Source organism: Methylobacterium planeticum, assembly GCF_008806345.1.
Taxonomy (GTDB): domain Bacteria; phylum Pseudomonadota; class Alphaproteobacteria; order Rhizobiales; family Beijerinckiaceae; genus Methylobacterium; species Methylobacterium planeticum.
Genome location: NZ_VZZJ01000022.1, coordinates 1 through 84,946 on the forward strand (window position 1 = coordinate 1; position 84,946 = coordinate 84,946).

80 protein-coding genes and 1 other RNA gene are annotated in these 84,946 nt (G+C 71.5%); 28 read left to right on the forward strand and 53 right to left on the reverse strand.

Annotated elements, in window-relative coordinates; translation table 11 throughout:
* Positions 1-342 precede the first annotated feature (342 nt).
* The 3 genes from bfr to ruvA all read right to left on the reverse strand — a co-directional run bounded on the left by bfr (position 343) and on the right by ruvA (position 2,110).
* Entirely contained in the window at positions 343-840 is a 498-nt protein-coding gene (gene bfr, locus F6X51_RS20615; protein WP_150965558.1) for a bacterioferritin, read from the reverse strand.
* A gap of 59 nt (positions 841-899) precedes the next feature.
* Complete coding sequence (locus F6X51_RS20620) at positions 900-1,157, reverse strand: (2Fe-2S)-binding protein (RefSeq protein WP_150965559.1); 258 nt, start codon at positions 1,155-1,157, stop codon at positions 900-902.
* 335 nt (positions 1,158-1,492) lie between these two features.
* Positions 1,493-2,110, reverse strand: a complete 618-nt coding sequence (gene ruvA, locus F6X51_RS20625; RefSeq protein WP_150965560.1) for a Holliday junction branch migration protein RuvA — start codon at positions 2,108-2,110, stop codon at positions 1,493-1,495.
* Between the two features lie 231 nt (positions 2,111-2,341).
* On the opposite strand from ruvA, the gene F6X51_RS20630 reads away from it, so the two are divergent.
* A complete protein-coding gene (locus F6X51_RS20630; RefSeq protein ID WP_150965561.1) occupies positions 2,342-2,965 on the forward strand; it encodes a YceI family protein in 624 nt (207 codons plus the stop codon).
* Between the two features lie 13 nt (positions 2,966-2,978).
* On the opposite strand, the gene ruvC is transcribed toward F6X51_RS20630, so the two are convergent.
* Positions 2,979-3,542, reverse strand: a complete 564-nt coding sequence (gene ruvC / locus F6X51_RS20635) for a crossover junction endodeoxyribonuclease RuvC (RefSeq protein ID WP_150965562.1) — start codon at positions 3,540-3,542, stop codon at positions 2,979-2,981.
* Between the two features lie 273 nt (positions 3,543-3,815).
* On the opposite strand from ruvC, the gene F6X51_RS20640 reads away from it, so the two are divergent.
* Both F6X51_RS20640 and F6X51_RS20645 read left to right on the forward strand, forming a co-directional pair.
* The gene (locus F6X51_RS20640; protein ID WP_150965563.1) at positions 3,816-5,102 is read left to right on the forward strand and encodes a glycosyltransferase; all 1,287 of its coding nucleotides are present in this window, start codon (positions 3,816-3,818) and stop codon (positions 5,100-5,102) included.
* Positions 5,103-5,247: 145 nt separating this feature from the next.
* Positions 5,248-6,687 (forward strand): TAXI family TRAP transporter solute-binding subunit, encoded by a 1,440-nt coding sequence (locus tag F6X51_RS20645; RefSeq protein ID WP_150965564.1) that lies wholly within the window; start codon positions 5,248-5,250, stop codon positions 6,685-6,687.
* A 43-nt stretch (positions 6,688-6,730) separates the two neighbouring features.
* On the opposite strand, the gene F6X51_RS20650 is transcribed toward F6X51_RS20645, so the two are convergent.
* From F6X51_RS20650 to F6X51_RS20665, 4 genes are all read right to left on the reverse strand, one after another.
* Positions 6,731-7,387 (reverse strand): TadE/TadG family type IV pilus assembly protein, encoded by a 657-nt coding sequence (locus F6X51_RS20650; protein WP_150965565.1) that lies wholly within the window; start codon positions 7,385-7,387, stop codon positions 6,731-6,733.
* A 17-nt stretch (positions 7,388-7,404) separates the two neighbouring features.
* Complete coding sequence (locus F6X51_RS20655; protein WP_150965566.1) at positions 7,405-8,037, reverse strand: TadE/TadG family type IV pilus assembly protein; 633 nt, start codon at positions 8,035-8,037, stop codon at positions 7,405-7,407.
* A gap of 57 nt (positions 8,038-8,094) precedes the next feature.
* On the reverse strand, positions 8,095-9,162 hold the full coding sequence (locus F6X51_RS20660; protein ID WP_246696923.1) for a TadE/TadG family type IV pilus assembly protein: 1,068 nt from the start codon (positions 9,160-9,162) through the stop codon (positions 8,095-8,097).
* A gap of 947 nt (positions 9,163-10,109) precedes the next feature.
* Entirely contained in the window at positions 10,110-10,856 is a 747-nt protein-coding gene (locus tag F6X51_RS20665; RefSeq protein WP_150965568.1) for a YebC/PmpR family DNA-binding transcriptional regulator, read from the reverse strand.
* A gap of 184 nt (positions 10,857-11,040) precedes the next feature.
* Here F6X51_RS20665 and F6X51_RS20670 point away from each other — a divergent pair, with 184 nt between their 5' ends.
* On the forward strand, positions 11,041-11,298 hold the full coding sequence (locus F6X51_RS20670) for a hypothetical protein (protein ID WP_150965569.1): 258 nt from the start codon (positions 11,041-11,043) through the stop codon (positions 11,296-11,298).
* Positions 11,299-11,302: 4 nt separating this feature from the next.
* Here F6X51_RS20670 and F6X51_RS20675 read toward each other — a convergent pair whose 3' ends face one another.
* The 4 genes from F6X51_RS20675 to F6X51_RS20690 form a co-directional block, all read right to left on the reverse strand.
* Positions 11,303-12,052, reverse strand: coding sequence for an HAD-IA family hydrolase (locus tag F6X51_RS20675; protein ID WP_150965570.1), 750 nt, complete (start codon positions 12,050-12,052; stop codon positions 11,303-11,305).
* Complete coding sequence (gene rpe / locus F6X51_RS20680) at positions 12,046-12,738, reverse strand: ribulose-phosphate 3-epimerase (RefSeq protein WP_150965571.1); 693 nt, start codon at positions 12,736-12,738, stop codon at positions 12,046-12,048. The genes F6X51_RS20675 and rpe overlap by 7 nt, the downstream gene beginning before the upstream one ends.
* A 150-nt stretch (positions 12,739-12,888) precedes the next feature.
* Positions 12,889-13,749 (reverse strand): phosphoribulokinase, encoded by an 861-nt coding sequence (locus F6X51_RS20685; RefSeq protein WP_150965572.1) that lies wholly within the window; start codon positions 13,747-13,749, stop codon positions 12,889-12,891.
* Positions 13,750-13,788: 39 nt separating this feature from the next.
* Positions 13,789-14,847, reverse strand: coding sequence for a class 1 fructose-bisphosphatase (locus tag F6X51_RS20690; protein ID WP_150965573.1), 1,059 nt, complete (start codon positions 14,845-14,847; stop codon positions 13,789-13,791).
* A gap of 199 nt (positions 14,848-15,046) precedes the next feature.
* Between F6X51_RS20690 and F6X51_RS20695 the strand changes: the two genes are divergently transcribed.
* Positions 15,047-15,988, forward strand: a complete 942-nt coding sequence (locus tag F6X51_RS20695) for a LysR family transcriptional regulator (protein WP_150965574.1) — start codon at positions 15,047-15,049, stop codon at positions 15,986-15,988.
* Complete coding sequence (locus F6X51_RS20700; RefSeq protein ID WP_150965575.1) at positions 15,985-17,250, forward strand: NAD(P)/FAD-dependent oxidoreductase; 1,266 nt, start codon at positions 15,985-15,987, stop codon at positions 17,248-17,250. The genes F6X51_RS20695 and F6X51_RS20700 overlap by 4 nt, the downstream gene beginning before the upstream one ends.
* Before the next feature lie 3 nt (positions 17,251-17,253).
* On the opposite strand, the gene F6X51_RS20705 is transcribed toward F6X51_RS20700, so the two are convergent.
* Positions 17,254-17,529, reverse strand: a complete 276-nt coding sequence (locus F6X51_RS20705) for a helix-turn-helix domain-containing protein (protein WP_150965576.1) — start codon at positions 17,527-17,529, stop codon at positions 17,254-17,256.
* A 444-nt stretch (positions 17,530-17,973) separates the two neighbouring features.
* Between F6X51_RS20705 and F6X51_RS20710 the strand changes: the two genes are divergently transcribed.
* From F6X51_RS20710 to F6X51_RS28090, 7 genes are all read left to right on the forward strand, one after another.
* The gene (locus tag F6X51_RS20710) at positions 17,974-18,477 is read left to right on the forward strand and encodes an META domain-containing protein (RefSeq protein ID WP_150965577.1); all 504 of its coding nucleotides are present in this window, start codon (positions 17,974-17,976) and stop codon (positions 18,475-18,477) included.
* A gap of 139 nt (positions 18,478-18,616) precedes the next feature.
* A complete protein-coding gene (locus F6X51_RS28085) occupies positions 18,617-18,790 on the forward strand; it encodes a hypothetical protein (RefSeq protein WP_191970194.1) in 174 nt (57 codons plus the stop codon).
* Positions 18,791-18,923: 133 nt separating this feature from the next.
* On the forward strand, positions 18,924-20,051 hold the full coding sequence (locus F6X51_RS20715; RefSeq protein ID WP_191970195.1) for a glycosyltransferase: 1,128 nt from the start codon (positions 18,924-18,926) through the stop codon (positions 20,049-20,051).
* A 109-nt stretch (positions 20,052-20,160) separates the two neighbouring features.
* Positions 20,161-21,138, forward strand: a complete 978-nt coding sequence (cysK, locus tag F6X51_RS20720; protein WP_150965579.1) for a cysteine synthase A — start codon at positions 20,161-20,163, stop codon at positions 21,136-21,138.
* A gap of 320 nt (positions 21,139-21,458) precedes the next feature.
* Entirely contained in the window at positions 21,459-21,788 is a 330-nt protein-coding gene (locus tag F6X51_RS20725; RefSeq protein WP_150965580.1) for a hypothetical protein, read from the forward strand.
* The gene (locus F6X51_RS20730) at positions 21,788-22,099 is read left to right on the forward strand and encodes a hypothetical protein (protein WP_150965581.1); all 312 of its coding nucleotides are present in this window, start codon (positions 21,788-21,790) and stop codon (positions 22,097-22,099) included. Before F6X51_RS20725 ends, F6X51_RS20730 begins: the two co-directional genes overlap by 1 nt.
* A gap of 25 nt (positions 22,100-22,124) precedes the next feature.
* Complete coding sequence (locus tag F6X51_RS28090; protein WP_191970196.1) at positions 22,125-22,298, forward strand: hypothetical protein; 174 nt, start codon at positions 22,125-22,127, stop codon at positions 22,296-22,298.
* Positions 22,299-22,400: 102 nt separating this feature from the next.
* Here the strand turns inward: F6X51_RS28090 and typA are convergent, their stop codons facing one another.
* The gene (gene typA / locus F6X51_RS20735) at positions 22,401-24,227 is read right to left on the reverse strand and encodes a translational GTPase TypA (protein WP_150965582.1); all 1,827 of its coding nucleotides are present in this window, start codon (positions 24,225-24,227) and stop codon (positions 22,401-22,403) included.
* Positions 24,228-24,487: 260 nt separating this feature from the next.
* Between typA and F6X51_RS20740 the strand changes: the two genes are divergently transcribed.
* Entirely contained in the window at positions 24,488-25,738 is a 1,251-nt protein-coding gene (locus tag F6X51_RS20740; protein ID WP_150965583.1) for a NupC/NupG family nucleoside CNT transporter, read from the forward strand.
* An 80-nt stretch (positions 25,739-25,818) separates the two neighbouring features.
* Here F6X51_RS20740 and F6X51_RS20745 read toward each other — a convergent pair whose 3' ends face one another.
* Positions 25,819-26,187 carry a hypothetical protein gene (locus F6X51_RS20745; protein WP_150965584.1) on the reverse strand — a complete coding sequence of 123 codons (369 nt, stop codon included), beginning with the start codon at positions 26,185-26,187 and terminating at the stop codon, positions 25,819-25,821.
* A gap of 98 nt (positions 26,188-26,285) precedes the next feature.
* Between F6X51_RS20745 and F6X51_RS20750 the strand changes: the two genes are divergently transcribed.
* A complete protein-coding gene (locus tag F6X51_RS20750) occupies positions 26,286-27,224 on the forward strand; it encodes a LysR family transcriptional regulator (RefSeq protein ID WP_150965585.1) in 939 nt (312 codons plus the stop codon).
* Between the two features lie 6 nt (positions 27,225-27,230).
* Here F6X51_RS20750 and F6X51_RS20755 read toward each other — a convergent pair whose 3' ends face one another.
* Together F6X51_RS20755 and F6X51_RS20760 are read right to left on the reverse strand one after the other, a co-directional pair.
* A complete protein-coding gene (locus F6X51_RS20755) occupies positions 27,231-28,196 on the reverse strand; it encodes a class I SAM-dependent methyltransferase (RefSeq protein ID WP_150965586.1) in 966 nt (321 codons plus the stop codon).
* A 90-nt stretch (positions 28,197-28,286) separates the two neighbouring features.
* Positions 28,287-28,628 carry a DUF167 family protein gene (locus F6X51_RS20760; RefSeq protein WP_150965587.1) on the reverse strand — a complete coding sequence of 114 codons (342 nt, stop codon included), beginning with the start codon at positions 28,626-28,628 and terminating at the stop codon, positions 28,287-28,289.
* 124 nt (positions 28,629-28,752) lie between these two features.
* Here F6X51_RS20760 and F6X51_RS20765 point away from each other — a divergent pair, with 124 nt between their 5' ends.
* Positions 28,753-30,156, forward strand: coding sequence for a cytochrome P450 (locus F6X51_RS20765; protein WP_150965588.1), 1,404 nt, complete (start codon positions 28,753-28,755; stop codon positions 30,154-30,156).
* Between the two features lie 15 nt (positions 30,157-30,171).
* Here the strand turns inward: F6X51_RS20765 and minE are convergent, their stop codons facing one another.
* From minE to minC (F6X51_RS20785), 4 genes are all read right to left on the reverse strand, one after another.
* Positions 30,172-30,498 carry a cell division topological specificity factor MinE gene (gene minE, locus F6X51_RS20770; RefSeq protein ID WP_150965589.1) on the reverse strand — a complete coding sequence of 109 codons (327 nt, stop codon included), beginning with the start codon at positions 30,496-30,498 and terminating at the stop codon, positions 30,172-30,174.
* Entirely contained in the window at positions 30,495-31,310 is an 816-nt protein-coding gene (gene minD / locus F6X51_RS20775; protein ID WP_150965590.1) for a septum site-determining protein MinD, read from the reverse strand. Before minD ends, minE begins: the two co-directional genes overlap by 4 nt.
* 13 nt (positions 31,311-31,323) lie before the next feature.
* A complete protein-coding gene (minC, locus tag F6X51_RS20780; protein ID WP_407658657.1) occupies positions 31,324-31,932 on the reverse strand; it encodes a septum site-determining protein MinC in 609 nt (202 codons plus the stop codon).
* A 494-nt stretch (positions 31,933-32,426) separates the two neighbouring features.
* Positions 32,427-33,134 carry a septum site-determining protein MinC gene (gene minC / locus F6X51_RS20785; RefSeq protein WP_150965592.1) on the reverse strand — a complete coding sequence of 236 codons (708 nt, stop codon included), beginning with the start codon at positions 33,132-33,134 and terminating at the stop codon, positions 32,427-32,429.
* Between the two features lie 500 nt (positions 33,135-33,634).
* Between minC (F6X51_RS20785) and F6X51_RS20790 the strand changes: the two genes are divergently transcribed.
* The 7 genes from F6X51_RS20790 (at position 33,635) to F6X51_RS20820 (ending at position 39,488) form a co-directional block, all read left to right on the forward strand.
* Entirely contained in the window at positions 33,635-33,937 is a 303-nt protein-coding gene (locus F6X51_RS20790) for an iron transporter (RefSeq protein WP_150965632.1), read from the forward strand.
* Positions 33,938-33,950: 13 nt separating this feature from the next.
* Positions 33,951-35,546 carry a PepSY-associated TM helix domain-containing protein gene (locus tag F6X51_RS20795; protein ID WP_150965593.1) on the forward strand — a complete coding sequence of 532 codons (1,596 nt, stop codon included), beginning with the start codon at positions 33,951-33,953 and terminating at the stop codon, positions 35,544-35,546.
* A 25-nt stretch (positions 35,547-35,571) separates the two neighbouring features.
* Positions 35,572-35,919, forward strand: coding sequence for a DUF3325 domain-containing protein (locus tag F6X51_RS20800; RefSeq protein WP_150965594.1), 348 nt, complete (start codon positions 35,572-35,574; stop codon positions 35,917-35,919).
* Between the two features lie 87 nt (positions 35,920-36,006).
* Entirely contained in the window at positions 36,007-36,846 is an 840-nt protein-coding gene (locus F6X51_RS20805) for an SDR family NAD(P)-dependent oxidoreductase (RefSeq protein ID WP_150965595.1), read from the forward strand.
* Complete coding sequence (locus tag F6X51_RS20810; RefSeq protein WP_150965596.1) at positions 36,843-37,754, forward strand: alpha/beta hydrolase; 912 nt, start codon at positions 36,843-36,845, stop codon at positions 37,752-37,754. The genes F6X51_RS20805 and F6X51_RS20810 overlap by 4 nt, the downstream gene beginning before the upstream one ends.
* 3 nt (positions 37,755-37,757) lie before the next feature.
* Positions 37,758-39,239 carry a flavin-containing monooxygenase gene (locus F6X51_RS20815; RefSeq protein ID WP_150965597.1) on the forward strand — a complete coding sequence of 494 codons (1,482 nt, stop codon included), beginning with the start codon at positions 37,758-37,760 and terminating at the stop codon, positions 39,237-39,239.
* A gap of 120 nt (positions 39,240-39,359) precedes the next feature.
* Entirely contained in the window at positions 39,360-39,488 is a 129-nt protein-coding gene (locus F6X51_RS20820) for a TFIIS helical bundle-like domain containing protein (protein ID WP_150965598.1), read from the forward strand.
* 115 nt (positions 39,489-39,603) lie between these two features.
* Here F6X51_RS20820 and F6X51_RS20825 read toward each other — a convergent pair whose 3' ends face one another.
* Entirely contained in the window at positions 39,604-40,788 is a 1,185-nt protein-coding gene (locus tag F6X51_RS20825) for a patatin-like phospholipase family protein (RefSeq protein ID WP_150965599.1), read from the reverse strand.
* Between the two features lie 423 nt (positions 40,789-41,211).
* On the opposite strand from F6X51_RS20825, the gene F6X51_RS20830 reads away from it, so the two are divergent.
* Positions 41,212-41,754, forward strand: a complete 543-nt coding sequence (locus F6X51_RS20830) for a GcrA family cell cycle regulator (RefSeq protein WP_150965600.1) — start codon at positions 41,212-41,214, stop codon at positions 41,752-41,754.
* A gap of 181 nt (positions 41,755-41,935) precedes the next feature.
* Here F6X51_RS20830 and phoB read toward each other — a convergent pair whose 3' ends face one another.
* The 6 genes from phoB to pstS form a co-directional block, all read right to left on the reverse strand.
* Positions 41,936-42,637, reverse strand: coding sequence for a phosphate regulon transcriptional regulator PhoB (phoB, locus tag F6X51_RS20835; protein ID WP_150965601.1), 702 nt, complete (start codon positions 42,635-42,637; stop codon positions 41,936-41,938).
* 40 nt (positions 42,638-42,677) lie between these two features.
* The gene (gene phoU / locus F6X51_RS20840; RefSeq protein ID WP_150965602.1) at positions 42,678-43,391 is read right to left on the reverse strand and encodes a phosphate signaling complex protein PhoU; all 714 of its coding nucleotides are present in this window, start codon (positions 43,389-43,391) and stop codon (positions 42,678-42,680) included.
* A 67-nt stretch (positions 43,392-43,458) separates the two neighbouring features.
* A complete protein-coding gene (gene pstB, locus F6X51_RS20845) occupies positions 43,459-44,277 on the reverse strand; it encodes a phosphate ABC transporter ATP-binding protein PstB (protein ID WP_150965603.1) in 819 nt (272 codons plus the stop codon).
* A 40-nt stretch (positions 44,278-44,317) separates the two neighbouring features.
* Positions 44,318-45,208 carry a phosphate ABC transporter permease PstA gene (gene pstA, locus F6X51_RS20850; RefSeq protein ID WP_150965604.1) on the reverse strand — a complete coding sequence of 297 codons (891 nt, stop codon included), beginning with the start codon at positions 45,206-45,208 and terminating at the stop codon, positions 44,318-44,320.
* Between the two features lie 10 nt (positions 45,209-45,218).
* Positions 45,219-46,193 (reverse strand): phosphate ABC transporter permease subunit PstC, encoded by a 975-nt coding sequence (gene pstC, locus F6X51_RS20855; RefSeq protein WP_150965605.1) that lies wholly within the window; start codon positions 46,191-46,193, stop codon positions 45,219-45,221.
* Positions 46,194-46,391: 198 nt separating this feature from the next.
* Positions 46,392-47,432, reverse strand: coding sequence for a phosphate ABC transporter substrate-binding protein PstS (gene pstS / locus F6X51_RS20860; protein WP_150965606.1), 1,041 nt, complete (start codon positions 47,430-47,432; stop codon positions 46,392-46,394).
* Between the two features lie 364 nt (positions 47,433-47,796).
* On the opposite strand from pstS, the gene F6X51_RS20865 reads away from it, so the two are divergent.
* Entirely contained in the window at positions 47,797-48,054 is a 258-nt protein-coding gene (locus F6X51_RS20865) for a hypothetical protein (RefSeq protein ID WP_246696924.1), read from the forward strand.
* Between the two features lie 54 nt (positions 48,055-48,108).
* Here the strand turns inward: F6X51_RS20865 and F6X51_RS20870 are convergent, their stop codons facing one another.
* From F6X51_RS20870 to rnpB, 21 genes are all read right to left on the reverse strand, one after another.
* The gene (locus tag F6X51_RS20870; protein ID WP_150965608.1) at positions 48,109-48,318 is read right to left on the reverse strand and encodes a hypothetical protein; all 210 of its coding nucleotides are present in this window, start codon (positions 48,316-48,318) and stop codon (positions 48,109-48,111) included.
* Between the two features lie 126 nt (positions 48,319-48,444).
* Complete coding sequence (recN, locus tag F6X51_RS20875; protein WP_150965609.1) at positions 48,445-50,118, reverse strand: DNA repair protein RecN; 1,674 nt, start codon at positions 50,116-50,118, stop codon at positions 48,445-48,447.
* Positions 50,119-50,367: 249 nt separating this feature from the next.
* Positions 50,368-51,246 (reverse strand): outer membrane protein assembly factor BamD, encoded by an 879-nt coding sequence (locus F6X51_RS20880; RefSeq protein WP_150965610.1) that lies wholly within the window; start codon positions 51,244-51,246, stop codon positions 50,368-50,370.
* Between the two features lie 225 nt (positions 51,247-51,471).
* Positions 51,472-52,419, reverse strand: a complete 948-nt coding sequence (lpxC, locus tag F6X51_RS20885; protein ID WP_150965611.1) for a UDP-3-O-acyl-N-acetylglucosamine deacetylase — start codon at positions 52,417-52,419, stop codon at positions 51,472-51,474.
* Between the two features lie 461 nt (positions 52,420-52,880).
* On the reverse strand, positions 52,881-54,668 hold the full coding sequence (gene ftsZ / locus F6X51_RS20890) for a cell division protein FtsZ (protein ID WP_150965612.1): 1,788 nt from the start codon (positions 54,666-54,668) through the stop codon (positions 52,881-52,883).
* Positions 54,669-54,772: 104 nt separating this feature from the next.
* Positions 54,773-56,095, reverse strand: a complete 1,323-nt coding sequence (ftsA, locus tag F6X51_RS20895) for a cell division protein FtsA (protein ID WP_150965613.1) — start codon at positions 56,093-56,095, stop codon at positions 54,773-54,775.
* Positions 56,096-56,157: 62 nt separating this feature from the next.
* Positions 56,158-57,099 (reverse strand): cell division protein FtsQ/DivIB, encoded by a 942-nt coding sequence (locus tag F6X51_RS20900; RefSeq protein ID WP_150965614.1) that lies wholly within the window; start codon positions 57,097-57,099, stop codon positions 56,158-56,160.
* On the reverse strand, positions 57,066-57,989 hold the full coding sequence (locus tag F6X51_RS20905; protein ID WP_150965615.1) for a D-alanine--D-alanine ligase: 924 nt from the start codon (positions 57,987-57,989) through the stop codon (positions 57,066-57,068). Before F6X51_RS20905 ends, F6X51_RS20900 begins: the two co-directional genes overlap by 34 nt.
* 378 nt (positions 57,990-58,367) lie before the next feature.
* Positions 58,368-58,601 (reverse strand): AbrB family transcriptional regulator, encoded by a 234-nt coding sequence (locus F6X51_RS20910; protein ID WP_150965616.1) that lies wholly within the window; start codon positions 58,599-58,601, stop codon positions 58,368-58,370.
* Between the two features lie 25 nt (positions 58,602-58,626).
* On the reverse strand, positions 58,627-59,565 hold the full coding sequence (gene murB, locus F6X51_RS20915) for a UDP-N-acetylmuramate dehydrogenase (protein ID WP_150965617.1): 939 nt from the start codon (positions 59,563-59,565) through the stop codon (positions 58,627-58,629).
* Positions 59,562-60,968: a UDP-N-acetylmuramate--L-alanine ligase gene (gene murC, locus F6X51_RS20920; RefSeq protein WP_150965618.1), complete on the reverse strand. Its 1,407-nt coding sequence runs from the start codon at positions 60,966-60,968 to the stop codon at positions 59,562-59,564. The genes murB and murC overlap by 4 nt, the downstream gene beginning before the upstream one ends.
* Before the next feature lie 49 nt (positions 60,969-61,017).
* Positions 61,018-62,127, reverse strand: a complete 1,110-nt coding sequence (locus F6X51_RS20925) for a UDP-N-acetylglucosamine--N-acetylmuramyl-(pentapeptide) pyrophosphoryl-undecaprenol N-acetylglucosamine transferase (RefSeq protein WP_150965619.1) — start codon at positions 62,125-62,127, stop codon at positions 61,018-61,020.
* On the reverse strand, positions 62,124-63,290 hold the full coding sequence (locus F6X51_RS20930) for an FtsW/RodA/SpoVE family cell cycle protein (protein ID WP_150965620.1): 1,167 nt from the start codon (positions 63,288-63,290) through the stop codon (positions 62,124-62,126). Before F6X51_RS20930 ends, F6X51_RS20925 begins: the two co-directional genes overlap by 4 nt.
* A 123-nt stretch (positions 63,291-63,413) precedes the next feature.
* On the reverse strand, positions 63,414-64,775 hold the full coding sequence (gene murD / locus F6X51_RS20935) for a UDP-N-acetylmuramoyl-L-alanine--D-glutamate ligase (RefSeq protein ID WP_150965621.1): 1,362 nt from the start codon (positions 64,773-64,775) through the stop codon (positions 63,414-63,416).
* Positions 64,776-64,938: 163 nt separating this feature from the next.
* Complete coding sequence (gene mraY, locus F6X51_RS20940; RefSeq protein WP_150965622.1) at positions 64,939-66,024, reverse strand: phospho-N-acetylmuramoyl-pentapeptide-transferase; 1,086 nt, start codon at positions 66,022-66,024, stop codon at positions 64,939-64,941.
* Positions 66,025-66,130: 106 nt separating this feature from the next.
* The gene (locus F6X51_RS20945; protein WP_150965633.1) at positions 66,131-67,594 is read right to left on the reverse strand and encodes a UDP-N-acetylmuramoylalanyl-D-glutamyl-2,6-diaminopimelate--D-alanyl-D-alanine ligase; all 1,464 of its coding nucleotides are present in this window, start codon (positions 67,592-67,594) and stop codon (positions 66,131-66,133) included.
* Positions 67,595-67,602: 8 nt separating this feature from the next.
* A complete protein-coding gene (locus F6X51_RS20950) occupies positions 67,603-69,087 on the reverse strand; it encodes a UDP-N-acetylmuramoyl-L-alanyl-D-glutamate--2,6-diaminopimelate ligase (protein ID WP_150965623.1) in 1,485 nt (494 codons plus the stop codon).
* Positions 69,084-70,889, reverse strand: coding sequence for a peptidoglycan D,D-transpeptidase FtsI family protein (locus F6X51_RS20955; protein ID WP_407658658.1), 1,806 nt, complete (start codon positions 70,887-70,889; stop codon positions 69,084-69,086). Before F6X51_RS20955 ends, F6X51_RS20950 begins: the two co-directional genes overlap by 4 nt.
* Before the next feature lie 98 nt (positions 70,890-70,987).
* Positions 70,988-71,401, reverse strand: a complete 414-nt coding sequence (ftsL, locus tag F6X51_RS20960) for a cell division protein FtsL (protein WP_150965624.1) — start codon at positions 71,399-71,401, stop codon at positions 70,988-70,990.
* Positions 71,398-72,450, reverse strand: a complete 1,053-nt coding sequence (gene rsmH, locus F6X51_RS20965; protein ID WP_150965625.1) for a 16S rRNA (cytosine(1402)-N(4))-methyltransferase RsmH — start codon at positions 72,448-72,450, stop codon at positions 71,398-71,400. Before rsmH ends, ftsL begins: the two co-directional genes overlap by 4 nt.
* A gap of 406 nt (positions 72,451-72,856) precedes the next feature.
* An RNA gene (gene rnpB / locus F6X51_RS20970) (RNase P RNA component class A) lies at positions 72,857-73,271 on the reverse strand.
* Positions 73,272-73,453: 182 nt separating this feature from the next.
* Between rnpB and F6X51_RS28095 the strand changes: the two genes are divergently transcribed.
* Complete coding sequence (locus tag F6X51_RS28095) at positions 73,454-73,627, forward strand: hypothetical protein (protein WP_191970197.1); 174 nt, start codon at positions 73,454-73,456, stop codon at positions 73,625-73,627.
* A 42-nt stretch (positions 73,628-73,669) separates the two neighbouring features.
* Here F6X51_RS28095 and F6X51_RS20975 read toward each other — a convergent pair whose 3' ends face one another.
* Complete coding sequence (locus F6X51_RS20975) at positions 73,670-74,110, reverse strand: VOC family protein (protein WP_150965626.1); 441 nt, start codon at positions 74,108-74,110, stop codon at positions 73,670-73,672.
* A gap of 168 nt (positions 74,111-74,278) precedes the next feature.
* On the opposite strand from F6X51_RS20975, the gene pepN reads away from it, so the two are divergent.
* Together pepN and F6X51_RS20985 are read left to right on the forward strand one after the other, a co-directional pair.
* Complete coding sequence (gene pepN / locus F6X51_RS20980) at positions 74,279-76,930, forward strand: aminopeptidase N (RefSeq protein ID WP_150965627.1); 2,652 nt, start codon at positions 74,279-74,281, stop codon at positions 76,928-76,930.
* A gap of 179 nt (positions 76,931-77,109) precedes the next feature.
* Positions 77,110-79,488: a PAS domain-containing sensor histidine kinase gene (locus tag F6X51_RS20985; RefSeq protein WP_150965628.1), complete on the forward strand. Its 2,379-nt coding sequence runs from the start codon at positions 77,110-77,112 to the stop codon at positions 79,486-79,488.
* 27 nt (positions 79,489-79,515) lie between these two features.
* Here the strand turns inward: F6X51_RS20985 and F6X51_RS20990 are convergent, their stop codons facing one another.
* The 3 genes from F6X51_RS20990 to F6X51_RS21000 are packed head-to-tail and all read right to left on the reverse strand — an operon-like array spanning position 79,516 to position 84,562.
* The gene (locus F6X51_RS20990; RefSeq protein WP_150965629.1) at positions 79,516-82,431 is read right to left on the reverse strand and encodes a bifunctional [glutamine synthetase] adenylyltransferase/[glutamine synthetase]-adenylyl-L-tyrosine phosphorylase; all 2,916 of its coding nucleotides are present in this window, start codon (positions 82,429-82,431) and stop codon (positions 79,516-79,518) included.
* Positions 82,428-83,867, reverse strand: a complete 1,440-nt coding sequence (locus tag F6X51_RS20995) for a HAMP domain-containing sensor histidine kinase (protein WP_150965630.1) — start codon at positions 83,865-83,867, stop codon at positions 82,428-82,430. Before F6X51_RS20995 ends, F6X51_RS20990 begins: the two co-directional genes overlap by 4 nt.
* The gene (locus F6X51_RS21000) at positions 83,864-84,562 is read right to left on the reverse strand and encodes a response regulator transcription factor (RefSeq protein WP_150965631.1); all 699 of its coding nucleotides are present in this window, start codon (positions 84,560-84,562) and stop codon (positions 83,864-83,866) included. The genes F6X51_RS20995 and F6X51_RS21000 overlap by 4 nt, the downstream gene beginning before the upstream one ends.
* Positions 84,563-84,946: the final 384 nt, after the last annotated feature.

An 84,946-nucleotide genomic window follows, 5' to 3' on the forward strand; every position in this document is an offset into this window, starting at 1 on the left:
ACAGGCTCAGCGGCCGGATCGATTGGTCCACGTCCTCCGGCCGCACCTCCGGGCTCAGGAGCGCCGGCGCGTCGCCGCCCCTCCCGGCCGGTGGCTTCGAAACCCTGCCGGACGGGGGCTTGGCATTGTTCCCCGCTGGGGGCTTGGCATTTTTCCCCGCTGGGGGCTTGGGATCCGTCCCCGCCGGGGGGTTGGAATCCGTCCCTGCCGGGGGCTTGGAATCCGTCCCTGCCGGGGGCTTGGCGGATGCGCCTCTGGAGGCGGGAGGTTTGGGGGGCTTGCGCATGAGCCCGCCCTCCTAGCGCGCGCGTCGGCGGAAGTCGAAGCGCCGCACGATCGGGCTCACTCGACCTCGGGCTCGATCTTCTCGAGGCCGCCGATGTGGCGCTGGGCGTAGAGGGGCAGGCCGACCTGGCGGATCAGCTCGAGCTGCGTCTCGAGGAAGTCGATATGGCCTTCCTCGTCCGTGGCGAGGTCCTCGAACAGGATCTTGGAGACCCGGTCGTTGATCGAGTCGCAGTACTTGGCGGCCTCGAGATAGAGCGCGCGCGCCTCGTTCTCGGCGGCGAGGTCGCACTCGATGATTTCCTGGACGTTCTGGCCGATCCGCAGCGGATCGAGTTCCTGGAGGTTCGGAAAGCCTTCGAGGAAGAGGATGCGGTCGACGAAGCGATCCGCGTGGTTCATCTCCTCGATCGATTCCTTGCGCCAGAACTTGGCGAGATCGATATAGCCCCAGTCGTTCAGCATCCGGAAGTGGAGCCAGTACTGGCTGACCGCCGTCAGCTCGCTGCGAAGTCCTCGGTTGAGGTACTCGACAACCTTCGCATCACCCTTCATCGATCCGTCTCCCTGCGGCCCATGTCAGCCGGAGGGTAGGCCGGGCGCGGATGTCGCGCTCAGGCGGCGATCCCCTCCTCCGCAGTTTGGACCTTGACCAGAGTACAGGTGCTTGCGCAAGCGCCGGAGCAGGAATGCGCGGCCTCGTCGAGGGCCTTCTGCATGATCGACCGGATGGTCCGGGCGCAGCGGCCACATTTCGGGCTGCAGCCGAGGCAGGCATAGACCTGCGCCGGGGTGCGCGGGCAGGCCGGACCGCCTTGGAGGCAGGCGCGCACGGCGCCATCGGACAGGACGTTGCAGGAACAGACGATCATTCGAGGCCGCAACTCGCGCGTGGTCGACGCCACAGGAGGAGGGGCGACCGGGCGGGCAGGCCCGTCCGGCCGGTGAGGGATCGCGCTGCGGAAGCGAAAACGCCAAGCCCCGCACCGCCTTGCCTGCTAGATTAGAACTCTTGAAAACTGCATTACTATCAAGAACTTAGCTCCCCCGATCCGGTTTGGCAAGCCTTGGCATCCCAGACCCGTGCGCGCAATTCAGTCGCGGGCGCGCTGCCGCCGCAGGGGGTCCGGGGCGGGGGCGTCCGGGCACGGCCTCGCGCAGGGTCTCGGGAAGGGGCGGATCGCGGCGAGGCCTGCCGCCGCGGGCTTCAGCGGGCGAGCTCGCGCAGCCCGAGGCGGATCAGGGTCTTGGCCTCCGCGCCCTCGCCGGCGGTTTTGAGGGCGGCGGCGACCGCCGTCGCGGCCTGGACCTGCGGGTAGCCGAGATTGACCAGGGCCGAGACCGCGTCCGCCACCGGCCCGGGGGCGGTGCGGTCCGCGACGGCGCCCGTCAGGGCGATCAGGGCCGGGTCGATCGGCGCGTAGGCGGGGGCCTTGTCCTTGAGCTCGGCCACCAGCCGGGCGGCGAGGCGCGGGCCGACCCCGGGCGCGCGCGCCACCGCGGCCCGGTCGCCGGTCGCGATGGCGTTGGCGAGGGCGTCCGGCTCCATCACCGAGAGCACCCCGAGGGCGACCCGGGCGCCGACCCCCTGCACGGTCTGGAGCAGGCGGAACCATTCCCGCTCCGGGTCCGAGCGGAAGCCGTAGAGGCGGATCATGTCCTCGCGCACATGCGTCTCGATGGCGAGCTCCGCCGCCTCGCCGGGCTTCGGCAGGCGCTGGAGGGTGCGGGCGGAGCAATGCACCACGTAGCCAACGCCCTGGACGTCGAGGATCACGAAATCCTCCCCGAAGGAATCCACCACGCCCCTGAGCTTGCCGATCATCGCCCCAACCGCCTCCGCGCCGTCCGCGCCTGCCTACAGGGCCGCGGCGGCGAGCGCCATGCGGCAGGGGTGAGGGGCGGGCCCGGCTCTCGGCCGGAGGACCGGCGGGGCAGGCCGGCCGGGACGGCGATCGCAATCTCGCCCCGGCCCGGCGCCGGCGCCTTGAGGCGGCCCGGGCTTCGTGACATCGAGGAGGCGCCCACCACGCCCACACGAGACCGTCAGAGCCCGATGCGCCAGACCGCACCGATCCTCGCCCTCCTGCTCCTCGCCGCCGGCCCGCTCGCGGCCGCCGATTCCGCCGCCCCGGCCGCGCCCTCCACGGACCCGACGCAGGTGCGCCCGGGCGCCTACCGGCTCGACACGGCGCACGGCAAGATCACCTGGTCGGTGAGCCATCTCGGCTTCTCGACCTATTACGGGGGCATCACGGACGTCACCGGCGAGGCGCATCTCGACCCGAAGGAGCCGGCCAGGTCCCGCCTCACGGTCACGATCGGCATCGACAGCGTCAACGGCCTCGACGAGAGGCTGAACCAGCATCTCAGGTCGCCGGACTTCTTCGACGCCGCGAAGTTCCCCAAGGCCGCCTTCACGGCGACCTCGGTGGAGCCGACGAGCCCGACCACCGCCCGGGTCAGCGGCGACCTCACCCTCAAGGGCGTGACGAAGCCCGTCGCCTTCGACGCGACCTTCAACCAGGCCGGGATCAGCCCCGTGGACAAGGCCTACACGGTGGGCTTCGACGGGCGCACCGTGCTCAAGCGCTCCGATTTCGGCATCAGCGCCTTCCTGCCCCTCCTCGGCGACGAGGTCTCGCTGCGCCTCGAGGGCGAGTTCAAGGCGGTGGAATAGGCGCCCTCCCCGCTCAGCTGCGCGCGAGCGCCGCCGCGATCCGGGCCGCGCCGGGGCCGCTGACGCCGGCCGGGAGGTGACTCCGCTTCAGGGCATGCGTGCCCCGGTGGCTGTTGTGGGTGATCGCGATGGCGAGGGCGTCCGCCGCGTCGGCGAGCTTGAACTCGGCCTTGGGCAGCAGGAACTTCACCATGGCCTGGATCTGGGTCTTCTCGGCGTGGCCCGAGCCCGCGACCGTCTTCTTGATCAGGTTCGCGGCGTATTCGTAGACCGGCACGCCCGCGAGCGCGGGCACGAGGAGCGCCACCGCGCGGGCGTGGCCGAGCTTCAGCGTCGCCTGCGCGTCCTTGTTGACGAAGGTCTCCTCCACCGAGACCTCGTCGGGCCGGAAGGCCGCCACGATGCGGCTGATGCCCTCGTAGAGCTCGCGCAGGCGCAGGGCCAGCGGCAGGTCCCCGTCCGAGGTGACGACGCCGCAATCGACGTAGGCGAGCTTGGTGCCGGTGGCGGTGACGACGCCCCAGCCGGTGCGGCGCAGGCCCGGATCGATCCCGAGGATGCGGACGGGAATGCTCATGGGCCTGCCTCGACGGGACGGGGTGACGCGGCGCGGTTCCCCGCGCCCCTCCCGGAGCCATAAGCACATAGCGTGAACGAGGCGTTTCACCAAGGGCCGAGGCGCGCCACCAGGAGGGTCGCGGGACGGAGCGCGGCGACCGGCGCGAACGTGCTGCAGCGCACGCACCCGGCGCGCCCCCCTGTAACGCCCGCGCCCGCCTCCCGAACTTCAAGACATCGCCCCGGCGCGACGCCGGCCGCGTCCCCGATCGCCCCGATCCGGAGGCCCCCGATGAAACTGCTCCTCGCCGCGACCCCGCTCACCGGCCATCTCAACCCGCTCCTCGCCATCGCCCGCCTCGCCCAGGCCCGGGGCGACGAGGTGGTGGTGACCACCGCCCGGGCCTTCGCCGACCGCGTCGCGGCGGCGGGCCTGCGCTGCGTGCCCTATGCCGACGACGACGCGCCGGAATTCCGCGCCACCGACCTCCCCGCGGGCCCCGAGCGCTCCCGGCGCGAGTTCGAGCGCCGCTTCCTCGATCCGATCCCGGTCCAGGCGGCGGCCCTGCGGGCGCTGATCGCCGCGGAGCGGCCGGACGTGGTCGTGGCCGGCACCCTGTTCCTCGGGGTGCTGCCGCTGCTGCTCTCGGATGCGCCGCGCCCGCCCATCGTCGGCTACAATGTCAGCTTCCTGTTCCGCGACCGGGCCGACGGGGCGCCGCTCGGGCCGGGCCTGCCCCCCGCCCGGGACGCGGCGGAGGCCGCCCGCTACGCCGCGTTCGGGGCGGCGGCCGATGCCGCCTTCGTCAACCCGGTGCGGGCCTACGCGGACGCGATCCTCCTGCGCCTCGACGCCCGGCCGCTGCCCGCCTCCCTGACCCAGTCGATCCTGACCCTGCCGGACGCCCTGATCCAGCCGACGGTGCGGGCTTTCGAGTACCCGGACGGGGGGCTGCCCGAGCGCCTGCGCTTCGTCGGCGCCCTGCCGCTCCCCGCCGGCGAGACCGCAACGCCGGATTGGTGGCCCGAGCTCGACGGCGGCCGCCGGGTCGTCCTCGTCACGCAGGGCACCCTCGCCAACGGCGATCTCGGCGAGCTCCTGGAGCCGACGCTCGCGGCGCTCGCCCACCGGGACGACCTCCTGGTGATCGCCACCACCGGCGGGCGCCCGGTCGAGGCCGTGCGCGGGCCGGTTCCGGCCAATGCCCGGATCGCCCGCTTCCTGCCCTTCGGGGCCCTGATGCCGAAGGTCGACCTCCTGGTCACCAACGGCGGCTACGGCAGCGTCACCCTGGCGCTGGCGGCGGGGGTGCCGCTGGTCTCGGCGGGGGTCACCGAGGACAAGGCCGAGATCGGCGCCCGCATCGCCTGGTCGGGGGCGGGCCTCAACCTCGCGGCGAACGCCCCCGGGCCGGAGGCGATCCGGACCGCGGCCGAGGCGGTGCTGGCCGATCCCCGCTTCCGCACCCGGGCCCGCGACCTCGCCCTCGACTTCGCCCGCCACGACACGCCGCGGGAGATCCTGGCGGTGATCGACGGGGCGGCGAGCACCGCGCTGGCGCACCCGGCCGCGGCCTGACCGGGTGCCCCGGCCCGGTGAGCCTGGGCGCCCCGGCTCTCCGGGCCGGGGCCCATACGCGATCGTGTAGTCGGGCCCCGGCACCGGCGCGCCCGCCGCGCCGTTGTGATCGCAGCGCGACCCTGCGCTGCGGAACCGCGACGCCATGGCGAGCTGGCCGAGTTGGCTGTTCAGGCGCGAGACCCTCCTGGCCGGCGCGGCGCTGATCCTCGCCGCCGGGGCGCTCGTGGCGTGGTACTGGCTGCAGGCCACCGTCCTGACCATCGCGGTCGCCCCCCGGGACGGGACGGAGCCGGAGCTGATCAAGGCCTACGCGGACGGGCTTGAGGCCGACCGCGCCGGCATCCGCCTGAAGATCCTGTCCCTCGACGACGTGCGGGAGAGCGCCGCCGCCCTGCAGGATGGCCGCGCCGACCTCGCGGTGGTCCGGCCGGACGTGTCGCTGCCGACGAACGGCCTCACCCTGGCGATCCTGCGCGACCAGGCGATGCTGATCGCCGCGCCGGAGGCCTCCGGGATCCGCAGCTTCCCCAAGCTCGCGGGCAAGCGCCTCGGCATCGCCGCGCACAAGGACGCGGACGTGCGCCTGCTGCAGAACCTCCTCGGCTATTACGGCCTCACCCTCGACACCGGCGCCGGCGCCAATGCCGGCGCCAGCGCCGGCCCGGTCCCGCCCCGGGGCGTGCGCCTCGTCCCGGTGGACCACGCGGCGGTCGCGGCCGCCCTGCGCGCCCGGCAGATCGACGCCTTCGTCAGCATCATCGCCCCCTCGGCGCCCAAGGCCCTGGAGCTCGTCGCGGCGGTGCAGTCCGTCAGCCGGGGCGGCAAGGTGGACTTCGTCGCCGTCTCCGAGGACGACGCCATCATCGAGCGCTTCCCCAAGCTCCAGGCCGTCACCATCCCGGGCGGCCTGTTCGGCGGCCAGCCCAAGCTGCCGGAGGACGACGTCAAGACGGTGGGCGCCTCCTACCGCCTGATGGCCCGGGCCTCCCTCGGCCGGGTCCTGGCCGCCGACGTCACCCAGCACCTGTTCGAGATGCGCACGACGGCCGGGCAGGCGACGGCCGCCGCCGACTACATCCTGGCGCCCGCCTACGAGACCACGGCGGCGGCCACGAGCGCGCGCATCCCGATCCATCCCGGCGCGATCGACTATTTCGAGCGCGAGCAGCACAGCTTCGTCGACCGCTACGGCGACACCCTCTACCTCATCGCCGCCCTGGCCGGCGGCCTCGCCTCCGCCCTCGCCTGGCTGCGCCAGCGCCTGGCGAACCTGCGCCGCGAGCGCATCGACGAGGTGATGGACCGGCTCCTGGCGATCATCGACGAGGCCCGGACCCTGAGCGACCCCGCCGCCCTCGCGGCCCTCACGGTGGAGATCGACCGCCTCGCCACCGACGTGGTGCGCTACGCCCGGGCCCGCGAGCCCGACGCCCGCACCATGGCGGCGGTCTCCATCGCGATCGAGACCGCCAAGGCCACGGTGGCGGAGTGCCGGCAGGCCCTCGCGGGCCGCGAGCCGCCCGCCGCCCCCGGCGCGGGCAAGCTCCGCCTCCACCTCGCCGGCACCGACGCGCCGGCCTGATGCCGGGGACCGGACCGGAGCGCGGGACGCCGGGGTCCCCGCGTCACGGGCAGGAGGCGCCGCTCGGCAGGACGATCTCGTTGTAGGCGTTGCCGTTGTAGGTCTGCCCGGCGCGCACCGGCCAGGGCGCCGCGACCCTGAAGGTGAACTGGTTGTTGGCGTTGCCCACGAACTTCATCAGCGCGCTTCCGAGGAGCGGCGTGTAGGGCACCGTCACCTCGGCCAGGATGTAGCGCATGCCCGGCAGCTGGAATCCGGGCGGGATGGTCAGGTCGGTGGCCACCTTGGGCTGGCGCGCCGTCGCGTTGGTCGTCGCGACGCTGGAGCAGACCCGGGGCGGGGAGGTCCCGGGATTGGTCAGGTCGACCCCCATCGCGCTCACGATGATCGCGACGCCCGCGCTGCTGAACGGCCGCAGCACCAGGGTCGAGGACGCCAGGATGTCGTTCATGGTCGCGGTGGCGATCGGGGATTGCGTGTCGCCCTGCGAGGTCAGGTCCGCGACCGTGCGGGCGAGCTGCGTGGCCTTGCGCCAGGCATCGAGGGCGCGCCCGAACTCGGTGGCGCCGAACAGGATCGTGAGCAGCACGGGCAGCACCAGCGCGAACTCGATGGCGGAGACGCCGCCCGCGTCCCGGCGGAAGCGGCGCAGCCGGGCGCGCAGGGGCAGGCGGGCGCGCAGGGGCAGGCGGGCGGCCATCCGGGTTCGCACGCGCCTCAGCATGGCGAGCCCGAGCTGGTGTCGTAGGGCTCGGTGCGGAACACCGCCGTCGACTGGAGCAGCCGCGCGCCGTCCGTGAAGGTCGGCGCCCCGAAATTGAGGAAGCCGAAGGCCACCGGGTACTTGACCGCGGCCGTCACGACCACGATCGCGCCGGGCTTGGCGCAGGAATAGGTCGACCCGAACCCGGTCGCCCAATCCTTGGTCTTGGGATCGAGGGGCGTCGGCGCGGTCCCGGCCGCGAAGCTGTTGCTCAGCACGACGTTGAGCTTGATCGCGCTGCAATCGAACGCGGTCGGGATGCGGGACGTCGTCGCGCCGCACATGGTGGTCCGGAGGCTGTTGAGCACGGTCGTCGAATCCGGCGGATTCGCATTCGCGCCCTGGAACGTGCCCGTGTAGATCGTCCGGACGGCGCGCTGCAGGCGCTCCTCCAGGTTCTGGGTCGCCCACATGATCAGGCAGATCTGCAGGATCGCCGCGACGAGCCCGAAGAAGGGAAGGCAGACCAGGGCGAATTCCACGGCGGCGGCCCCGCCGGCATCGTGGAGGAACGCCCCCCGACGCGCGCGCGGCCGCTCCCCGGCCTCCGTCACGCCCGCGCGGCGCCCTGGAACAGACGCGACCATCTCAGATCCGAACCTTCCGCAACGGGGGAATGCCACTTCGCATCGGGGGCGCGCCGTCTACTCGACGATCCGCAGCTTCTTGTCGGAGACCTTGACCCGCTTCGGGCAGGCCACGACCATGCGGATGTCGTTATAGTCCTGGTCGCCGCCCGGCCGGTCCTCCCAGCCGTAATAGATGAACTTCCCCTCGGTGCAGCCCACCCCCGACAGGGTGCCGGGCGTCCCGGCCTTGTGCTCCACCATGGTGCCGCCGTCGGATGGGGGCTTGCACTGCTTCTCGGTGTCGCAGATCACCGTCTCCAGCATCGGGTAGCGGACGACGTCGACCGCCGTGCCGTTGCCCATGTTGGAGCCCTTCATGCTCATGGTCTGGACCCGCGTGATCGGGTCGATGCTGATGTCGGTGTAATAGTTGTAGGTGTCCGTCCCGGTCTCGTTCCAGCGCGAGCGGGTGCTCCGGGCGTTCCGAACGTTGCGCAGCATGTAGCTCAGCGCCTCGTTCTCCTTGCAGGTCGGAAGGACGTTCGAACCGTAATCGGTCGGCGGCGAACCGTTGTCGGCGATCGCCGTGATGCCGCGGCGGCCGCGGTCGGATTCCGCCTGCCGCTTCGGATCGGACGAGTAGCAGTAGACGTAGATGCGGTTGTAGTCGGCCGCTTCCGGGGAGATCTGCGTCATCGTCGGCGCCTTGGTCTCGTAGACCGGCGCGACCCGGTTCACCGTCGTGGCGGTTCTGACGAGGATCGTCTTCGGCATGCCCGGCAGGAGATGCACCAGGGACGTCTTCATCGTCATGGAGATGACGATGCGGTAATTGGCCGGGTCCAGCCATTTCCCGTCGATCGTGTAGCCCCCGGTGGCGCTCTGGTCGCCCAGGCGCGCGACCAGCTGCGCGTTGGCCAGCCGGATGGCCTCGGTGGCGGCCACGGCGGTCTCCGCGCTCGCGACGTGGAGCGCGGTGGCATCGGCGATGCTCGCCTCGGCGGCCCGGATACGGATCGCGTTCCCGTAATCGACCGCCGCCCCGCCGGCACCCAGGAGGATCGGCAGGACGAGGGCGAAGGTGAGGGCGATGTTCCCGCGTTCACAACGGCTGAGGTCGACCACGTGCGCAGTCCTGATCATCGGGCGCACCATCCCAGGCCATCTGAGACCGGCTTCGATGAGGCGCACGGCGGAAGTCGCTTCCAGCAGAGGGACGGATCAGTCCCCGGTCGCCGCACGTAATCCATCACAGCGTGTACAGATGCGTCAGTGGTGCACTGAAGCTGTATTACCCTGCTTAGGATCGGGTCCTTGCCGATTCCTTTCAGGGATCGTGTGGATCGGCGCCCTTGGTGAAGATTTCGTGCTCATCCCCAGGAAGCGCCGCGCAGGCTTGCGCACGAACAGGGCAACCTGGATCCGCGGAGCGCGCGGTGCGCCGGCGGCCGGACCGCTCCCGGCGGGGTCCGCGCAGCCTCGCGCGTTCGATACCGGCGAAAAGACTTGACAAAAATCCTATTCTGTGCTTCCTATCCGTCACCTGCCGCCCTTCTCGACGGGGGGCCCGTCCGGTGACCGACCGGGCGGGCCGGGGTGGCGGGGCGGTGCCCGCGTCGGTGGCTTCGGTCGCCATCGCCCCGGGCGGCGGCTCGACGCGACGCCGGCTCGGAGGGCGGCGGGAGACCGGGGAGGAAATGCCCCGCGCCCCCGACCCCGCTCTGGGCGGTAGCGACAGATCCTGCGGCGCCGCCCACTACGAGGCGGCGTGCGACGAAGGCTCGCTCGGATCTCCGCGGGGCCATCCCGTGACCCGTGGGTCGATAGCGCAGGTCGGGACCGCCGGAGACACCGCGACGTGATGCGGCGGAGGCGAGCGAGCCCCCGCCGCGGGACGCCGGGAGACCGGTTTCAACAAGTGCGCTCAGAGTGGTCTCGCGGCGTCCCGCGTCCCCTCGCAGGCGGCGTTTGGGCCATGCCCCCGGAGCCAGCGGCTCGCGGGGGCGAAGGCGTGTCGGGACTGGGCCGGCGCCGGCAATCGGCCCGCCCGGGGCGGGCACACCCCGGCAATCGGCCCGCCCGGGGCGGGCTCAGGCCTCCAGCTTCGCCATCAGGGCGTCCGAGAGGGCGAAGTTGACGTAGACGTTCTGGACGTCGTCCTGGTCCTCGATCACCTCGACGAGGCGCACCAGCTTCTCGCCGGTCTCGTCGTCGACGTCGATGGTGTTCTGGGCCTTCCAGACGAGGCCGGTGCGGGAGGGCTCGCCGAAGCGGGCCTCCAGGGCCTTCGAGACCTCGCCGAAGGCCTCCTGTGCGCAGGTGACCTCGTGGCCGTCCCCGCCCGAGCGCACGTCGTCGGCGCCGGCCTCGATCGCGGCCTCCAGCATCGTGTCGGCATCGGCCACCGCGGCCGGGAAGGCGACGACGCCGACCCGGTCGAACATGAAGGCGACGGCGCCGGTCTCCGCGAGGCTGCCGCCGGACTTGGTGAAGGCCGAGCGCACGTCGGAGGCGGTGCGGTTGCGGTTGTCGGTCTGGGCCTCGACGATGAGGGCGGCGCCCCCCGGGCCGTAGCCCTCGTAGCGGATCTCCTCGTAGTTGTCCCCCTCGCCGCCGGCCGCCTTCTTGATGGCGCGCTCGATGTTGTCCTTGGGCATGTTCTCGGCCCGGGCCGCCAGCACGGCGGCGCGCAGGCGCGGGTTCATCGCCGGGTCCGGCGTGCCGAGCTTGGCCGCCACCGTGATCTCGCGGGCGAGCTTGCCGAAGACCTTCGAGCGGACCGCGTCGACGCGGCCCTTGCGGTGCATGATGTTCTTGAACTGGGAATGGCCGGCCATGGCGTGACCCTGTGGGTTCTGTCGCGACGGAGTTTCGGGGCCCGCCCGGGGCCCGATCCTCGACGTCGCCGCGTTGGGATGGCGGGGGTTATAGGCCGGTGCCCCGCCGGGAGGCAACGCGGAGGCCCGCCCGCCCCGTCCCGGGCGCGGCCGGCCTCCCGCGGGACGCACAGGAGAGGCCCCGATGCGGCACGCGACGATCGACCGGGACCGGAGGGAGGGCGCCCGCCGGGGCTTGGGCGCAGCCATCGCCGCCACCCCGGCCCCCGCCCCGGGCCCGGCCTCAGGCCCGGGCTGGCTCCGGCTCGGCCTCACCCTGGCGCTCGGCATGGTGGCGGGCGCGACGCTCTTCGCCCGGGACGCCAGGGGCCGGGAGGCCGAGGGCGGGGAGGCGCGAGACGCGGGGCGGCGGGACCGGGCCGGCGGCGCGCGCCGGCGCTGACGCCTCAGGCCCGGGCGTCGTGCCAGGCCTGCAGGGCCGCGAGGGTGACGACGCCGCCGGGCCAGGCGACGCCCGCGATGTGGCGGTGGGGCCGGCCCGGCTCGCCGAGGTCGGAGATCGCCGAGAAGGCGCCGTCGAGGCGGTGGCTCCCGGTGTAGCGGCTGCGGGTGGCGATGACGGGCAGCCCGGCATCGAGGGCCGAGCGGATGCCCGCGGTCGAATCCTCGAAGGCGATGGCCTCGCCCGGCGCGACCGCGAGGCGCCGGATGGCGAGGTCGAAAATGTCGGAGGCCGGCTTCTTGCGCGGGGCCTCGTCGCCGGAGGCGATCGCGTCGAAGGGGGCGTCGCCCCGGGGGAAGTTGACCGCGACCAGCCGGTCGACGTTCGGGCGGCTCGTGGTGGTGGCGACCGCGAGCTTCACCCCCGCCGCCCGCGCCTCGGCGACGAGGCGGGCGATGCCGGGCCTGAGCCCGAGGGCGCCGCCCTCCACGAGGTCGCCGTAGAGTTCCGTCTTCAGCCCGTGGATCTCGGGGAGCCGCGCCAGCAGGGCCGGGGCCTCGCCCGCGTGGCGGGTCTCGATGTAATGGGCGAGCCGCTCCTTACCGCCCATCACCCGCAGGAGGTCGGCGTAGACGGGCGGCTCCCAGTGCCAGGGCAGGCCGAGGCGCGCGAAGGCGCCGTTGAAGGCCTGCCGGTGCAGGTCCTCGGTCTCGGCGAGGGTCCCGTCGACGTCGAAGATCAGGGCCCTCAACATGACAGGACGGCCCCGCCCCCTTGCGCCGCCAGCGCCCCCTCCCGGATCGCCGCGATGTGGCGGGCGTAGTGGCCCGGCCCCTCGTGGAACACGGCGTTGCCGGCCACGAACACGTTGGCGCCGGCGGCGGCGGCCCGCGTCACCGTCTCGGGCCCGATGCCGCCGTCGACTTCGATGTCGAGGTCGCGCCCCGCCGCCATGGCCCGCACCCGCGCCACGGTCTCGAGGGCGCTGCCGAGGAAGCTCTGGCCGCCGAAGCCGGGGTTGACCGTCATCACCAGCACGAGGTCGAGCAGGTCGATCAGGGGCTCCACGGCGGCGGCCGGCGTGCCGGGGTTGAGGGCGAGGCCGACGCGCTTGCCGAGGGCGCGGATGGTCTGGAGGGAGCGGTGGGTGTGGGCGCCGGCCTCGACATGGACCGTGATCGTGTCGGCCCCGGCCTGCGCGAAGGCCGCGAGGAAGGGGTCGGCCGGGGCGATCATCAGGTGCACGTCGAAGGGCTTGCGGGTGTGGCCCCGCAGGGCCCTGATCACCGGGGGCCCGAAGGTGAGGTTCGGCACGAAGTGCCCGTCCATCACGTCGAGGTGGATCCAGTCGGCGCCGGCCGCGTCGATCGCCCGAACCTCCTCGCCGAGCTTGGCGAAATCCGCCGAGAGGATCGAGGGTGCGATGATGGGGCTCTTCATGGGATCCTGACCGTGATGTCTCTCGTGACGCCGCGCGCGGCGTCCCCGGCGAATGGCGCTGCGCGGGGATTCCGGCCGCTCCCTACAGGCCCGACGCGCCGCGATATAGTGCGGCGGCGCCCGCCCGACAGGAGATGCGCGGGGACCGGCTCAGGCGAGCCGGCGCCGGCGCTCCACCAGCTGCATGATGATCGGCGTGAGGATGAGCTGCATCGCGAGGTCGAGCTTGCCCCCCGGGATCACGATGGAGTTCGCCCGGCTCATGAAGCTGTCGTGGATCATCGAGACGAGGTAGGAGAAGTCGATGCCCTTCGGGTCCTTGAAGCGGATCACCACCATCGATTCGTCGGCGGTCGGGATCCAGCGGGCGATGAAGGGGTTCGAGGTGTCGACCGTGGGCACCCGCTGGAAGTTGATGTCCGTCCAGGAGAATTGCGGGCAGATCGTCTGCACGTAGTCGGGCATCCGCCGCAGGATCACGTCCGTGACGGCCTCCGTCGAGTAGCCCCGGAACGAGCGGTCCCGGTGCAGCTTCTGGATCCACTCGAGGTTGATCACCGGCACCACCCCGATCTTGAGGTCGGCGTAGCGGGCGAGGTCGACCGAGGCGTCGACCACGCAGCCGTGCAGGCCCTCGTAGAACAGGAGGTCGGAGGCCTCCGGGAAGTCCTCCCAGGGCGAGAAGGTCCCCGGCGCGGTGCCGTAGCGGGCGGCGTCCGCCGCGTCGTGGGCGTAGTGACGGGTGCGCCCGCCGCCGGATTCGCCGTAGGTGCGGAACACCTCCTCGAGCTCGGGCAGGAGGTTGGCGCGGGGGGCGAAGTGGCTGAGCGTCGGCTCCTCCGCCATCATCCGCCGCATGGCGTCGCGGTCGAAGGCGTGGAAGGCGTCGCCCTCGATGTAGACCGCGCTGACGTCCTCGCGGCGGAAGATCTGCTCGAAGGTGTTGCGGACCGAGGTGGTGCCGGCCCCCGAGGAGCCGGTCACCGAGATGATGGGATGATGCGCGGACATGGTTCAGGCGGACATGCGTTCGAGCGGGGGGCGCCCCGCCTAGCCGCGCATCAGGCCGCGCTGGCCGAAGAGCGGCGAGCGCGTGGCGGCGTGGTTGCGGCCCCCGTAATACTTGGCCACGCAGGCGACCTCCTCCTGCGAGCCGAACACCAGCGGCGCCCGCTCGTGGATGCCGGTGGCCTCGATGTCGAGGATGCGGCGCTCGCCGTCGGTGGCGGCGGCCCCGGCCTGCTCCATCAGCAGGGCGATGGGCGCGGCCTCGTAGAGGAGGCGCAGGCGGCCCTGGGCGTAGCCCTTGCGGCCGTCGCCCGGGTAGAGGAACACGCCGCCGCGCATCAGCACGCGCTGGGCGTCGGCCACCAGCGAGCCGAGCCAGCGCATGTTGAAGTCCTTGTCCCGCGGGCCGTCGCTGCCGGCGAGGCAATCCTCGATGAAGGCCTTGATCGGCGCGTCCCAGTGCCGGGCGTTCGAGGCGTTGATGGCGTATTCCTTGGCGACCGCCGGCACGTCGAGGCGCGCATGCGTCAGCCGGAAGGCGCGCGCCTCGCGGTCGAGGACGTAGACCTGCGTGCCCGCCCCGAGGGTCAGGATCAGGGCGGTGGCCGGCCCGTAGGTGACGAAGCCGGCGGCGAGCTGGGCCGTGCCGGGGGTCGTGAAGGAGGCGATCGGGTCGGCGGGGTCCTGCACCGCGGGCCGGATCCCGAAGATGGTGCCGACCGCCATGTTGACGCCGATGTTCGACGAGCCGTCGAGGGGGTCGATCGCGACGGCCAGCGGCGCGCCCGGGTTCAGGTGCATCACGCCCTCGGCCTCCTCGGAGGCGACCTCCGCCACCGGCGCGGCCTGCAGCGCCTCGGTGACGCGCTGGTGGGCGATGACGTCGAGGGCCTTCTGGACGTCGCCGTCGCTGTTCTGCTCCCCGGTGGCGGCGAGGTCGCCGCCGAGGGCGCCCCGGCCGATCACCTCGCTGATGTCGATGGCGGCGGCCGCGATCGCCGCGACGACGGCCGCGACGTCCTTGAGGTCGGCCCGGTCCGCCACGCCCTGGGCCAGACACGCATCGAGCCGAGACCCGATCGCCAGAGATCCCGTCGCCATCGGCTTCCTGTCCTTCCTGTGCCTGCCGGCCGCGTTCCGCGCGCGGGCCCGGTCGATTCCGTCCGGGTCCGAGCCCTTACCCGCACCGGCCGCCGCATGATACCGCCCGGCTGCGCCGGAGCGCCAGAGGCACGCATTTCGGCCGGGAAGGAATTCTAAAAAAACTTGCGGACGATCGCAAAAAAACTAGAAAACTCGCATGCGCAACCTGTCCTTGAAGCAGCTCCAGGCAGTCGCCGCGGTCGCCCGGCTCGGCACCATGACGCGGGCGGCGCAGGAGCTGAACGTCACCTCCGCCGCCCTCTACGCCCGCATCCGCCAGCTCGAGGAGGAGGCGGGCCTGCTCCTGTTCGACCGCACGCCGACGGGCCTGAAACCCACGGATGCGGGGCGCGAGATGCTCTGGGCGATCGACAGCATCAACACGGTGCTGGAGACCTGCACCGACCGCCTGCGGACCCTGAAGGGGGGCGCGGGCGGCCGGGTCACGATGGGCGTGGTCTCGACCGCCAAGTACTTCGCCCCGCAGGTGATCGCGGGGTTCGTCGGACGGCATCCCGGCGTCGAGATCAACCTCTCGGTGGGCAACCGCGGCAGCACGGTGGAGGCCCTGCGCAACTACGAGATCGACTTCGCCATCATGGGCCGGCCGCCGCGTGACTTCGCGATCGAGGCCGAGATCTTCGGGCCGCACCCGCTGGTGCTGATCGCGGCGCCGTCGAACCCCCTCGTCGGCCGCCGCGGCCTCACCCGGGCCGACCTGTCGGAGGAATCCTTCCTGGTGCGCGAGGAGGGCTCGGGCACCCGCACGGTGTTCGAGGAATTCATGAACGGGGTGATCATCAAGCGGGCCAGGCTCGGGATCGATTCCGGCTCGAACGAGACGATCAAGCAGGCCGTGATGGCGGGGCTCGGCATCGCGCTGCTCTCGGCCCACACGGTGGCGGCGGAGATCGAGAGCCGGCGCCTCGCCCTCCTCGACGTGCAGGGCCTGCCGATCCGGCGGGACTGGTACGCGGTGCGCCGGGCCGACAAGGTGCTGGGGCCGGCCGCCCGCGCCTTCTGGGAGTACCTGATGCAGGACGGCGCCCGCTGGCTGCCCGGCGTCGACGCGGCGGCCCTCGAGGCGCCGGCCTCGTGAGCGGCATCGTCATCGTCGGCGCGGGCCAGGCGGGCTTCCAGGCCGCGGCCTCCCTGCGGGAGGCGGGCGCCCACGCGCCGATCACGATCGTCGGGGAGGAGCCGGGCCTGCCCTACCAGCGCCCGCCGCTCTCCAAGGCCTACCTCGCCGGAAAGTCGGATGCCGAGGCCCTGAGCCTGCGCCCGGCGAGCTACCTCGCCGAGCACCGCATCACCCTGCGGGCCGGCACCCGCGCCGCCGGGATCGACCGGGCGGCGCGGCGCCTGCACCTCGGCGCGGGCGGGAGCCTGCCCTACGACCACCTCGTCCTCGCCACGGGGGCGCGCAACAAGGCCCTGCCGGTGCCGGGCGCCGCGCTCGACGGGGTGCGCCAGCTGCGCGGCCTCGCGGACGCGGACCGGCTCAAGGCCGACCTCGCGGCGGCCGGGCGCGTCGCGGTGGTGGGGGCCGGCTTCATCGGCCTGGAATTCGCCGCGGTCGCGGCGGCCCGGGGCCTCGCCGTGACGGTGGTGGAGGCCACCGCCCGGCCGATGGCGCGGGCGGTCTCGCGCGAGATGGGCGCCTTCTTCCGCGCCGCCCACGAGGCCCTCGGCGTCCGCTTCGCCTTCGAGGCCGGGGTCGAGGCGATCGAGGGGACGGGCGGCCAGGGGACGGGCGGCCAGGAAACGGAGAGCCGGGTGACGGGCCTGCGCCTCGTCGGCGGCGAGACCCTGCCCGTCGACCTCGTCCTCGTCGGCATCGGCGTGCGGCCGAACCAGGAACTCGCCGAGGAAGCCGGGCTCGCGGTCTCGGACGGCATCCGGGTCGACGCGTTCCTGGCCACGGACGATCCCGCCATCTCGGCGATCGGCGACTGCGCCCGCTTCCCGAGCCCCTTCGCGCAAGGCCTCTCGCCGGACGGATCGACGCGCATCGAATCGGTGCAGAACGCGATCGACCAGGGTCGCAGCCTCGCGGCCCGGCTCACCGGCCGGGCCGCCGCCTACGCGGCGGTGCCCTGGTTCTGGAGCGACCAGGGCCGCCACAAGCTGCAGATGGCGGGGCTCACGGCCCCGGACGATGCCAGCGTGGTGCGGGGCTCGGGGGAGGCCTTCTCGGTGTTCCGCTTCCGGAACGGCGCCCTCAGCGGCGTCGAATCGGTGAACCGGGCGGCCGACCACATGATCGCCCGCCGCCTCCTGGCGGCCGGGACCCACCTCACGCCGGACCAGGCCGCCGATCCGGGCTTCGACCTCAAGGCCCTGGCGATGCGGGCGCCCTGAGCCTCAGCGGTCGTTCTCGGTGGTGAGCGCGTCGGCCCGGGTGCCCTCGTCGGGGGCGCCGCGCCGCTCCAGCCGCACCCCGGGCGAATCACCGTTGCTGAAGACCGTGCCGGCGGCCATCAGCGCGCTGCGCAACGCCTCGATCTGGCCGGAGGCGGGATCGCCGCGACCGGCCTCGAAATCGCGCACGAAGGCCTCGTCGAGGCCGACCTTGCCGGCGAGGTCGGCCTCCGACCAGCCGAGGAGGCCGCGGGCCGCCCGCGACTGCGCCGGGCTCATCGGGGCCGACGTCCACCCGCTCTGCACACCCTCGTCCGATCCGGTCAAACCGATCTCTCCTCAACGCTCGCGCGCCGCCCCGGCGGACGCTGAGACGACAACGAACCGGACGGCCGATCGTTTCCGCCCCGTCCGGCGCGGGCGGTATCCCCGGCCCCGTCATGCCCGGCCCCGTCATGCCCGGCCCCGTCATGCCCGGCCGTCGCCAGCGATCATGCCCATGGGGGCGCCGCGCGCGATTTTCCCGGGAATCGCGGGAAAAACCGCGTTCAGGCGCCCTTGACCATATTTGTGCTGAAATCTTATCCGATTGGCGCTGCTGCACGTCCCGGGCTGAAGGCCTCGCTTCGCCAAGCGCCGTCGGCGTGCGGCCGACGCTCTCGCGCATCGCCGCGAGCCCGGGATCAGGATCAACGCGATGCGGACACAACAAGGGGCCAGACGATGAGAGCGACGCTGATCGCCGCGCTGGTTTGCGCCGTGGCGGCCGGGGCAGTGACCACGGCCACGACCGCGCAGGCTCAGGGGATGTCGGGTTTCGGCAAGAAGAACCGCCGTCCCGGAGGCGAGGAAGAGAAGAAGCAGTACATTCCGGCCGCCAAGGCGCAGGAAAAGATCTTCCCCCTCGACTCGACCTGGACCGCGGTGAGCCTGAACGGCAAGGCCTTCGGCGGCGCCGACCGGCCGAGCTTCATCATCGACAAGCAGTACCGCGCCCGCGGCTACGGCGGCTGCAACACCTTCGCGGCGACGGCCTTCCCGCTCCGCGAGCAGCACCTCGCGGTCGGGCCCCTCGCCCTCACCAAGAAGAACTGCGACAAGAGCCTGCAGAGCGCCGAGCAATCCTTCTTCGTGGCCCTGCGCACCGCCGCGCAATGGGACCTCGTCGGCTCCCAGCTCGTCATCAAGAGCCCGAACGGCGAGATCCGCTTCGACCGCGCCCTCTGAGGCGCGGGCGCCGGCGCCGCTTGCGGCGGCGCGCCCGCTTAAGCGGCCGTTGACCACGATCCCCGGTTGTTCCCCGGGGTTTACTCTGCCTTGAACCCCTCCGCGGCTTGCTGCCTCCCGCAACAGGAACGAGGCGGGCATGCTTCAGCGAATCGGGTCTCGGGCAGGCAGCACGGCGCTTCGGCGCGAATCCGCGGATGACCCGCGCTACACCGCGCCCGAGGGCTTCCACCCCGGGGCCCTACGGATCGCCGCCGCCTCCGCCCTGTTCGCGACCCTGCTGGTGCTCTCCGGGCGGCTGTTCGGCTGGTGAGCCCGGGCGCCGGGCTCGACCGGGCCGGGCGCTCCCCCTCCCCCCACCCGGGCCGCCCGCACCGGCCCGGTCCGGCCTCCCGCCGGGCAGGCCCCGGCCCCGGAGGGCGGCGATGGATCGCAGCGGACCCGGCATGAACCAACCGCGCCCCGTCCTCCACGTCATCTCGGGCCTGCGCACCGGGGGGGCCGAGACGATGCTGGTCGCGCTCTGCCGGACGCTCGGCGCCCGGGGCCTGCCCCAGCACGTGGTCAGCCTGACGGCGGGCGGGCCGAACCTGCCGGTGCTGGAGCGGCTCGGCGTGACGGTCCACACCCTGGCGCCCCGCGGCCTCGTCGGTTCCGCCGGCGCGGTCCTCGCCCTCTCCCGCCTGATCCGGCGCCTGCGCCCGGCGGTGCTGCAGGGCTGGCTCTATCACGGGGACCTGTTCGCCGCCCTGGCGCACCGCCTCGCCGGGGCGCCCCGCGCGACGCGGCTCGCCTGGGGCCTGCGCAACTCCGACATCGACCATGCCCGCTACGGGCGCCTCCTGGCGCTCGGGGCGCGCCTTTCCGGATGGCCGGACCTCGTGGTCTCGAACAGCCGGGCCGGCGTCGATTTCCACAGGGCGCAGGGCTACCGCCCGCGCCGCCTCGCGGTGATCCCGAACGGCATCGACACCGCCCGCTTCCGGCCGGACCCGGATGCGCGCGCCGCGGTCCGGGCGGAGCTCGGCCTGTCTCCGGAGGCCGTGGTGGCGGTGCACGCCGCCCGGCTCGACCCGATGAAGGACCATGCGACGCTCCTGGCGGCCGCGGCGCGCGCGCCCGAGATCGCCCTGATCCTCGTCGGCGCCGGCACCGAGACCCTGGCCCTGCCGCCCCGGGCGCGCGCCCTCGGGCGCCGGGACGATCCCGAGCGGATCCTCGCCGCCGGCGACGTCGCGGTCTCGTCCTCGCGCTTCGGCGAGGGTTTCTCGAACGCCCTCGCGGAGGGGATGGCGGCCGGGCTCGTGCCCGTTGCGACCCGGGTCGGCGATGCCGACAGGATCCTCGGCGACCTCGGGCACCTCGTCCCCCCGGGCGATCCCGACGCCCTCGCGCGCGCGATGCGAGCCGTCGCCCACCTTCCCGCGTGCGAGCGCGCCCGCGTGGGCGCGCTCGCACGCGGGAAGGTGGAGACCGCCTTCGGGGTCGACGCCATGGCGGACCGCTTCCTCGACGCCTGGCACGCGGCCGGCGCGCAGATCCCGGATCGCCCAATCAACAGAGAAAATTCGTGAATTAGAAGATACCTCGACGCCATCCGGGATATCGGCTAGGCGTCACCCTCGACGGCATGCGCCGCACGCTCGCGGTGTCAGCACGACCCCTGCCGCCCAGGAGATTTCCATGGCCGATTCCGCTGTTTCGTCCCCCTCCGGCACGCCCGGCCACGGCCGCGTCTTCGGCTCCATCACCGAAACCATCGGCAACACGCCCCTGGTGCGCCTGAACCGCCTGCCCCAGGAGCGCGGCATCGATGCCGAGATCCTGCTGAAGCTCGAGTTCTTCAACCCGATCGCGAGCGTCAAGGACCGCATCGGCGTCAACATGATCGACGCGCTGGAGGCCTCGGGCCGCCTGAAGCCCGGCGGAACCCTGGTCGAGCCGACCTCCGGCAACACCGGCATCGCCCTCGCCTTCGTGGCGGCGGCCCGCGGCTACCGCCTGATCCTGGTGATGCCCGAGACGATGTCGCTCGAGCGCCGCAAGATGCTGGCCTTCCTGGGCGCCGAGCTCGCGCTCACCCCCGGCCCGCAGGGCATGAAGGGCGCCATCGCCAAGGCCGAGGAACTCCTCAAGGAGATCCCGGGCGCGGTGATGCCCCAGCAATTCGAGAACCCGGCCAACCCCGAGATCCATCGCAAGACCACCGCGGAGGAGATCTGGAACGACACGCAGGGCCAGCTCGACGCCTTCGTGGCCGGCGTCGGCACCGGCGGCACCATCACGGGCGTCGGCCAGGTGCTGAAGCCCCGCCTGCCGAACCTCAAGGTCGTGGCCGTCGAGCCCGAGGATTCCCCGGTCCTCTCGGGCGGCCAGCCCGGCCCGCACAAGATCCAGGGCATCGGCGCGGGCTTCGTGCCCGGCATCCTCGACCGCGGCGTGATCGACGAGGTCATCACGGTCTCGAACCAGACCGCCTTCGAGACCGCCCGCCTCCTCGGGCGCCTCGAGGGCATCCCGGGCGGGATCTCGACGGGCGGCAACGTCGCGGCGGCCCTCGAGCTCGCGAGCCGGCCCGAGTTCAAGGGCAAGCGCGTCGTCACGGTCGCCTGCTCCTTCGCCGAGCGCTACATCTCCTCGGCCCTGTTCGAGGGCATCTGACCGCCGCGCGGGCCCGGCGCTGCCTGCCGGCCCCCCATCGTCGGAGGCCGGTGCCTCCCCGAGGACGAACGGCGCCCAGGCGCTCTCCCGATCCCGATCCGTGGCGTCGAGGCGGTTCCGACGCCTCGCCCGGAGCTGTTGCGCCCCTACGAAAGCGCGGATTGCCCGCCCGCGGCCCGCGCCGGCGGCCGTCCGCGGCGAGGCCCGCGGGCGGGTCCTCGGCATCCCCGACCGGGGGATCGGCGAGGGCCTGCGTCGCCGGTGCGACGCAACCCCGGCGCTTCGGGCGCGGTTGACCCGCCACATCAGGAGGAACAGCCATGACCGACCAGAACCGCGACCGGCCGTCGCTGAAGGAGTTCGACGCCTATGCGGACCGCAACGGGCAGGACCTCGGCGGCGAGTCGCCCCTCGATGTCGGCATCCCCTCGCGGACGCAGGCCGACCTGAAGGGCGATCCCTCCGGACAGGCCGAGACCGCGCGCCTCGCGAGCGGCACGCCGGGCCAGGACGCCACCGACGAGACCGAGGCCGAGACGCCCCCCGAGAATCTGCGCCACATCGGCGACGCCTCGCAGCCCGGCGCGACGGCGAGCGAGGCGATCGACCGGGCGACCGCCTCCGTCGGTCACGACGACGGGAAGCGCTGATGAGCAAGGACAGCATCCCCACCGAGACCGTGACCCGGAAGCCGGACGAGGCGGTCGGCACCCCCGGCGGCCCCGCCGCGGGCGGCGGCCGCCAGACGGCGCAGCAATCGGAGATCACCCGCATGGGCTCCGGCGGGCGCAGCGATGCCGAGCGCAACGAGACCTGGGACGCGGGCGGCGAGCCCGGCCGCAATCCGCCTGCCCTCGGCGGCTCCTCGGCGGGCCATTCCGACCAGCAGGCCTCGCGCGGTCCCCGCGCGGGCGAGAGCGTGGCGGAGGGCCTCTCGAAGGCCGAGCGCGAGGCGCGCTAGAGCCGCGACGCGGCAAGGAGCATCGATGAGCGACCGACCGGACCGGACCGAGGAGACATCCCCGGCCTCCGACAAGAAGCCCGCCAACGCGGCCCCCGACGCCGTGAAGGACCCGAACGAGAAGACCGACGGCAAGCCCGGCCTCGGCCCGCAGGGCGGCGCGACGCCGGAGGGCGAGACCGATCCGGGCAGCGGCTAGGGAGCCTTCCGGGACCCCCGACCGAGGGCCGCCCCCTTGCAATGCGAAAAGGCCGGGCGCGTCCGCCCGGCCTTTCAGGCTGCGTGGCGAGGCTCGGCGCGATCAGGCGCTGAGCGCCTCCTTCGAGCGCTCGGCGCGCTTGCGATCGTTCGGGTCGAGCACGGTCTTGCGCAGGCGGATCGACTTCGGCGTCACCTCGACGAGCTCGTCGTCCTGGATCCAGGCGAGGGACTTCTCCAGCGTCATCCGGATCGGCGGCGTCAGGCGCACGGCCTCGTCCTTCGAGGTCGTGCGGATGTTCGTCAGCTTCTTGCCCTTGAGCACGTTCACCTCGAGATCGTTCTCGCGGTTGTGCTCGCCGATGATCATGCCCTGGTAGACCTTCCAGCCGGGCTCGATCATCATCGGGCCGCGATCCTCGAGGTTCCACATGGCGTAGGCCACGGCCTCGCCCTTGTCGTTGGAGATCAGCACGCCGTTGCGGCGGCCGGCGATCTCGCCCTTGAAGGGCTCGTAGGCCTTGAACAGCCGGTTCATGATGGCGGTGCCGCGGGTGTCCGTCATTAGCTCGCCCTGGTAGCCGATGAGGCCCCGGGTCGGCGCGTGGAAGACGAGGCGCAGCCGGTCGCCGCCGGACGGGCGCATCTCCAGCATGTCGGCCTTGCGCTCCGACATCTTCTGCACGACGACGCCCGAATGCTCCTCGTCGACGTCGATGACGACCTCCTCGACGGGTTCCAGGAGGTTGCCCGCCTCATCCTTCTCGAACACGACGCGCGGGCGCGAGACCGCGATCTCGAAGCCCTCGCGGCGCATGGTCTCGATCAGGATCGCGAGCTGCAACTCGCCGCGGCCCGAGACGTAGAAGGAATCCTTGTCGGACGCCTCCTCGATCTTGAGCGTGACGTTGCCCTCGGCCTCCTTGAACAGGCGGTCGCGGATCATGCGGCTCGTGACCTTGTCGCCCTCGGTGCCCGCGAGGGGGCTGTCGTTGACGATGAAGGACATCGTCACGGTCGGCGGGTCGATCGGCTGGGCCTGGATCGGGGTATCGACCTGGGGGTCGCAGAAGGTGTCGGCGACGGTGCCCTTCACGAGGCCCGCGATGGAGACGATGTCGCCGGCCTCGCCGACGTCGATCGGCTGGCGCTCCAGGCCCCGGAAGGCGAGGATCTTCGAGACGCGGCCGGTCTCGACCACCTTGCCGGCGCGGTCGAGGATCTTGATCGACTGGTTGGGCTTGACGGTGCCGGAGGCGATGCGGCCGGTGACGATGCGGCCGAGGAACGGGTTCGCCTCGAGCAGCGTGCCGAGCATGCGGAACGGGCCCTCCTCGGTCTTGGCCGGGGGCACGTGCTGCAGCACGAGGTCGAACATCGGCGCGAGGCCGTCCTCCTGCGAGCCGTCGGGCGCCGTGGCCATCCAGCCGTTGCGGCCGGAGCCGTAGAGGATCGGGAAGTCGAGCTGCTCGTCGGTGGCGTCGAGGGCCGCGAACAGGTCGAAGACCTCGTTGACGACCTCGTTGATGCGCGCGTCCGGACGGTCGACCTTGTTGACCGCAACGATCGGGCGCAGGCCGATCTTGAGAGCCTTCGAGACCACGAACTTGGTCTGCGGCATCGGCCCCTCGGCGGCGTCGACGAGCACGACCACGCCGTCGACCATCGAGAGGATGCGCTCCACCTCGCCGCCGAAATCGGCGTGGCCGGGGGTGTCGACGATGTTGATGCGGGTGTCCTTCCAGACGACGGAGGTCGCCTTGGCCAGGATGGTGATGCCGCGCTCCTTCTCGAGGTCGTTCGAGTCCATCGCCCGCTCCTCGATCCGCTGGTTCTCGCGGAAGGTGCCGGATTGCTGGAGCAGCTTGTCGACGAGCGTGGTCTTGCCGTGGTCGACGTGGGCGATGATGGCGATGTTGCGCAGCTTCATAGGATTTCCGAAGCGAAAAGAACCCGTCACGCCGCGGGCCGCGGGGTTGCGGCCGGCCACGCCGGGTACGGGTTCGAGCTGTTGCGTTGCAATAGAAGGTGCGGACGCATCCGGCAAGTGCTGGCGACCGAGACCGGTCCTGCAATCCCTGGATGCCGGACCGCGTCGATCGGGTGCCGATTCGAGCGCCGACAACGCCGCACTGGCCCGGATCGCGCATAGGCGCCATGGCATGAGCGGCATGGGACCTCGGGGGATGAATGTTCGAGCGCGTCGTTCACGCAGTGCTGAGTCTCGTCCTGCTGCTCGGCGTGGCCGTGCTGTTCTCGACCAATCGGCGGGCGATTCGGCCCCGGGTCGTGCTAGCCGCGCTCGCCCTGCAGGTGTCGATCGGAGCCCTGATCCTGTTCGTGCCGGTGGGGCGGGCGGGCCTCGGGGCGGTGGCGGGCGTGGTCCAGACCGTGCTGTCCTACGGCGACAAGGGCACGGCCTTCCTGTTCGGGGGACTGGTCGAGCCCAGGATGTTCGAGCTGTTCGGCGGCAGCGGCTTCATCCTGGCGCTCCGGGTGCTGCCGCAGATCCTCTACGTCTCGGCCCTGATCGGCGTGCTCTACCATGTCGGCGCGATGCAGGCCCTCACCCGCATCCTCGGCTCCGGCCTGCGGCGCCTGCTCGGGACCTCGCGGATCGAGTCCTTCTCGGCGGTCATCACGATCTTCATCGGCCAGAGCGAGATCGCCGTCGCCCTGCGGCCCTTCCTGCCGCTGCTCACCGGCTCGGAGCTGTTCGCCGTGATGACGAGCGGCGCCGCCTCGACGGCGGGCTCGATCCTGGCCGGCTACGCGGCGCTCGGCGTGCCCATCGAGTACCTGCTCGCCGCCTCCTTCATGGCGATCCCGGGCGGGCTCCTCTACGCCAAGATGCTGGTGCCCTCGGTCGAGCCGAGCCGGATCACCACCACCCGGGTCGAGTTCGGCGAGACCCGGGCCGCCAACCTCATCGAGGCGGCGGCCGACGGCACCCAGAAGGGGCTCGCTGTGGCGGTCGCGGTCGGCGCGATGCTGATCGCCTTCGTCGGGCTGATCGCCTTCGCGGACGGGATCGTGGGGTACCTCGGCGGCCTCGCCGGCTACCCGGCGGCCTCGATCGAGATCATCCTCGGCTGGGCCCTCAGCCCGCTCGCCTGGATCCTCGGCGTGCCCTGGGAGCAGGCCAGCCTGGTCGGGGGCGCCATCGGGCAGAAGCTCGCCTTCAACGAGTTCCTGGCCTACGCCAACCTCTCGCCGGTCCTGAAGGCCGGCAGCCTCGATCCGCGCACGACCGCGATCCTGTGCTTCGCGCTCTGCGGCTTCGCGAATTTCGCCTCGATCGCGATCCAGCTCGCGAGCTTCTCGAGCCTCGTGCCCGAGCGGCGGTCCGAGGTCGCGCGGCTCGGCCTGCGCGCCATCCTCGGCGGCACGCTCTCGAACCTGACGAGCGCGGCCATCGCGGGCCTCTTCATCTCCGGCTGACCTCAGCCCCTTGCGCCCGGCCGGCGGTCGCCCGCCGGCCGGACGTCTTCTCGGGACGGGCCGGTCACGAGGCCGGCCCCTCAGTTCAGCGCCGCAGCCTCGCGGATCGCCGCGTTGCCGGCGCGGGGCTGCGAGACCGTGACGGTGTCGCCCTCGCGGCTGATCTCGACGGCCTCGGCTTCGGCGCCGAGACCGCGGGGCGCCGACAGGGTCACGCTCTGGCCCGATGCCAGGACAGCCTCGAAGCGGACGGCGGGCGCGGCGGCGCGGGGCGCCAGGGTGACGACGACGCGGTAGCCCTTGGGCTCGGCCGTGTAATAGGCGACGCCCGCGAGGCTGCCGAGGCTGACGCTGCCGCCGGCGACCGGCTTGATGCTGTCGGCGGCGCGCGCCGTACCGGTGACGGCGAGGAGCGCGGCAGCGGCCAGGATGGTGGTACGAAGAGTCATGATCGTGTGTCTTTCCGCTGTGGCGGGGGCGTGCTGCCCTTGCCTGTGCGGCGAATATGTTTCGCATTGCAGCATGGATCAAACAGATAGGATCGATAGTGACTATTGATCATATCGATCTCTCCCGCGTCGACCTGAACCTGCTGGTGGCCCTCGATGCCCTGCTGACGGAGCGGAGCGTGACCCGGGCGGCGGCCCGGGTCGGCCTCGGCCAATCCGCGATGAGCAGCGCTTTGGCGCGCCTGCGCACGCTGTTCGACGACGAGCTTCTGACGCGCGCCCCGGAGGGGATGCGGCCGACGCCGCGGGCCCGGGCGCTGGCCGAGCCGGTGCGCTCGGCGCTGCGGCAGATCCAGGCCCTGGTGCGCCGCGACGACAGCTTCGATCCGCGCACCGTCGAGCGCGTCTTCACCATCGGCCTGCCGGACAGCACCGAAGTGCTGCTCGGGCCGAAGCTCCTCGCCTACCTGCGGGCCGAGGCGCCCGGCATCAGCCTGCTGCTGCGCTCGATCGATCGGATCCGGATCCTGCAGGAGCTCGACGCCGATCGGGTCGATCTCGGGATCGGCCTGTTCTCGGAGGGGCAGTCGCACCACAAGCGGCGCCTGCTCTACCGCGACAGCTACGTCTGCCTGTTCAACGCGGACCTTCTGGGCATCGGGCCGCCGGTCTCCCTCGACGACTACCTGCGCTTTCCCCACGTGCTGACGAGCCTGCGGGAGACCGCCCACGGCGTCGTGGACGACGCGCTGGCCGAGCTCGGCCTGAGCCGGACCCTCGCGGTCACGACGCCCCGCTTCCTCGCCGTGCCCTTCCTGGTGCGCAGCGCGCCGGTGATCGCCACGATGCACGCGCGCCTGGCGCATTTCTTCGCCGGCACCCTGGGGCTCACGGTCAGCCCGGTGCCGGTGCGCCTGGAGGACGTTTCCTTCTCGATGCTCTGGCACGCCTCCTACGACAACGACCCGGCCCATACCTGGCTGCGGCGGACCCTGGTGCGTCTCGCCGCCGAGGCGGGGCCGGCGGAGATGATCTGAGGCGGCTCAGGCCGGCCCGGCGCCGTCCTTGCGGGCGGCGAGCAGGAGGGTGTTGGGACGCGTCCGCGGCGGCAGCGGCAGCACGCGGTTCAGCACGAGGGCCGCGCCGTAGGAGAGGGCCAGCGCCGCGTACCAGCTCTTGGCCGGCTTGAAGTAGCGGTCGCGGCAGCGGACGGGCGTCGCCCTCGCCATCCAGTGGATGATCGAATCGTGCCGGTCCATGCCGATGGCGTGGACGCGCTCGGGGGTGAAGCCGAGGGTGCGGGCGAGCACCTCCAGGGCGCCGGGGGTCCACCAGGTCAGGTGATGCGGCGGCGCGTTCATGATGAAGTTCGGGATCGTCGTGTTGGGCGAGGGCCAGAGCGGCGTCCCGACGAGGAGCGTGCCCCCGGGCTTGACGCAGGCCGCCATGGCGCGGGCAAAGCCCAGCGGGTCGGCCACGTGCTCGATCACCTGGAAGGCGCAGACGACATCGTAGATCGGCCCGACCCGGTCCGCATGCGCCTGGACGGTCTCGGCCAGGATCGTCCCGGTCGGATCCTCCGCGGCGAAGTTCGGATCGAGGCCCGTGTAGGGGGCGCCGGGCACGTAGGCCCGGAACCCGCCATGGCCGCAGCCGACATCGAGGACGCGCCCGCCCGCCGGGACATGCCCGGCCGCCGCCAGGAACTCGAGGCGGTGCGTGCGCGCGCCCGCGAGCTTGTCGTGCGCGGCGATCCGTCCGTAGAAGGTGCGGTAGAACGGCTCGTCCCCGGCGATCATCGGATCGAAGAAGATCAGGCCCGTCGGCGATTCCCAGAGGCCGAAGCGCCGGGCCGGCATCAGCAGGCCGCTCACGTCGACGCCGCCGCTGTAGCGCCACAGGTCCGTCAGCAGGCGCGCGGAGACCCATTGCACGAGGCGCGCCGCCGGCGCCCCGGTGATCGGGCACGGCGGTGCCCCCTCGACCAAATTGTGCCCCGCGCCCGTCATCGGTGCTTCCGTTGCCACGGATGCGGGCGCGCCACAACGGCCGGAAGCCCCCGGCGAGCCCCGTGCCGGCCGCGCCCACTGGACGAAGCGTCAGGCCGGGCCCGGCATCGCCGCGCCGATCCAGGCGGCCAGCCGCCCGGCGAGCACGGCGCCGTCGCCGGAGAGCCGCAGGATCTTCAGGCGTCCGGTCTCGCCGGACAGGATCGCGACGTCGCGCTTGCGGAGCTTCAGGGCCTTGGCCAGGAAGGCGATCAGGGCGGCGTTGGCCTCGCCGTCGACCGGTGCCGCGGCCACCCGCAGCGCGAGCACCGGCCGCCCGTCCGCCCCGGCGATCACGCCCTCGACCGCGTCGCGACCGCCGCGCGGCGTGAGCCGGACCGCGAGGCGCAGGCCCTCCGGGTCGATGCTGTAGGGGGTCGGATCGCTCGGCATCGGGACGGGCGGGGCGGATCAGGGGCGGATGGCACGCGGGAAAGCGCCGCGTCCCGCCCGTGTTTACACCCGGCCGCGCCTGCGCCATCAACCCGCGCGTCGGATCGGCGACGGGGGAGCCACGATGGACTCGTCAGAGGCACGCCTTCGCGACCCCCTCCTCCGCGCCCCACGCCTCGTGCCGCCCCTGCGCGAGCCGCCGGACCGGGACCCGCCGCTCCTCGCCTACCTCGCAGCCCTGCGCACCAACGGCATCGGAGGCTGGTCGCGGCGCGCCTATGCGGAGCCGGTGGTGCGGCGGCGCATCCTCGGGCGGCACAGCTTCACCCTCAGCGATCCGGACGCGGTCCGCCACGTCCTCATCGACAACGAGGCCAACTACGCCCGCACCTCGGCCTCGGTGCGGATCCTGCGCCCCGTCCTCGGCGACGGCCTGCTGATCAGTGAGGGGCAGAACTGGCGCCGCCAGCGCCGGGCGCTCGCCCCGGCCTTCACCCCGAAGGCGGTGGAGGAGCTCGTGCCCCACATCGCGGCCGCGGTCGACGCGGCCCTGATGGATCTCGAGCCGGCCGCCGCCCGCGGCCCCGTGGACCTGTTCCCGGCGCTGCACGGCCTCGCCCTGGAGATCGCCGGCCGCACCATGTTCTCGGTCGGGATGGCGCGCCACGGGCCGGCCCTGCGCGACCTCGTGACGGAGTACGGCGACCGTCTGGCGCGGCCGCATCTCCTCGACATGCTGCTGCCGCTCGGCCTGCCCGCGCCCCTGGATTTCGCCCGTGCCCGCTTCCGGCGGAGATGGCTTCCGTTCCTCGACGGGATCATCGCGGCGCGGGACGCCGAGCCGGCGGCCGGGCGGGAGACCCGCGACCTCCTCGATCTCCTCGCCGCCGCCCGCGACCCGGAGACCGGCGAGGGCTTCCCGCAGGCGCAGTTGCGCGATCAGGTCGCCACCATGATCATGGCCGGCCACGAGACGACGGCGGTGGCGCTGCTCTGGGCGAGCTATCTCCTGGCGCTGGCCCCCGAGATCCAGGAGCAGGTCGCCGAGGAGGCGGCCGGCGCGGATCTCGACCGGGGCGTCGCCCTGGAGGAGCGCCTGCCGATCACCCGCGCGGTCGTCGACGAGACCCTGCGGCTCTATCCGCCGGCCTTCGTGATCGTGCGCGCGGCGCGCGCGGCCGATCGGGTCGGGGGACACGCGGTCGCCAAGGGCGATGTCGTCGTGATCTCACCCTGGGTGCTGCACCGGCACCGGCGCCTGTGGGTTGATCCGGACGCGTTCGATCCGTCGCGCTTCCTCACCGGCGCACCGGCGGTGCCGCGCTTCGCCTACCTGCCGTTCGGGGCGGGTCCGCGGGTCTGCATCGGGGCGCATTTCGCCCTGACCGAGGCGACGCTGGCGCTCGCCCGGCTGGTGGCGCGCTTCCGGATCTCCCTGCCCGCGGGCACGGCCATCCTGCCGGCCGCCGTGGTGACGACGCAGCCGGACCACGCACCGGCCTTCACCCTGCACCGGCGGCGGCCGTAGCGACCGCCGCGGGCGTCAGGCCGCGACGGCCTGCTTTTCCTTCGCCATCGACTCCTTGGCGATCGACTCGGTCCGGCCTCCCGTCAGCCGCGCGGCGACCGGCAGGGGCAGCTCGATGTCGAGACCCAGGGTCGAGACGCCCTCGCCGCGCTCCACCTTGATCTGCACCTTGTCGGGCTCGATCGCGACGTGCTTGGCGATGACCGCGAGGATCTCCTCGCGCAGCGTCACCACGAGGTCGGAGCGGCCGTTGTCGGCCCGCTCGTGGGCGATGATGAGCTGGAGGCGCTCCCGCGCCACCGGCGCGGACCCGCGCCGGGAGAAGATGTTGAGAAGGCTCATGCTGCCCTCCTTGTGAAGAACTTGCCGAGGAAGGACTTGCGGTCGCTGGGCACGCTCATCGGGACCATCTCGCCCTGGAGGCGGCGCACCGCGTCCGCGTAGGCCCGGGCCGGCGCCGAGAGCGGGTTGTTCAGGGTCACCGGGCAGCCGACATTCGAGGCGCGCAGCACCTCTTCGCTCTCGGGGATGATGGCGAGCAGGGGGATCGAGAGGATCTCGAGCACGTCCTCGACCTTGAGCATGTCGCCGCGGTCGGCCCGGTTGGGGTCGTAGCGGGTGAGGATGAGGTGCTTGTCGAGGGTCTCGCCCTTCTCGGCCCTGATGGTCTTGGAATCGAGGAGCCCGATGATCCGATCGGAATCGCGCACTGAGGAGACCTCGGGGTTCGTCACCACCACGGCCACGTCCGCGTGGCGCATGGCGAGCGTCGCGCCGCGCTCGATGCCGGCGGGCGAGTCGCAGATCACCCAGTCGAACTTCTGGCGCAGCTCGTCCATCACCCGGGCGACGCCCGCGTCGGTCAGCGCGTCCTTGTCCCGGGTCTGCGAGGCGGGCAGCAGGGAGAGCTTGTCGAGGCGCTTGTCGCGGATGAGCGCCTGGGCGAGCTTGGCGTCGCCGTTGACCACGTTGATGAGGTCGTAGACGACGCGGCGCTCGGCCCCCATGACGAGGTCGAGGTTGCGCAGGCCGACGTCGAAGTCGACGACGCAGACGCTCGATCCGCTCTGCGCGATGGCGGCGCCCAGCGCCGCCGTGGTGGTGGTCTTGCCGACACCGCCCTTGCCCGATGTCACGACGAGAACCTTTGACATTCTCGCTACTCCCTTAATCCAAGCTTGCCATTTTGATTGCACCGCCATCGAGCCAGATCTGCGCGGCCTTCCCGCGCAGGCTCGGACCCATCTCCTCGGCCGTGCGGACGAAGCGATCGATACCGAGCAGTTCCGGCTCGAACTTGCGGCAGTAGATTCGGGCCCGCGGGTTGCGGGCGGCGCCGGCGATGGCCCTCCCGCGCAGCGCGCCGTAGACGTGGATGGAGCCGCCCGCCAGGATCTCGGCCCCCGAGGAGACCGAGCCCATCACGGTGACGTCGCCGCTCGGGTGGACGATCGACTGCCCGGAGCGGACCGCGCCATCGATGGTCAGCGAGGTCAGGGGCTCGGGCTCCGGCGGAACCTGAGGGATCTCGACCGTGGTGACGGGATGCCCGTTCAGCAGGAGCGGCGGCAGCGCCTCGCCCATGATGGTGGGTTCCGCGCCCTCGACGCCGAGGACGCGGATGCGGCGCTGGCCGAGATCGGCCAGGAGGGCCGCGAGCGCGTCCCGGCCGGGCTTGAGCGCGGCGACGTCGAGGATCAGGGCGCGCCCCTCGAACAGGGTCGGGGAGCGCTTCAGCGTCGCGTCGAGATCGGCAAGCCAGTCGGCCAGCGGCATCTCGGGCGTGAGCGACAGGGCCTTGAAGGCGCGGCCGCGGAGCGGGAGGGGTCGGCGGGGAGGTGCTTGGCTGGTCACGGCGGTGAACGATTCCTTACCGGACCATTGACGGTCGATATGGTTACCGAACGGTTAAGAATTCCGCCCCTTCGTTAAACGCGCGCAACTTTCGCGATCGGAGCCGCGTCGAGCGAAGTTGGCAAGCCCGGCACCTCCGCAATCGGACGATGAGGATGGGACCCGGCCCAAGTTGATCTTCCGTGCCAACGTCGGAAAGCATCGGCCGGGCGGGCGCGGACGCAATGTACACTGGAATACGTCCCTGCCTCGGGGGTCCTGACCCTCCCGCGGACTTGAGGAGAACGCAGCGTTTCCGGCGCCGTCGCGCGCCACGTCTTGGCTGCGCACCGGAAGATCACCGGATCCTGTCGCGCATTTCCGTGCCATTCCGAGACCCGACGGCCGTGGCCGGCGAAACGCGGCTCCGCGCCACCTTAATCGAGGGAGGTGACCTTGATGGCGTCCGCCACGAGACGGACCTCGACGGCCTGTCCCCGCTGCCCGGGGCCGAGATCGTCGGCGGTGCGGTAGAGCCCGTCGATGGCGATGAGTTCCGGCTCGAACCTGCGACAGTAGATGCGCGCCTGCGGATTGCCCGCCGCCCCCGCGATCGCCCGCCCGCGCAGGGTTCCGTAGACGTGGATCGAGCCCCCGGCGATCACCTCCGAGCCCGACGCCACCGAGCCCATCACGGTGATGTCGCCCTCGAGATGCAGGATGGTCTGGCCCGAGCGCACCGGATTGTCGAGGATCAGCGAGCGCACGGGCGCCGGCGGCGCCTCGACCGGCGGCGGTGCCGCCGCGCCGGGCTCGGGCTCGGCGATGTCGCCCGCCGGACGCCCGCCCGAAAGCGGCGGCGGCAGGCCGGGCCCGAGGAAGGTGGGTCCGGCCCCCTCGATGCCGAGGATCGCGATGTCCCGGGCGCCGAGATCGGACACGAGGCCCACGAGATCGTCCCGCTCGAGGCTGAGGCCCGAGACGTCGAGGATCACGGGGCGGCCGGAGAAAAAGGCCGGCGAGCGCCGCGCCAGCGCGTCGAGGTCGGCGAGCCAGTCGGCGACCGGCAGCGCCGGCGCGAGCACCATCGCCATGAAGGAGCGGCCACGGAAACGGATCGGGGGACGGGGCGCTGTCTGGGTCACGGGATGGCTTCACGTTCGAATCTGCGGGCGCGCCCGCGTGCGATGAGGGGCGGACCCGCCCCGCGCGAGCCCGGAGTCTAACCCGGCTTCAGCGCGCGGGCGGCTGCCGCGGCACCGTCGTCAACACGTTTCGCGGGGCGGTTCCATCCGCGCCACGTCTGACGACGACCAATCGAATATCCTCATTCCAGAATAACTTGGAATGATTCCGAAACATAGGCGTTGCGGCGGCAAGCTTCCGCTTGCTACTGCCCCGGGAAGATCCTGCTCTCAACGCTCCGGCATGGCGGAGCGGGTGATCCGGCGGGGGACCGGCCCCGCGCGGGCCGCCCGAACCGTCCGGTGGTCGCCCGCGCGCCGCACAACCACGGGTACCATGCACGGGTAACATGCGGCGCATGAGCGGAAAACACGGCGAGCGAGGCATGACGGAGAGAAGTGCGGCCGGCACGGGCCCGAACGGCACGGGCAAGGCCGAGGCGGACAAGGCCGAGGCGGCCATGAGCCGCACGGGCATCCCCCGCAGCGGCCTGTCCTACAGGGCGGCGGTGGCGGGCCGCGTGGTGCTGGCGGCCCTCGGGGGCTACGGCGTGGCCGCCCTCTGCACGGCGCTGCTCTCGCTGACGCTGCCGCTGGTCCGCTCCGAGGCGGTGACGGTCGCGACCCTCGCGAGCTTCGCCATCATGGTGGGCGCCGTCGTCTACGTCTTCGCGGCGCGCTCCCTCGCGCGCGCGGCCCTCGGGCTCGGCGCCGTGGGCCTCCTCCTCGGGGGCGGCCTCTGGCTCGTCAACGGCTTCGCTTGAGGATCGCACCCGCATGAGACAGGGTTTCCGCCAATCGATGGCGTGGCTGCACACCTGGTCGGGCCTCGTGGTCGGCTGGGTGCTGTTCGCCGTGTTCGTCACCGGAGCCGCCAGCTATTACCGCGCCGAGATCTCCGAGTGGATGCGGCCCGAGCTCCAGACGGGGGCGCCGATCGACGCCGGCCGGGCGGCGGATCTCGCGGCCGATTACCTGAGGGCCAAGGCGCCCGCCGCGCAGGGCTGGTTCATCGGCCTGCCGCAGCCCGACAAGCCGGTGACCGAGCTGTACTGGTGGAACGACCTCGTCTCCCCGCTCCAGCACGCCCTGCTCGACCCGCGCACGGGGGCGCCGTCGCCGGCGCGCGACACGCAGGGGGGCGACTTCCTCTACCGCTTCCATTTCGAGCTCAACATGCCGCCCCTCTGGGGACGCTGGATCGTCGGCCTCTGCGCCATGGTCCTGCTGGTGGCGCTGGTCTCGGGGATCGTCACGCACCGGCGCATCTTCGCGGACTTCTTCACCTTCCGGCGGCGCAAGTCCCTCCAGCGCGGCTGGCTCGACGCCCACAACGTCACGGGCGTCCTCGCCCTGCCGTTCCACCTGATGATCGCCTATACGGGCATCGTCACCCTGGCGCCGATGTACGTGCCCTGGGGCATCACCGCGGCCTTCAAGGGCGACGAGACCCGCTTCTTCGTCGAGGCCGGGCTCTCGCCGGAGGTCCGGCTGCCCGTCGGCAAGCCGGGCAGCATCGTCTCGCTGGCGCCCCTCGTCGCGACGGCGCAGGCCCGCGTCTCCGAGCCCCTGGAGCACGTGGCGGTCTACAATCCGGGCGATGCCGCGGCCACGATCGTGACGATCTTCGAGGAGCCAAAGGGCCTCGCCCACCTGCACCCGCAGATCGCCTTCGACGGCGCCACGGGCGCCGAGCTCGGCACTACCGGATTGGTGCGCCCCGCGACCCGGATCTCCGCGGCCTTCGTCGGCCTGCACGAGGCCCATTTCGCCGGGCCGGCCCTGCGCGCCCTGTTCTTCCTCTGCGGCCTGATGGGGGCCGCCGCCATCGCGTCGGGCCTCATCCTGTGGAGCGTGGCGCGGCTGCCGAAGGCGGGCGAGCGCCCGGGCCTCGGCTTCCGCCTCGTGCGCGCCCTCAATGTCGGGGCGGTGGCGGGGCTGCCGGTCGGGCTCGCGGCCTACTTCCTGGCGAACCGCCTCCTGCCCGTGGGCGTCGCCGGGCGGGCCGATCTCGAGGTGCGGATCTTCTTCGGCGCCTGGGCGGCGATCGCCCTCGCGGCTCTCCTGCGCCCCCATCTCAGGGCGTGGCGGGAGGCCCTCGGGCTCGCGAGCCTCCTGTTCCTCGCGATCCCGGTGGTCAGCGCCCTCACCACCGGCGCGCAGGCCTTCGACGGGGCGGCGCGCTTCCTCGGCTTCGACGCCGCCATGCTGGCGACCGGCCTGCTCCTCGCCTTCGCGGCCTCGGAGGCCGGGCGCACCCGGCCACCGCGCCGGGCCGAGCCGGCGGTGCCGGCCGGGCGCCCGGCGCAGCGGGCCGCGGGCACGCCGCAGGCGCGGAGCGCCGCGCCGGCGCCGGCCCGGCGCCGCGCCTGATCCCCCGACGAGCGAACCCGCGCGCATGACCCCCATCGTCCTCGCCCTCAATTTCGCCCTGAGCTTCGCCGGCCTGGCGGCGCTCGCCCTCAGCCTCGACCGGCATCACCGCGACGCCTTCCTCAGCCGCCCCCCAAAGGCCCGGGCCCGCGGCCTGCGGGTCGCGGGCTGGGCCGGGATCCTGCTGTCGCTCGCCGCCTCCGTCGCCCTGGAGGGCTGGAATTTCGGGCCGGTCCAGTGGATCGGCGCGCTCACCGGCGCGAGCCTCCTCGTGGTGGCCCTGCTCTCCTACCGCCCGGGCTGGCTCCGGCCGGCCGCGCTGGCGGCCCTGCCGCTGGCGCTGATCGCGCTGCCCTTCGCGCTGCGCGGCTGAGGGCCCGTTTCGCCGCGGACCGGCCGGATGGCGCCGCCGGGCCTTCGGGGGCATAGTCGGACCCGGGGGCTGCCGGGAGGGTTCGGTGTGCGGCAGGCATTCGCGCTGCGGGGCGTCGTCGGGCTCGTCACCGGCGCGGGCAGCGGCATCGGCGCGGCCTTGGCCCGCGCGCTCGCCGCGAGGGGCACGGCGCTCGCCCTGGTCGACCGCGACGCGGACGGGCTGGCGGCCACCCTGCGGGCCGTGGCGGATCTCGGCGGCAGCGCGAGCGGCCACGTCCTCGACCTCGCGGATCCCGGGGCGATCGAGGCGCTCCCCGCCGAGATCGAGGCCCGGTTCGGCCGCCTCGACCTTCTCGTCAACAACGCGGGCGTGGCCCTCGGCGGGCGCTTCGAAGACACGGACCTCGCCGATTTCGAGTGGCTGATGGACGTGAACTTCCGCGCGGTGGTGCGGATGACCCACGCCTTCCTGCCGCTCCTGACCCGGGCGCCCATGGCCCAGATCGTCAACGTCTCGAGCCTCTACGGCCTGATCGCGCCGCCGGGCCAGACCGCCTACGCGGCCAGCAAGTTCGCGGTGCGGGGCTTCAGCGAGGCGCTGCGGCACGAATATGCCGGCACCGCCCTCGGCGTCACCCTGGTGCATCCGGGCGGCGTCGCGACGGGCATCGCCCGCAACGCGCGCCACCCCCGCGGCCTCGATCCGGCGAGCGCCGAGGAGGCCCGGATCGCCTTCGAGCGCTTCCTGCGCCTCAGCCCGGACGCCGCCGCCGCCGAGATCCTGCGGGGGATCGAGCGCCGGGCGCCCCGGGTCATGGTCGGGCGGGATGCCAGGCAGGTCGCGTTCCTGCAGCGCCTGATGCCCGTCGGGTACTGGGCGCCGCTGGCGCGCCTCACGGGACAGAGGCGGTCGGGGCCGCGATGACGAGCTTGCGCGCCCACGCCTATGCCTGGCTGGTGAAGCGGAACGTGCGCGCCCGCCTCGGCCGGATGCTCGACGTCGAGCGGGTGCGGCGGACCCTGGAGACGCCGGCCTTCCCGGACCCCGGCGGCGTCGCCTACGAGCCCGGCTCGGTCGGCGGCATCGCTGGCGAGTGGATCCATCGCGAGGGGGCCGCGGGGAGGCCGCGCCTCCTCTACCTGCACGGGGGCGGCTTCATCGCCTGCTCGGCCCGCACCCACCGCCCCGTCACCGGCTACTTCGCCCAGCGCGGCTTCGCGGTCTTCGCGCCGAATTATCGCCTCGCGCCCGAGCACCCCTTCCCGGCCGCGATCGAGGACGCGGTGGCGGTCTGGCGCGCCTTCGCGGCGGAGGGGCCGGCGGTCCTCGCGGGGGATTCGGCCGGCGGCAACCTCGCCCTCGCGCTGATGCTCAGCGCCCGCGAGGCGGGTCTCCCCCTGCCGCGGGCCGCCGCCCTGTTCTCGCCCGCGACGGATTTCCTGGGGGCCGGCGCCTCGCACACCGCCAATGCGGCCCGCGACGCGATGTTCGACCCCGAGGGCCTCGCCCAGCTCCTGCCCAACTACCTCGCGGGCGCCGATCCCGCGCAACCCCTCGCCTCGCCGCTCTACGCGGACCTTCGCGGCCTGCCGCCGCTCCTGCTCCATGTCGGCGAGCGGGAATTGCTGCGCGACGACGCGACCCGCCTCGCCGAGCGGGCGCGGGCGGCGGGCGTGCCGGCCGATCTCACGGTGTTCCCGGTGGTGCCGCATGTCTGGCAATTCGCCCACGGCTTCCTGCCGGAGGCGCGCCGCTCCCTCGACGGGGCGGTGGCCTTCCTGAAGGCCCACGCCGCGCCCGCGACGCCGCAGCCCGTCCCGACGAGGACCTGAGTCATGAGCGTTTCCGACGCGCCGCTCCCCGAGGGCCCCCTCGCCGTCCTGATCGTCGGATCCGGCTTCTCGGGACTCGCCATGGGCATCCGCTGCCGTCAGGCCGGCATCGCGCCCTTCGCCATCGTCGAGAAGGGCGACGGCATCGGCGGCACCTGGCACGAGAACACCTATCCGGGGGCGGCCTGCGACATCCCCTCCCACCTCTACTCGCTCTCCTACGTGCCCAAGCACGATTGGTCGCGCCTCTACCCGCAGCAGCCCGAGATCGCCGCCTACCTGCGGGACACCGCGCGCGACCAGGGCCTCCTGCCCCACCTGCATCTGCGCACCGCCGTCACCGCCGCCACCTGGGACGAGGCCGAGGCCCTGTGGCGGGTCGAGACCAGCCGCGGCCCGGTCCGGGCGCGGGCGATCGTCTCCGGGATGGGCGGCCTGCACCACCCGGCCCTGCCGGACATCCCCGGCCGCGAGAGCTTCGCCGGCCCCGCCTTCCACTCGGCCGGCTGGGACCATGCCCGCGACCTCAGGGGCAAGCGCATCGGGGTGATCGGCACGGGCGCGAGCGCGATCCAGTTCGTGCCCGAGATCGCGCCCGGGGCCGCCCACCTCACCCTGTTCCAGCGCACGCCGGCCTGGATCATGCCCAAGCACGACCGCCCCATCACCGAGCGGGCGAAGCGCTCCTACCGCGGGCTTCCCCTCGCCCGGCGGCTGTTCCGCCTGTGGCTGTTCTGGATCCACGAGATCCGGGCCTTCCTCGGCTTCACCAAGGTCTCGCGGCTGACCGGGCAGGCCGAGGGGCTGGCCCGCCGCCACCTCGCCAAGGCCGTGCCCGACAAGGACCTCCGGGCGAAGCTCACGCCGCGCTATCGGCTCGGCTGCAAGCGGGTGCTGATCTCGGACGATTTCTACCCGACGCTGATGCGCCCGAATGTCAGCCTGGAGACCGGGCGCATCGCCCGCATCACCCCCTCCGGCGTCGTCCTGGAGGATGGCGCGACGCGCGACCTCGACGTCCTCGTCTACGCGACCGGCTTCGACCTGACGGGGAGCTTCCGGACGCTCCACGTCGTCGGGCGCGGCGGCCTGACCCTGCGGCAGGCCTGGCGCGACGGCATGGGGGCGTTCCAGGGCATCTCGGTCTCGGGCTTCCCGAACCTGTTCCTGCTGATGGGGCCGAATACCGGGCTCGGCCACAACTCGATGATCCTGATGATCGAGGCGCAGGTGGAGCACGCCCTCTCCTGCCTCAGGGCGATGCGGAATACGGGCGTGCGGGTCTTCGACGTGAAGCCGGAGGCCCAGGCCCGCTTCCTCGCCGACGTGCAGGCGCGGCTGGCCGACAGCATCTGGCAGACGGGCGGCTGCACCAGCTGGTACCAGGACGACAAGGGCCGCAACACCGCGCTCTGGCCGGGCTCCGTGCTGGCCTATCGCCGCGGGGCGCGGCGGGCGCGCCTCTCGGATTACCGGGTGTCCTGAGGGCGCCGGCACCCGGGAATCGGCCGCCGGCCCGGGCGGGGCGGAACAGGGTTCGCCGCCCGCCCGTTATCCTGGCAAAGCTGCGCCATTCGGGCAGCCTGCCCAGCACGAGGATGACCCATGAGCCTGATCGGACGCATCGTCACGAAGATCCTCGGCAACGAGGATCGCCCCACGGTCCGCGACGACCGCAATGCGGATTCCAGCAACCTGGTCGGCCGGATCGTCACCAAGCTCCTGCGCAAGTAGCCCTTGGGCAGAACTCCCGCGCGGGACTCTCGCGCATAACTCTCGGGCGGACCTCTTGCGCATCCGCGGCCCGGCAGCCCCCGCGCTGCCGGGTGCGGGCCGGCCCCGGGCCGGTCTATTGCGCGGCGGCCGTGATCGTCTTCACCAGGGGCGCCGCCGGCACCGTATGCTCCCAGAAGGCCCCCGTCCGGGCCTTGTCGTAGCCCGACTGGTAGAGCTGGCGCATGTAGCCGGTGTCGAACCCGCGCGCGGCCGAGGCCGTCGGCGCGCGCTCGTCGATATAGGTGAGATTGAACCCGATCCGGTTGGCGCGGGTGAACGCGTAGGTGGTGGCGAGCGCCGCCCGGCTGCGGGCGCGGCTGCCCGTGGTGAAGGAGCGCTCGACGATCGACAGGGTGTTGTTCCGGGTGACGTCGAATTCCGGCTCGAGCCGCCCGTTGATCACCACGTAGATGTTGGCCCGCCCGTTGGTGCGCAGGCGTCCGTCGCGCAGCAGGAACGACTGGGGCAGGGTGAAGACCGGCGTCACCACGGAGCCGTCCACGTGCAGTTCCTGGAACGCGGCGTTGCCCGCCTGCACGTCGATGAGCTGGGGCGGGAACACGGCCGGGATGCTGGCCGAGGCCGTGAGCACGTCGCGGAACAGGTCGACCGCGTTCGGCGCGCCGCTCGACGCGATGGCGCCCATGTTCCAGATGACGGCGCGCTGCGAATCGAGGTTCGTCGTCACGACGAGGAGGCGGCGCCCCTTGGCGTGTTCGGCCGCGACCGCGGCGAGCAGGTCCGCCGTGACGTAGCGCCCGATCAGGTCGCGCAGGCGCCCGTCGCCGAACAGCCCGGACCCGAACAGCACGTTCGTCAGGCTCGGCGACTGCACCAGCGTCTCGGCGACGCCGCTGGTGTAGAACTCGGTCAGGTAGGCATCGTAGGCCGGACCCAGGAAGGCGAAGGGGGCGATCAGCGCGCCCGTGCTGACGCCCGAGACGAGGGAGAATTCCGGCCGGGTGCCCGAGGCGGTCCAGCCGTTGAGGACGCCGGCCCCGTAGGCCCCGTCCCCGCCGCCGCCGGACAGGGCGAGGTAGGTGAAGGCCTGGCGCCGCGCCTCAGGCCGGCCGGCCATCTCCGAGAAGGTCTCGGTCGAGGCATCCGCGAAGGCGCGGGCGGCCGGGATCCCGGGCACCGTCGCGAAGGCGCCCTGCTCGGCCGTGTAGGGAATGCGCGGCACCGAGGAGCAGGCCGCCAGGTGCCCCGCCAGCCCGAGCGCGAGCACGCCGCGCGACCATCCAAATCGACGTGACATCACGATGTTCCAGCGCTCAGCCTTCGACCCCTCAACCGAACGAGCTTGGCCATTCTAGCGTTCCGATCGAAGCTGAGCAATTGACACGTTCGCGATCGTGCTGATGCAGACGGGCCACACAATCCGGCCGCGACGCCCCGCGACGGCGCGGCCGGGGCCTTTGACGGTGGAAACACCCACCCGTACGGCCAAGTCCGATCGTCGACTCTTGCATCGTCCACGAGGCCTCTTGTAGGCTCGCCCCGTCGCCTGCGGGGTCACCCGTGGCGGCCATCACCAGTGGCGCATACCGACGGATCTCGCACCGGCAGGCCCTGCACCGACGCGTCACGCGCGCGGTCTGCGGTGCGCCTCGCGCGCCCGGTTCCGCGCCGATCCTGCCGGGGGCAGAAGCGGTGATCGCAGCGTTCGGAGGGGGCGACGATGGAAGCAGGCCTGAGCTGGACGGACGAGCGCGTCGATCTGCTGCGCCGCCTGTGGGAAGACGGCCAGAGCGCCAGCAAGATCGCTGCGCAGCTCGGCGGCGTCACCCGCAACGCCGTCATCGGCAAGGTTCACCGCCTCGGTCTGGCAGGCCGGGTGAAGCCCCTGGCCGGCGCCCCCGTCGTGGCCCGCAAGCGCTCCGCGCGCGAGGCTGAGGCCGAGCCCGCCACGGCCGCCGAGATCGCCGCCGAGGCGCCCGAGCCGATCGCGATCACCTCGCACCGCCCGGCTCCCGATTTCCCGCCGGCACCGCCCGCCGCCGCCGTCGATACCGTGCCGCTCGCGGTCTCGGAGCGCGTGACGATCATGGACCTTCGCGAATCGATGTGCCGCTGGCCGATGGGCGATCCGACCACGCCGGAATTCCGCTTCTGCGGCGGCCGCTCCATCACGGGGCTGCCCTACTGCACCCACCACGCCCAGATCGCCTACCAGCCGGCGGCCGAGCGCAAGCGCGACCGCCGCGTCGCGGGCTTCCGCTGACCGGCTGACCCGCGCGGCCTCGCGATCGGGACCGAAAGGGCCGGTTCCGCCGCGGCGGAACCGGCCCTTTCGGTGTTCGGAGGAGCGCATCGTCCGGGCCGCCGCCGCGACGGGCGCCGGAGGTCGGAGGGATGGCGCGCGCGCTCGGGCCGGGGCGGTCCCTGCCCGGCCGGGCGAGGCCCTAGGCGGCGCTCGCGAACATCTCGTCGAAGGAGTAGCCGGAGCCGCGCACGGTGCGGATCGGGTCCGACTGGCGCGGCCGGTTGATCGCCTTGCGCAGGCGCCCGACATGCACGTCGACCGTGCGCTCGTCGATGTAGACGTCGTGGCCCCAGACGCCGTCGAGGAGCTGCTCGCGGGAGAAGACCCGGCCGGGGCTCTGCATCAGGAACTCGAGGAGCTTGAACTCGGTCGGTCCGAGATGGATCTCGCGCCCCGATCGGCGGATGCGGTGGCTGACCCGGTCGAGCTCGATGTCGCCGGCGACCAGGAGGTTGGCCACGTGCGCGGGCTTGGCCCGGCGCAGGAGCGCCCGCACCCGGGCGAGCAGCTCCGGCACCGAGAACGGCTTGACGATGTAGTCGTCCGCCCCCGTGCCGAGGCCGCGGATGCGGTCGCCCTCCTCGCCCCGGGCGGTCAGCATGATGATCGGCAGGCGCTCGGTCTCGCGTCGCGCCCGGATGCGGCGGCAGAGCTCGATCCCGGACAGGCCGGGCAGCATCCAGTCGAGCAGGATGAGGTCGGGAAGCTGTTCCTGCAGGCGAAGGTCGGCCTCGTCGCCCCGCGCGGCGGAATCGACGGCGTAGCCCTCGGCTTCGAGGTTGTAGCGGAGCAGGAGGGTCAGCGCCTCCTCGTCCTCGACGATCAGGATTCGGGTGCTCATGCTCACGTGGTGGTCCGCCGCGGCCGTCTCGGTTCGGGTCTCAGGCCTGTGGGCTGATCGTGGCGTAGTTCGAGGCGTCGTTCTTCGGGCGCTCGGCGGTCAGGGTCTCGCCGGTGGCGAGGTAGTGGATCGTCTCGGCGATGTTGGTGGTGTGGTCGCCGATGCGCTCGACGTTCTTGGCGCAGAACAGGAGGTGCGTGCAGAACGAGATGTTGCGCGGATCCTCCATCATGTAGGTCAGGAGCTCGCGGAACAGCGAGTTGTAGAGGGCGTCGATGGCGCCGTCGCGCTCCCAGACGTCGTGGGCGGCGACGGTGTCCTGGGCCCCGTAGGCGTCGAGCACGTCCTTGAGCTGCTCCTGGACGAGGTCGCTCATGTGCTGCACGCCGAGCACGATCTTCTGTGGCTGGGCCTGGTCGCTGATCGCCACCACGCGCTTGGCGATGTTCTTGGCAAGGTCGCCGATGCGCTCGAGGTCGCCCGAGACGCGGATCGCCGAGACCGTCTCGCGCAGGTCGATGGCCAGCGGCTGGCGGCGCGCGATCAGCAGCACCGCACGCTCCTCGATCTCGCGCTGGAGCGCGTCGAGGCGCTTGTCGGCCACGATGACGTTCTGCGCCAGCACCGTATCCCGGCGCACCAGCGCGTCGCTCGCGTCGGTCATCATCTTCTCGGCCACGCCTCCCATCTCGGAGATCGAGCGGCGCAGGTCCTCGAGATCGTTGTCGTAGGAGGAGACGATGTGTTCGGACATGATCGCTGGTCCTCGATCGGCCCGCGGGCCGGGATCGTGGTGAAGGGAGGAGAGCCCCGGCGGCGCCTCAGCCGAAGCGGCCGGTGATGTAATCCTGGGTCTGGCGCTTCTCGGGGTTCATGAAGATGCGGTTGGTGGGCCCGAACTCCACGAGCTCGCCCAGATACATGAAGGCGGTGAACTGCGAGATGCGGGCCGCCTGCTGCATGTTGTGGGTCACGATGGCGATCGTGAACTCGTTGCGCAGCTGCTCGATCAGCTCCTCGATCCGGCCCGTGGAGATCGGGTCGAGCGCCGAGGTGGGCTCGTCGAACAGGATCACCTCCGGGCGCTGCGCCACGGTGCGGGCGATGCAGAGGCGCTGCTGCTGCCCCCCCGAGAGGCCCATGCCGGATTGCTTGAGCTTGTCCTTGACCTCGTCCCAGAGGGCCGCCTTGCGCAGCGATTCCTCGACGCGCAGGTCGAGCTCGGCCTTCGGCAGCTTCTCGTAGAGGCGCAAGCCGAACGCGACGTTGTCGTAGATCGACATCGGGAAGGGCGTCGGCTTCTGGAACACCATGCCGACGCGGGCGCGCAAGTCGTTCAGGTCGACCTTCTGGTCGAGGATGTTGCGGCCGTCGAGCAGGATCTCGCCCTCGGCGCGCTGCTCGGGATAGAGGCTGTAGATGCGGTTGAAGGTGCGCAGCAGGGTCGACTTCCCGCAGCCCGAGGGCCCGATCAGCGCCGTGACCTGGCGGTCGCGGAAGTCGAGGTTGATGCTCTTCAGGCCGTGGAAGGTCCCGTAGTAGAAGTTGAGGTTCTTCACGGCGATCCGCACCGGTGCGGTCTCGTCGGCCTGGCTGCGCCCGCTGAGCTGGGCGGTGGTGATCGCGGGAGCGGCGTTCATCGCGGTGTCCTTCGGGAAGCGGGCGGGAGCCGGTTCGGGCTCAACGGGCTTTGGGGTTCTTGATCACGAGGCGGGCCACGACCGAGAGGGCCAGGATCGTGACGGTGATGAGGAGCGCGCCGGACCAGGCGAGGCTCTGCCAGTTCGGGTAGGGCGAGAGGGCGAACTGGTAGATCATCACCGGCAGGTTCGCGACGCCGCCCATCAGGGTGGGGCTGAACCAGGAATTGTTGTTGAGGGCCGTGAACAGGAGCGGCGCGGTCTCGCCGGCGATGCGGGCCAGCGCCAGGATGATGCCGGTCACGATGCCGGCCGAGGCCGCCCGCCAGGTCACGCTCAGGATCACCCGGGAGGGCGGCGCGCCGAGGGCCGCGCCGGCCTCGCGCAGGGACCCCGGCACGAGGCGCAGCATGTCCTCGGTGGTGCGCACGATCACGGGGGTCGCGATGATGGCGAGCGCCACGCCCCCGGCCCAGCCCGAATAGGTCCCCATCGGCCGCACCATCAGGGTGTAGACGAACAGTCCGATCAGGATCGAGGGCGCCGAGAGCAGGATGTCGTTGAGGAAGCGGATCAGGTCGGCGAGCTTCGAGGTGCGGCCGTACTCCGCCAGGTAGGTCCCGGCCATCACCCCGATGGGCGTCGCCACCACGATGCCGATCAGGGTGAGGACGAGGCTGCCCAGGATCGCGTTGGCGATGCCGCCGCCGTCCGAGCCGGGCCCCGGCGTCGGCTCGACGAAGAGGCCGGGCGAGAAGCCCTTCACGCCCTCGAGGATCAGCATCAGGAGGATCGAGCCGAGCACCACGGCGCCGATCAGGGTGGCGACGAGGCAGGAGACGCGGAGCACCCGGTCGGCGATGCGCCGTCCGGAGCGCACGCGGATCGGGGCCGCGGCCCGGACGTCGCTGAGGGGGTTGGTGGCATCCATCGGGAGATCCTCAGGCGACCTTGACGCGGCGCACGAGCAGGCGGGCGATGATGAGGACGACGAAGGTGATCAGGAACAGGATGCAGCCGAGCGCCATCAGGGCGTTGAGCTGCATGCCGTCGGCCTCGTTGAACTCGTTGGCGATGCGCGAGGCGATGGTGGAACCGGGGTCGAAGATCGAGCTCGAGAGCCGGTTGGCGTTGCCGATCACGAAGGTGACCGCCATGGTCTCGCCGAGGGCCCGGCCGAGGCCGAGCATGATCGCGCCGATGATCGAGACCGAGGCCTGGGGCACGAGGACGTGGCGGACCACCTCCCAGGTGGTGCAGCCGATGCCGTAGGCGCTCTCGCGCAGCATGGTCGGGATCTGGTCGAGCATGTCGCGGGTGATCGAGGCCACGAAGGGCACGATCATGATGGCCAGGATGATGCCCGCCGTGAGGATGCCGACGCCGGAGGGGACCCGGGCGTAGAGCAGCGTGCCGACGATCGGCAGGCCCTCGACGAGGTTCGAGACCGGCACCTGCACGAAGCGCGCGAAGAGCGGCGCGAAGATGAACAGGCCCCACATGCCGTAGATGATGCTCGGGACCGAGGCGAGGAGCTCGATCGTCATGCCGACGGGCTTGCGGGCCCAGCCGGGGCAGAGCTGCGTCAGGTAGACGGCGATGCCGAGGGAGAGCGGCACGCCGATCATCAGGGCGAGGAGCGCCGAGGCGAGGGTGCCGATGATGGCCACCAGCGCCCCGTACTGCTCGGTGCCGATGTTCCAGGCGCTCGAGGTCAGGAAGCCGAAGCCGAACTCGCGGAAGGCCGGCCAGCCCCCGTAGAAGACCGAGATCAGGATGCCGACGAGCACGAGGAGGACGAGGAGCGCCGATCCGAAGGCGGCCCCCCGGAACAGGGCGTCGAGGCCCGGGCTCGGCCCCTTGCGCAGTCGCGATTCCGTGCGCGCGAGCGCGATCTGTTCAGTCAAGGCGGTCATCCGCGATTCTCTTCACCGGGTGGCGTGTTAGCGCGCGGCGGGGCTCGACGCGAGCAGGGACCGGTTTGCCCGAGGGGCGGGCCCGCCGTGGCGGCGCCCGGCCCGCGCACCCGGCCGAAGCGGCCGGGTGGTCGGTTTCGGGAGGCCGCGTTGCGGTGCGGCCTCGGGGGTTCGGGGCTCAGGTCGACGCGACCCGGATCACATGTTCAGGACGGGCTTGCCGTCCTTGCCCTTCACCTGCTTCCACTCCTCGTGGATCAGGCCGACGACGTTGTCGGGGAGCGGCACGTAGTCGAGGTCGGCGGCGAGCTTGTCGCCGTTCTTGTAGGCCCAGTCGAAGAACTTGAGCACGTCGGCGGACTTCGCCGGATCGGCCGCATCCTTGTGGACGAGGATGAAGGTCGCGGCGGTGATCGGCCAGGCCTCGTCGCCGGCCTGGTTCGTCAGCGAGATGCCGAAGCCCGGGGCGCTCTTCCAGTCGGCGCTCGCGGCGGCGGCCTGGAACGCCTTGTCGTCCGGCTGCGGGTACTTGCCGGCCTTGTTCTGGATCAGCGTGTGGCTGAGCTTGTTCTGCTTGGCGTAGGCCGATTCGACGTAGCCGATCGCGTTCGGGACCTGCTTGACGGTGGCGGTCACGCCCTCGTTGCCCTTGCCGCCCTGACCGGCCGGCCAGCTCACCGTGGTGGCGGCGCCGAACTCCTTCTTCCAGGGCTCGGAGACCTGGGAGAGGTAGGTGGTGAAGATGTTCGTGGTGCCCGAGGCGTCCGAGCGGTAGACCGGCGTGATGGTCGCGTCGGGAAGCTTCACGCCCTGGTTGAGGGCAGCGATCTTCGGATCGGACCACTTGGTGATCTTGCCGGCATAGATGTCGGCGACGAGCTCGCCCGTCAGCTTCAGCTTGCCCGGCTCGACGCCGGCGATGTTCACCACGGTGACGACGCCGCCCATCACGGTCGGGAACTGGACGAGGCCGTCCTTCTCGAGGGCCGGGCCCTTGAGGGGCGCGTCGGTGGCGCCGAAATCGACGGTCTTGGCCTGGATCTGCTTGATGCCGCCGCCGGAGCCGATCGACTGGTAGTTGAGCCCGGTGCCGGTGTCCTTGCGGTAGGCCTCGGCCCACTTGGAATAGACCGGGAACGGGAAGGTCGCCCCGGCGCCCGTGATGTCGCCGGCGAGCGCCGGGAAGGCGATCTGGGCCGTCGCGAGGCCCAGGGCGAGCGCGTAGGTAAAGGGTTTCACATGCGTCTCCGTTAGCTGTCGGGCGCAGAGTCCGGCGCGGCACCCATGAGGACCGGCCCGGGGCCTGCACCGACCCGCCGACATCCGGCTGCCGCACGCCTTAACGCCTCGACGGTGCGGCTCTATGACGGCGCCATGACAGAGCGATGACAGCGGCGGCCGGCCGGGACGCCTGCGCAGTCCCACCCCGGAGGTTCCCGCGATCCGGCGCCGGCCCCTGGACCGGCCGGCCCGACGCGAGGCGAGGCGACGCGAGGCGACGCGCCATGGCACGGTTTCCCGTGCTCGCGCGTTCCTTGCAGGATCCGGAAGTTCGGCGGCCGGCCCCGCGGCCGCGCTGGCCGGGTAGAGGACGATGCGCACCGTGAGCAACGAACCGCAGGCCGGGCCGCTCGGCACGGCGGATCCCGAGGAAGCCGCCTACCTGGCGTTGCATGCCGAGCGGGAAACGATCGAGCGGAGCCTCGCGCTGGCGCAGGTCCGCCAGCGCTTCGGTGCGAATGCGGACGAAGTCGAGCGGGCCCATGTGGAGGAGCGCGAGCTTCTCCTGACCCTGGACCGCCTGATGACCCGGATCCGCGCCGCGGAGTACAAGCGCCAGCCCGGCGCCCGGCGCTGGTAGGCGGCCGGCGGGCGCATGGCCGGTGCGTGGCGCCCCGACGGGGCGCGGGCGCCCTCAGCCGGCGCGGCGGCGGTCGCGCTCCTTGTGGCGCAGCCGCAGGAGCAGGTCGATCTGCGCGTCGGGGATCGGCTGGTTCTCGACGCTGCCCTCGTAGACCGAGCGCAGGGCATGGCCGAGGCGGTACTGCGTGTCGACGCTGAGCACGGGCACCGGTCCGCCCTGTTCGGGCGCGGAGGCCTCGGACTTGCCGGACAACTGAGCCATCGTCTCCCCCCCGAGACCTGATCACCGGCCCCGCGCATCGCGACGGCCCGCTTGATCGGATCACTCTCGGCCCGGATGGTTAACGAAGCGTTACCTTTAATCCCCGGGTAAGTTTAATATTCCGTGTCAGGCCGAGGCGCTCTGGAGCAGGCGGGCGGCGGCCGCCCGCGCCTCGTCGGTGACCGTCGCGCCGGCGAGCATGCGGGCGATCTCCTCGCGCCGCGCCTCGACGGGGAGGGAGGCGACGCGGGTGGCGACCCGGTCGCTGCCCTTCACCGGATCCTTGGCGATGAGGAAATGCGTCTGGGCGCGGGCCGCGACCTGGGGGGCATGGGTGACGGCCACGACCTGCACGGTCTCGGCGAGGCGCGCGAGGCGGGCCCCGATCGCGTCCGCGACCGCGCCGCCGACGCCGGTGTCGATCTCGTCGAAGATCAGGGTCGGGGCCGAGCCCTTGTCGGCCAGCACGACCTTGAGCGCCAGCATGAAGCGCGAGAGCTCGCCCCCGGAGGCCACCTTCATCATCGGCCCCGGGCGGGTGCCCGGATTCGTCTGCGCCCAGAACTCGACCCGGTCGATCCCGGCCCCGTCGCGGGAATCCGGATCGGTGGCGATCTCGGTGATGAAGCGGGCGCGCTCGAGCTTCAGCGGCGGCAGCTCCGCCTTCACGGCGGCGTCGAGGGCCTTGGCGGCGCGCTTGCGCCCGTCGCTGAGCTTGGCCGCCGCCCTGGCGTAGGCGGCCTCCGCCTGGGCCAGCACCGCCTCGAGGCCGGCGAGGGATTCCTCGCCCGCATCGATCGCCGCGACATCCCCGACATAGCGCTCGCGCAGGGCGGCCAGGTCGTCGGCCGGGACATCGTACTTGCGGGAGGCGGCGCGCAGGGCGAACAGGCGCTCCTCGACCCGCTCGAGCTCGCGCGGGTCGAACTCGGTCTCGGACACCGCGGCGTCGAGGACGCTGCGGGCCTCGTCGAGGGCGACCAGCGCCGCGTCGAGGGCCGCGATGCAGGGATCGACGAGCGCCGGCAGCTGCGTGGCCCGGCGCTCCAGCTTGCGGATCGCGCTCGAGAGATGCGCGCTGCCCGAATTCGGGCCGCCCACCGCCTCCAGGGCCTCGTTCAGCTCGCGCGCGACCTTCTCGCTCTGCTGCATCACGGTGCGGCGCTCGGCCAGCGTCGCCTCCTCGCCGGCCTGCGGATCGAGGCTTTCCAGCTCGTCGACGGCGTGGCGCAGGAAGTCGGCTTCCTTGCGCGCCGCCTCGACCCGGGCCCGCTGCTCGGACAGGGCCGTGCGGGCGTGGCGCACGCGCTTGGCGGCCTCGGCCACCGCCGCGGCCGGGGCCTGCAGTCCCCCGAAGGCGTCCAGGATGGCGCGGTGCGTGGTGGGATCGGCGAGGGCCCGGTCGTCGTGCTGGCCGTGGATCTCGACGAGCGCCGCCCCGATGGCGCGCAGCACCTGCACGCCCACCGCCTGATCGTTGACGAAGGCCCGGGTCCGCCCGTCCGCCATCTGCGTGCGGCGCAGGATCAGGTCGCCCTCGGTGTCGATCTCGGATTCGGCCGCGATCAGGCGGGCCGGATGGTCGAGGGGCGCGTCGAACACCGCCGTGATGCTGCCCTGGCCCTCGCCGTGGCGCACCAGGCGTCCGTCCCCGCGCCCGCCGAGCGCGAGCGCGAAGGCGTCGAGGAGGATCGACTTGCCCGCGCCGGTCTCCCCGGTCAGGACGCTCAGCCCCTCGCGGAAATTCAACTCGAGCTTGTCGATCAGAACGATGTCGCGGATCGCAAGCTGCACGAGCATGCCGCGTCGGTGGCCTCTTCGAACTGGGTCGCCGTCATGTAGGGGGAAGTCGCGCGGACTTCATCCCCGAAATCGCGCCCGGCCGGCCCTCGCGCGAAGGCCCGCCGCCCGAACGGGAGGCGGGCGAGGCGGCGTCGGCCGGCCTCGCCCGCGGGTGGGTCCGTCGCCGGGCCGTCGGGGCGCGAGAGGCTCCCGGCGCGAGGTTCCGAGGGCGAGGCTCCGGGGGCGAGGCTCGCGCCGCCCTTGCGCCTACTGCGCGGAGGCGGTGCGGCCGGTGATCGACGAGAACGCCTTGCTGAGCCAGGAGGACTTCTCCTCGCGGGGCTCGAGGCCGCCGTTCTGCAGGAGCGCGTGCGCGTCCTTGTACCAGGGACTGTCCGGGAAGTTGTGGCCCAAGACCGCGGCGGCGTTCTGCGCCTCCTGGGCGATGCCGAGCGCCATGTAGGCCTCGACCAGGCGCTCCAGCGCCTCCTCGGTGTGGCGCGTCGTCTGGTAGCGGCTGATCACGTCGCGGAAGCGGTTGATCGCGGCCGGGAAGTTGCGGCGCTCCAGGTAGAAGCGGCCGACCTCCATCTCCTTGCCGGCGAGCTGGTCGCGGGTGATCTGGATCTTGGCCTTGGCGTCGGAGGAATACTCGGAGGTCGGGTACTTCTGCACGAGCTCCTGCAGCGCCACGAGGGCCTTCTCGGAGCGGTCCTGGTCGCGGGTAACGTCCGGGATCTGCTTGTACTGCGACATCGCCATCAGGTACTGGGCGTAGGCCGCATCCTTGCTCGCCGGATGGCGCTGCAGGTAGCGCTTCGAGGCGTTGATGGCGTCGTCGTACTTCTGGCCCTCGTAATTCGCGTAGGCGGTCATCAGCAGCGCCTTCCGGGACCAGTCGGAATAGGCGTACTGCTTGTCGAGGTCGCCGAACTTCTTGACCGCGCCCTCGTAGTCACTGTCCTCCATCTTGGCCAAGCCCTCGCTGTAGAGCTTGTCCGCCGGGACATCGGGGATGACTTCGGGCTTGTACTTCTCGGCGAAGGGATTGATCGAATCGAGGGCGTCGCAGCCGCCGAGACCGAGGCTCAGCGCCGTCAGGAGCACGGCCGCCAGGGCACCGCGGTTCGGATAGGTGACAGGCATTTGCGGTCCATTCCCCAACAGGCGCGGCCATGTCGTCGCAAAGACGCGCGCCGTCAAGCCATCACGAATGTCATTCGAAGCGGTGGGCATCCTGCCACGGCGCGAAGGCCCTGGTCCTCCGCGACGGTGCCGCTCTTCACAGACGATTCACCGTGACGTGCAATTCGGGCGCGAAAACGGCGGTCGCGGGGCGCTGGCGATCGCAGGCCGGGTGTGGCTTGCGGGCTACAGGTCGCCCGCGAAGGCGGCGATCCCGAGGCCGACGCCGAACTCGGCGAGGGCGCTCTCGCGGCGGCTGCCCTGGGCCTCGATGATCGCGTAGTTGGCGCGGTCCGAGAACAGCGCGGTCAGCACGCCGACATTCATCCGGTGGCCGCCGCAATAGGAGCGGTAGGCGCCCTGGAGGGGCAGGCCGGCGAGCGCGAGGTCGCCGACCGCGTCGAGGAACTTGTGGCGGACGAACTCGTCCGCGAAGCGCAGGCCTTCCGGGTTCACCACCGCGGTCTCGCCGACCGCCACGGTGTTCTCCAGGGAGGCGCCGAGGGCGAAGCCCGCCTTCCAGTAGCGCTCCACGTCCTTCATCATCCCGAAGGTGCGGGCGCCCGCGATCTCGCGGCGGTAGGCGGCGGGGGTGAGGTCCATGGCCTTGCGGCTGCGGCCGATCACCGGGCTCTCGAAATCGATCTCGACGTCGAGGCGGAAGCCCCGGTCGATGGGGCGGAGCTCGGCGAAGGCCCGGTCGACCTCGATCCGGACGGGGCGGAGCACCTTGATCCAGCGGCGCGGGGCGCCGCACTGGGCGAGGCCGACCGCGTCGATCGCCTCGACGAAGGGACGCGCGCTGCCGTCGAGGATGGGCATCTCGGGCCCGTCGATCTCCACGCGGGCGTTGTCGACACCGAGCCCGTAGAGGGCGGACATCAGGTGCTCGATGGTGGCGACGGCCCCGGAGGCGACGTCGCCGATGACGGTGCAGAGTTCGGTAGCGGAGACGCAGGCGTGGTGGGCTTTGATGAGCCGGTCGTTGCCGGTGGGCATCCCGGTGCGGAGGAAGGCGACACCGTGGTTGGCGGGGGCGGGGCGGATCGTGATCTCGACCGGGTTCCCGGAATGGACGCCGATGCCGCGCAAGGCGGCCGGGCCCTTGAGGGTAATCTGTTGGTTCGTTCGCATTCCTTAGCCCTCGGCCGCGATCAGGCAGCACACCGCACCAGGCGATGTGCCCTGCCCTTCAGATCCGTCCGCTGCTTGAAGCCCCTGCGCGCGCTGACGGCGAAACCGCCGCGCTTTCTCGTTCCGGAAATTTGTATAGCTGCGCTCAAAAGCCCGGCCAAATCACGGATTCTTACGCTGTGTTACAGACACGCTTTCCGAGCACGAATCCGAAAGCGCTTTTTGCTCAATGTTTTAACAACATGTTAAACCCGGCCCCTCGCGGCGCCGGGTTTGTTGCGCAAAAGCCGCAAGCGCGTGGTTGAACGGGCAACGGACCACCCCGGTCCGGCCGGCCTCCGGCGCTCCGGGCGGCGCGGCGAAGGGTCGGCAAAGGATCGGTGACGGGCCGGCGCGCCCGGCAGGGCCCCCGCGGAGGGATCCGCGGGGGCCGCTCCGGCCCGGCCTTCGGGACCCGGGCGTCAGTTGGCCTGGCGGCGCAGGAAGGCCGGGATCTCAAGCTGATCGTCGTCCATCATGCGCGGCTGCGGCGCCAGGCGGCCCTGGGCGTCGAGGTTGCCCTGGGCCGGGCGGTAGCCCTGCGGCGCCGGGGGCGCCGGGGCGCGCTTGGCGTAGTCCGGCGCGGCCGGGGCCGGCGGCAGGGCGTGCTGCTGGGGCGCGGGGGCCCGGGCCGGCGCCGGCACGGGGGCGGCCTCCGGCTCCTCGCGGCGGCCGCCGAAGCCGACGGTGGCGAGGCGGCGCAGCAGGGTCATGCGCTTCGAATCGGCCGGCGCCTCGGCGGGCTCCTCGCCGCGGCTGGCGCGGATCTGGGCCTGCCCGATCGGGGGCAGCTCGTGGATCTGCGGCATGCGCGGGGCGCGGGCGAGCGGGGCGGAGGCCGGGGCCGCCGGGCGCGGCGGCACGAACGGGCCGGCGTTCAGGGGCTGGGCGGGCTCGGGCTGCGGCGCGGGCGGGGCGGCGTAGGGCATCGCGACGCGGGGCTGCGACTGGGTCAGGACGACGTCGTCGCGCACCACCGGGGCTTGGGGCTCCATCCGCAGGTCGTGGCGGACATCGTGGCGCATCTCGTGCGCGCCCATCGCCTCAGGGGCCGCCTGGCGGACCGGGGGCTGGGGCGCGGGCGCCAGGGCCTGCGGCATCGGGGCGGGCTCGGGGGCCCGGGCGGCGGGGGCCGGGTAAGAGGCGCGGGCGCGGGCCTCGGCCCGCAGGCGCTCGGCGACCTCGGCGATGCGCTGCTCGGTCTCGGCGATGGCCGGGTTGTTCGGCGAGTTCGCGGAGATCAGCGCCGGCTCGATGCCGGTGGCGACGACCGAGACGCGGATGATGCCGTCGAGGCTCTCGTCGAAGGTGGCGCCCAGGATGATGTTGGCGTCCGAATCGACCTCCTCGCGGATGCGGGTGGCGGCCTCGTCGAGCTCGTAGAGGGTCAGGTCGTTGCCGCCCGTGATCGAGATCAGCAGGCCGCGCGCGCCCTTCATCGAGACGTCGTCGAGGAGCGGGTTGGCGATGGCGGCCTCGGCGGCGCGGTTGGCGCGCTTCTCTCCGCTCGCCTCGCCGGTGCCCATCATGGCCTTGCCCATGCCGCGCATGATCGCCCGGACGTCGGCGAAGTCGAGGTTGATCAGGCCTTCCTTGACCATCAGGTCGGTGATGCAGGCGACGCCCGAGTAGAGCACCTGGTCGGCCATCGCGAAGGCGTCCGCGAAGGTGGTCTTCTCGTTGGCGACCCGGAACAGGTTCTGGTTCGGGATCACGATCAGGGTGTCGACGGAGGCCTGCAGCTCCTGGATGCCGGCCTCGGCGGTGCGCATCCGGCGCACACCCTCGAACTGGAACGGCTTCGTCACGACGCCGACCGTCAGGATGCCCATGTCGCGGGCCGCGCGGGCGATGACGGGGGCCGCGCCGGTGCCGGTGCCGCCGCCCATGCCGGCGGTGATGAAGCACATGTGGGCGCCCGAGAGCTGGTCGCGGATCTCGTCGATGACCTCCTCGGCCGCCGCCGAGCCGACCTCGGGATGCGAGCCGGCGCCGAGTCCCTGCGTCACGCCGAGACCCATCTGGATCACGCGCTCGGCCTTCGAGGAGGTCAGCGCCTGCGCGTCGGTGTTGGCCACCACGAACTCGCAGCCGAGGAGCCCCGACTCGATCATGTTGTTGACGGCGTTGCCGCCGGCTCCGCCGACACCGAAGACGGTGATGCGGGGCTTCAGTTCCCGGATGTCCGGCGCCTGCAGAGAAATGGCCATGGTGTCGAGCCTCTCGTGACTTTCGGGTTTGTGTCTGGCGTCCAGAAGCCGGCGCCGATGTCTGCGATTTGCGCGGACGCCCGGGGGCGACCGCGCCTAACTCTCTAGAAACTCTCGCGAATCCAACGACCGACGCGCGAGAAGTAACCGTCCGTTCCAGTGCCCGCGAAGGCGCCCTGCCCCCGCGGCTCGAAATGCTCCGCATGCGCGACCTGCGGGTAGACCAGCAGCCCGACCGAGGCCGAGAAGGCCGGGCCCTTGGCGGCCTCGGGCAGGCCCCGGATGCCGAGCGGGCGGCCGATCCGGACCTGTCCCTGCATCACCCGGCGGGTGACCTCGGGCAGGCCGACGAGCTGGCTGGCGCCGCCCGTGAGCACCACCCGGCGCCCCGCCTGGGCCGCGAAGCCCGCATTGCGCAGGCGGTCGCGGACCAGCTCGATCACCTCCTCGACGCGGGGGCGGATGATGCGCACGAGCTGCGAGCGCGGCACGTGGGTGGGCGCGTCGCCCTCGTCCTCGCCGACCCCGTGGACCGCGATCATGTCGCGCTCGTCGGAGGCCGTGGCGATCGCCGAGCCGTAGAGGGTCTTGAGCCGCTCGGCCGCGGCGACCCGGGTCGAGAGGCCGCGGGCGATGTCCATCGTGACGTGGTGGCCCCCCACCGCGATGGCGTCGACATGCACGAGGTGGCCACCCGAGAAGACGCCGACGCTCGTCGTGCCGCCGCCCATGTCGACCACGGCGACGCCCATCTCCGCCTCGTCGTCGACGAGGGCCGAGAGCCCGGCCGCGTAGGGCGTGGCGATCACCGCCTCGACGCCGAGGTGGCAATGCTCCACCGCCAGCATCAGGTTGCGGGCGGCGGCCGCCTCGCTGGTGACCACGTGCAGGTCGACCCCGAGGGCGTCGCCGATCATCCCCGAGGGGTCGATCACCGCGCCCTGGCCGTCCAGCGCGTAGCCAGTCGGCAGGGCGTGGAGCACGGCGCGGCCGGGGCTGACCCCGTGGGCGCTCGCGGTCTCGAGGACCCGCTCGACGTCGGAGCCCGTGACGGTGCCGGTGCGCACGTTCACGCGCGCCTCGAAATGCTGCGAGGCGAGGCGCCCGCCCGACATGTTGACGATGACCGACTGCACCTCGACCTTGGCCATCCGCTCGGCGGCGTGGACCGCCTGGCGGATCGCCCCCTCGGCGGCTTCGAGGTCGACGATGGCGCCGCCCTTCAGCCCGAGGGAGCGCTGGTGGCCGATGCCGATGATGCGGGCGAGATGCGTGCGCCCCCGCAGGGTCGAGAGCGCCTCGGCCGGCTGCAGCTCGGCGATGAGGCAGACGACCTTGCTGGTGCCGATGTCGAGGACCGACAGCGTCGTGCTCCGCCGGGCGGAGAGCGGCTTCAGTCTCGGCGTGAGGCCGTGGTGGCTGTGCATCGAACGCTACCGGGGGAAAAGTTCGGGGACGGACGGGCGGGCGGAGAGGCGCGTCGGGCGGCTCATGTCGCGGTCCCCTTCTTCGACTTCTTCTGACTCTCGGCGCGGGCCGCGGCCGCCTCCTCGGTCAGGCGCACGACCACCCGGTCGGGCATGCGCAGGTCCACGGCGATGACGTCCTTCTCGAGGATCCTGGCGTCGCGCTCGAGCCTGACCAGGCGGGCCAGCGCCTCGGCGCTGCCGGTCTCCGGCAGGCGGATGTCGACGCCGTCGAGCTTCAGGGTCCAGCGCCGGCCCGAGACGTAGGTCCCGGCGCGGATCCGGTCCCCGAGGGCGCCCGCGGCGGCGACGAGCCCGAGATACTCGCTGAGCCGGGTGTTGGCGTCGTCGCCGACCACGAGGGGCAGGCTGGCGTAGCGGTCGTCCCGCATGGTGTCGATCACGGTGCCGTCGGCGGCGATGACGCTGATCTCGCCGTTCCTCTGCCAGAGGGCGGCGGGCTCGCGCTCGACCTGGTTGATGACGATCTCGTTCGGGTAGAGCTTGCGCACGGAGGCGCTGGCGATCAGCGGCACCCGGATCAGGCGCTCGCGCACCGCGGTGACGTCGAGGAAGGGGACGGAGGAGCGCCAGTCGATGCCGGCGGCGGCGAGCACCTCCCGCTCATACATGCGCGAGATGCCCGAGATGGTGACGCGCTCGACGCCGAAGCCGGCGAGGCGCGCCAGGATGTCGAGGGGGCGGCCCTGCTCGACCACGAAGGCGTCGTAGCGGCCGCTGGCGACGAAGCCCGTCATGGCGAGGGCCGCGAAGGTGGCCGAGACCGCCATCACGCCGACATGCCGCGGCATGCGCTCGGCGATCGGCAGGGCGGGCCGCAGGCGCCGCGGGGCGCCGCGCCGGAGGAAGCGCGGCAGCCGGGCCAGAAGGCCCGCGCGGGGGCCCTCGCCGCCGGGATGTCCGGCGGGGGTCAGCGACCCAGCGTTGCGTCCTCCACCATCCATTGAACGAGCTCACCGAAACTCAAGCCAGCGTGGGCCGCGATCTCAGGCACAAGGCTCGTCTGGGTCATGCCGGGTTGCGTGTTGACCTCCAGCACGACGAGGGCACCGGTTCCCCCCGGTGTATCGTCGTAGCGAAGATCGGCACGGCTGACGCCCCGGCAGCCCAGTGCTTGATGCGCCGTTAACGACAACTCTTGGACATGCTGGTAAACATTTGGTTTAATTTCTGCCGGGAGCACGTGGATCGACCCCCCCTCGGCGTACTTGGCGTCGAAGTCGTACCACTCCCCTGAGGCGGGCTTGATCTCGATGACCCCGAGGGCCCGGTCCCCCATCACCGCGCAGGTCAGCTCGCGGCCCGCAACGTAAGTCTCCACAAGCACTTGCTCGCCGAAGGCCCAGTCCTCGCGGGACAGTTCCTGGGGCGGGTGCGAGCGGCCCTCGCGCACGATGATGACGCCCATCGAGGAGCCTTCCGCGATCGGTTTGACGACGTACGGAGGGGTTAACGGGTGTGCCCTGGCCGCATCATGACGGTTAACGACGCGGCCCTCCGGCACGCTCACGCCGGCCGCCTTCATGATCGTTTTGGCACGCTCCTTGTGCATCGCCAGCGCCGAGGCGAGCACGCCCGAATGGGTGTAGGGGATCTTCAGGAGCTCGAGCAGGCCCTGGATCGTGCCGTCCTCCCCCGCGGGGCCGTGCAGGGCGTTGAAGGCGACCTCGGGGCGCAGCGCCGTGAGCACGGTCGCGATGTCGGGCCCGACATCGACCGGGGTGACGCGGTAGCCCCGGCCCTCCAGGGCGCGGGCGCAGGCGATGCCGGAATTCAGCGACACGCTCCGCTCGGACGACCAGCCCCCCATCAGGACGGCGACGTGCTTGGACATGGGTGGGGACTCCGGTCGGACGGATGGGGGTGGCGTGGCTCAGGCACGGCCGATCATGACGCGGGCACGCTCGAGGGTTCGGCCGGTCCCGTCGGCCGACGGGGCGCCGGCGCGGCGGACGATTCGCGACGTCCCGATCGTGGCGAGCGTCGGCGGGCGCGGGACGGAGGCGATGGCGAGGCCGGTGCGGGGTGATCCGCGATCGGACGATCGCCCGGCATCGATTCGTCGCGCGCGCTCGTGATCAGGGCGATCCGGCCGAAGCCGGCCCGCGCCACGTCGTCTCCGGCTAGGGCGAGGGCTGGACGCCGCTTCTCGGCGAGCCGGTCGGTGCGGGGGAAGGGCACGACGATCGTGCCGGGCGGGATGCCCTCGGGCTCAGAGATCGGCATCATCCTCGTCGTCGATCGCGCCGTTCCAATCGGTCGAGGCCGCGAAGGGGTCGTCGACATCCCGGGGCGCCGTCTCGATCCGGATGCCCTCCGGAATCGGGACGGCGCGCGATCGGTCGCCCGGAGGGTGACCCAGGCGCTCGCGCACCGCGGAGGGCCGCACCGTCCGGCTCTTCGCGGAACCCTGCGCGCAGGCAATCCGCACGGAGCGGTCGTCCATGACGTCATCTCCCGTTCGACGCGCCTTACCGATTTACGATGTCCGCGTCGATCCCGATCCGCTTGATCTCCCAGTGCAGCTCGACGCCAGAGGTCTCGCGCACGCGCCGGCGCACCGCCTCGCCGAGGCCCTCGATCTCCGCCGCGGTGGCGCCGCCGCGGTTGATCAGGAAGTTGCAGTGCATCTCGGAGACCTGGGCGCCGCCGATCGTCAGGCCGCGGCAGCCGGCCGCGTCGACGAGCTGCCAGGCCTTCCCGCCCTCCGGGTTCTTGAAGGTCGAGCCGCCGGTGCGCTCGCGGATCGGCTGGGCGGCCTCCCGCGCCGCCGTGACCCGCTCCATCTCGGCCTCGATCGCCGCGCGCTCGCCCGGGCGCCCCCGGAACAACGCGGAGGTGAAGATCACGTCGTCGGGCGCCGCGGAATGGCGGTAGCGGAAGCCCATCTCGGCGTGGCTGAGGCTGCGGAGCCGGCCGCTCCGGTCGACGCCGCGCGCCTCGACCAGCACGTCGGTGGTCTCGCCCCCGTGGGCGCCGGCATTCATGCGCAGGGCGCCCCCCACCGAGCCCGGGATGCCGCGGAAGAAGGCGAGCCCGTCGAGGCCGGCCGCGGCCGCGGCCTTGGCCAGGCGCATGTCCGGCACGGCCGTGCCGGCCCGGAGCGTCTCCCCGTCGGCCTCGACCGAGCCGAAGGCCTTGCCGCCGAGCCGGACCACCACGCCCGGCACGCCGCCGTCGCGCACGATCAGGTTCGAGCCGAGGCCGATCACCGTGACGGGGACCTCCGGGTCGAGCCCGGCCAGGAGATGGGCGAGGTCCGCCTCGTCGGCCGGCGTGAACAGCGCCTGCGCCGGCCCGCCGACGCGGAACCAGGTGAGGTCGGCGAGCGGCTGATTCGCGATCAGGCGCCCGCGCAGCTCCGGGGCGGCGGCCCGCAGGGCCGGCGTGATGTCCGGGAAGGCGCTCATCCCTTCAGCGCCGCGAGTTCGCTCGGCAGGGCGTAGGCCCATTGCGTGATGTTGCCGGCGCCGAGGCAGACGACGTAGTCGCCGGGCTGGGCCAGGCCGGCCACGATGCCGGCGAGATCCTCCGATCGCTCCAGCGCGATGGCGTTGCGGTGGCCGCGGGACTTCAGGCCCGCCACCAGGTTGTCGCGGTCGATGCCCTCGATCGGCGCCTCGCCCGCCGCGTAGACGGGGGCGACGATCACCGTGTCGGCATCGTTGAAGCAGGTGCAGAAATCATCGAACAGCGATTGCAGCCGGGTGTAGCGGTGCGGCTGCACGATCGCCACGACGTTGCCCTCCGTCGAGGCCCGGGCGGCCTTGAGCACCGCCTTGATCTCCACCGGGTGGTGCCCGTAATCGTCGAAGATCTCGGCGCCGTTCCACGCGCCCGTGCGGGTGAAGCGGCGCTTGACGCCGCCGAAGCCCGCCAGCGCCTTGCGGATCGCCTCCGGGGAGACGCCGAGCTCGTGCGCCACCGCGAGCGCGGCGGTGGCGTTCAGGGCGTTGTGCTTGCCGGGCATGGGCAGGACGAGGTCCTCCATCTCCATGCGGAAGCCGGGGCGCCGGTCGCGGATCATCACCCGGAAGCGGCTCTGGCCGCCGCGCAGGTCCACGTCGATCAGGCGCACATCGGCCTGCGGGTTCTCGCCGTAGGTGATGATGCGCCGGTCCTCGATGTGCCCGACGAGGTCCTGCACGATCGGGTGGTCGATGCACATCACGGCGAAGCCGTAGAACGGGATGTTGTCGATGAAGCGCCGGAAGGCGTCCTTGACCGCGTCGAAACTGCCGAAATGGTCGAGATGCTCCGGGTCGATGTTGGTGACGATCGCCACGTCGGCCGGGAGCTTCAGGAAGGTGCCGTCCGATTCGTCGGCCTCCACCACCATCCACTCGCCCTCGCCCATGCGGGCGTTGGTGCCGTAGGCGTTGATGATGCCGCCGTTGATCACCGTCGGGTCGAGGTTGCCGGCGTCGAGCAGCGTCGCCACCAGCGAGGTGGTGGTGGTCTTGCCGTGCGTGCCCGCGATCGCGACGCAGGACTTGAAGCGCATCAGCTCGGCCAGCATCTCGGCCCGGCGCACCACCGGCAGCCGGCGCTCGCGGGCGGCCTGCAACTCGGGATTGTCCCGCCGGATCGCGGTCGAAACCACCACGAGGGCCGCCTCCTCGACGTTCTCGGCGGCGTGGCCCACGAAGGTCCGCATGCCCTTCTCGGCGAGGCGGCGGACATTGGCGTTGTCGTTCGCGTCCGACCCCTGAACCGTGTAGCCGAGATTGTTCATTACCTCGGCGATGCCGGACATGCCGATCCCGCCGATTCCGATGAAGTGGATGGGACCGAGCTGATCGGGAAGCTTCATGATTTGTTCCGTTCCGTTTCGGGGTCGCGCCGGCGCGGGACCCCGGAAATCAGGTGCGGGCGGCCGTCTCGATGACGACGTCGGCGAGCCGCTCGGCGGCATCGTGAATGCCCGCGCTTTTGGCCGCTGCGGCCGCCCGGGTCAATTTTTCGGGGTTTCCGAAGAGGTCGAGGAGCTCGGCCGTGAGGCGATCCGGCGTGAAGCCCGACTGGGCGAGGCTCAGCGCGGCGCCGATTCCCGCGAGGGTCGCGGCGTTGGCCGCCTGGTCCTGATCGAGGGCGCCGGGGAGCGGCACCAGGATCGCGGGCCGGCCGATCGCCGCGAGTTCCGACACCGTCGAGGCCCCCGAGCGCGAGACCACCAGGTGGCTGCGCGCCATCCGGCCCGGCAGGTCGCGGAAGAAGGGCGCCGCCTCGATGCTGCGCAGGCCCATGGCGAGGTAGTCGTTCTGGACGGCGGTCAGGTCCTCGGGGCGGGCCTGCTGCACGAGGCTCAGCCGCGCCCGGATGTCGGCCGGCAATTGCGCGATGGCCCGCGGCACCACCTCGCCCATCACCCGCGCGCCCTGGCTGCCGCCGAAGACGAGGAGGTGCAGGCCGTCCTCGGGACCGAGGGGCGGAAAGGGCGTCCCGGCCGCCTCGAGCACCGCGGGGCGCAGGGGGTTGCCGGTGTGGATGCGCGGGGCCCTGGCCTTGTCGGGCACCCCGCGCACGGCGGCGAACCCGGTCGCGATGGTGCGGGCGCCCCGCGCCAGGAAGGCGTTGGCGCGGCCCATCACGGCGTTCTGCTCGTGCAGGATCGTGGGCACGCGCAGCAATTGCCCGGCCAGCACCGGCGGCACGGTCGGGTAGCCGCCGAAGCCCACGATGGCCGCCGGGTTGATGCGCCGGATCTCGCGCGCCGCCGCGCCGAAGCCGCGCCCGAGGGTGAAGATCGCGCCCGCGCGCCGCAGGGGCGAGCGGCCGGACGGCGTCGCCGACGTGATGGTGACGATCTCGGAGGCCGGGAACTCGCCGGCGATCGAATCGACCCGCGCGTCGGTGGCGAGGACCACCCGCACGCCGCGGGCGCGCAGCGCGTGGGCCAAGCTCTCGGCCGGGAAGAGATGCCCCCCGGTGCCGCCGGCGCAGAGGAGGATGGTCGCCTGGAACACCGTCACCGCATCACTCCGGCGACGGTGGCGGGCGCGGTGCCCGGCGGCTTCTGGCTCAACATGGTGACGCGGGGCCGCTTGCGGGTCAGCGCGATCAGGAAGCCCATGCCCAGCGCCAGCGAGATCAGCGAGGATCCGCCGTACGAGACGAAGGGCAGCGTCATGCCCTTGGCGGGCATGAGCTGGGTGTTCACCGCCATGTTGATGCAGGCCTGCAGGCCGAACAGGGTGGTGAGCCCGGTGATCGCCAGCCGCGAGAAGGTGTCGTCGGTGCGCCGCGCGAGCTTGAGGCCGCGCATCACGATGTAGACGAACAGGGCCACGAGGCCGAGACAGACGAGCACGCCGAACTCCTCGCCGGTGACGGAGAAGATGAAGTCCGTATGTGCGTCGGGGAGGTGGCGCTTGGCCACCCCCTCGCCCGGGCCGGTGCCGAACCAGCTCCCCGAGCGGAAGGATTCGCGCGACCAGAATTCCTGGAAGCTGTCGCCCGAATCCCGGTCGAGGAAGCGGGTGATGCGCTCGCGCACGTGGTGCAGGAAGGTGTAGGCGGCGAACACCCCGACGAGGCCGCTGACGCCGAGGCCCGCCACCCAGAACCAGTGCAGGCCGGCCACGAAGAACAGCGAGCACCAGACGATGGTGATCAGCATGGTCTGCCCGAAATCGGGCTGGAGGATCAGCGGCACGATGGTGACGGGCAGGAGCAGGATCGCCAGGAAGCCCCCCGGCATGTCGCGCCGCTGCGCGCCCTCCGAGAAGGCCCAGGCGGCCACGACCACGAAGGCGGGCTTCACGAATTCCGAGGGCTGCAGGCCGAAGGATCCGAACTGGATCCAGCGATGGGCGCCCTTGATCTCGGGGCCGAACTTGCCGGCCAGGATGCAGAGCGCCACGCCGACGAGCCAGGTGCCGAGGGCGAGGCGCCGGATATGGCGCAGGTTGAGGAACGAGACCGCGACGATCAGGAGGATCGTCGGCGCGAGGTACATCGCCTGGCGATTGAGGAAGTAGAAGGTCGGCAGGCCGATGCGCTCGGCCACGGGCGGACCTCCGCCCATCAGGAAGACCAGACCCGCCACCATCAGGGCACCGAGCGCCGCCAGCAGGCCACGATCGACCGTCCACCACCAATCCGTGAGGGGCGTGCGTTCCGCGCGGGACATCATGGAATTACGCGTGCTCCGTGACAGGACGGCTCGGGCCGCGCGATCCACGGCCGGCCGCGATCCTGTGACGGAATGGTAAATGGTCTCTTATGGTTATCGCATCGTGAGTGCTGGATGGCGTGCTCAGGGCAGCGCCCGCACCAGTTCCCGGAACTGATTGCCCCGATCCTCGAAGCTCCGGAACTGGTCGTAGGAGGCGCAGGCCGGGGAGAGCAGCACGACCGGCTCCGGCGCCCCCGAGGCAGCAGCGCCCTCCGCAGCCGCGCGGGTCGCCACCTCCAGCGTCCCGCAGCGGGTGAACGGCACCGCCCCCTGGAGCGTCGCCGCGAAGGCGTCCGAGGAAGCCCCGATCAGGTAGGCATGTGCGATCCGGTCGAAGAGCGGCACGAGGGGGAAGATGCCGCCCTCCTTGGGCTTGCCGCCCAGGATCCAGTGGATGTCGCGGAAGGCGGTGAGCGCCTTCTCGGTGGAATCGGCGTTCGTCGCCTTCGAATCGTTGACGAAGAGCACGCGGCCGCGCCGGCCGACCTCCTCCATCCGGTGGGGCAGGCCCGGGAAGGAACGCAGACCCGCCTGGATCGCCTCGACGGGGATGCCGAGGGCCCGGACCACCGCCACCGCGACGGCCGCGTTCTGCCCGTTATGGGCGCCCCGCAGCGACCCGATGCCCGAGATGTCGGCGACCTCCGTGCCCGCATCGTCGAGGATGGCGGTATCCCGCACGAGCAGGCCGCCGACGGGGGCCGCGCCCGGACCGACATGGATGCGCAGGCTCGGACCTTCGCGGCGCTCGGCGATGGCACGGCTGAAGCCGTCGTCGATCCCGACCACCGCGAAGTCGGAGCCCTGGACCAGGCGCTCCTTGATGCCGGCGTAGCTCTCCATCGCCCCGTGCCGGTCGAGGTGGTCCGGCGTGATGTTGAGGAGGACGCCGACGCTCGGCGTCAGCGACGGGGTCAGGTCGATCTGGAACGAGGACAGCTCGATCACGTGCACGCGCTCGGCGCCGGGCGGCTCCAGCGACAGGATCGCGGTGCCGATGTTGCCGCCCATCTGCACGTCACGGCCCGCCTGTGCCAGGACGTGGGCGATCAGGGCCGTGGTGGTCGACTTGCCGTTGGTGCCCGTGATGGCGACGAAGGGCGCGTCGGGCGCGGTCTTCGCGCGCTCGCGGCAGAACAGCTCGATATCGCCGATGATCTCGATGCCGGCCGCCTTCGCCCGTTCCACGGTCCAGTGCGGGACGGGGTGGGTGAGCGGCACGCCGGGCGCCAGGATCAGGGCAGCGAAGGTCGACCACTCCGCCTCGCGCAGGTCAGCGGTGTCGATGCCCTGGGCGGCCGCTCTGGCCATGCTGTCGGGATTGTCGTCGCAGGCGACGATCGACGCACCGCCGGCCTTCAGGCTGTGCGCCGTGGCCAGGCCCGAGCCGCCGAGACCGAACAGGGCGACGGACCGGCCGGCGAAGGTGGTGACAGGGGTCATCAGCGTCTCGGATATGCCAGGATCTCGGGGTTTCTCCCGCCGCTCTACCTCATCTGAAGGCATCCTGCGTCAGCGGACCCTGAAGGGAAGCTCCTTCGAGGCATCCGCCTCGCGCCTGCACCCCGGAAATGACGGTGGCCGGGCGGGAGATCGAGGCTGCGCCTCAGCGCAGCTTGAGCGTCGCCAACCCGGCGAGCGCCAGGATCACGGCGATGATCCAGAAGCGGATCACGACCTGCGGCTCCTTCCAGCCCTTCTGCTCGAAGTGGTGGTGGATCGGCGCCATCCGGAAGACGCGCTTGCCCGTGAGCTTGAAGGAGGCGACCTGGATGATCACCGACATCATCTCCAGCACGAACAGGCCGCCGACGATGGCCAGCACGATCTCGTGCTTCGTCGCCACCGCGATGACGCCGAGGAGGCCGCCGAGGGCGAGCGAGCCGGTATCGCCCATGAAGATCTGGGCGGGCGGCGCGTTGAACCAGAGGAAGCCGAGACCCGCCCCGATCACCGCGCCGCAGACCACGGCGAGTTCGCCGGTGTCGCGCACGTAGTTCACCTGCAGGTAGCTCGCCGTGAAGGAATTCCCGACGAGGTAGGCGATGACCCCGAAGGTGCCGCAGGCGATCATCACCGGGACGATGGCGAGGCCGTCGAGGCCGTCCGTCATGTTCACGGAATTGCCCGCGCCGACGATGACGAACCCGCCGAACAGCACGTAGAACCAGCCGAGGTTCAGGAGCGCGTCCTTGAAGACCGGGAAGGCGAGCTGGTTCTGCAGGGAGGCCGGCGAGTAGACCGCGATCATGGTGCAGGCCGCGATGGCGATCATCGCCTCGAGGGCCAGCCGGAACTTGCCCGAGAAGCCCTTGTGGGACTGCTTCGTGACCTTGAGGTAATCGTCGTAGAAGCCGATCGCGCCGAACCCGAGCGTGACCGTCAGGGTTATCCAGACGTAGTGGTTGCGCGGGTTCGCCCAGAACAGGATCGCCACGATCGCGCCCGCCAGGATCATCAGCCCGCCCATGGTCGGCGTGCCGCGCTTGGTCAGCAGGTGGGTCTGCGGTCCGTCCTCGCGGATCGGCTGGCCCTTGCCCTGGCGCAGGCGCAGGAGCGAGATGATCCAGGGTCCGAACCAGAACACGAACAGGCCCGCCGTGAACAGCGCCCCGCCGGTGCGGAAGGTGATGTAGCGGAAGACGTTGAGGGCCGAGAGCGTGCCGCTCAGGTCCGACAGAAGATACAGCATCCGGGGCTCGACCGCAGCGAGATACGAAATCAGGAGTTCGGATGACGAAGGGTGCGGTACGCCTCCGGTCCGTTCGCGCCGCGATCGCGCGCTCCGTGGACGATCGTCACGGAGCGGCCGTGAGGGCCGCCTCGCGTTGCATTGGGTCGCTCGCGTAGCGGGCTTTGAGGGCTTCCACAATGCGTCCCATGCGGATGCTGTTCGAGCCCTTGACCATCACGGCATCGCCCGGGCGCAGGGTGCCGAGCACCGCCTCGACGAGATCCGCCGAGGTCGCGGCGCTGACGCCGCGCCGGCTGACGGGCAGGGCCTCGAACAGGTGCCGCATCAGCGCGCCCGCCGTGAAGGTCTGATCGATGCCGTTCGCCGCGATCGCGTCGGCCAGCTCGCGATGGTGGCGCTCGGCCGCCTCGCCCAATTCCAGCATGTCGCCGAGCACCGCGACGCGGCGCCCGCGCGGGCCGGTCTCGATACCCGCCAGCGTCGCCAGTGCCGCGCGGATCGAGGCCGGATTGGCGTTGTAGCTCTCGTCGACGAGGCAGGCCTCGCCGCCCTTGATCGTCAGCATCGTGCGCTCACCGCGCCCGACCGGCGGTTTGAGGGCCGCGAGCGACAGGGCGGCCTGGGCGAGATCCGCGCCCAGCGCGTGGACGACCGCCATCACGCCGAGCGAGTTCATGGCCACGTGCCGCCCGGGCATGCCGAGCTGATAGGTGACGGAGATCCCCATCACGCTCGCATCCACCACCGAGAGGTCCGGGCGCAGGACGATGCGATGTGCCCGCACGTCCGCTTCCGGATGCTCGCCGAACGTCACGACGCGCCCAGCGCGCGAAGCCTGCGCGTGCGCGAGGAGGCGCAGATAGTTCGGGTTGTCCCGGTTGATGATCGCGACGCCGCCCGGCTTCAGCCCGGAGAAGATCTCGCCCTTCGCGTCGGCGATAGCCGAGAGGGAGCGGAAATGCTCGATATGGACCGGCTCGACCGTGGTGATGAGCGCCACGTCCGGACGCACCATCGCGGCGAGCGGCAGGATCTCGGCGGCGTGGTTCATACCGATCTCGAACACGCCGAAGCGGCTCGCGGCCGGCATGCGCGTCAGCGTCAGCGGGACGCCCCAATGGTTGTTGTAGGACGCGACCGAGGCGTGGGTCGCACCCTGCGCCGAGAGCACGTCGCGCAGGGCCTCCTTGGTGCCGGTCTTGCCGACGGAGCCCGTCACGGCGACGATCGCCGCGTCGGTGCGGGCGCGGGCGGCGAGGCCGAGGCGGCGCATCGCGTCGAGCACGGGATCGGCCTCCGCGCCGGGCACGGCCAGCACCGGGCCGGAGCCCGTGAACTCGGTCTCGCGTCCCTCGGCCACGACGGCGGCCCCGGCCCCGCGCCCGAGGGCGACATCGACGAAATCATGGCCGTCGCGGGCATCGCCGCGGATCGCGAAGAACAGGTCGCCGGGCTGAAGCGTCCGGGTGTCGATCGACGCGCCGGTCACGGTCCGGGGCGCGCCGTGCAGGCGGCCGCCGGTCGCCGCCTCGAGGGCTTCGCGGGTCCAGAGGGGCGTGTCGGTCATCGATGCGGTCATGGGTTCGGGCATGCCTGCAGGTCCGCGATCGCGGCGCGGACCACCTCGTGGTCCGAGAAGGGAAGCACGCGATCCCCCACGATCTGGCCGGTTTCATGACCCTTGCCGGCCACGACGAGAACATCGCCGGGCCGCAGGTCGCGTACCGCCCGGCGGATCGCCTCGGCGCGGTCGCCGATTTCGGTTGCGCCAGGTGCGGCCGCGAGGATCGCCGCCCGGATCGCGGCCGGCTCCTCGCTGCGCGGGTTGTCATCGGTGACGACGACGCGGTCGGCCAGCCGCGCCGCGATCTCTCCCATGATCGGGCGCTTGCCCCGGTCGCGGTCGCCGCCGCAGCCGAAGACGACGCAGAGCCGTCCCGTCGCGAAGGGTCGGAGCGCCATCAGCACGCCCTCCAGCGCCTCGGGCTTGTGCGCGTAGTCGACGAGGCAGAGCGCGCCGTTCGCCTCACCGATCCGCTCCATGCGGCCCGGCACGCCGGTGAGATGCTCGAGAGCGGCGAGGACGCCGGAGGGATCGGCAGCGCCGGCGGGCGTCGCCAGGACGAGACCGGCGGCGAGAAGCGCGTTCTCGACCTGAAACCCGCCGACGAGGGGAAGGCGCACCGCGTGCGCGCCGCTCGCCCCGTCGAGCTGCAGGACCTGGGCGAATCCGTCCGTCCGCGCGTCGCGGAGCCGGAGCGTCGTGCCGTTCCGACCGGTGGTGCGCAGATCGAGGCCGGCACGCGTCGCCGCCGCGATGACGCGTTCGGCGTAGGCTCCGTCGGCGTTGATCACGGCGGGGGTGCCGCGCTGCGCCAGGGTCGTGAACAGCCGGAGCTTCGCCTGCAGGTAATCCTCGATGGTCGCGTGATAATCGAGGTGGTCGCGGCCGAGATTCGTGAACCCGACGGCCGACAGGTGCACGCCGTCGAGTCGGCGCTGCTCGATGCCGTGCGAGGACGCCTCCATCGCGAGATCGGTGATGCCGTCTCGGGCGAGCCGTGCCAGGGTCTCGTGGAGGGTGACGGGGTCGGGCGTCGTCAGCGAGCCATAGCTGGCGCCGCGATTCGTCACGATGCCGACCGTGCCGAGGCTCGCGGCCTCGCGGCCGAGGCGCGCCAGGATCTGGCGGACGAAATCCGCGACCGAGCTCTTGCCGCTCGTGCCCGTCACCGCCACCACCGTCGCGGGCTGGCCCGCGTGGAACCGGGCCGCCGCGACCGCGAGTGCGCGCCGCGCATCGTCCACGGCGATCCAGGGCACGTCCGGGTCGAGGTCGTCCGGCGCCGCGCCCTCGCCGACCACCGCGATGGCCCCGGCCGCGACCGCCTTCGCGGCGAAGCGGCGCCCGTCGGCCTGCGTGCCCGGCACCGCCACGAAGACGAAGCCCGGGGCGACCTTACGCGAATCGGCGGTGAGGCCCGCCGCCACGTCGTCTCCGGTGCCGTCGATGCGGGCCTCCGGGAACAGCGCGTGGAGTTTCGGGCCGATGGCGATCATGGGCCGCCCACCTGATTCGCGTGATAGGCGCCGAGCTTCACCATGAGCGGGAACGGCTTCGTCGGCGGCTCGAAAGAGGGCGGCAGGCCGAGGATCGGCGTGACGCGCTCGATCACCTTGCCCGTGACGACGCCCGAATTCCAGGCCGCGGTGGCGTACCCGCCGCTCTCGGGCAAGCCCTGCGGCTCGTCCATGATCGTCACGAAGAGGTATTTCGGCTTGTCCATGGGAGCCGCCGCCATGAAGGTCGTGAACAGGCGGTTCTTCACGTAGCGCCCATTGATGACCTTCTCGGCGGTGCCGGTCTTGCCACCGACGAAGTAGTAGGGAATGGCGGCCTTCTTGGCCGAGCCCTCGACCGCGTTGAGACGCATGATGAAGCGCATCGCCTCGCTGGTCTCGGACCTGAGCACCTGCGTGGCCTTCGCCCGCGCCTCCTCGGCCGTGGTCTTGAGGAAGGTCGGCGTCATCAGGAAGCCGCCATTCGCGATGGCGGCGACCGCGGCCGAGGCCTGGAGCGGCGCCACCGCGAGCCCATGACCGAACGCGATCGTGATCGTGTTGATCTCGGTCCAGCGCGGCGGGATGATCGGCGCCGCGCTCTCCGGCAGTTCGGTCCGCAGCCGGTCGAGCAGGCCCATCTTCCTCAGGAAGGCCTTGTGCCCGGGCACGCCGACGCCGAGCGCCATCTTGGCCGAGCCGATGTTCGAGGAGTGCGTGAACACCTCCGGCATCGTGATGACGCGGTTGGTGCCGTGATACTCGTGGATCTTCTGCCGGCCCCAGTTCAGCACGCCGCCGCGGGTATCGAAAGTCGAGTTGACGTTGTACTTGCCCGATTCCAGCGCCATGGCGAGGGTCATCGCCTTGAAGGTCGAGCCCATCTCGTAGACGCCGACATTCATGCGGTTGATCCGGTCGTCCGAGAGCGCGTCGACCGGGTTGTTCGGGTCGAAATCCGGCAGGGAGACCAGGGCGATCACCTCGCCGGACTGCACGTCGAGGATCATCGAGGCGCCGGCCTTGGCCTTGAAGTGCTCGACGCCCTTGGCGAGTTCGTCGCGGACGGCGAACTGCGCGCGCAGATCGACGGAGAGCTGCACCGGCTTGAGGTCAGTCTGCTTGGCGACGATGCCGAACTCGTTGAGCGCCTTCACGCCCTGGTTGTCGATGTACTTCTCGATGCCCGCGATGCCGACGTTGTCGAGATTCGTCACGCCGAGGATGTGGGCGGCCGCGGTGCCGTTCGGGTACACCCGCTTGTGATCAGGCAGGAAGCCGATGCCCGGGATACCGAGGCGGTGCACCTCGGCCTGCTGCTTCGGGGTGATCTCGCGCTTGACCCAGACGAAGCCCGCGCCCTTCCGGTCCTTGCGGGAGGCCAGCTTCTTGCGCAGATCGGTCGCGTTCAGCTCCGGCAGCACGGCCGTGAGGAGCTCCACCGCCTCGTCGATGTCGTAGATGTTCCCGGGCTCGGCGAAGACCGAGACCGTGCGGATGTCGGTGGCCAGGATCTCGCCGTTGCGGTCGACGATATCGGGACGGATCGCCGTCGTGGCGGCGGCCGCCACCCGATGCTCCTGGCTCGGAGGCTCGCCGAAGGCCGCCATCATCAGGAGGCGCACGCTGATCGTGCCGAAGACCGCCGCGAAGGCGAGGCCGACGAGACCGACGCGGGTATAGGACCGCTCGATCGCGAGGCGGAACATGGACCGCACCAGACCGGCCAATCGGTTCTCGCGGGGCGCGACCGGATAGGGCGCAGCCTCGGTCGGACCGGCCCCGTCGCGCAGCGCGTGCAGGGACGGGGTCTCCTGTTCCTCGGCGCCGGCAACCGGGTCTTCGAGCACGGTATCGCCGTCGGGGCCGCGCGGATGTGATGCGTCTTCGGACACGGGAACTACCTCGAAGCCGTGGTCGGTGTTCGGGTCGTGGTGGTGCGGGGAATCGAGCCGGTGGTGCGAGGCTCGAGCGGCCCCGGCTTCTCCTTCGGCGTCGCCGTCGCGGCGAGAAGCCGGCCGATCTCGTCGCCGCGCTCGGGCCGGGGCGGCAGGTCGGAGAGGCGGGCGAGGTGCTCGGTCCCGATCAGCTCGAGGGCCAGGTGCTTTTCCACCGCAGCCTGCAGCCGGTCCGGCCGCGTCAGGAGCTGCCACTCGGCGCGCAGCACCGCGATCGCCTGGCGCTCCTTGTGGAGGCCGCTCTTCAGCTTCGACACCTGACCGGCCTGATAGAGCGTGTCGTACTTGATCGAGTAGGCGTAGACCGCCGAGGCGACGAGCCCGAGGACGGCGAGGAGGTTGAGGAGTCTGATCACCGGCGCGACCCTCCACGCGAGGGGGATGTCTCGGGGAGGCTCGCGAGCATCTCGATGGCCGCGAGCGGCTCGGGCGCCGGGGAATCCGTGCGCTGCGCGGCCCGGAGCTTGGCCGAGCGCGCACGGGGATTGGTGGCCGTCTCGGCCTGCGAGGGCAGCACCGGGCCCTTGGTCACCGGCTGGAAGCTCTTCGGCGCCGGGCGCTCGACGCTCGGAAGGTGACGCGAGGCCTGCACGGCGCGACCGCTGCGCGCCGAGAAGAACTGCTTGACGATGCGGTCCTCGAGGGAATGGAAGGTGACGACCGCGAGGCGCCCGCCGGGCCGCAGGATGCGCTCGGCCGCGTGAAGGGCCCGCACCAGCTCGCCGAGCTCGTCGTTCACGGCGATGCGCAAGCCCTGGAAGGTGCGCGTCGCGGGGTGGATCCCGCTCGCAGGATCGACGCGCACGACGCCCGCCACGATCTCGGCGAGCTGCCCCGTGGTCTCGATCCGGCCCCGGCGACGCGCCTCCAGAATCGCCCGGGCGACGGCCCGCGAGCGGCGTTCCTCGCCGTAATGGAAGATGATGTCGGCGAGCGCCCCCTCCTCGGCCCCGTTGACCAAGTCCGCGGCGCTCGGGCCGGCCCGCTCCATGCGCATGTCGAGGGGACCGTCCTGGCGGAAGGAGAAGCCGCGCTCGGCCTGATCGATCTGCATCGAGGACACGCCGATATCGAGCACGACCTGATCGGCACCGGTGGCTCCGGCCGCCGTCACGATCGCATCGAGATCGCCGAAGCGGCCGGCCACCAGCCTCAGCCGTCCCTGTGCCTCCGCAACGAGATCGCTGCCCGCCGCGATGGCGCCGGGATCGCGGTCGATCGCCAGAACCTCGATTTCGGGATCGGCCGCCAGGATCGCGCTCGTGTAGCCGCCAGCGCCGAACGTGCCGTCGACGGCGAGGCCGGGACCTCGGACCGCCAGCGCCGCCAGAACCGGCTCGAGCAGAACGGGGATGTGGGGGGCACCGGTGCGGGGGGCGGCACTGCCTCCGGGGGGCCGGCTCATCGCGCCCTCACGGCGCTGAACGGAATCCGGACGGCGGCGTCGGGAACGAGTCGGCTCATGCTTGCCTGCGGTGCCGGAGATCCGCGCTGCCGCGAACCCGGACGAAGGGGCGGCCCCGGATGCGCAGCGGCCACAGGCCCGCGCCCGGACGAACACCCAACGGTTGTGGGGAGCGTCCGCCGATCCGAAAATCGCCGTTGACGGGATGATGGCGGGTAACATGGGCCTCTGAAGGTCGTCAACGCGCACGGCCGCACGGTGCCGGACGTCGCAGATCAGACCTCAGCAAGGTTAACCGAGCGTAAGTGACCGCCTGAATTGTTGCCTGCGCGAACCGCGGGAAAGCGGTGCCATGTCGTTGAGCGCGCAATCCGATCGGGCCCGGGACCCCGGGCGCCGGCACGAGCGGATCAGCCGGCCTGTAAGCCGGGTTCTGTAGGGCCCGGGCGCCTTGCGGCACCCGAACGTGGCGGCCATTCCTCTGGGACGATCGTTGCCGACCGCCTCGAGCAACCAACCCGGGCGACGAGCCTGGAGAGTGGGCCTGCCCGCGCCCTCGCGGGAACGGGCGTGTCGCCCCTATTCGGTTTTGCTCCCGGTGGGGTTTGCCGTGCCGTCCGCGTTGCCGCGTCCGCGGTGCGCTCTTACCGCACCCTTTCACCCTCACCCCGAGCGCAGGAAACCTGCGTTCGGGGCGGTCTGCTCTCTGTGGCACTGTCCCTGGGGTCGCCCCCGCCGGACGTTATCCGGCACCGTCTCTCCATGGAGCCCGGACTTTCCTCCCCGGACGCGGGGTCCGGAGCGGCCGCCCGGCCGACTGATCCGGCCGGGGGTGTGCGCGGTCCGGCCCGTGGGGTCAAGCGGACCGTGGCGCTGCCCGCCCCGCGGGCATGCCTGGATTTTAACCCTGCGGTTGCAGCCGCGCGGCCCTAGCCCTAGCTGCCTCGTCGAGGGTCCGGTCGGCCTTCGCGACCAGGACGCTCTCACCAGAGAGGAGACGACCATGGCGATGGACGATACGACCTGGACGCTCGAATCCGTCCAGGCCCTGACCGAGATGGCCCGAGAGCGCATCCCGGTCTCGGTGATCAGCCTCAAGCTCAAGCGGCCGGTCGAGGCCGTCTCGGCCAAGCTCGCAGAACTCGGCATCACGCCGGCCGTCGATACCGGCGCCTGAGCGGCGCAGACGTCCGCGGGGCCCTCTCAGCCCCGCGAGTCCTCACCAGGTCCCGGTATTCTCCATCGAGACCCAGGGCTCCTGCGGCGCCTTCGCGCCACCCTTCTGCAGGATTTCGATGGAGATGCCGTCCGGCGATTTGACGAAGGCCATGTGACCGTCGCGCGGCGGCCGGTGGATGGTGACGCCCGCATCCTTCAGCCGCTGGCAGAAGGCGTAGATGTCGTCGACCTGATAGGCGAGGTGGCCGAAATTGCGCCCGCCCGCGTATTCCTCGGGATCCCAGTTGTAGGTCAGCTCGACGAGGGGCGACTTCGTGGACTCGGCCCGCGCCACGTCGCCCGGAGCCGCGAGGAACACGAGGGTGAAGCGGCCCTTCTCATTCTCGACGCGGCGGACCTCCCGGAGCCCGAACGTGCCGACGTAGAAGGCGAGCGCGCGGTCGAGATCCGCCACGCGGACCATCGTGTGCAGGTATTCCATGGGGCATCCATCTCCGGTGATGCGCCCTATCTGGCCCGGTATCCCGTGGCGTCAACGCCGGTATCCCGGCCGGGGCTTTGCAGGCTTCCTCCACGGGCCCGCATTGCACCGAAGCCCGCCCGGGTTAGAACGCGGGCGGATCCCCGATCTATCCCGGCGAGAGGCCCCATGCGCACCGAGACGCCCCCGACGATCCGCCTGGAGGATTATCGCCCGAGCGATCACCTGATCGACCGGGTCGACCTCGATGTGCGCCTCGCGCCCCACGAGACCCGGATCACCGCCGTGCTCGCACTGCGCCCCAACCCGGCGGGCGAGCCGGGGGCACCCCTCGTGCTCGACGGCGACGACGTGACCCTGCTGGCCCTCGATCTCGACGGCCAGACCCTGCCGGCCGACGCCTACCTGGCGACGCCCTCCGGTCTCACACTGCATCGTCCGCCGACGCGGCCTTTCACCCTGCGCATCGAGACGCAGGTCGACCCGACCGCCAACACCAAGCTGATGGGCCTCTACCGCTCGAGCGGTGTCTACTGCACCCAATGCGAGGCGGATGGTTTCCGGCGCATCACCTACTTCCTCGATCGGCCGGACGTGCTGTCGGTCTACACCACGCGGATCGAGGCGGAGCGCGCGGCGGCCCCGGTGCTGCTCGGCAACGGAAACCCCGTGGAGGCGGGCGAGGCCGGCGAAGGGCGCCACTACGCGGTCTGGCACGATCCGCACCCGAAGCCCGCCTACCTCTTCGCCCTCGTCGGCGGTCGGCTCGACAAGGTTGCGACCCGGTTCACCACGATGGAAGGGCGCGACGTCGAGGTGGCGGTCTTCGTCGAGCCCGGCAAAGCCCCCCGGGCGGCCTACGCCCTCGACGCCGTCCTCCGCTCGATGCGGTGGGACGAGGAAGCCTTCGGCCGCGCCTACGACCTCGATGTGTTCAACGTCGTGGCCGTCTCCGACTTCAACATGGGCGCGATGGAGAACAAGGGCCTCAACATCTTCAACGACAAATACGTCCTGGCGAGTCCCGAGACCGCGACCGACCAGGATTACGCCAACATCGAGGCGATCATCGCCCATGAGTATTTCCACAATTGGTCGGGCAACCGCGTGACCTGCCGCGACTGGTTCCAGCTCTGCCTGAAGGAAGGCCTCACGGTCTTCCGCGACCAGGAATTCTCCTCGGACATGCGCTCGCGCGCCGTTCACCGCATCGGCGAGGTGCGCACCCTGCGGGCTCGCCAGTTCCCGGAGGATGCCGGCCCCCTCGCCCATCCGGTACGACCGCGCGCCTATGCGGAGATCAACAACTTCTACACGGCGACGGTCTACGAGAAGGGGGCCGAGATCGTCCGGATGCTGCGCACCCTGGTCGGAGAGGCGCCGTTTCGCGCCGGAATGGACCGGTACTACGCGCGGAACGATGGCCGCGCCGCGACCGTCGAGGATTTTCTCGACGCCTTCGCGGCGGAGAGCGGGCGCGACCTCACGGCCTTCGCGCAATGGTACGAATGGCCGGGCACGCCCCGCGTCGATGTCGAGGGCGCGTATGATGCGGCGGCCCGGCGCTATAGCCTGACTCTTCGCCAGTCCCTGCGGGGCGCGGCGCCGCCCTTCGTCATTCCGGTCGCCGTCGGCCTCGTCGGGCCCTCCGGCCCGCTCGCGGGAGCGCGTTGCGCCGACATCCGCGATGGCGTCTTCGTGCTCGACGCGGCCGTCGCGCGCCTCACCTTCACGGAGGTGTCCGAGGCGCCGGTGCCGTCCCTGTTTCGCGGCTTCTCGGCCCCCGTGCGGGTCGAGATGGCCCTGAGCGATGCCGAGCGGCTGACGCTCCTGCGCCACGACACCGACGCCTTCAACCGTTGGCAGGCGGCCCAGAGCATCGCGATGCGCCTCCTGATCGACCGCGGCACCGCCCGCGCCCCGGAGACGGACGATGCGGGACCGGCGGCGCAGGCCTATGCCGAGGCGCTCGCGGCCTTCCTCGATGCGGAGGCGCTGGCCGATCCGGCCTTCGCGGCCCTGGTGCTCGGCCTGCCCGGGGAAGGCGATGTCGCCAACGAGATTGGCAGCGACATCGATCCCGACGCCATCCACCGCGCCCGGCAGAGCCTGCGCCGTCATCTGGGTCACGCCCTCGGCGAGCGTCTGAGCCGTCTGCGCGCCGACCTCGCCGAGGCGCCCGGAACGCCCTTCAGCCCGGATGCCGCCTCGGCCGGACGACGCACGCTCCGCAACGCCGCCCTCGACCTGATCGCTGCGGCCGATCCAGCCCGCGGGGCGGAGCTCGCAGCTGCGCAGATCGAGGACGCCAGCAACATGACCGACCGTCTGGCCGCGCTCGGGATCCTCTCGTTGATCCCCGGCGAGACGCGCGAAACCGCCCTCACAGCCTTCGGCGAGCGCTACGCCGCCGAACCGCTCGTCCTCGACAAGTGGTTCGCGATCCAGGCGGCGATCCCCGAGGACGGCACCCTCGCGCGGATCGCGCGCCTGCGCGAGCACCCGGCCTTCTCGATGACCAATCCGAACCGCGTGCGCGCCCTGATCGGGAGCTTCGGCCTCGCCAACCCGACTCAGTTCAACCGCGTCGACGGCGCCGGCTTCGGCCTCCTGGCGGAGACGGTCGAAATGCTCGACCGGACCAATCCGCAGATCGCGGCAAAGCTTCTGACGAATTTCGGTTCATGGCGCATGCTGGAACCCGCAAGATCCTCGAAAGCCGGCGAAATTCTCGCCCGGATCAAGGCGATCCCGGGCCTCTCACGCGATGTCGCCGACATCGTGGACCGAACCGTTGCCGGATCATTAACATCTTCTTAACAGAGGGAAATTTCGACTCGGGCCGAGCCAAGAGGGCGAGGCCGTAAGTCCGCTTCTGTCAAGGCGCCGCCCGAGAAAGCCGTGGACAAGTTCATGCGCCGAGACGATCATGTATCCATGATTCGAAGCGAGCGCGCCTGACCGCTTCGGAGGATTCACGAGAGCGACGAGGTTCGGTCATGCCGGAGGCGGATTCCGCTTCCCTCTCCGCGCGTGCGGATACGATCCTTGGCATCCACCGGCCCACGCACGCGACGCATGCGCGTTTCGTTCGGGCCGAGACATGGCTTCGGTACGCGGTACCCGCTCTGCTCGCGACCTTCCTCGCCTGCCTCGGCGGCGTCGCCACCCTGTATCTCCAGACCCAGCGCGAGGAGATGCTCCGCCGGGCCGTCGCGGATATCGAGACCTTCACGCGTCTGACGGCCGCCGCCCTGCCGAACATCGCCCTGACGGAGGATGCCGCGCGCACGCGCCTCGGCACCCTGATGCCGGAGGGTTCGCTGCAGGCGGGCCGGCAGATCCTCGTCGTGTCCCCGTCCGAGCGGATCGTCGCCGCCCACCCTCCCCTTCCCGGCCATTACGAGACCCTGAGCCAGGTGATCGGCGAGGTGCAGGCGCTCTCGACGCTCGGTGAGCGTGCCGGCGTGATGAGCCTCACGCTCGCCAATGGCCAGCCGGCCTTCGCGACCATGCGCGCGTTACCGGGGGATGCGGCGCGGATTGCCGTGGTCCAACCCCTCGATCCGATCGTGGCGGGCTGGAACGAGCGGGCGCATCACCAAGCCATCCTGCTCGGCGCGGCCGGCATCGTGATCATCGGGATCGCGGTTGCCTACGGATTGCAGACACGGCGGACGCACGCGGTCGACCGGCTCTGCGAGCAGATCAAGCAGCGCCTCGACACGGCCCTCGGCCGCGGCGGCTGCGGCCTATGGGACTGGGACATCCCGCGCGGACGCATCTACTGGTCGGACTCGATGTACGCGCTCCTCGGCTATCACCGCGAGCGGGAATTCCTCTCCTTCGGCGACGTCAACGCCCTCGTCCATCCCGATGACGGCGACCTCTACAGCCTCGCCCGCGGCCTCGCGGCCAACCAGACGACCATCGACCACGCCTTCCGGATGCGCCGGGCGGACGGCGCCTATGTCTGGCTGCGCACCCGCGCCGAGATCGTGCCGGACCCGACGGATGGTGGGCGCCATCTCGTCGGGATCGCCGTCGACATCACGGAGCAGCGCAATCTCGTCGAGTCGAACGCCACCGCCGACATGCGCCTGCGCGACGCGGTCGAGGCGATCTCCGAGGCCTTCGTGCTTTGGGACACGAGCAACAGGCTCGTGCTGTGCAATTCGAAGTTCCGCCACCTTCACGCCCTCAGCCCGGAGGATGCGCAATCCGGCCGGCGCTATGGGGAGATCATGGGGCGGGGCGTGCTGCCGCGGGTCCGCCGGGAGATGCCAGAGACGGAGCCGGCGGGCGCCACCTCGCGAACCTTCGAGGCGGAGCTGACGGATGGGCGCTGGCTCCAGATCAGCGAGCGACGCACCAAGGATGGCGGCTACGTCTCGGTGGGAACCGACATCACGAACCTGAAGCGGCATCAGGAACAGCTCGTCGCCTCCGAGCGCGAGCTGATCGAGACCGTCAAGGACCTCAAGCGCTCGCGCCGGACCCTCGAACTTCAGACCCAGCAGCTCGCGGACCTTGCCGAGCGCTACCTCGACCAGAAGGCTGCGGCCGAGAGCGCCAATCAGGCGAAGTCCGAGTTCCTGGCCAATATGAGCCACGAACTGCGCACGCCGCTTAACGCGATCATCGGCTTTGCCGAGCTGATGGAGAGCGAAGTCTACGGAGCCCTCGGATCGCCGCGCTACGGCGATTACTGCCGGGATATCCGTGCGAGCGGCAACTACCTGCTGTCCGTCATCGACGACATCCTGAACATGTCCCGGATCGAGGCGCAGCGGGTGCGGCTGGTCCGCCGCGAGCTTTCCCTGGAGAGCGCGGTCGCGAGCGCCCTCAAGCTCGTCACGGAGGCGGCGCGGGCGAAGTCGCTCGCCGTCACGGTCGATCTCAGCCCGAGCCTCACCGTCCTCGCCGACGAGCGCGCCCTGCACCAGATCCTCGTGAACCTGATGCAGAACGCCGTGAAATTCACGCCCACCGACGGACGCGTCATGATCCGCGCGCGCTCAGCGGGTGATCAGCTGCATCTTTTCATCGAGGATAGCGGCATCGGCATCCCGAAGGACGCCCTGCCGAAGCTCGGGGCTCCCTTCGCCCAGGTCGAGACCAACCTCACCCGCTGCTACAAGGGCTCGGGTCTCGGCCTCGCCATAGCCCGATCGATGGCGGAGCTGCACGGGGGTGCCCTGCGTATCCGATCCGAGGAGGGCCTGGGCACCGTCGTCCTGGTGCGCCTGCCCAAGCCTACGGCCGACCGCCTCGCGGAACTCGCGGTGGACGAGGCCTCGCAGCAGACCGTGGCTGCGCTCCGCGAGGCGGCGGGTGCGAGTCTGCGGGCGGCATCGCTCCAGCCCGCCGTGGTGTGATCACCGGCCCCGCTGCCGCGCGTCGGATCAGGACAGGATGCGCTCGAAGATCGCCCTGACTTGGCCGCGCTCGGTCGCGATCTGGGCCGTGAGTGCGCGCGCATCCGGCAGGCCCGATGCCGCGGCGAGGCGCGCCAGCGCGACCGGCGAGGCCTCGGCCGGCTCTCCCTCGACCATCAGGCGCTGCCAATGATGTACGTCGTCGAACAGGCGATAGGCCTCCGCGAGCTGACGGGCCGCCGGATCGGAAAGCCATCCATGGCCGGCGGCCGCCGCGAAGAGCGCCGGCGCGTCGAGCCCCACGAGTTCGGGATGCTGCCCGGCCCGCCCGAGCACGATGGCCTGCGCCAGGAAGTCGAGGTCCAGCAATCCTCCGGGTGCCAGCTTCAGGTCGAGGTCGCCACCATCCCCCTTCTCTCGCGCGACGAGGTCGCGCATTGCGCGCACCGCGCGGTGGACGACCTTCGGCGTGCGGGGCGCGCAGAGCACTGTACGGATCGCGTCCGACACCGCGACGGCGAGGCCGGCATCCCCTGAGATCACGCGGGCCCGGGTCAGTGCCATGAGCTCCCACAGTTCGGCCTCCTCGCGGAGATAGGTCCGGAAGCTGCGGAATTGTGTGGCGATCATGCCCTGGCCGCCCCCCGGGCGCAGGCGCAGGTCCACCTCGTAGAGGCCGCCGCGCCGGGTCGGCGCGGTCAGGGCCGCCACGAGGCGCTGCGTCAGCCGGTTGTAGGCGACCCCGGCATCGAGAGCCTTCGGGCCGGTGCTGGTGCGGTTCTCGGGATCGAAATCGTAGAGCACGACGAGGTCGAGGTCCGACTCGGCGGTGAGCTGGCGCGAACCGAGCCGGCCGAGCCCGAGCACCACGATGCACCCGCCCGGCACCGTCCCGTGTTCGGCGGTGAAGGTCCGCGAGACCGCCTCCAGCGAGGTGGTCACGGCGGCCGCGGCGATGCCCGCGAAGGCCTGGCCCGCGCCGCTCGGCGGCAGGATGCCGGACAGGAGCCGTGCGCCGGTGACGAAGCGCATCTGCCTGGCCGCGTCGCGGCTGCGATCCAGAAAATCCTCGTGGTTGGCGGGTGTCCCGACGAGCCCGCGATATTGTTCGGCGAGTTGGCCCGCGTCGGTCGTGGGAGCGACGAAGCCGGGGTCGATCACCGCATCGAGGACGTGGGGACTGAACGCCACCGTGTCGGCCAGGCGCGGCGCGGTCCCGAGCAGATCCGCAAAGAGCAGCCGCAGCCGCTCGTGCGAGCGCAGGATCGTCAGGAGTTCGACCGCCGCCGGCATCCGTCCGAAGGCCCGATCGAGGGCGTCGAGGGCGGCATCGGGATCCGGCGTGCCGCCGAGCGCCTGCATCAGGGCCGGGACGAGTTCGGTGAGAACTTCGCGCGCGCGCGGGCTGCGCACGGCCGGGCGTCGCCCGAAATGCCAGCCGCGCACGGTCTCGACCGCCCGCTCCGCCTCACGGAAACCGAGCTGCTGCAGGGTCCTGAGGGTCGCGGGATCGTCGCCCGCACCGCTGAAGACGAGGTCGCCCATCTCCGCGGAGAGATCGGGCTCCGCCTCGAACAGCAGGGCGTAGCGGGCCTGCACGGCCCGGGCATGCTGCAGCAGCGCGGCCTCGAATGCGGGGAGCCCCGCGAAGCCTGCGAAGCGCGCGAAGCTCTCCAGCTCGGCAGTCTCGGCCGGCAGGCGCTGCGTCTGCTCATCGCGGACCATCTGCAGGCGGTGCTCGACCGTGCGCAGGAAGTCGTAGGCCGCCGTGAGAGCATCGCGGGCATCGGCGTCGATCCAGCCCTCGTCGGTCAGGCTCGCGAGCATCTCGATCGTGCGGCGGCCGCGCAGAGCCGGGCGCCGGCCGCCGAAGACGAGCTGCTGCGTCTGGACGAAGAACTCGATCTCGCGGATACCCCCGCGCCCGAGCTTGATGTCGTGGCCGGCCACCGCGATGGTGTCGTGCCCCCGCACGGCGTGGATCTGCCGCTTCATGGCATGCACGTCGGCGATCGAGGCGAAATCGAAATACTTGCGCCAGATGAAGGGCCGCAGCTCCGCCAGGAAGCGCTCACCCGCTGGAATGTCGCCCGCGATGGGACGCGCCTTGATGAAAGCGGCCCGTTCCCAGTTCTGCCCCAGCGTCTCGTAATAGGTGTAGGCGGAGTTGAGTGTCATCGCGGTCGGGGTCGAGCCCGGGTCGGGCCGGAGCCGATAATCGACCCGGTGGACGTAGCCCTCCGCACTCCGCTCCTGCAGGAGCTTCGCCACACCCTGGGCGAGGCGGCTGAAGAAGGGGATGGGCTCCAAGCCCTCCTTCAGAGGCGCGACCTCGGGATCGAAGAAGATCACCAAGTCGATGTCACTCGAATAGTTCAACTCGTGCGCGCCGAGCTTGCCGAGCCCGAGGACCACAAGCCCGGATCCTTCCTGAGACACCTCGGAATCCGCAGGTCGAAAGCGTCCGAGATCCTCGGCCTGGCGGAGCATCGCGTCGATGGCGGCCGAGACCGAGGCGTCGGCGAAGTCCGAGAGCGACCGCGTCACGGTGGCGAGCGGCCAGAGCCCGCCGATATCGGCGAGCGCCACGAGGAGTGCATGCTCCGCACGGTTGTGGCGCAGGCGCCGTCCGACGGCCTCGAGATCGAGCGCCACTCCCGGTTCCGGGCGTCCAGCTGCGCGCTGGTCCGCGATGATCGCCGCGCTCGCCGCCTCCGGCGCGCGCTCGGCGAGCCGGACGATCCGTTCGGGGTCGCGGCTCACGAGGTGCCACAGGAAGGGGGAATGATCGGCGAGCCCGAGGAGAAGCGCCCGCATCGGCCCGGCAAGCAGGGATTTCGGGAGCGCCCCCGCGATATCCGCGAGCCGGGCCTCGGCGCCCGCGGGATCCGAGAGGGGCGGTGCCGCCGTCAACCGCGCATGCAGGGTGGAGCCGTCGCTCATGTCCGTTCGCCCTCGCTATGGGCAGGCAGGGTTACCACAACGCGCAGGCCCGGTGCATTCTCGAGGAGCGCGAGCGTCCCTTGGTGCAACCGCACCACGGCGTTGACGAGGCTGAGACCAAGGCCGAAGCCGGGCCGCGAGCGGGCATCCTCCAGGCGCACGAACCGGTCGAGGACCCGTCCCCGCGCCTCCTCGGGGATTCCAGGGCCGTGATCGCCGACGCTGAGGACGACCTCGGCGCCGACGCGGCGGGCCTCCAGGGTGATGCGCGCCCCCGCACCGCCCTCGACGCTCCCGTACTTGATGGCGTTGTCGATCAGATTGGCGAGGGCCTGTCCGATCAGCTCGCGGCTTCCCAGGATGACGAGATTGCGCTCGGTGCTCAGGTCGAGATGCAGGCCCCGCTCCTCCGCGAGGGCCTCGTAGAGTTCCCCGACTTCCGTGGCGACGAGCCCGGCATCGAAGGGGGCCATGATCTCGCGGGCATTGCCCGCCTCGAGCCGTGCGATCATCAGGAGCGCGTTGAACACGCGGATCAATCCGTCGCTCTCTTCGATCACCGATTCCATCGCGCTCCGCAGGGTGCCCGGCGATTCGGCGTGGCGCAGGGCCTCGTCGGCCCGGTTGCGGAGGCGGGTGAGCGGCGTCTTCAGATCGTGGGCGATGTTGTCGGAGACCTCGCGCATGCCGCGCATCAGCTCGCCGATGCGTTCCAGCATGGCGTTGAGGTTCTGGGCGAGGCGGTCGAGTTCGTCGCCGTTGCCCGAGACGGTCAGGCGTCCGTCGAGATCGCCCGCCATGATGGTGCGGGTGGTCTCCGTCATGTCGTCGACGCGCTTCAGGACGCTCCGCGCCACGAACCCGCCCCCGACGACGCCGAGCGTCACCACGAGGGCCAGGGAGGAGACGAAGGTGCGGCTGATCACGGCGCGCAGCCGGTCGCGCTCCTCGACGTCGCGTCCGACGAGGAGTCGGAAGCCGCCGGGCAGGGTGAAGATGCGCACGAGGGCGCGGTGCTCGTAGCCCCCCGTCTCGCCGCCACGGCTGTAGACGGTCTCGGCCTGGCCCGGTGTGGAGAGCAGGCGCGCCGGGACCTCGCCGACATTGCCGACCACGTGCTCGCCGGCTGCGGTGGTGACGAGGTAGAGCGAGGCTCCGGGCTCGCGCGAGCGGCGCTCCACCACCGAGATGAGGCGGCGCAGGCCCCCGGCATTGTACTGCTCGGACAGACCGTTGATCTCCGCGTCGATGGTCGAGACGATCTGGTCGTCGAGGACGCTGCGGGCGCTCCAGGCGACGTACCCGAGGGCGAAGAACGCGAACGCCGCGAAGACGACGAGATAGGCGAGGGAGAGCTTGAACGCCGTGGTGCGGAACAGCTTGCCGAGGCGGCCGAGCCGGCCCTCCGGGACAGCCGCCGGAAACGCCGCGCTCACGGGGTCCGGCCGTCGTCGGCCCGCACCATGTAGCCGGCGCCCCGGATCGTGTGGATCATCGGTCCGTCGAAGCCCTTGTCGATCTTGGCGCGCAGCCGTGAGACATGGACGTCGATGACGTTGGTCTGCGGATCGAAATGATAATCCCAGACATGTTCGAGCAGCATGGTTCGGGTCACAACCTGGCCGGCATGACGCATCAGGTATTCGAGGAGGCGGAATTCGCGGGGCTGCAGCGGGATCTCGCGGCCGGAGCGGGTGACCCGGTGGGACAGGCGGTCGAGTTCCAGATCCCCGACCCGGTAGGCGGTCGCCTCGGTGGTCCCGGACGCCGTCGCGCCGCGGCGGGCGAGCACCTCCGTGCGGGCGAGGAGTTCCGAGAAGGCGTAGGGCTTCGGCAGGTAGTCGTCACCGCCGGCCCGCAAGCCCTTCACACGGTCGTCGACCTGGCCGAGGGCGGAGAGGATGAGCACGGGGGTCGCCACCTCCTGCTCGCGCAGGGAGCGGATCAGCGACAGCCCGTCAAGCTTCGGCAGCATCCGGTCGACGATGAGCACGTCGTAGGCGCCCTCGCGGGCAAGGGCGTAGCCGTCGAGACCATCGAGGGCCTGATCGGCGACGTGTCCGGCCTCTCGAAAGGCCTTGACCAGATAGGAGGCCGCGTCGCGGTCGTCCTCGATGATGAGCAGGCGCATGAGAGCTTCAATAGGGCGCGCCGTGCCGGTAGGAAATGGTTCGCTCACGCGTCCCTCTCCCCGTGGCAGGATCGGTACGATGGGCCGGCGCATCCTTTCGGAACGGCGTTCCATCACACGAAAGCGGCAGGGCTGAGTATCAGCGCCGGTCCAATGTGCCGCCAGGGCGAGCGCAGGATGGTTTGGTCAGGGTTGGACGCACCCGCAAACGACGAAAGGCCGCCCCGTGCGGCAGCGGCCTTTCGTGTCGATCCGACAGGATCGTGTCGATCCTTTTCGGATCGTGTCGATCCTTTTCGGATCGTGTCGATCCTTCTCGGATCGTGTCGATCCTTCTCGGATCGTGTCGATCCTTCTCGGATCGTGTCGATCCTTCTCGGATCG

Coding starts and splice junctions, on each gene's coding strand:
- F6X51_RS20760 (WP_150965587.1), bottom strand. CDS start 28,628: ATGCCGAGCGATCCGACCCCCTACAGCATCGACCCGGAGGGCCTGCGC.
- F6X51_RS20650 (WP_150965565.1), bottom strand. CDS start 7,387: ATGGCCGCCCGCCTGCCCCTGCGCGCCCGCCTGCCCCTGCGCGCCCGG.
- F6X51_RS20825 (WP_150965599.1), bottom strand. CDS start 40,788: ATGTCACGTCGATTTGGATGGTCGCGCGGCGTGCTCGCGCTCGGGCTG.
- phoB (WP_150965601.1), bottom strand. CDS start 42,637: ATGAGCACCCGAATCCTGATCGTCGAGGACGAGGAGGCGCTGACCCTC.
- F6X51_RS20690 (WP_150965573.1), bottom strand. CDS start 14,847: ATGGCGACGGGATCTCTGGCGATCGGGTCTCGGCTCGATGCGTGTCTG.
- F6X51_RS20710 (WP_150965577.1), top strand. CDS start 17,974: ATGAGAGCGACGCTGATCGCCGCGCTGGTTTGCGCCGTGGCGGCCGGG.
- murB (WP_150965617.1), bottom strand. CDS start 59,565: ATGAGCGCCTTCCCGGACATCACGCCGGCCCTGCGGGCCGCCGCCCCG.
- F6X51_RS20900 (WP_150965614.1), bottom strand. CDS start 57,099: ATGGATGGTGGAGGACGCAACGCTGGGTCGCTGACCCCCGCCGGACAT.
- pstA (WP_150965604.1), bottom strand. CDS start 45,208: ATGGATGCCACCAACCCCCTCAGCGACGTCCGGGCCGCGGCCCCGATC.
- mraY (WP_150965622.1), bottom strand. CDS start 66,024: ATGCTGTATCTTCTGTCGGACCTGAGCGGCACGCTCTCGGCCCTCAAC.
- F6X51_RS20830 (WP_150965600.1), top strand. CDS start 41,212: ATGGAAGCAGGCCTGAGCTGGACGGACGAGCGCGTCGATCTGCTGCGC.
- murC (WP_150965618.1), bottom strand. CDS start 60,968: ATGAAGCTTCCCGATCAGCTCGGTCCCATCCACTTCATCGGAATCGGC.
- F6X51_RS20930 (WP_150965620.1), bottom strand. CDS start 63,290: ATGATGTCCCGCGCGGAACGCACGCCCCTCACGGATTGGTGGTGGACG.
- F6X51_RS20725 (WP_150965580.1), top strand. CDS start 21,459: ATGACCGACCAGAACCGCGACCGGCCGTCGCTGAAGGAGTTCGACGCC.
- F6X51_RS28095 (WP_191970197.1), top strand. CDS start 73,454: ATGGCGATGGACGATACGACCTGGACGCTCGAATCCGTCCAGGCCCTG.
- F6X51_RS20695 (WP_150965574.1), top strand. CDS start 15,047: ATGCGCAACCTGTCCTTGAAGCAGCTCCAGGCAGTCGCCGCGGTCGCC.
- F6X51_RS20740 (WP_150965583.1), top strand. CDS start 24,488: ATGTTCGAGCGCGTCGTTCACGCAGTGCTGAGTCTCGTCCTGCTGCTC.
- F6X51_RS20715 (WP_191970195.1), top strand. CDS start 18,924: ATGAACCAACCGCGCCCCGTCCTCCACGTCATCTCGGGCCTGCGCACC.
- pstC (WP_150965605.1), bottom strand. CDS start 46,193: ATGACCGCCTTGACTGAACAGATCGCGCTCGCGCGCACGGAATCGCGA.
- F6X51_RS20990 (WP_150965629.1), bottom strand. CDS start 82,431: ATGAGCGACGGCTCCACCCTGCATGCGCGGTTGACGGCGGCACCGCCC.
- F6X51_RS20945 (WP_150965633.1), bottom strand. CDS start 67,594: ATGACCGACACGCCCCTCTGGACCCGCGAAGCCCTCGAGGCGGCGACC.
- F6X51_RS20790 (WP_150965632.1), top strand. CDS start 33,635: ATGAGCCGCACGGGCATCCCCCGCAGCGGCCTGTCCTACAGGGCGGCG.
- F6X51_RS20815 (WP_150965597.1), top strand. CDS start 37,758: ATGAGCGTTTCCGACGCGCCGCTCCCCGAGGGCCCCCTCGCCGTCCTG.
- F6X51_RS20905 (WP_150965615.1), bottom strand. CDS start 57,989: ATGTCCAAGCACGTCGCCGTCCTGATGGGGGGCTGGTCGTCCGAGCGG.
- F6X51_RS20640 (WP_150965563.1), top strand. CDS start 3,816: ATGAAACTGCTCCTCGCCGCGACCCCGCTCACCGGCCATCTCAACCCG.
- F6X51_RS20620 (WP_150965559.1), bottom strand. CDS start 1,157: ATGATCGTCTGTTCCTGCAACGTCCTGTCCGATGGCGCCGTGCGCGCC.
- F6X51_RS20730 (WP_150965581.1), top strand. CDS start 21,788: ATGAGCAAGGACAGCATCCCCACCGAGACCGTGACCCGGAAGCCGGAC.
- F6X51_RS20670 (WP_150965569.1), top strand. CDS start 11,041: ATGCGGCACGCGACGATCGACCGGGACCGGAGGGAGGGCGCCCGCCGG.
- F6X51_RS28090 (WP_191970196.1), top strand. CDS start 22,125: ATGAGCGACCGACCGGACCGGACCGAGGAGACATCCCCGGCCTCCGAC.
- murD (WP_150965621.1), bottom strand. CDS start 64,775: ATGACCCCTGTCACCACCTTCGCCGGCCGGTCCGTCGCCCTGTTCGGT.
- phoU (WP_150965602.1), bottom strand. CDS start 43,391: ATGTCCGAACACATCGTCTCCTCCTACGACAACGATCTCGAGGACCTG.
- ftsZ (WP_150965612.1), bottom strand. CDS start 54,668: ATGGCCATTTCTCTGCAGGCGCCGGACATCCGGGAACTGAAGCCCCGC.
- F6X51_RS20880 (WP_150965610.1), bottom strand. CDS start 51,246: ATGCCTGTCACCTATCCGAACCGCGGTGCCCTGGCGGCCGTGCTCCTG.
- bfr (WP_150965558.1), bottom strand. CDS start 840: ATGAAGGGTGATGCGAAGGTTGTCGAGTACCTCAACCGAGGACTTCGC.
- F6X51_RS28085 (WP_191970194.1), top strand. CDS start 18,617: ATGCTTCAGCGAATCGGGTCTCGGGCAGGCAGCACGGCGCTTCGGCGC.
- minC (WP_407658657.1), bottom strand. CDS start 31,932: ATGCCGCTGGCCGACTGGCTTGCCGATCTCGACGCGACGCTGAAGCGC.
- cysK (WP_150965579.1), top strand. CDS start 20,161: ATGGCCGATTCCGCTGTTTCGTCCCCCTCCGGCACGCCCGGCCACGGC.
- F6X51_RS20745 (WP_150965584.1), bottom strand. CDS start 26,187: ATGACTCTTCGTACCACCATCCTGGCCGCTGCCGCGCTCCTCGCCGTC.
- ruvC (WP_150965562.1), bottom strand. CDS start 3,542: ATGAGCATTCCCGTCCGCATCCTCGGGATCGATCCGGGCCTGCGCCGC.
- F6X51_RS20870 (WP_150965608.1), bottom strand. CDS start 48,318: ATGGCTCAGTTGTCCGGCAAGTCCGAGGCCTCCGCGCCCGAACAGGGC.
- F6X51_RS20665 (WP_150965568.1), bottom strand. CDS start 10,856: ATGGCCGGCCATTCCCAGTTCAAGAACATCATGCACCGCAAGGGCCGC.
- lpxC (WP_150965611.1), bottom strand. CDS start 52,419: ATGCGAACGAACCAACAGATTACCCTCAAGGGCCCGGCCGCCTTGCGC.
- F6X51_RS20810 (WP_150965596.1), top strand. CDS start 36,843: ATGACGAGCTTGCGCGCCCACGCCTATGCCTGGCTGGTGAAGCGGAAC.
- minD (WP_150965590.1), bottom strand. CDS start 31,310: ATGTCAAAGGTTCTCGTCGTGACATCGGGCAAGGGCGGTGTCGGCAAG.
- ftsA (WP_150965613.1), bottom strand. CDS start 56,095: ATGCACAGCCACCACGGCCTCACGCCGAGACTGAAGCCGCTCTCCGCC.
- F6X51_RS20795 (WP_150965593.1), top strand. CDS start 33,951: ATGAGACAGGGTTTCCGCCAATCGATGGCGTGGCTGCACACCTGGTCG.
- rsmH (WP_150965625.1), bottom strand. CDS start 72,450: ATGAGCCGGCCCCCCGGAGGCAGTGCCGCCCCCCGCACCGGTGCCCCC.
- F6X51_RS20950 (WP_150965623.1), bottom strand. CDS start 69,087: ATGATCGCCATCGGCCCGAAACTCCACGCGCTGTTCCCGGAGGCCCGC.
- F6X51_RS20630 (WP_150965561.1), top strand. CDS start 2,342: ATGCGCCAGACCGCACCGATCCTCGCCCTCCTGCTCCTCGCCGCCGGC.
- rpe (WP_150965571.1), bottom strand. CDS start 12,738: ATGAAGAGCCCCATCATCGCACCCTCGATCCTCTCGGCGGATTTCGCC.
- F6X51_RS20975 (WP_150965626.1), bottom strand. CDS start 74,110: ATGGAATACCTGCACACGATGGTCCGCGTGGCGGATCTCGACCGCGCG.
- F6X51_RS20705 (WP_150965576.1), bottom strand. CDS start 17,529: ATGAGCCCGGCGCAGTCGCGGGCGGCCCGCGGCCTCCTCGGCTGGTCG.
- typA (WP_150965582.1), bottom strand. CDS start 24,227: ATGAAGCTGCGCAACATCGCCATCATCGCCCACGTCGACCACGGCAAG.
- F6X51_RS20820 (WP_150965598.1), top strand. CDS start 39,360: ATGAGCCTGATCGGACGCATCGTCACGAAGATCCTCGGCAACGAGGAT.
- pepN (WP_150965627.1), top strand. CDS start 74,279: ATGCGCACCGAGACGCCCCCGACGATCCGCCTGGAGGATTATCGCCCG.
- F6X51_RS20765 (WP_150965588.1), top strand. CDS start 28,753: ATGGACTCGTCAGAGGCACGCCTTCGCGACCCCCTCCTCCGCGCCCCA.
- F6X51_RS20985 (WP_150965628.1), top strand. CDS start 77,110: ATGCCGGAGGCGGATTCCGCTTCCCTCTCCGCGCGTGCGGATACGATC.
- F6X51_RS20675 (WP_150965570.1), bottom strand. CDS start 12,052: ATGTTGAGGGCCCTGATCTTCGACGTCGACGGGACCCTCGCCGAGACC.
- minE (WP_150965589.1), bottom strand. CDS start 30,498: ATGAGCCTTCTCAACATCTTCTCCCGGCGCGGGTCCGCGCCGGTGGCG.
- F6X51_RS20645 (WP_150965564.1), top strand. CDS start 5,248: ATGGCGAGCTGGCCGAGTTGGCTGTTCAGGCGCGAGACCCTCCTGGCC.
- recN (WP_150965609.1), bottom strand. CDS start 50,118: ATGCTCGTGCAGCTTGCGATCCGCGACATCGTTCTGATCGACAAGCTC.
- F6X51_RS20910 (WP_150965616.1), bottom strand. CDS start 58,601: ATGGACGACCGCTCCGTGCGGATTGCCTGCGCGCAGGGTTCCGCGAAG.
- F6X51_RS20655 (WP_150965566.1), bottom strand. CDS start 8,037: ATGGTCGCGTCTGTTCCAGGGCGCCGCGCGGGCGTGACGGAGGCCGGG.
- F6X51_RS21000 (WP_150965631.1), bottom strand. CDS start 84,562: ATGCGCCTGCTCATCATCGAGGACGACCGCGACGCGGCCTCCTATCTG.
- F6X51_RS20755 (WP_150965586.1), bottom strand. CDS start 28,196: ATGACGGGCGCGGGGCACAATTTGGTCGAGGGGGCACCGCCGTGCCCG.
- pstB (WP_150965603.1), bottom strand. CDS start 44,277: ATGAACGCCGCTCCCGCGATCACCACCGCCCAGCTCAGCGGGCGCAGC.
- F6X51_RS20660 (WP_246696923.1), bottom strand. CDS start 9,162: ATGATCAGGACTGCGCACGTGGTCGACCTCAGCCGTTGTGAACGCGGG.
- F6X51_RS20685 (WP_150965572.1), bottom strand. CDS start 13,749: ATGTCCGCGCATCATCCCATCATCTCGGTGACCGGCTCCTCGGGGGCC.
- ruvA (WP_150965560.1), bottom strand. CDS start 2,110: ATGATCGGCAAGCTCAGGGGCGTGGTGGATTCCTTCGGGGAGGATTTC.
- F6X51_RS20800 (WP_150965594.1), top strand. CDS start 35,572: ATGACCCCCATCGTCCTCGCCCTCAATTTCGCCCTGAGCTTCGCCGGC.